Raw genomic sequence first — 110,844 nt, forward strand, 5'->3', positions numbered from 1 at the left:
CGTCGGCGGCCTTGACGACGATATAGGCCGGGCTGGTGATCAGGTCCTGAGCTTTGAGCAGGCGGTAGACGGTCGCCTCGGAGACGAAGTAGCGCCGCTCGTCGGTGAAGCGCACCACCAGCTCGCGCGGGCTGAGCTCCGGCTCCTACAGTGCAAGAGCGACGATCTGATCGCGAACCTCGGTCGGCAGACGGTTCCACACCCGGCTGGGCCGCGAGGGGCGGTCGGCCAGAGCTTCTGGGCCGCCGCGGCTATAGGCGTCATACCAGCGGTAGAATGTCGAGCGGGTGATGCCGAGCTTGTCCAGGGTGGCGCGCACCGGCAGGTGGGACTGCTCGACCAGCCGGATGATCTCCAGCTTCTCGGAGGCCGGGTATCTCATGCCTCGTCGCCCCCAGCCCCGCTCATGCTTTTTTTGAGCAGGCGGTTCTCCAGGACGAGATCGGCCACGACCTCCTTCAGCGCGCCTGCCTCGCGACGCAGGTCTTTGACCTCGTCGGCGGTCGCGGCCCGAGCCGTGTCACCGGCCAGCCGCTTCTTGCCAGCTTCCAAGAACTCCTTGGACCAGCCGTAGTACATCGAGCTGGCGATGCCCTCGCGCCGGCACAGCTCGGCGATGCTGTCCTCACCGCGCAGGCCTTCCAGCACGATGCGGATCTTCTCCTCGGCCGAGAACTGCCGGCGTGTGGCGCGACGGATATCCTTGATCACGGCTTCTGCCGGCTTTCGTGCCGGCCCGGACGTCTGTTTCATCTTCGCTCCTGGGGGCTACGATGAACCAGTCATCCTCCGTTCGTGAAGACCCTCAATCTGTCTCAGGAGCGCTGACGGCGGACACTCGTAATCCGTGAGAGTGCCCGCGGAGTGATCCGAAACTCGAGAGGTTAGCGGAACATGCGGACGACGCCCCGGAACTCCACCGCCGCCTTGAAATGCCGACACCTCTCGGAGCAGGTACTGCGATGAACGGCGAACTGCGAAGCTTAGCACTCGCAAGTTACGACGCATTACTCCTGGCAGCATGAAATACGGTCGCGGCGCGCTGCCGGCCCGATCCGGGGCTGCGAACGAAGGAACGAAATTGCCTCGCTGCGGCGTCGCACGAAGGAGTGGGTCGTCAGAACGGCTTCGATCAGCTCTGCGACCCAATTGCGACCCAGGAGCCAGAACGCTCAGAACCCACATGAAGTTTTGGATCTAAGTCACTGGTTTTGATGGTAGCGAGGGAGGGATTTGAACCCCCGACACAAGGATTATGATTCCTCTGCTCTAACCAGCTGAGCTACCCCGCCACAAGCCGCGCGTGCCCCGGAAGGCAGCGACCAGCGGCCGGGGTATAGGGAGGCCGGGCGCGGGCTGTCAACGGTTCTCTGCGCGGAATTTGGGGGTCCCGACGGGGCGTCTCTGCGCAGGGTCTGCGAAGGGACCGCGGATGAACCGCATCGCCGCGAAGAATCCCCCGACAAACACCGCGCCGCCCAGCCAGGTCGCCGTCTGGGCGAAATCCGGGCCGACCAGGCTGAGGGTCGAGGACCGGCCGGAGGCCGCGTCGATCGCGGTCAGGCCGATTCCGACGAAGCTCTCACCGACCAGAAAACCGGAGGCGATCAGCACGCCGCGGCGGCGGGCGGCCTCCAGGGTTTCGCGATCGGCGCCGCTGCGGCGCAGGGTGCGCAGGCACAGGAAGCCGAGGAGGCCGCCGAGCCCGATCGTCATCTCGACGGAGAGCGGCAGGTACATGCCGATGCCGACGGTGAGAGCGGGAAAGCTGAACGCCCGCCGCTTCAGCGCGACCTCCAGGCCGACCATGACCGCCCCGAGGGCGCAGCCGATCAGCAGCATCGGCCAGGGCAGGGTCCGGGCCACGATTCCGTCGGCGATCTGGGTGACCAGCGAGGCCTGGGGCACGGTGAGTGCCAGCGCCGGGTCCATGCCGGGGCGGGGCAGCGACCCGACGAAGCCGTAGGCGCCGTAGAGCAGCGACAGCAGCGGCACGATCACCAGCGAGCCCACTGCGACCCCGACGATCAGCACCAGCTGCTGGCGCCAGGGCGTGGCGTCGACGATCTGGCCGGTCTTCAGGTCCTGCAGGTTGTCGTTGGCGATGGAGCAGGCGGTGATGATCACCGAGGCGGCGAGCAGGACCAGCGCGACGGTGACGCGCCGCGCCTCAGGGCTCTCGGCCGGCCCGAGGACCAGCGGCAGCAGGGCGGCGCCGACCATGGCGGTGAGGATGCCGATCCCGGAGATCGGGCTGGTCGAGGAGCCGAGCAGGCCCGCGAGGTAGCCGCAGACCGCCGCCATGGCGGCGCCGAAGACCAGGCAGAACAGCAGGCCGGCCGCCACCACGGCGACGAGCATCGGGCCGGCGATGCCGAGATCGGCTGCGAAGCCGGCAAACAGGGCGCCGAGCGGCAGGCAGAGCGCCAGCGCCACCCCGCCGACCAGGGGCAGCGGCAGGTCGCGGTCCTGCCGGACGGCGGCCCGGGCCGGATCGCCGGCCGCCAGCGCCGACCGGATGCTGCGGGCGATCGGCCGGACGAGCGTCGCGACGGTCCAGAACCCGCCGACCGCGATGATCCCGGCGCCGACGAGCCGGACCTGTCCCGACCAGACCGCCTGCGCGGCCTCCCCGGGGGTGAGGCCCGGCTGGGGCGTCAGGGCGGTGAGAACCGGGACCATGATGCCCCAGGCGATCACCACGCCGGTGAGCAAAGCGAGGCACGCCCCGATCCCGACCAGGTAGCCGACCCCGACGAGTGCCAGGGAGAATCCGCTGCCGATGCTGAACACGGCGCCGCCGAAACTGAACGCCGTGAGCACGCCGTCGGCCAGGATGCGCAGGCCGCTGGTCGCAAAGGCGACGAGGCCGGAGCCGGCCGCGGCGGCGAGCAGCGTCGTCAGCCCGCGCTCGCCGGTCTCGGAATGGCCGGCGCGCAGCACCTCGGCGGCGGCGACCCCCTCGGGGTACGGCAGGTCGCTGCCCGAGACCAGCGCCCGGCGCAGGGGGATCGAGAACGCCACGCCGAGCCAGCCGCCGATCAGGCAGACCAGGCTCGTTTCCCAGAACGGGAAGCCGTGCCAATGGCCGATCAGGACGAGGCCCGGCAGCACCAGGATGACGTTGCACAGGGTGCCGGCCGCCGAGGCCTGGGTCTGGACGATGTTGTTCTCGAGGATGCCGGCGCCGCCGACGAGGCGAAGCGCACCCATCGAGATCAAAGCCGCCGGGATCGAGGACGAGAACGTCATCCCGGTCTTCAGGCCGAGATAGATGTTGGCGGCCATGAACACGATGGTGATCAGGGCGCCGAGCACGATCCCCCGGGCTGTGATCTCCCGCCCATGCCCGCTCGCCGGGGCGCCCGCGTCCATGATCGCCATTGCGCCCCCACCGGCGCGTGCGGCCGGACATTTATCCCAGGACGAACAGTAACCCGATGACCCGCGCGGCGCCGCCCCCTATCTTGCGACACGTGGCCCCGCTCGGGGGCCGTGCTGCAGCGGAGCGTACGATGACACGCCTTGCCAGAACCGGATTCGTGGCCGTCCTCGCCCTCGCCCTACCGCTGGCGACGTCCGGCGCGCGGGCCGCGGGCGAGAGCATCACTTACAGGGCCGCGCTCAGCGGCGGCAGTGAAGTCCCGGCGACCGAGTCGAAGGGCACCGGGGCCGTGACGGCGACCTACGATCCGGCGACCAAGCGGCTGAGCTGGAACGGCACCTATAGCGGCCTGACCGGCCCCGTCACGGCCGCGCATTTCCACGGCCCCGCCCTGCCCGGCGCCAATGCCGGCGTCCTCGTGCCGGTAACCGCGACCAGCAGCCCGTTCTCCGGCGAAGCGATCCTGGACGAGGCCAAGGCCGCCGACCTCGAAGCCGGCAAGCTCTATTTCAACATCCACACCGCCGCGAATCCCAAGGGTGAGATCCGCGGCCAGGTGGAGCGGGCCCGGTAGGGTTCAGGGCTGGCCCCATCCGGAGAACATCCCGGACGCGACGGGGCGCTCTGCCCCTGCGGCGCCGCCGGCGCTGGAGAGGCCGTAGACCGGTCGGCGTCCCAGGGTGCGGCGCCAGCCCCCCTCCCCGTGCCGATGCGCGGATTCACGCATCGCGGTCGGCAGCACGCGCTTGAAGCGCCGTGCGTTTCCCCCGGCCTATGGGGGCTTCGGGCTACGCGGGTCGAAAGACCCACGATCCGAAACCTGATCCCCAAGCCCGATGAAGAGCGCCGTCATTCCGAGGCGCCGCAGACGAGCCCGGAATCCGGAAGCGCTGCCGGTGCAAGAGTTTGTAGAGTTTGTCATGTCGGCGGTTCTGGATCCCGGGCCCCGGGATGACGGCGCGGGTCGCATCGATCGAGTCACTGCTCGGACACGAAGACCGAGCCTTCCACGCCGGGGGAAATGAAAACATCCGCCTGTGCAATCCTCAGCCACCGGACGCAGGCGCGGGCTTTCCATTTTTCATGCGCCGAGGCGTGAACAGCGTAGGCCGCACGCAAGAGGCGGCAGGGCCAGAACCAGCGGACGCATGGGGCTCGAAGCTCTCGCTCGGGGTCGATCCTGCAGCGTGCCCTTGTCCACCCGCCCGCGAAACCGATGCCGCCTCTCCCGGGAGCGTTCTGAAGAGCAGCCGGGTCTGGTCCCCCCTACCCCGCGGAGGCCCGCTGCTCCGGCTCCGGCCGCGCCAGGCCGAGATGGTCCCGCAGGGTCGCGCCTTCGTAGTCCGTCCGGAACAGGCCGCGCTCCTGAAGCAGCGGCACCACCTCTCGCACGAAGTCGCTGAGGCCGTCGGGGAAGAAGGGGGGCATCACGTTGAAGCCGTCCGCCGCGCCGCCCTCGAACCAGGCCTGCATCCGGTCGGCGACGTCGGTGGCCGTGCCGACGATCATGTGGTGTCCGCGTCCGGCCGCGACCCGGAGGGCGAGCTGGCGGATGGTGAGGTTCTCCCGGCGGGCCAGCTCGGTGAGAAGCTCGGCGCGGCTGCGCAGCTGGTCCGAGAGGGGCAGGTCTGGGAGCGGGCCGTCGAGGTCGTAGGGTGCCAGCGAATGGCCGAGGCGCTCTTCCAGCAGCGGCATGGCGCTGGCGATGTCGGTCCAGTGGTCGAGCTCGATCAGCTTGGCGCTCGCCTCCTCCAGCGTCCGGCCGATGACCGGCAGGATCCCCGGCATGACCGCCACCGTGGACGGATCGCGGCCGAAGCCCGCGACGCGCTGCCGGAGGCTGGCGTAGAACTTTTGGGCCTCCTCGATGGTCTGCTGGGCGGTGAACACCACGTCCGCCCGGCGGGCGGCGAGATCCTGGCCCGGCCCGGATGAGCCGGCCTGGATCAGGATCGGATGCCCCTGCGGTGAGCGCGGGATGTTGAGTGGGCCCTTGGCGCGGAAGTAGCGGCCGACATGGTCGAGCACCCGTACCTTCGCGGGGTCGGCGTAGATGCCCCGCGCCTTGTCCTTCACGAAGGCGTCGTCGTCCCAGCTGTCCCAGAGGCCGCAGACCACGTCGACGAATTCCTCGGCGACCGCGTAGCGCTCGTCGTGTGCCGGATGCTCCTTGGAGAAGTTGTTGGCGGTGCGCGCGTAGGACGTGGTGACGACGTTCCAGGCCGCGCGTCCGCCGCTCAGATGGTCGAGCGACGCGAAGGCCCGGGCGGTGTGATAGGGCTCGCCGTAGGTGGTCGAGGAAGTCGCCGCGAGGCCGATGCGGCTCGTGACCATGGCCAGCGCGCTGAGCAGCGTCAGCGGCTCGAACCGGGCGATCATCGACGGGTGGGCATCCACCGCGCTGGTGAGGCCGTCGGCCAGGAACACCATGTCGAACTTGGCGTCCTCGGCCATCTGCGTCACCCGGCGCAGGAGGTCGAAGTTCTCGCTGCCGGCCTCGGCGCGCGGGTGGCGCCAGCCCGAGACGTGATGGCCGGCTCCCTGCAGGAACAGGCCGAGATGCATCTGTCGCGGGGTCGTCGTCATGGGCGGGCTCACGGCTGGGGTTCGGGGGCGGCCGGGGTGCTTACGGCTGCCGCGGTTGCGCGAGGCAGGCGAGGAGGCGGGCGAGATCCGTCGCGTCCTGCATGGCGCGCACGCGATCGGGCACGGTGCGCAACGCCTCGGATGCGGCGGTCGCGTCCCGGAACTTGTCGTCGGCATCGGCGAGCCCCGGCAGGCCGTCGATGCGCCGCTCATGCGTCCGGCCCTGCCCGTCCGTCAGCTCGACCACGACGAAGCGCGTGCTCGGATCCGAGGAGAGGCGGCGGGCGGTCTGGTCGTGCCGGCGCTCGACCCGCGCCGCCAGGGCGGCGAGGTCGGGCCTTACCGGGCGCTCATCGAAATGGTCGATCCGGACTGCACCGTCGACGAGGGCGGCGGCCAGGATGTATTCCGGGCTGAACCGGGCCTCGATACCGGTGCGCGGCGTGCGGACCACCAGGGCGGCGTCGCCCCCCGGCGGGAAGGTGATCGTCGCCCGCGCCAGGTCGCGGATGCCCTCGCGGTGGAGGGCGAGGCCGGCCACCGCGACGGGATGGGCCGCCGTGCAGCACGGGAACGCCTTCAGGGTCAGGCCGGGCCGGACGATCTGCCAGGGAGCGCCCCAACCTTCGAGCACCCGCTCGGGCGCCTCGTCGCCGAAGCCGTAGGCCTGCAGGAACCCGTTCGGACCGTCGAGGCAATCGTCGGCGCCGGACAGGCCGGCTTCGGCGAGGCGCGCCGCCGCCAGGCCGTTGCGGGCGGCGAGCCCGGCATGGAGCGGCTTCGCATCCGATCCGAATTGCAGCCGCAGCCCGGCGGCCTGCGTCGCGCCGAGCCCCAGGGCGATCGCGGTCGTCCCGGCGCTGAAGCCGCGCAGATGCGCGATCGCCGCCGCGGCCCCCAGGGGCCCGAGGGTGGCGGTGGCGTGGAAGCCCCGCTCGTAATGGGCCGGGCCGATCGCGCGCCCGAGATGCGCCATCGTCTCCAGCCCGACCAGGTAGGCGGCCAGGAACGCGTCCGCACTGGGCAGCGCGTCCGGGTCGAGGGCGGCGAGCAGCGCCGGGACGATCACCGTCGTCGGGTGGCCGCGCACGCTGGCATGCACGTCGTCATAATCGAGCACGTGGCCGGCATGGCCGTTGAGGAGGGCCGCCAGGAACGGGTCTGCCGGCTGCGCGGAGCCGATCACCAGGGCGCGGCCGGGGGCATCGCCGAACACGCCGCGTAACGTCGTGAGCGACGGGTCGGTGCTGCCGGCCAGCGCGCAGGCGAGGAAGTCCACCAGCGCGATCCGCGCCGCACCCATGGCGGCGGGATCGGCCTCCGGGCGCGAGGCGACGATCGCCTCGGCGAGGGCGGCGGTGCGCGGGTTCGGCATCAGATTCCCTCCCGATCCTGCACGGCGTCCCGGTAGCCCTGGAAGCCGCCGATGAACTGGCGGATGCGCGGATTGCCGGACCGGTAGAACAGCTCGGCCGGCGGGGCCTGGGCGACGATCCGGCCGTTCTCGGTGAAGGCGATCGTGTCGCTGATTTCCTCGGCGAAACGCATCTCGTGGGTGACGAGGATGCTGGTCAGCCCGTCGCGGACGAGCTCGCGGATGACGGCGAGCACCTCGCCGACCATCTCAGGGTCCAGGGCGGACGTGACCTCGTCGAACAGGACGAGCTCGGGCCGCATGGCCAGCGCCCGCGCGATGGCGACGCGCTGCTGCTGGCCGCCGGACAATTCGCCCGGATAGGCCGCCACCTTGTCGGCCAGGCGGACCCGGGCGAGCAGATCGCGGGCCAGGGCCTCGGCCTCGGCCCGCGGCACCTTGAGGATGCGGGTCGGCGCGATGGTGATGTTCTCGAGCACGGTGAGGTGCGGGAACAGGTTGTATTGCTGAAACACGATGCCGATGCGCTTGCGCAGGGCGATCCGCTCGGCCTCATTGCGCAGGGTGTCGACCCGGGTCCCGGCCACGGTGATCCGCCCCGCCTGCGGCTGGGCGAGGCCGTTGATGCAGCGCAGGATCGTGGACTTGCCCGATCCGGACGGGCCGATGATCGAGACCGCGTCCCCCTTCGCGACCGTCAGATCGATGCCCTTGAGGACTTCGGCCGCCCCGAAGGACAGGTGGACGTCCTGCAGTTCGACGAGGATCGGCCGGGCGGTGGAATCCTGTGCCATGGGGCGGGGTACAGCCTTCAGCGCGGGGCGAAGCGGCGTTCGAGACGCCGCGTCAGGCGCGAGATCGGGAAGCAGAAGAGGAAGAAGGCGGCGAGCACCGTCAGGTAGACCGCGATGGTGAAGTCGTCGCGGCGCACCGCCGTGCTCGCGTCGGTGGCGGCGTGCAGCAGCTCGTGGACGCCGACCAGGGAGGCCAGGGCCGTGCTCATGGTGATCGAGGCGTAGAGGTTCATCCAGGGGGGCAGCGCCCGGCGCAGGCACTGGGGCAGGATGATCCAGCGCAGGGTCTGGCCCCGGGACATCCCGACGCCCTTGGCGGCGTCCCACTGGGTGGTCGGGACCGACTGGATCGCCCCGCGGACGATCTCGGCCACGTAGGCGCTCGCCGGAATGGCGAGGCCGAACACCGCCTTCAACCAGTCCGGAAACGGCAGGTAGTTGCCGGCCACCACGATCTCGAACGGGAAGATGTACGTCGTGGCGAAGATCAGCACGAGGTGCGGCGCGTTGCGGAAGACCTGGACGTAGGCCACCGCCGGCGCCCGCACGAGCCGCGAGGCCGACAGCTCCATCGCCCCCAGCGTGACGCCCGCGAGCGTGCCCGCGCTCATGGCGAGCACGCTGATCAGGATGTTCATGGCAAAGCCCGAGGCGAGGTAGGGCAGCCAGTCGAGCAGGTCCCGGGCGAGGCGGGCGTCGAGCACCGTCCACAGCAGGAAGCCGGCGGCGACGAGCGCCAGCCAGGCCCAGGCCGGGCCGAGGGCGGCACGGCCGCGCGCGGGGAGCGCCGCGGTGCTCAAACGCCGTATCCCGGGACCGCGAGCCGGCGCTCCACGTAGCGGCCGATCTGCGACAGCACCGTGTTGATGAACCCGAAGAACAGCAGGATCACGATCATCAGCTCGAGGACGTTGTCGCGCTGCGTCCAGATCATGATCGAGGCGTAGGTCACCTCGCCCACGGCGATCGCCGACCCGATGGTGGTCAGCTTCACCAGGTTGACCAGGTTGTTCACGATGGCCGGCATGGCCGTGCGCAGGGCGAGCGGCAGCGTCACGTAGCGCAGGACCTCGAACGCAGAGAAGCCGATGGCGTGGGCGGTCTCGACCATGGCCGCGGGCACGGCCTCGATCCCGCCGCGCAGGGCCTCCGCGTGGAAGGCGGCGATGTGGAGCCCGGTCACCGCCACCACCCAGAAGAACGGCGTGAACGGGTTGTTCGCCGCGCCGCCGAGCGCCTTCGACAGCAGCATGTTGAGCGCGAAGAACGCGAACATGAGCTGGACGAGGGTCGGGGTGTTGCGGGTGAGCTCGACATAGGCCCGCACCGGTCCGGCGAGCCAGGGGCGGCCCGAAGTGAGAGCCGCCGCGAAGGCCACGCCCGCGGCGAGGCTCAGCGGGATCGCCAGGAGCACGAGCAGGAGCGTCGTGCCCATACCGGCGATCCAGGGCCGGACCTCGGACGGGCTCAGGAGGAAGTCGTAGTGCAGGCCGACCTCGCCCGCGAGGGCGACGAAGGTCCGGACGGCTTGGTCGATCATGCCGGCAGCGACGCGATCACGGCTTGGCGGGCGCGGCGTATTTGCGCCGTGCCTCCTCCAGGAAAGTCGGATCGACCAGGCGGTTCGCCTTGGCCATCTCCAGCATGGCTCCCGACGCGTGCAGCTCACGCACCGCCGCGTCGAGGGCCGCACCGGTGTCGCGCTCGCCCTTGCGCAGCCAGATCACCGAATCGGCCGGCTCCAGCTCGGTCGGGATGACGATGGCGTAGTCCTTCCACGCGTCCGGGCGGTCGGCGAGCAGCAGCTTGATCGTCGGGGCGACGTGGACGGCGACGACGCAATTGCCGCCCTGGAGCGCCAACATGGATTCCGGCTGGCTCGGAATGCCCTTCACCTCGGCGCCGTAGGTGTCGGCCAGGGGCTGCGCGTAGTTCGAGCCCTGCGAGATGCAGACCGGCTTGCCCTTCAGGTCCGTCCAATCCTTGATCCCGCTGTCCTTGCGGCCGAGCGCGGCCCCGCCGGCCCGGTCGTACGGGGTCTGCACGTGATCCATGATCTTCGCGCGATCCTCGGTGAACTGCATGTTGGCGATCAGGACATCGACCTTGCCCTGCTGCAGGAACTGCACCCGGTTGGGCGGCGTGACGGTGACAAGCTCGACCTTGACGCCGAGCTTCTCGGCCAGCGCCTTCGCCAGATCGATGTTGAAGCCCTTCTCGGCGCGGCTCTGCGGATCGATGTAGCCGAAGGGCGCGCCCGACAGGATGATGCCCACCGTCAGCTTCTGCCGGCCCTTGATCCGGTCGAGGGTCGCATCCGCACGGGCTTCCGAGCCAAACGCGCCGGCCAGCAGCGTGAGCGCCAGGGCACAGAGCGGGAGCTTCGTGGACGTGGTGCGCGCCATGACGATTCCGGTTTCCTGACGTTCTGCCGGCCCATCGGGCCCGGGGCGATCCGATCGCGCGCCGGCCGGCTGCAGCGGCCGCGCGCTCCACACGCGCCGCGTGAGCCGACGGGACAGCGCGGGCTTACAGCGCGGCCCGATACCAATGGCGGCGAGCGAAAATGCCTTAAAGCCGTTCCCGCCCGGGTTGCAATCCGACTCGACGCTCAGTCCGCGACGATCCGCGCGCGCTTTCCGTCGGACCGGCATCCGCGCCGGTCATGCGCGCCCTAGCGGCGGCCGGCGGGCGGGGTCCAGGCGACCCGTTCGAGACCGAGATGCTCGCGCAGCGTCGTGCCCTCGTAATCCCGCCGGAACAGGCCGCGCCGTTGCAGGATCGGCACGACCGCGTCCACGAAGGTCTCGAGGCCGTCCGGCAGCACGTCCGGCATCAGGTTGAACCCGTCGGCGGCGCCGGCGCGGAACCAGGCCTCGATGTCGTCGGCGACCTGCTCGGGTGTGCCGACGATGATGCGGTGGCCGACGCCGCCGCCCAGCGCGCGCAGGAGCTGACGCACCGTCAGGTTGTCCCGCCTCGCGAGCGCGACGGTGCCCTGAAACATCGTGTGGTTGGCGTCGGGGGGCAGCGGCAGCGGGTCGGGCAGCGGCTTGTCGAGGTCGAGCCGGTCGGGATCGATCCGCAGCGTCCCGGCCAGGCGCGCGAGGCTGTACGCGATCGGCACGAGTTCCCAGAGTTCGTCCTGGCGCCGGCGCGCCTCGGCCTCCGTGCCGCCGATCACCGTGGCGAGGCCCGGCAGCACGACGATCGCGGCGGGATCCCGGCCATAGCGCGCGGCCCGGGCGCGCAAATCCGCGGCATAGGCCGCGCCGTCCGGGATGGTCTGGGCCAGGGAGAACACCGCATCCGCGGTGGCGGCGGCGAGGTCGCGGCCGTCCTCCGAGCCGCCGGCCTGAACCGTCACGGGCCGCCCTTGCGGCGAGCGCGGCACGGTGAGCGGGCCGGCGACGCTGTAATGGGTGCCGCGATGGTCGATGGCATGGACCTTGGCGCTGTCGGCGAAGCGCCCGCTCGCCTTGTCGCCCACGAGCGCGTCGTCCTCCCAGCTGTCCCAAAGGGCGTGGACGACCTGGGTGAATTCCCGGGCCCGGGCGTAGCGCGCCCCGTGCTCGGAGGCCCCGGCAAAGCCGAAATTGCGGCCGGCTGCGGCGTCCGCCGTAGTGACCACGTTCCAGCCGACCCGGCCGCGGCTGACGAGGTCGAGCGTCGCGAAGCGCCGGGCGAGGTTGTAGGGCTCGTTGTAGCTGGTCGACGCGGTCGCGATCAGCCCGATATGGGTGGTCGCGGCGGCCACGCTCGCCAGCACGATGGTCGGTTCGAGGGCCATGAACGGCCGGTAATCGATCCGGTCGTTGATCGCCGGCGTGTCGGCCAGGAAGATCGCGTCGAGCTTGCCGCGCTCCGCGACGCGGGCGACGCGCACGTAGTGGTCGATATCGACGAACGCGTCCGGCCGGCTGTCCGGCAGCCGCCAGGCCGAGGGATAGACGCCGGCATGCAGCAGATTGACGTTGAGGTGGAGTTCGCGGCGCGCGCTCATCGGAAGCCCTGATTCAGCGAACGCGCGGCAGGATCTGCTCGGCGAACCGGCGCATCTCGGCCTCGAACGGCTGGAATTGCAGCATGAACAGGTCGATACCGGCCGCGTGGAAGGCGCGGATGCGGGCCGCGACCGTCTCATAGCTGCCGACCAAGCCGGCCGCGGTGCCGCCGTTGGTGCCGACATGGCGGCTCGCCGCCGCGTCGGTCTTGGCGAACATGACGCTCGCCGTGTCGGTCCGGGCGCGGGTGTCGGCGCGCAGAGCCGCGTCGCGCTGTGCCAGGGCGAGGAGGCGGTCGTGCTCGGCCTCGGCCGCCGCATCGGTCTCGCGGGCGATGACGAAGGCCGAGAGGCCGTAGCGCAGCGGCCCGTTGGCCGCGGGACGGCTTGCGACGTCGGCGATCAGGCCGCGGACATCCGCGAGCGGCTGGCCGTTGATGAACCAGATATCGGCGTGATCGGCCGCCAGGGCCCGGGCCGGCTCGGATTCGCCGCCGAGATAGATCCGGGGCCGCGGCCGGCAGGTGCCGGCCGGACGGAGCTGATAGTCCTGGACCCGGAAATGCGCGCCCGCGAAGGTCACAAGCTCGCCGCGCATCAGCCGGTCCACGAGGGCGATCCACTCGCGCCCGTAGGCGTAGCGGTCGTCATGGGCCGGGAACGGCAGGCCAGCCCGCTCGAACTCGGCCCGGTTCCAGGCATTCACGAGGTTCAGCGCGAAGCGGCCGCCGCTGACATGCTCGATCTGGAGCGCCATCTTGGCGAGCACCACCGGGTGGTACAGGCCCGGCTTGATCGCCGCGATGATCTCGATCCGCCGGGTCAGGGCCGCCAGAGCCGCCGCGGCGGTCCAGGCTTCGAGCTGGTCGCGGTTCTCGTCATAGGGGTTCATCGTGTGCTGGGCGACCAGCACCGAATCGAAACCGAGGGCTTCGGCCTCCAGCACCAGGGCGCGGTTGCGCTCCCAGCTCGCGTCGTCCGGTTCGTCGGGATCGTGATGGGCGGCCCGGGAGCCGTGGACGGCGGCCCAGATGCCGAAACGGGGTGCGTCGGCCATCGTCTCAGCCCTTGACCGCCGGCGGCGTCCAGACCGGGACGTCGGTGGCGTCGATCCGGCGCGGAATCAGCTTGGCGTCGAGGAAGGTGTCGGCGATCGCCTGCTGCTCGCCGAGCTGCCCCCGCTCCACCGGCTCCACCAGGTAGGTGCGCCGGGCATTGGCCGCCGCCACGACGGCGGGGGGCAGGTCGCCCCAGACGGGGGCGAGCAGCGCCACCGCTGCCTCCGAGTTGGCCTTCGCCCACTGCCCCGCCTCGACCAGCGCCCGGTACACCGTGGCGACCACCTCCGGATGGGCGGCGACGAAGCTGTCGTTCACGAGGTAGTAGCGGTGGTAGCTTGTCAGGCCGGACCCGTCCGCGATCGTGCGGACCGGCCGCTTGGCCTCGGCGAAGGCCAGGAACGGGTCCCAGATCGACCAGGCATCGAGGCTGCCCTGCTCGAAGGCGGCCGCCCCCTCGGGCGCCTGGAGATAGGCCGGCCGGATGTCGTCGAAGCCGAGGCCGGCCCGTTTCAGGGCCGCGGCCAGGACGTAGTGGCTGCCGGACCCGCGCGAGACGCCCACCGTCCGCCCCTTGAGGTCGGCGACCGTGCGGATCGGCGAATCCGCCGGCACGATGATCGCCTCGGCGGCCGGCGCGCCGCGCTCGCGGGCGTAGAAGGTCAGGGGCGCCCGCGCCGACTGGGTGAAGATCGGCACCGCGTCGGCGACGTCGGCATGGATGTCGACCGCGCCGGCATTCATCGGTTCGACGACGTTGGTGAAGAGGTGCCAGGTCGGCGTGAAGCCGAGCGGCGCCAGGCGCTCGGCCAGGGTGCCCTTCACCTTGAGGATCGTGAACAGCACCGAGGAGCGCTGCATGCTGATCTTCACCTCGCGTGCTGCCGCACGCGCCGGAGGCGACGCGAAGGGCAGCGCCGCCGCGCCCAGGCCGGCCAAGAGGAGCGTCCGGCGGGACGGGGACCGTCCTGCGGGCGTATCGTCAATCATCGTGGACTCCGGTCGGTGAGCGCCCGGCGTCGTGCACGCCGGAACCGGAATCCTGGGTTCGGCGGCTGCGGGAGCGCGTGACCATTATTGAAGCCCGCGGGCGTCGGGCGATCAATGAAACAAGGTTTCGAATTCGCGGCGCTTCGAAGAACAGACCTTCTCCTCATGCGACAGGATGAAGGATGGAGACTTCCGCACGCGGTGAGTCCCCCGGAATTGGGTTTTGCGCACTCGCCCTGGGCCAAGGCCAATCGGCGATCCTGGCCGGAAAAATATTCTACCTGAATTGCGAAACACAAAAAAACGTTCTCTGGAGCCGGGAAACTATGTGCCCGCCTTTCCTTGACCGCTCTCGGCGTCGGCCGTCATACAGATCGCTTGCGGATCACCCGATAGCATTGCGGACCCACCGGTCCCGCTCGAGGAGCACCCACAGGCTGTGTCCACCCTGCCGCCGTCCAGCGAACCCGCCAGCACGCCGTTGATCCGGTTCGAGAACGTCTCGAAGACCTATCCGGCGCGGAAGGGCGCGGCGCTCGTCTCGGCGCTCTCGGGGATCGACCTTGCGGTCCCGGCCGGCACGGTCCTCGGGGTGATCGGGCGCTCCGGCGCGGGCAAGTCGACGCTGATCCGGTTGATCAACGGCCTCGAGCGGCCGAGCGCCGGCCGGGTCGTGGTCGGCGATGCCGAGGTGTCGAGCCTGTCCGAGCGGGACCTGCGGAAAGTGCGGGCCCGGGTCGGCATGATCTTCCAGCACTTCAACCTGCTGTCCTCGCGGAACGTCGCCGACAACGTCGCCCTGCCGCTGGAGCTTGCGGGCTGGAAACGCGCGGCGATCCGGGCGCGCGTCGCGGAACTGCTCGCCCTCGTCGGGCTTGAGGCGCAGGCCGGCCGCTACCCGGCGGAGCTGTCCGGCGGTCAGAAGCAGCGCGTCGGCATCGCGCGGGCGCTTGCCACCGAGCCGGACGTGCTGCTCTCCGACGAGGCCACCTCCGCCCTCGATCCGGAGACGACGCGCTCGATCCTGGCCCTGGTGAAGCGGATCAACCGCGACCTCGGCCTGACCATCGTGCTCATCACCCACGAGATGTCGGTGATCCGGGCGGTCGCCGACGACGTGGCGGTGATCGACCGCGGCGCGATCGTGGAGCGCGGCACGGTCTACGAGGTGTTCACCCGGCCCCAGGCCGAGGTGACCCGCAGCCTGCTCGCGGGCGAGGTCGGGCTCGACCTGCCGGCCGGCCTCGCCGAGCGGATCTCCGCCGATCCGCGGCCCGGCGGCGCGCCGGTGCTGCGCCTGTCGCTGCGGGGGGCGCAGGCCGACACCGCGATCATCGCCCGGCTCGCCCGCGAGACCGGGATCGAGGCCGTGATCCTGGCTGGCGCGGTGGACGAGATCGGCGGCCAGCGCTTCGGCTCCCTGGCCGTCGGCCTGTCGCCGGGACCGGACGTCACCGCCCGGGCCCAGGCCTATCTCGCCGCCCTCGGCATCCCGGCCGACTTCCTCGGCTATCTGCCGCCGGCCCAAGACGCCGCTCAAGACGCCGCCCAGGGGGCCGCCCGTGTCGCCTGAGCTGATCAACCTGCTGGTCCAGGCCACCGCCGATACGCTGACCATGGTGGCGCTCGCCTCCGTCATCGGCACGCTGCTCGGCCTGCCGCTCGGCGTGTTCCTGGCGACGAGCCAGCGCGGCGAGCTGCTGGCCGCGCCCGCCCTCAACGCCGCCCTCGGCGTGATCGTTAACGCGACGCGCTCGACGCCCTTCATCATCCTGGTGGTGGCGATCATCCCGTTCACCCGGCTGGTGGCCGGCACCTCGATCGGGACCTACGCCGCCAGCGTGCCGCTGACGGTGGCGGCCACGCCCTACATCGCGCGGCTGGTCGAGGCGGCGATCCGCGAGGTCGATCACGGTCTGGTCGAGGCCGCCCGGGCCTTCGGTGCGAGCCCGGCCCAGATCATCCGCAAGGTGCTGATCCCGGAGGCGCTGCCGGGCATCGTCCTAGGGCTCACCCTCGCGGTGGTGTCGCTCGTGGGCTACTCGGCCATGGCCGGCGCGGTCGGCGGCGGCGGTCTCGGCGATCTCGGCATCCGCTACGGCTACCAGCGCTTCCGGCCCGACATGATGCTCGCGGTCGTGGTCGTCCTGATCGTGCTCGTGCAGGTGTTCCAGAGTGCCGGCGAGCGCCTCGCGCGCCGCCTCAACCGGCGCCACCGCCAGAGCTGAGCCGCAGACCCGTTCGCCCCTGAAATCGCGAGACCGCCTGCCATGTTGCGTCGCCTGGTGCTTGCCGCCCTCCTCGTGCTGCCCGGTATCGGGCACGCGGAGCCCCTGAAGCGCGTCCGCATCGGCGCGACGCCGGGGCCGCACGGGCAGATCCTGGAGGCGGCGAAACCCGTCGCGGCGCGCAATGGGCTCGACCTGCAGATCATCGAGTTCTCGGATTACGTGGTGCCGAACGAGGCGCTGTCGGCCGGGGAGATCGAGGCGAACTCGTTCCAGAACCAGCCCTTCCTCGACAACCAGAAGGCCGATCGCGGCTACAGGATCGTCGGCGTCGCCCCGACGGTGAACTTCCCGCTCGGGATCTACTCGAAACGGCACAAGAGCTTCGACGCGGTGCCGAATGGCGGCACGATCGCGATTCAGAACGACCCGACCAATGGCGGCCGCTCGCTCCTGCTCCTGCAGGACAAGGGCGTGATCAAGCTGAAGGCCGGCACCGGGTTCAAGCCGACGGTCGCCGACATCGTCGAGAACCCGCGCAAGCTCCGGTTCATCGAGGTCGACGCGGCGCAGACGCCCCGGTCGCTGGACGATGTCGACGCCGCGGCGGTGAACACCAATTTCGCCACGCCCGCCGGCCTGAAACCCTCGGACGCGATCCTCAAGGAGGAGCCGAAGGGCCCCTACGTGAACCTCCTGGCGGTCCGGGAAGCCGACCGCGACCAGCCCTGGGTGAAGGCGCTGGTGGAGAGCTATCGCAGCCCCGAGGTCAAGGCGTTCATCGAGAAGACGTTCGGCAGCACCGTGCTGCCGAGCTGGTAGCGGGCGCGATCACCCCGGTCGGCACATCGCCGACCGCGTATCGCGAGACGATTCGTCCGGCGGTCCCGGCGGGCCGCTTCGGGAGCGCGTCTCTCTCGAAGATGCCGCCCTGCGCCCACCGCGTCGCTTTTCGACGAGAACGTTGTTTCTTGAAAGAGCAGACGTTGAGAAACACCTGTTCGCACAGTAGTGCGCGAAGAGATCGCGGTTCCAAATCGATCGACACGGGTCGTTTTCCTCGCATTGCCGCTTGAGATCACAGCTCGACTTGGCGAATCCATAGGTCTCGCGCCGAACGCCTTCCGGCATCGGCCGCGACGATCAGGATGGGAAGCTTCGGGCGATGACGCAGCGGGATGCGGGTTGGGGCGCTGGCCCGAGTGAGCGTTACGAGGAACTGGCCGCGCGCTTCCGGCCCACCTTCGCCGAGATCCGGGCCACGGCGGTCGAGCGCGACCGCACGCACCGCCTGCCGCATGCGGAGATTGGCTGGCTGAAGGAGGCCGGCTTCACCACGTTGCGCCTGCCGGTGGAGGCGGGCGGTCACGGGGCCAGCCTGCCCGAGCTGTTCAACCTGCTGATCGAGCTGTCGCAGGCCGATTCCAACGTCACCAACGCGCTGCGGGCCCATTTCGGCTTCACCGAGGACGTGCTCGGCTCGACCGACCCGGACTGGCGCGCCCGCTGGATCGTCAGGATCGCCGCCGGCGCGACGGTGGGCAGCGGCGTCTCCGAGACCGGCCCCGCCAAGGTCGGCCAGTTCGACACGGTGGTGCGCCGCCGCGGCGCCGAGCGGGTCGTGTCGGGCAAGAAGTTCTACACCACCGGCTCGCTGTTTGCGGATTACATCCACCTCTCCGCCGATGACGAGGACGGCAACGCCCTGACGGCGGCGGTCCCGACCCGGGCGCCGGGCGTCGAGATCGTGGACGATTGGGACGGGTTCGGCCAGGCGCTCACCGCGAGCGGCACGATCCGGTTCGAGGACGTCGTCCTGTCGCCCGACCTGATCAAGCCCGATCCGGCGCGCTTCCCCTACGCGATGGCGTTCTTCCAGCTGGTCCATCTCGCGACGCTCGCCGGGATCGGGCGCGCCGCGGCCGAGGATGTCGGGCGCCTGGTCGCCGAGCGGAACCGTGTCTACAGCCACGGCAATGCCGGACGCACCGCAGAGGATCCGCAGATCCTGGCCGTGGTCGGCCGGGTGCGCGGCAACGCCTACGCGGCCGGTGCGGTGGCGCTGAAGGCGGCCGAGGCGCTGCAACGTTCCTATGAGCTGCACCGCGACGCGCCGGGTCCCGAGGCGGAGCGCGCCACGGCCCTGGCGGATGTCGAGGTCAACCAGGCGGTCACCGTCGTGACCAATCTCGTCCTCGAAGCGACCACCATCCTGTTCGACGCGCTGGGTGCCTCGGCGGTCAAGCAGGGGCTCGGCCTTGATCGCTACTGGCGCAACGCCCGCACGATCGCGTCGCACAATCCCCGGATCTACCGGGACCGGATCGTCGGCGCCTTCGCGGTGAACGGCACCGAGCCGCCGCGCCAGTACCGCGTCGGCTCGGCCTGATTGCGGAACGCAGATCGTCCCGGGCGACGAGCCAAGCAAGCGAAGAACTTTTCCGAGTGCCAGAAAAGATCAGAAGACGCTTTCGTTGACTCTGCGCCGGTGCGACCGAATACTCGTTCTGTGGATCCCTCGACGGATCATTTACCGAATATGAGGATGCATGATGGGCTCGGCCACATGGCCGGGCCACGTCCTGCGCCGGACCACAACGCCGCGCGGTCGCGCGGCCCGGAGACGTGCGATGATTGACGACCCGTCACATCCGGGACAGCAAGATTCGGCCCGGATGCCCTCGCGCCGCCTGCTGCTGCGCGCCGGCGCCGCCGCGATGGCCGCGCCCTTCGGCCTCGGCCTAGGTGCGAGCCAGGCCTGGGCGCCCGGGCCGGGCGCGCCGTTCGATCCCGGTCCCCTCTGCCGGCCCGTGGCGGCCGAGGCTCCTGCGGCCCCGCTGCGGCCGGTGAAGCTCGCCTGGAACGCCACCGCGATCTGCACCGCCGCCGCCCCGGTCGCCAAGGAGCAGGGCATCTTCGCCCGGCACGGTCTCGATGTGGAATTCGTCAATTTCGGCGGCTCCACGGAGGCGCTGCTGGAGGCCATCGCCACCGGCAAGGCCGATGCGGGGATCGGTATGGCCCTGCGCTGGCTCAAGCCCCTGGAGCAGGGCTTCGACGTGAAGATCACCGCGGGCGTGCATGGCGGCTGCCTGCGTCTCCTGGCCGACAAGGCCAGCGGCATCACCGACATCGCGTCCCTGAAGGGCAAGACCGTCGCGATCAGCGATCAGGCGAGCCCGGCCAAGAACTTCTTCAGCCTGCTGCTCGCCAAGGCCGGGATCGACCCGGACAACGGCGTGGAATGGCGCCAATACCCGGCTGAGCTCCTGAACCTCGCCGTTGAGAAGGGCGAGGCCCAGGCCCTGGCCGATGGCGACCCGCGCACCTGGATCTGGCTGAAGGATCCGCGCTTCACCGAGATCTCGACCAACCTTGCGGGGGAATACGCCGACCGAACCTGCTGCGTCGTGGCGGTCCGCGGCACCCTGCTGCGGAACGATCGGGCGGTCGCCGCCGCGCTGACCCGGGCGATCCTGGAGGGCGGGCACGCCGTCCACGAGAACCCCGAGGCGGCCGCGAAGGCGTTCGCCGGATATGGCGGCAAGGGTTCGATCGGCGATCTCGCCGCGATGCTGCGCAACCAGCAGCACGGCGACAGCCCGGTCGGCGGCCGGCTCAAGCAGCAGCTCGCCCTTTACGGGGACGAGCTGAAGCTCGTGAACGTTCTCAAGCGCTCGACCGACACGGCCAAGTTCGCCGAGCGGATCTACGCCGACGTGCTGAGCTGAGGCGCCTCATGTCCGGAAGCATCACCGCCGGCACGGCCCCGCGCAGCAGCACCGTCGTCACGCGCCTGCCTATTCCGTCCTGGGGTATCCTCACGGCCGGCTTCGCCTGGCTGGTCCTGGCCGGCGCGACCCTCGAACTGCCGGAGGCGGGCGACTTCCCGCGGACGGGTTTCTTCGCGCAGGGCGCCGGACTTGTCGGCCTGGTGCTGCTGCCGCTGGGGCTGGCCGCCGGGCGGCTCGGGACCGCCGGTTCGCGACTCCGGCATTGGAGCCCGTGGCTGGTGGCTCTGGCCGTCGCCCTGCTGGCCTGGGAGCTGGTCACGGCGAAGTTCGATCTCTTGCCGATGCCGTTCTTCCCGCCACCCCAGGCGATCCTGGAGGTATTCCTCGACGATTGGCTGAAGCTCGGCGGCAGCACGCTGAACTCGCTGATCCTGCTGGCCGGCGGCTACGCTTTCGGGGCGGGGCTGGGTTTCGTGCTCGGGGTCGCGATCGGGACCTTCAGAGCGGTCGGCTACTGGGCCCATCCGCTGCTGCGCTTCGTCGGGCCGCTTCCGGCGACCGCGTGGCTCCCGCTGGCCTTCTTCGTCTTCCCGTCCTCGTGGTCGGCGAGCACTTTCCTGGTCGCCCTCGCCACCGGCTTTCCCGTGACGGTGCTGACCTGGTCCGGGGTGGCGGGCGTCAACAAGGCCTATTTCGACGTGGCGCGGACGCTCGGCGCCTCGCGCGCCTTCCTGATCCTGCGTGTGGCGATCCCGGCGGCGCTGCCGCACGTCTTCGTCGGGCTCTTCATGGGGCTCGGCGGCTCCTTCGCGGTGCTGGTCGTGGCCGAGATGCTCGGCGTGAAGTCGGGGCTGGGCTGGTACCTGCAATGGGCCCAGGGCTGGGCGGCCTACGCCAACATGTACGCGGCGCTGATCGTGATGGCCCTGATGTGCTCGTCGCTGATCACCCTGCTGTTCCGCCTGCGCGACCGGCTCCTCGCCTGGCAGAAAGGGCTGGTGCAATGGTAGCCGCGACGCAGGAACAAGCGATCGACCAGGCCCTCGGAGCCAGCCTGCAGGTGGAGGCGGTCAGCCACGCCTTCGACATCCGCGGTGCGCCCCTGCCGGTGCTCGACCGGGTCAGCCTCACCGTCGCGCCGGGCGGTTTCGTGGCGCTCCTCGGACCCTCGGGTTGCGGCAAGTCCACCCTGCTGCGGCTTGTGGCCGGCCTGGAGCCGCCGGATCAGGGGGCGATCACGGTCGATGGGCAGCTGGTCGAGGGGCCGGACCCGTCCCGGCTCCTCGTGTTCCAGGATCCGACCCTGTACCCGTGGCGAACCGTGCGCGGGAATGTGGCCCTCGGGCTCGAGGCCCAGGGCGTCGGCCGCGCCGCCCGCGCGGCGCGCATCGACCGGGCGCTGGGGCTCGTCGGGTTGTCCGGCTTCGCGGACGCCTATCCGCACCAGCTCTCCGGTGGCATGGCGCAGCGGGCGGCCCTGGCCCGGGCGCTGGTCAACGAGCCGCGCCTGCTGCTCCTCGACGAGCCCCTGGGCAAGCTCGATGCTTTGACCCGGCTGGCGATGCAGGCCGAGATCCTGCGGCTCTGGCAGGAGAAGCGCTTCACGGCGGTGCTGGTCACCCACGATGTCGAGGAGGCGCTGATCCTGGCCGAACGCGTGATCGTGCTGGGCGACCGCCCGGCCGCGATCCGGGCCGAGCTGCCGGTCGAGGCGCCCTACCCGCGCCACCGGGACGATCCCGACCTCGTCCGGCTGCGCCGGACGATCCTGGAGATCCTCGGCCAGGCGACCTGATCGGAATCGGCCGGCTGCGTCACACCGGCCGCTTGCCCCGGAGGCGCGCACCGGGTGGTAGGGTGCAGCAAGCGCCCTCGCCCCGGATGATACGATGCCCGAAACCCGCCGAAGCCTGCTCGCCGGCCTTGCCGCCGCCGCCCTCGTCACGCCCCTGCGCGCCGCCCGGGCGGCTACGACGCTGCGCATCGGCTACCAGCGGTCCTCGACGCTGATCGCGCTGCTGCGCCAGAACGGCAACTTGGAGAAGGCGTTGGCGCCGCTCGGGACCGGTCTGTCCTGGCACGAATTCACCAGCGGGCTTCCGATCATGGAGGCCCTCAATGCCGGGCAGATCGACGTCTCGGCCGACGTGGCCGATACCGTCCCGATCTTCGCGCAGGCGGCGGGCGCCCGGATCACCTACATCGCCCAGGAGGCGCCCTCCCCGGACGCGCAGGCGATCCTGGTGCCCGAAGCCTCGCCTGCCAAGGCGGTCGCGGACCTGCGCGGGAAGCGGGTCGCCGTCACCAAGGGGGCCGGCAGCCATTACCTGCTGCTCGCCGCCCTTGCCGAGGCCGGCATGACCTTCAAGGACATCACCCCGGCCTACCTGACGCCCGCCGACGGCCGGGCCGCGCTCACCAGCGGCGGCGTCGAGGCCTGGGTCGCCTGGGATCCGTTCCTCTCCGCGGCCCGGCAGCAATCCGGCGCGCGGGTCCTGCGCGACGGCGCCGGGCTGTCGCTGTACAAGCGCTACTATCTCGCGGCCGATCCCTACGTGGCCGCCAACGGCCCGGTGCTCGCCGCCCTGTTCGGTCAGCTGGCCGAGACCGGCGCCTGGGTGAAGGCCCAGCCGGACGAGGCGGCGGCGCGCCTGGCGCCCCTCTGGAAGATCGAGCCCGAGGTGATCCTGCGGGCGAACGCGCGCCGCAGCTACCGGGTGGAGCCGGTCACCCGGGCGGGATTGTCCGAGCAGCAGACGATCGCCGACACCTTCCGGGCCGAAGGCCTCCTGCCCCGCCCCGTGGACGCCTCCGCCCTCGCGATCTGGGAGCCGCCGGCGCGGTGAACCCTCAGGCGCGCGGCACGCCGAGGACCTTCCGGCTCTCCTCGGCCAGCACGGCGTGGCGCACCGCCTCCGGCCCGACGGTGGGCGTCTCCCGGGCGGCCTTCGCGATCATCGCCTTGAACCGCTCCTTGTCCCAGGACCGGGCGCGCAGGCTGTTCACGACCGCCTCGAGCACGACCCGCACGGCGAGCGACCGCTGGCGCTCGCGCAGCAATTCGGCGGCCAGCAGCGGGTCGCGGAACTGCGCCGCGCCGAGCGGAACGATAAGGACGGCGTTCTCGGCCAGGGCCGGGTCGTCCTCGGCGGCTGCCGTCACGTCGTCGGGCCCCTTCCGCCGGTTGAGGATCTTCGTCGTCTCGTTCAGCAGAATGTGGTGCTGGATCGGCGCCAGCGCATTCGCCGGGACGCCCTGGCCCGCCAGCGCGATCAGCTGCCGGAAGCGGCGGCGGTTCAGGCCGAACCGGCCGAGGCTGGCCTGAACCGCCGAGAGGACCCTTTGCAGGGCCTGCGTGCGGTACTCGGCCCTCAGCAGCCGGTCGCGGAGGAGGGCTGCCGATTCGCTGAGCGGACCGTCCGGCAGCTGGCGCGCCTGGTCGGCGAGTTCGACGATCACGCGCTGCATCAGCGCGGTGCGTTCACGCCTGGACTCGTCGGCGGAGAGCCGCGCAGCACCCTTGCGCAGCCACACGAAGAATTCCGTCGCGTGCCGCTCCTGGAGCTCCTCGACCCTGAGATCCAGATAGCCGAGCAGCGACAATTCCAGGATCATCAGGCTGAAGCTCGACGGCACGAACACCCAGGCATGCGCGTCGGTATAATCCGGGCGCTCGGCGGCGGCATGCCATTGCGGCGCGTCGGTCAACGGATTGACCGGTTCGGCCGGCTGGACGTCGGTCGCGGCCCAGGCCCCGGCCCCGCCGGGTTTCAACGCCATGTTCAGGGCGTAGTCGATATGCGTGCGCAGCGTGTGCCGGTCGCGCCGCTCGAGGAAGGCCGTGATCGCGTCGGCGGTGCCGGAGAGCGGGCGGTAGAAGTCGAAGCACTTGCGCTTGTCCGGCACGGCCAGGATCACGACGCCATCCGGCTTGAGCAGCGTCTCCGCGGCGCGCAGGAAGGTCACGATGTCGGTCGTGTGCTCGATGACGTGGCTGGCGATGAAGGCGTCGAACGTCCCGTGCTGCTCGGGCGGGACCGCATCGGCGAGGGAACCGCCCGTCCAGACGATGTCGACCGCCTCGATCCGGTCTATCGTCTGGTCGTGGTACTTCTGGAGCAGCTCCTCGCGCGAGGCGTGATCGACCACGATCGTGTTCCAACCGTCGCGCTTCGGGGCAAGGGGATTGAAGCTGGGGCCGATCTCGATGATCCGTGCGTCCTTGCTCAAGGATCGCAGAAGTTGCGGCGCTCGCTCCATGTCCAGCTTATCTCCTGATTAGCGTCCTGCCGCGTACGATGGCGGCGGGTTAGCAAAATGCCGTCGCGAAGGAAAACGACCGTTGGAGAAGAGGCCGCTCGCCGTGGTCACCATGGCGTACAACGAAGCGACGATGTTGCCGCTCTGGCTCCGGCACTATGAGCGGCAGGTCGGGGCCGAGAACTGCTACGTTCTCGATCACGGCTCTAACGACGGTTCCACCGTCGGGATCAACGCGAACCTGATCCGGCTGCCGAGAACACCGCTCGACGAATGGGAGCGCGTGAACACGATCCGGGATTTCTGTGCTTCGCTGTTCATCGGGTTCAAAGCCGTGCTGTTCACCGATGCCGATGAACTGGCCGTGGTCGATCCGGATGTCGCGCCGACGCTGTCCCAATACGTCGCGGAGCGCGACGTGCCGCCGGTCCTCGACCTGTTCGGTTCCGATGTCCGCCACGTCGAGGGCGAGGCGCCGATCGACCTGCAGCGCCCCGTCTCGCTTCAGAGGGGCTTTGTCCGACCCATCTCATCTCTCTGCAAGGCGACGCTCATCTCCAAGCGGACGGATTGGCATATCGGCTTCCACTGCGTGGTCCACGATCATCGGCCGACATTCGACGATCTGTTCCTGTTCCACCTGGCCCATTGCGACAACGACATCCTGTTCGAGCGCCAGAAGAAGCGCAACGCCGCCGCGCCGGTCGGAATCCCAGACTCGCATCACGTCATCCCGCCGGCGGCGTTCCTGGACCATATTCAAACGGACATCGCCGGACTTGCGCGCAGACCCGTTCAGCTGCGCCGCGGCGAGGAGCTGTTCGAGACGACCAAGCGGGTGTTCGCCGACGCGATCGAGCGCAAGAGTTGGGCGCAGGTGCCGGATCTCTGGCAGCTGCCAGATCGCTTCGTCGGATCGTTCTGACGCATCGGCCTCGCTGCAGCGCCGCTCATTTGACGGCCGGGTTGGAGCTGCGTAGCAGCAAGCCCAGCCGGAGCCTTGGCCCGCCGCTGCTCCCGGGGATTGCGCAGCCCCGCGCATCCCGATCCACGATGCTGCGCCGGAGAGGCCGCATTTCTGACCTCGGCCTCCAGGATACCCTCCCCGCGTCGGATCTCTGGGCCGAGCGCGTCGCCGACCTCGCCCAGGCGGCGCTGATCGACGAACTGGAAACCTGGCCCAAGCCGGGTCTCGTCAGCCCGGTCGATTCGGGCAGCCACCACGACATGGATGCGGGCACGCTGCGCCGCAGCGCGGCGGCGATCCGGCCCTATTTCGCCGCGCTCGTGGCCGCCGGCAGGCGCGAGGCCGGGATGGACGAGCTCCGGGCGATCGGCCTCAGGGCCGAGGCCGCGATGCTGGCGGCGACCGGTGGCGTCAACGCGCATCGCGGCGCCATCTTCTCGCTCGGACTCATCTGCGCCGGCGCGGGCGTGGCCGGACCGGTCCCCGCTTCGGCAGAAGTGCGGGCCGAGGCTGTGGCGCGTCTGTGGGGCCGGGCCATCGCAGGCGCGCCAGCCTCGGCGGACAGCCATGGCGGACGGGCCGCGCGCCGCTACGGCGTCGGCGGTGCCAGCGCGGAGGCGGCCGAAGGATTTCCGACCATCCGCGCCGTGGGCCTGCCGGCGCTGCGCCTCGGGAGAGTCCAGGCGCCGGACGATCCCGAGGCCGCCCGGGTGCAGTGCTTCTTCGCGCTCCTGGCCGTCCTCGACGACACCAACCTGCTCCACCGCGGCGGTGCGGACGGGCTGACCCGGGCGCGGGACGCCGCCACGGCCTTTCTCGAAGCGGGGGGGATCGCCGCCCCCGATTGGCGCGACCGCGCCGTCGCGATCCATCGCGGCTTCGTGGCGGCGCGCCTGAGCCCGGGGGGCTGCGCCGACCTTCTCGCCACGACACTGTTCCTCGACGCGCTGTCGCGCGAAGTCTGAGCCGAGCTGCACCGTTCGGCCGCATGTGAACCGCGGTTTGCCGTCCCTAAATCCGGCCCGTCCCCCGTCACGCCCCGGCCCGCTTCGTGTCCCTGATCAGGTTCGCGCTCCTCGCGCTCGTCCTCCTCTTCCTCGTGCCGGTCGCGGTCTCGGCGACGCTGTACTGGCTGCGTGCCGACGGCGACTGGCGCTCGGCCGACCGGTCCAGCGCCGGTCTCCTCCCGCCGGCCGAATCCCATCCCGATGCCGTCGTGCGGATCTTCTCCGCCCGCACCGTGAGTTGGCGGGGCATCGTCGCGACCCATAGCTGGATCGTGATCAAGGGCAGCGGCGAGCGCCGCTATCGCCGCTTCGACTACACGGCCTGGGGCCAACCGATCTGGATCGACCGCTTCGTTCCCGACGGGCGCTGGTTCGGGAACGCCCCGGAGATCGTCTTCGCGGCCGACGGGCCCGACGCCGAGGCGATGGTCCCGCGCATCCGCAAGGCGGTGGCCGAGTACCGCTACGCGAGTCCGGGCGATTACGTGGTCTGGCCGGGCCCGAACTCGAACACCTTCGTCGCGGCCGTCATGGCCGCGGTGCCGGAGATGCGGGCGAGCCTGCCGGCCACCGCGATCGGCAAGGACTTTCCCTATGACGGCCGTTGGATCGGCTGGACGCCGTCGGGCACGGGAATCCGGATCAATCTCGGCGGCTATCTCGGCCTGACGCTTGCTTGGGTCGAGGGGCTTGAGCTCAACCTGCTGGGTGGCGTGGCCGGGATCGACCTGCGCCGGCCGGGGATCAAGCTGCCGGCGATCGGCCGCCTCGGGATCTGACCCCGGGCCGACGGGGACAGGCAAACCGATCCGTCGGATCGAAGCGCTCTCCGGCTCGGGGGCTCCTTATCCGACGTTGCGGTGGATCGGCCGGAAGGCGACCCGTAGTCATATCGAACCATGATGGTGCAAAATAACCGGGTTGGACGATCGCGTTGCCCGGTTGTTATTATGGATATCGCCCGCGTTATGGACCTCTATAGTGGGCCGCGGCACAAAGGTGCGTTGAACGCGCGACGTAAAGCCTGGATACGGTATGCCAGCCTCGCCCGGACGGGGCATCGGGAGACGGTTTCATGAGGCAGGGGTCCGACAAGCCGGCGGCCGTGTCCCGGGATCGGCTGAGCAATATCTCGGACGCCCTGGGGCTGCCCGTCTCGGCCTTCTACGGTACTGGGGACGAGACGGAGAGCTATCTGCTCAAGCTCGTCGCGGCGTATCTCGATGCGGCCAGGCCCGACGCCCGGGCCCGCTTCGTCGGCGCGGTCGAAGCCCTGCTGCAGGCGGAACGCTCGGGTGCCGATCGCTGATTCGTCTGATCGGAGGCGGACGTGTGGAGCTTCGGTCGGGCGAAGCTCAGTTGCCGTTCCGGGCCATCTGGGTGCGCGCCGAGCCCATGGCGAGGCTGGGAAGCGGATCCTGGGTCCCCGCAACGACGACGAGGCGCTGGACCTCGCCCCGCAGATACGCCTGCAGGAATCGGTCGTAGTCGCGGAACGAGACGCAGCCATTCGAATCGCCGCGCGGGCCGAGCATGTAGGTATGGGCCAGCAGGCCGTCGCGGCCATAGACCGCCTCGTTGCCGCCGACCGGGGTGAGCCGGATCGCCCGCACCCCGTGGAACAGCTGCTCCCGCTCCTTCAGATCGTAGGTGCCCGGAGGCGTCGGGCCGCGCATCCGCACATTGACCATCCGCGGCTCGTCAAACCCTTCGCCGAGGCCGGAATGGGCTTCGAGGCGCTCGCCGCTCGGCAAGATCACGACCCGCGCCGCGATGTTGTAGACGGCGGTGCCGGCCGTGGGGCGCGCATCGGTCGGGGCGAGCGGCGGCGAGATGCGCCGCTGCGGCACGAGATCCGCGGGCCTGCTCTCGAGGGCGGCATAGGCGAGCCCGGGGGCGCGCTCGACGCCGAACAACTTCTCCAGAAACGAGCGGTCGTCCTCCCGGGGCTGCACCGGCACCGGCACGGGCTCGCGGCGGGCGATCCGCCGCTCGGCCCTGCGGGCGAGATCGGGGCCGCGGGTGGATCGGAATTCGGGCGGCCGCGGAACGGGAAGCGGAACGATCATGGCCGCAAGCGGGGTCTCGGACGGTTGCACCTCCGGGGCGGGCGCGGCCTCCGGGATCGGCAGGGGCGGTTCGATCTGCGTCCACGCCCAGCGTGAGAGGGGCCCGCCGATGGCATCGCGCCAGGCTTCGGGCGCCGGGGCTTCCGCGTCGGCTGCGCGGGTCTCGGACTCGACGGGTGATTCGCGCTGCGCGACCGGCGGGGCGGCTTCGGCCGGGAGGTCCGTGGACGGACGTCCCGCAGGCGGGAGACCGGTTCCAAGGGCGGCGAGGGCCACCGCGGCGGTCAGGGCTGCCAGGGGCGCCGCATAGGGATGGCGCGCAGTACGGGGGGTGGGGCCGTCCAGCGGCACGGAGTCGATAGCCATGCGGGCGCCAATGCTCTCGTCGCGGAGCGGGCGCCTGCCGGATCATCGGCGCTGCGGCCTCCGAAGGCCGTCAACGCGAATCGATGGGCCGGCCGGCCCCGCCGGGATGAATCAGCGGGGCCGGGCCGGCTTTTCTGCGGCGGCGACGTGGTCGATTGCGGTTCGATCGGGACCATTTTCGGGCGGATAGAGATTTCAGGCCTGAATGCTTGGTCTCATCCGCAATCGATCAATGTTCAGTCGTTATCGATCTGCTTTCCGAGCTGCGCAATGGCCCGCTGGTAGACCGACGCGGCGTTCCAGCCCTGGATCGCCGCGAAGTTCGGCTCGCCGGGCTGATAGCCCGCGCCGGCGCGCCAGCCATGCGCCTTCAGGAAGTTCGCGGTCGACGAAAGGGCGGCGCCGACATTGTTCAGATCGCCGGTGCCGTAGGTCAGGACGTTCTTGGGTAGGAACTGGGTATGGCCGACCTCACCGTGCGCCGCGCCGCGGGTGCTCGGCGACAGCAGACCGCGGTCGACCAGGGTCAGCGCCGCGTAGAGCTGGTCCGTGAAGTACTCGGAGCGGCGGCAATCGTAGGCGAGGGTCGCCACCGCCGAGAGGGTGTTGACGTTGCCGCGGACCGCGCCGAAGCCTGTCTCCATGCCCCAGATCGCCAGGAGCGGCCCCGGGGGGACGCCGTAGCGCTGCTCGATCGAATCGAACAGGGCCGCGTTGGTGCGCTTGAGCTGACGGCCCTTCGACACGATGGTCGGACCGCCGCGCTTGGCGAGGAACTGCTCCAGGGACAGCTTGAAGCTGCGCTGGCCGCGATCGGCCGAGATCGTGGCCGTGGAGTAGCTGGTGCCCTCGAGGGCCGCCAGGCTCGCCGCGCTGGCCTTGCCGCGCGCTTCCTGGGCGAATTCCCGCTTCCAGGCCTCGAATCCCGCCGCCGTGTTGCCGCACTGCGCGGCTTCCGCCGCACCGGCCATTCCGGCGAGCCCGGCGATCGCCGCCACAGCCAGGGTCATACGCCGCATTTGTTCGATCACGCGAAACACTCCTTCGGCGCGAAACGGCGCCATGGTCTTCAACCGATACCGGGGAACATCTCGTCGACAACAGGGCGAGAAGATGTCGGACAAACCGTCCGCCAGCACTGTGGTATTCGAACCATAGCGCAAGCCCGGCCGACCGCTGAGATGTCCGGCCCGGCGTTTCGCATCATCGTGAACGAGACCTGCCGCCGGTCCGGGCCGGTGAAGCCCGCATCGGCGCGACCGTATCGGGGGCGTCGCATCCGGGTGCCGAACGAGATTCCAAAGACGATCGGGGTCTCGATCCGTGTTGTTGCATGGCCAATGCTTTGCCAGCGAAGCGGATTTCCGTAAAAGACCCTTTTGTGATGTCACAACATCGTCAAACGACAATCATAGTTTTGCCGGCGGAAAGATCGCCGCGGAGAAACGGTGTGGGGCCGATGACGTTCCGCTTAGCTTTGCGCCTCCGGCGCCGCCGTTTCGTCTGATCGCGCCCGCACGATGTCTGTGATGTCATCGGCGGATCGACCGCGTTCAGCCAGCCGATGCGGCCGCTCCGATGTGTTTCCCGCCCGCGGATCGGCGCCGCCGGAACCGGCGTCACGACCCAGCCGTGCGGCGGTGCCCGAACCCAGCGTGATCCCGGTCCGGGCCTGAGCCCGGTCACCCCCTGAATCCCGGATCCCTCGGCCCGCGATGCGGCCGGCGGCCGGGTGCCTCAGCCTGACAGACAGCGAGAGACAGGACCCTCATGGCCCTCGGAACGCAGAGCACCGGTTCACCGCGGGCGGCGACGCTCGGCCCCGACCTCGATCGCGACGGCGTCGCCAAGGCCTATGGCCGCTGGGCGCCGGTCTACGATCTCGTGTTCGGCCCGGTCTTCGCCCAGGGCCGGACCCTGGCGGCGGCCGCGGCCGAGCGGATCGGCGGGCGCGTCCTCGAGGTCGGCGTCGGCACGGGCCTGTCCCTGCCGGCCTACCGGCGGGCGGCCAGCATCGTCGGGATCGATATCTCGGCGCCGATGCTGGAGAAGGCGCGCAGCCGCGTCGCCCGGCTGGCCCTGCGCAACGTCGAGCGCCTCGCCGTCATGGATGCCGAGCATCTCGATTTCGGCGACGCCTCCTTCGACGTCGTGGTCGCCCAGTATGTCGTGACCGCGGTGCCGAATCCCGAGGCCGCCCTCGACGAGTTCGCCCGGGTCCTGCGCCCCGGCGGCGAGATCGTCATCACCACGCGGATCGGCGCCGAGGGCGGCCTGCGCCGCCTGGTCGAGCACACGCTCATGCCGATCACGAGCCGCCTGGGATGGCGGACCGAGTTTTCCTGGGAGCGCTACGCCGCCTGGGCGGCGACCGCCCCGGTGGAGGTCGTCGAGCGCCGCGCCCTGCCGCCGCTCGGCCATTTCTCCCTGATCCGCCTGCGCAAGCGCGACGCCTGATCGCGCCCGCCTTCTACCAGCCCACCCACGATCGAACGGAGACGTACGGCATGGCGAGCTTTATCGAGGCGTTGCGCATCCAGCGCTGGGATGACCACCGCTACTATCACCACAACCGGATCAACCAGAGCTTGCACATGGTCAGTGCCGTGAGCTTCCTGGTGGCCTACGCGCTGGCCTTCAAGGATCCCGCGACGGCGGCGCTGGTCGGATGGCTGGTGGCGATGACCAGCCGGCAGGCCGGCCACCTGTTCTTCGAGCCCAAGGGCTACGACCACGTCAACAACGCGACGCACGAGCACAAGGAAGAGATCAAGGTCGGCTACAATCTCCAGCGCAAGATCGTGCTGCTGGCGATCTGGGCGCTGTCGCCGCTGCCGCTCTACTTCGATCCGAGCCTGTTCGGCCTGCTCGAGCCGCACCAGACGACCGCCGACCTGATCCGCAACGTCGGCTGGATCTGGCTGTGGCTGGCCGGCGCGGGCCTGCTGTTCCGCACCGTGCAGCTGTTCTTCGTCCGCGACGTGCAGACCGGCCTGGTCTGGGCGACCAAGATCCTCACGGACCCGTTCCACGACATCAAGCTCTACCACAAGGCGCCGCTGGCCCTGCTCCACGGCGAGCTCAACGAAGAGCACGAGCCGCACGAGCGCGGCGCCTGAGACCTTCGGCATCGCCGGGACCGGGGGAGCCCCCGGCTCGGCGATGCCGGACATGTCCCGGTTCCAGAAGGTCCTCGACCTTGTGCGGATGCAGGGCAGAGCCCGGCGACGGCACCGCCGAAGGGCCCTGAGCCCTCCGAAAACCCCGATCAGGCCCGGTCGGGCGCCCGGAGGCCGAGACGGGCGCCCAGCTTGCCGAGCCGGACCGCCGCGACCTCGCGCAGGATCGCCCGGCGGATCGCCTTGTCGGTCGGGGCGCCGCCCTCCCACCAGCCATCGGCCCGCATGGCATTCGCCGCCGCCACGAAGCGGGCGGCGACCGCCTCGAACGCCGCGTCGTCGTAGGCGAGGCTGAAGATCATCCGGCCGGTCCCGACCCAGGACAGGGCCAGCCCCTCGGCACGCAGGTAGAATTGCAGCATCCAGTTGTAGCGCGACGGCCGCGTGTAGAGGACCGTCCAGACCGTGGACATGTTCGCCACCCGTACCGGCAGCTCGGCCTCCGCCAGCAGGGCGTTGAGCCGCGCGGCCCGGGCGTCCCAGGTGGCGTCGAGGTCGCGGTACAGGGCGGCGACCTCCGGCGTCTCGAGCCGGTCGAGGAACGCGCTCATGGCACCCATCACGTAGGGATGCGCGTTGAAGGTGCCGCGGGCGAAGCAGATGTCCACCGGGCGGTCGTCCCGGAAGCGCCGCATCAGGTCGGACCGGCCGCACAGCACGCCGACCGGCAGGCCGCCGCCCAGGGTCTTGCCGTAGGTCACCAGGTCGGCGCGGACGTCGAAATACGCTTGCGCACCGCCCTGGGCGAGGCGGAAGCCGAGGAACACCTCGTCGAGGATCAGCACGATGCCGTTCGCCGTGCAGACCGCGCGCAGCGCCTTCAGCCATGTCGTGTAGGCGGCGCGATCAAAGGACGCCTTGCGGCCGCTGTCGACCAGCGCCGAATCGGACGGCGCACCGGCGTTCGGGTGCATCGCCTGGAGCGGATTGACCAGCACGCAGGCGACGTCCCGCCGGCTGGCCAGGACCTTCAGCGTCCGGTCGGACATGTCGGCCAGGGTGAGCGTATCGCGCGTCGGAACCGGGTTGCCGATGCCCGGCTGCACCTCGCCCCACCAGCCGTGATAGGCGCCGCAGAACCGCACGATCCGGCGCCGGCCGGTATGGTAGCGGGCGAGCCGCACCGCCTGCATCACCGCCTCGGTGCCCGACATGTGGAACGAGACCTCGTCGAGGCCCGACAGCACCTTGAGCCGCGCGACGTTGCCGGTGACCACCGGGTGCAGCGGCCCCAGCACGGGCCCGAGGGCGGCGACCTTGGCGGCCCCCGCCTCCAGGCAGGCGCGGTAGAAATCGACGCCGAACAGGTTGACCCCGTAGGACCCAGCCAGGTCGTAGAAGACGTTGCCATCGAGATCCGTGACGGTCACGCCCTCCGACGCGGCCGCGAAGGCCCCGGCGCCGAGATGCGCGCGCACGTGCCCGGCATACTGGAACGGTACCCGGTACAGGCCGGTGAACTGAAGGTCCGAGAGCCCGTCGCGCACCGCGTCGGTCTCGGCCCGGGTGCGGGCGAACCGCGTGCGGTAGAGTTCGGCCAGCCGGGCGAAGCCGTTCTCCCGGCGCAGCGCCACCGTCTCGTCCGGATCGTCGGAGCGGAAGAAGGCGCGCTCGGAATAGGCGTAGTGCGGGATCAGCCCCGCCACCCGCCGGGCCATCCGGGCGTGCCCGGTCAGGGACGGATGCTTGGCCCGGGACAAGTGAAGGCGCTGCGCGGCCTTCGGCAAAGCGATCACCGCGGCTGCGGCTGTGGCGGACAGGGTGGCGAGGAGTGCGGACATCGCCCCACGCCGTATCGGAGGCGGTTCACGGCATGATGACGGTTTCGGCGGGATCGTGGCTGCGGCGCGCCCTGGCGCAGGTCGGCGCCCAGGAGGATCTGAATTTTTTGCTGACCAACCGGCTGCCGCGACGGTTGGCGACGAGGTTCATGGGCTGGTTCAGCCGGATCGAGCAGCCGCTGGTGCGCGACGTCTCGATCGCGACCTGGCGCCTGTTCTGCGACGTCGACCTCAGCGACGCCGCCGAGACCCGATTCCCGAGCCTCCACGCCGCCTTCGTGCGCGCGCTGCGCCCCAGTGCCCGACCGATCGCCCGGGATCCAACCGTCCTGGTCAGCCCCAGCGACGCGATCCTGGGTGCGCATGGCCGGATCGAGGCGGGCCGGCTGCTCCAGATCAAGGGCCTGTCCTACAGCCTGGCCGACCTGCTCGGGGGCGATGCGGATCTTGCCCGCGCCCATGAGGGCGGCGCCTACGCGACCCTGCGGCTGACCGCCGGGATGTATCACCGCTTCCACGCGCCCCACGACCTCCGGGTCGAATCGGTCCGCCATATCTGGGGGGATACCTGGAACGTGAACCCGATCGCGCTGAAGCGCGTCGAGGCCCTGTTCTGCCGCAACGAGCGGGCCGTACTGCGCCTTCGGATCGCCGGCCACGCCGTGACCCTGGTGCCAGTGGCGGCGATCCTGGTGGCCGGCCTGCGCCTCGGCTTCCTGCCGGAGGGCGTCGCCCTGCGCCGCACCGCCGGCCGGCCCCTGCCCTGCACCGCCCGCCTGGAGAAGGGCGCGGAGATGGGCTGGTTCGAGCACGGCTCGACCATCGTGGTCCTGGCCCCGCCCGGCCTCACCCTGATGCCGGATCTGCAGGAGGGAACCCGCCTGCGCATGGGCGAGCCGCTGATGCGGCTGCCCGAGCGGGGCGCGTCGTAGCGGGCGCTACACGTCCAGGTTGGCGACGCTGAGCGCGTTGTCCTGGATGAACTCGCGCCGCGGCTCGACCACGTCGCCCATCAGCTTGACGAACAGGTCGTCGGCGTCGGTCGTGTCCTTGACCTTCACCTGCAGCAGCGAGCGCACCTCGCGGTCCAGCGTCGTCTCCCAGAGCTGCTGCGCGGTCATCTCGCCCAGGCCCTTGTAGCGCTGAAGCTGAAGCCCCTTTCGGCCGAAGGCCATCACCGCCTCGAACAGGGCGACGGGCCCGTGCAGCACGGTCTCGTCGGTCTTACGCATCAGCGTGGCGGGCTCGCCGTAGATCTCGCGGAACGCATCGGCGCGCTCGGACAGGCGCCGGGCCTCCTGGGACGAGATCAGGCTGGCATCCAGGGTGGCGACCTGCTTAACGCCGCGGAGCGTCCGGGTGAGGCGATAGCCGCCCTCGTGGGATTCGCCCTGCCAGCCCTGCTCGATCTCGTCGGCGATCAGGTCGAGGCGGCGCGCGGTCATGTCGGCCAGCACCTCGGCCTCGCCGGGCCGCGTGGCCGCCTCGGCGTCGAATGCCCCGGCGAGCACGGCCTGCTCGACCACGGAGCGGTCGTAGCGGGTGTGCAGGCCCTGGAGCACGTTGCGGAAGCCGCGCGCCTCCTCGACCAGGCTCTTGAGCTGCGGGCCGGTGAACTCGGCGCCGGTCGAGAGCCGCAGGATCGCCCCGTCGGTGCCCTGATCGATCAGGTAATCCTCGAGGGCGCGCTCGTCCTTGAGGTAGATCGCCTTGCGCCCGCGCTCGGCTTTGTAGAGCGGCGGCTGGGCAATGTAGAGGTGGCCGCGGTCGATCAGCTCCGGCATCTGGCGGAAGAAGAACGTCAGCAGCAGGGTGCGGATGTGCGAGCCGTCCACGTCGGCATCGGTCATGATGATGATGCGGTGGTAGCGCAGCTTCTCCGGGTTGAAGCCCTCGCGGTCCGTGGACGAGCGGCCGATCCCGGCGCCGAGCGCCGTGATCAGCGTGCCGATCTCCACCGAGGACAGCATCCGGTCGGCGCGCACGCGCTCGACGTTGAGGATCTTGCCGCGCAGCGGCAGCACCGCCTGGAACGCCCGGTCGCGGCCCTGCTTGGCCGAGCCGCCGGCCGAGTCGCCCTCGACCAGCAGGATCTCGCATTTCGACGGGTCGCGCTCCTGGCAGTCGGCGAGCTTGCCGGGCAGCGAGGCGATGTCCAGCGCCCCCTTGCGGGTCACGGTCTCGCGGGCCTTGCGGGCGGCCTCGCGGGCGGAGGCCGCCAGCACGACCTTGCCCATCACCGAGCGGGCCTGCTGCGGATTCTCCTCGAGCCAGGTGGACAGGCCCTCGTTGAGGACGTTCTCCACGGCGGGACGGACCTCGGACGAGACCAGCTTGTCCTTGGTCTGCGACGAGAATTTCGGATCCGGCACCTGCACCGAGATGACCGCGGTCAGGCCCTCGCGGCAATCCTCGCCGGTGAGCGAGACCTTCTCGCGCTTCGAGACGCCCGACGAATCGGCGTAGCCGGTGATCTGCCGCGTGAGCGCCGCCCGAAAGCCCGCCATATGCGTGCCGCCGTCGCGCTGCGGGATGTTGTTGGTGAACGGCAGGACCGTCTCGTTGAACGAGTCGTTCCACCAGAACGCGACCTCGACCCGGATGCCCTCACGCTCGGCGCGGACCACCACGGGGCTGGACATGCCCTCGATCGGCTTGCGCGAGCGGTCGAGGTAGCGGACGAAGGCCTCGATGCCGCCCTCGTAGTACAGCTCCTCGCGCTTGTGCTCGGCATGGCGCGCGTCGGTCAGCACGATGCGCACGCCGGAATTGAGGAAGGCGAGCTCGCGCAGCCGCTTCTCCAGCGTGCCGTAATCGAACTCGATCATCGTGAAGGTGTCGGTGGAGGGCAGGAAGGTCACCTCCGTGCCGCGCCGTCCGTTGCCGGGGCCCACGACCTTGAGCGGCGACACGGCATCGCCGTGGCGAAACTCCATGGCGTGCTCCATCTCGTTGCGCCAGATCCGGAGCTTCAGCCAGGACGAGAGCGCATTGACCACGGAGACGCCGACGCCGTGCAGGCCGCCGGAGACCTTGTAGGAATTCTGGTCGAACTTACCGCCCGCGTGCAGCTGGGTCATGATGACCTCGGCCGCCGAGACGCCCTCTTCCTTGTGGATGTCGGTCGGGATGCCGCGGCCGTTATCGGACACGGTGACCGAGCCGTCGGCGTTGAGCTGAACGGTGACGAGATCGGCATGGCCGGCCAGGGCCTCGTCGATGGCGTTGTCCACCACCTCGTAGACCATGTGGTGGAGGCCCGAGCCATCGTCGGTGTCGCCGATATACATGCCGGGGCGCTTGCGGACGGCGTCGAGGCCCTTCAGCACGCGGATCGATTCCGCGCCATACTCGGCGGGCTCGTTCGGGGGGATGTCGGCCATGAAATTCCTCGGGCAGGCGGACCAGTTCGCGACGGAGGGACTCGCGCCGTCGGGCGCCCACGCCTGCGCTCTCGCTTGGTCCGCCTGATATAGGGGTTCCGCGTTGAGATTGCACGATTTTACGGGCTCGCGCCGGACCCGTGCACCCGCTTTTCTGAGGCCCGGCGCTTAACGCCGCGTTAGCCCTGGATTCCGCCCGCGCTGGCCGCGTCCAAACGGGCGATCGCGTCCGCCGACAGGGTCAGCGCGGCGGCCCCGAGCAGGTCTTCGAGCTGCGCCACCGAGGTCGCGCTGGCGATCGGCGCGGTGATGCCCGGCCGGGCGATGATCCAGGCGAGCGCCACCTGGGCCTGGGTCGCGCCGTGGTCCCGGGCGGCCGAATCGAGGACGTCGAGCAGCGCCAGGCCGCGCGGGGTGAGGTACTTCGCGACCCGGTTCTCCCGGGCCCGTCCGGCCGCATCCTGGGCAGAGCGGTACTTGCCGGTGAGGAAGCCCGCGGCCAGGGAGAAATAGCCGATCACGCCGATCTCTTCCGCCCGGCACAGGGGGGCGAGCTCGGTCTCGAAACCGCGCTCGGCGAGGCTGTAATCCGGCTGGAGGCAATCGTAGCGGGGCAGGCCGGAGGCGGCCGAGACTTTCAGCGCTTCGGCGAGCCGCTGGGCGTCGTAGTTCGAGGCGCCGATCGCCCGGACCTTGCCGGCTGCGATCAGGCGCTCATAGGCCCGCAGCGTCTCTTCCAGGGGCACTTCGGCATCGTCGACATGCGACTGGTAGAGGTCGATCCGGTCGGTCTGGAGCCGCCGCAGGGAGGCCTCGCAGGCCGCCTCGATATGCCGGGCCGAGAGCCCCTTGCCGGCCTTGCCCATATCCATGCCGACCTTGGTGGCCAGCACGATCCTGTCCCGCGCGCCCGGCCGCGCCGCGAACCATTTTCCGATCACCGTTTCGGATTCGCCGCCCTGATGGCCGGGCGCCCAGCGGGAATAGACGTCGGCGGTGTCGACGAAGTCGAAGCCGCGCTCCACGAACCGGTCGAGGATCGCGAAGGAGGTGGCCTCATCCGCGGTCCAGCCGAAGACGTTGCCGCCGAGGCAGAAGGGCGCGACCCGGAGGTCGGAGCGGCCGATGCGGCGCTTGTCCATGCTGTCAGCCCTGAAGGAATGGGTTGGAGACGCGCTCTTCGCCGAGCGTCCCGGTCGGCCCGTGGCCGGGGATGAAGGCGATGTCGTCGCCGAGCGGCAGGACCTTCTCCTTGATCGCCCGGATCAGCTGCTCGTGGTTGCCGCCCGGCAGGTCGGTGCGGCCGACCGAGCCCTTGAACACGACGTCGCCCACCAGCGCGAAGCGCGCGTCCCGGCTCACGAACACGACGCTGCCCGGCGAGTGGCCCGGGCAATGGAGGATGTCGAAGCCGAGTTCGCCCACCGTCACGGCGTCGCCGTCGTCGAGCCAGCGATCGGGGGTCACGGCCCTGCCCTCGCCGATCCCGTAATTGGCCGCCGTCTCCGGCAGGGAATCGAGCAGGAACTTGTCGGCGAGGTGCGGCCCCTCGATCGGCACGCCGAGGCGCTCGCGCAGCTCGTCCGCGCCGGCGGCGTGGTCGACATGGCCGTGGGTCAGCAGGATCTTCTCCACCCGCACGCCCTGCTCCCGGATGGCGGCCTCAATCCGATCGAGGTCGCCCCCGGGATCGACGACCGCGCCGACCTTGGTGGCGTCGTCCCAGATCAGCGTGCAGTTCTGCTGGAAGGGCGTGACCGGGATGATCCCGGCGCGGGGCGTTCCTGGCATGGGGTTCCGCGAGTTGGCTGCGCCGCCGCCGGCGCTCTCGGTCCGGTTCTAGCGCAGAAGCGCCCGGGCGGCACCATCGTGGCTCGGTCAGGCCGATCCATCTTTCGGGCGGCGCAGGCTGTCGTGGAGCGCCAGCATCTCGGCCATTCCGAGGGATCGGCTGCTCCAGCGGGTCTCGGCGGTGTTCACTTTGGTGAACCGGTCGTGAGACCGGCCGCCATAGGCGCCGAAGATCGCGACACCGGCCTCGGTCGCGCCGTCCTCCGCGGGCGTCGCGGACGCGTCCGGCCGGTCGATCCGGTAGGAGGGCGCGGTCGCCTTGCCGGTGACGCCGATCCGCACCCAGGCATCGCCGTAATGCTTCTGGCACATCCGCATCGTCACCAGCACCTGCCGGAGATAGCCCTCGGCATCCTCGAGGTTGGGCAGGACGTCCGCGATCGTCGCGTCCGACGGGTAATGCTTCGACCGAACCATGTGCAACCTCGCTCCGGGGCGAGCCTTACCTCGCCGGCGGGGCCAGGGCGAGGCGCCGCCCGTCAGCCCGGCGTCCGCTTCAGGAGGGCGTCGAGCCCGCCGACCCGGAACCAGTGGTAGCCGTAGCCCTCGAGGAACAGGCAGTGCTTGCCGTCGGGGCCAACCTCGCTGCGCGACCCGGTCAGCACGTCGATCAGAATGTCGTGCTCCGGCTCGGCCGCGCCGGATTCGAGCGCGACCTCGACCGGTTCGGATGCGAGGTTGTGCACGCACAGGACGGCGTTGCCGCGCCACGTGTAGCGCAGGGCCAGGACCGAGTTCAGGCCGGTCGGGACCGCGGTCACGTCGCCCCAGCCGATCTCCGGCGCCTCCTTGCGCTGGCGGATCAGGCTCTGCATCCAGTTCAGCAGCGAGCCCGGGTCGTGCCGCTGGTCGGCGACGTTCACATGGGCGTAGCCGTAGGGGCCGTGATCGATCGGCGGCAGCACCGTGCGCTCGGCCTTGGTGAAGCCGCCCTGGTGCTCGGCGGTCCATTGCATCGGCGTGCGGGCGCAGTCGCGCTCCTTCAGGGCGAGGTCGTCGCCCATGCCGATCTCGTCGCCGTAGCGCAGCACCGGCGTCCCCGGTAGCGTGAACATCAGCGAGTAGGCGAGCCGGATCCGGCGCGGGTCGCCGGCCAGCATCGGGGCGAAACGGCGGCGGATGCCCCGGTCGTAGAGCTGCATCCGCTTCTCGGGGCCGAACTCCGCGAACACCGCCTCGCGCTGCTTCTCGGTGAGCCGGCCGAGGTCCAACTCGTCGTGGTTGCGCAGGAAGATGCCCCACTGGCACGAGAGCGGGCGCGGCTTGGTCCGCTCGATCGCCTTCACCAGCGGTCGCGCATCGTGCGCGGCCAGGGCGTAGAAGGTCGATTGGTTGACCTGGAAGTTGAACATCATGTGCATGCGGTCGGCGTCGTCGCCGAAATAGTCGAGATCCTGCTTCGGCAGGATGTTGGCCTCGGCCAGGATGATCGCGTCGCCCTTGCGCCATTGCAGGAACTCGCGGAAGTCGCGCAGCATGTCGAATTGCTCGCGCGGCTTGCCGCCGACATCGGCACCCTTCTCGGCGATGACGAACGGCACCGCATCCATGCGGAAGCCCGAGACGCCGAGCTCGATCCAGAAGCCCATGATCTTCAGGATCTCGGCCAGCACCTCGGGATTGGCGGTGTTGAGATCGGGCTGGAAGTCGAAGAACCGGTGGAAGTACCAGGCGCCGGCCTTCTCGTCGTAGGTCCAGGTCGTCTCCTGCACGCCCGGGAAGACCATGCCTTCATCGGTGGTGGCCGGCCGCTCCTTCGACCACACGTACCAGTCTCGGTAGGGCGAGTTCGGGTCCGAGCGGGCCGACTGGAACCAGCGGTGCTTGTCGGAGGTGTGGTTGACCACGAGGTCGATCAGCACCCGCAGGCCCCGCTGCTTGGCCGCGTGCGCGAAGGCGACGAAATCGCCGAGCGAGCCGTAATCGGGATCGACCCCGTAATAGTCCGAAATGTCGTAGCCGCCGTCGCGCTTGGGCGAGGGCTGGAACGGCATCAGCCAGATCGCGGTGGCACCCAATCCCTGGATGTAGTCGAGCCGCCGTTCCAGCCCGGCGAAGTCGCCGATGCCGTCGCCGTTGGCATCCATGAAGGTGCCGACCGACAGGCAGTAGATGACCGCGTTCTTGTACCAGAGATCGGTGATCATGCCGGTCCTCGTCTTTGCCGCGCACGACGAACGTCAAGCCTCACGAAAGCGTTGCCGTGGGCTGTCTCAAATCAGCCGCGTTGTGGAGCGCCTATCCACCAGCCCCGGCGTAGCGCTATCCCGGCCGGGCCCTGACTCGCCCCTCGAATCCGGACCGCATGAACGCCATCCTGATCAAGCTGTTCGCGACGGCCCTGACCCTGAGCCAGGTCACGACGCGGCCGGACGCGGTGCGGACCCAGTTCGATCCGTTCACCGACCAGGCCGAGGTCGTGCGCCTGCTGCGCGACGGCTGCGCCCATATGCGCAAGGCGTTCGACATCGAGGACATCAATCTCGATGAATTGATCACCACCGCGATGGAGGATCCGTCGAGCGTGGCCGGGCCGGCCGCGCCGAAGATCCTGCACGGGCTGAACCTCGACGAGCTGAACACGAGCTACAAGCAGTTCTGCAAGGGCGAGAACCCGGCGATCTCGCCGTTCAACGCCCGAGAGGTCATCGAATTCTACGACAACGCCACCAAGGACCTGCCCACCGCCGAGGCGCTCCGGGACAAGGCCCTGCCGGGCATGACCCGGATCCTCGACGGCGCCGGCAAGCCCTTCGCCGAGACCTTCGAGCCGAACGGCCGCCGCCTCGTCGTGCCGATCACCGCGGTGCCGAACCTGGTGCAGAAGGCGTTCATCGCGGCGGAAGACAAGCGCTTCGAGAGCCACCACGGCATCGACGAGCGCGGGGTGATCCGCGCCTTCATCGGCAACCTCGCCTCGCCCGGCCGCCCGGCCGGCGGCTCGACCATCACCCAGCAGGTGGTGAAGAACCTCTCGGTGGGCGACGACGTCACCTACGAGCGCAAGATTCGCGAGATGATCGTGGCGTCCCGCCTGGAGCGGATCCTGACGAAGCCGCAGATCCTCGGGCTCTACCTCAACGGCATCTATCTCGGTCGCGGCGCCTACGGCATCGAGATGGCGGCACAGAGCTATTTCGGAAAATCGGTCGGGCAGCTGACCCTGCCGGAGGCGGCCCTGCTCGCCGGCATGCCCAAGGGGCCGAACTTCTACAGCCCGGACAAGTACCCGGAGCGGGCGCGCGAGCGGCGCGCCTACGTGCTCGCCCGCCTCAAGGAAGAGGGCACGATCACGGAAGCCGAGATGAACGCGGCGGTGAACGCCGATCTCGGGCTGAAGCCGGTCGACGCAACACGGCGGGATTCCGGATTCTACGTGGTCGATTACCTGAACCGCGAGGCGCGCACCTTCGCGGGGGTGGATTCGCTGACCGCCGGCTCGTTCACCGTGCGCTCGACCATCAATGCCGGGCTCCAACGCGCCGTCGAGTCGGCCTTGCAGGACGGGCTGGCCAATTACGAGCGGTCCACCGGACGGCAGAGCTATACCGGCCCCGAGCTCAACCTCGCCGACAGCATCCGCCGGATCCAGGCGGCGACGCCCGCCCCGGAAGGTGCGGTCCAGGCCGCCCCCGGGGTGACCGGCGCCCGGGCGGAGCCCGCCAAACCCGAGGTGAAGCCGGGCGCGAAGGCGCCCCGGCCGAAGGTCGCGGCCGCTCCGCAGGCCAAGCCCGTCTGGCTGCGGGCCCTCGAGAGCTCCCGGCCGACCCTGTACGACGTGCACTGGCCGGTCGCGGTGGTGCTGGAGGCCGGCCGCGGGCCCGTGAAGGTCGGTCTCGCCGACGGCCGTACCGCCATCCTCGACCCGGGCATCGCCCGCAACCGTCTGCAGCTCTACGACGTGGTGCGGGTGAAGCTGACGGAGGGCCGTGGCGCGGCCCGGGCGCAGCTGCGGGTCCGACCCAACGTCCAGGGCGCGGCCCTCGTGCTGGAGAACCAGACCGGCCGCATCCTGGCGATGGCCGGCGGCTTCTCCTATCCAATGAGCCAGCTCAACCGGGTCACGCAGGCGGTGCGCCAGCCCGGCTCGACCCTGAAGCCGCTGACCTATCTCGCCGCGCTCAATGCCGGGCTCCAGCCCAACACCCTGGTCCTCGATTCCCCCGTCACGCTGCCGCCGATCGGCGGCGCCGGGGATTCCTGGTCGCCGAAGAATTACGAGGGCGGCGGCTCCGGCCCGACGACCCTGCGGCGTGGCCTGGAATTCTCGAAGAACCTCGTGACCGCCCGGCTGCTCCAGGGCGGCATCGCCCCGAAGGCGCCGGCCAGCCTGAAGCGCGTCTGCGACATCGCCCTCGAGGCGCAGATCTACGCCGAGTGCGAGCCCTATTATCCGTTCGTGCTCGGCGCGCAGCCGGTGCGGATGCTCGATCTGGCCGGCTTCTACGCGGCGGTGGCCAACGAGGGCGCCCGCCCGGCATCCTACGCGCTCGAATCGGTCGAGCGGGACGGCAAGGCGCTTTACACCCACGCCCCGCGCGAGCCGGTGCGGATCGGCTCGGCCGACCGGGTCGCGTTCTATCAGCTGAAGACCATGCTGCAGGGCGTGACCCAGCACGGGACCGCCGCGGCGCTCTCCAAGGTCTCGGCCTATGTCGCGGGCAAGACCGGCACCTCCGAGAACGAGAACGACGCCTGGTTCGCGGGCTTCACCAACGAGATCACCGTCGTGGTCTGGGTCGGCTACGACAACGCCGACGGCAGCCGCAAGACGCTGGGCCGCGGCCAGACCGGCGGCCATGTCTCGGTGCCGATCGCGTCGAACATCTTGCAGGCCGCCTGGGCGAACGGCGTCCCGAAGACGCCGCTGCGGGGCCCCTCCTCCGAGGCGCGCCCATTCATCGCCGACCTGCCGATTGATCCCCATAGCGGCCAGCGGGTCGCGGGCGGCGGTTTCCTCGAGCATTTTCGCACGAGCGGCGACGGCAAGATGGCCGACACCCAGTTCCGTCTGGTGCCGCGCGAGACCCTCTACGCCATGCGGCCCGATGCCGAGGACGGCGACCTCAACGGCGCCGAGGATGGGGCGAGCGTCGCCGGCGATTACTACGGCACCATGACTGGCGAGCGCCCGGCGCCTGATCCCCTCGACCCGTTCGGCGAGCGCCAGCCGCCGCGCAGCCGCCGTGCGCAGGGCGATCTGGATTCCTACGGCCAGGACGCCTACAGGCCCTGGCCCGGCCAGACCGCCCGCTCGCCCTTCGGGGACGAGGAGGTGCGCCGGCCGCGCCGCCGCGACCCGGATTACCTGTTCGGCGAAGACCCGGGCTACTGACCGCCCCTCGATCGAAGAGATACCCGTTGCGCAAGCCGTTCCCTGCCGCCCTCGCCCTCGCCCTGACGGCCGCCCACCCGGTCTGCGCGCAGACGCCCGCCGCCAGCCCGGCGCCGGGTTCGGAGCGGATCAAGGAGGTGCCCTCGGTCACCGCCCTCGATCCGGCGACGCTCAAGCCGGGGCAGATCCTGTTCACGGATCACCGCGACAACCCCACGGCGCCCGAGAACGGGCTGATCCCGTATCTCGACTGGCTGAAGGCCCGCCCGGCCGAGGCCGCGGTGCTGGCGCCTTTCCCCGGCTACAAGGAGCCGGACTACACCGTGACGGTGAACGGCGTGACCAAGCCGCGGCACGAGACCCTGAAGGTCTACGTGGCCGAGGGGCGGTTCGTGGTTGCGCGGCCGGCCGAGGCGATCGACCTCCAGGCCTTCGCCAATCTCGGCTTCGTCCAGAAGATGGACCCGGCGATCAAGCACAAGGCGATCACGGCCGGCGAGGTGACGCCGAACAAGGATCCGGCCGCCGCCTTCGCCAAGCGCCCGGACCGGCCCTGGTGCGAGGGCGCAGGCGCCTGCATCGAATCGCGCTACGATCTCGAAGGCAAACTGCCGCTCGGCGTGAAGCTCGCCAACAAGCTCGAGGAGGGCTCGGCCAAGAAGATCGCCGAATACGTCTCGTTCCAGAGCGAGCTGCGCGTGCTCGGCCCCGACCAGGGCGCGCCGCTGAAGGCCCTGACCAAGATCGACACGCCGGTGACCGGCGGGCTGGAGCAGACGATCTTCTGGGTCAACCAGATCCTGCGCTTCGGCAAGTTCCTGGCCGTGTTCCAGCCGATGCCGAACGATCCGACCAAGACGGTGGTGACCACCTACATGGCGCTGGCGATCAAGGCTGATGTCCTGGACCGCAAGGCCGAATATGCCCGGGTGCCGGTGCTGAAGAACCTGCTCCCCGCCCAGGTGTTGATGGGCAATTCGAGCTTCAACACCGGCAACTCGATCAGCGCCGGCCTGCCGGTCTACGCCCGCAACCGGATCACCACCTTCGCCGACGCGATGGCGAAGCGCTGATCGTCGCGAGCGCCGCGTCCCGGATTCCGGACGCGGCTTTCCGGGCCGGGGATCAGAACCCGCGATTGCCGATCGAAGGCAGGGTCGGCTGCGTATAGGCCCGGTTCACGTCGCGCCGGGTCTGGGTGCCGTTCGTGTCGTTCGAGGCCCGGTAATTGTCGAGCCGGAAGCTCTCGGCGAGGCCGCTGCGCCCGTCCGGGCTGTCGGTGTTGCAGGCGCAGAGCCCGCCCACCGCCAGGAACGAGACCGCGAGAAGGGTAAAGCGCATGATTGATCCTGGGCGATCCCGAGCCGGGCGAGGGATTGCTATCCGCCGCCGAATCGCAGTTTGAAAGGCCGGTGAGGGCATGGTCAGGGCGGCGACAAGTCCGTCAAGACCGGCGGCGAGGCGTAAACCGATTCTGCCGCCTCCGATGCGCGGCGGCCACGGAAAATCTACCTTTCCACGCGTTAGCGGCGGATAGGACCCGTCAATTGGCGGAAGTACGGCCCCTCCCCCTGGCGAATCCGGGTCCTTTCGGGCCAGAACCGTCGGCGATGAGCAACGTCCTGCCCTTCCGGCCGCGCCCGACCGTCACCCGCCTCGCCCGCTGCGAGGTGGTGACCGTGGCCGGCGACCTCCTCGCCCTGCTCGAGCAGCTCGAGGATGTGAGTGCCCGCGCCGCGGCGATGGGCCGTCCCACGCTCGAGGTGGAGCGCACGGTTCAACACCTCCTCGACGCGGTCAGCGCCGTGGAGCGCGCCCTCGACTGCATCGGCGAGGGCGAGCAGATGGCCCCGGCCTGAGCGGCACCATCGTGCCGTAGCGCTGCCTGGCCTTTCGGTGCGGCGATAGCTTGGCGCCGAACTGTAGCGGGCCTGGTCCTGTCCGGTCCGTGTGTTCCGGAGAGCGTGAAACTGCCTACGGAGCGGTTGTGGTCGTCGGACGACGGGCGAGCGGGCCGAACCGGTTTTGCACAATAGATCCGGTGGTGATTCGGTCTTAAATGACACGCACAACGTGGTTCTTCGATCTACGCTTACAAACCTCCAATATTCCGGAACCCTCTCGCGCAGCTTGCGGTTGAAGGTCCGGCGGTCGAGATCGGCGCCGGTGCCGGAGGATGTTATGAGGTTTCGTACGGGCAGCACGTTGGCCGTCATCGCCGCCGCCGGGCTTCTCGCCGGAACCGTGGTCCGGGCCCAGGCGGCCGAGGTCGGGTTTCTCGAGATGCTGTTCGGAGCCCGGCCGGCGCCCGCGCCCCAGCAGGCGCCGCAAGCGCAAGCGCCCCAGCCGGCGCAGGACCGCGCCGTGTACCGGCGCGCGACGCCCCGCCTCGGCAGCGCCCGCCACCGTCTGCAGACGCGCTACGCAGCGCTTCCGGTCCGGATCCGCGTCAAGGAGGTCAAGGAGCTGGAGGTCAGCCCCCGTCAGACCGCGATCGACATGAAGGGCGGCGCGGCTGCGGCGCTGCTGAAAGATGAGACGCTGCTGCCCGGCGACATCGTCGTGCTCAACACCGGCGCCAAGGTCTTCACCGGAAACCCCGACAAGCGCCACGCCCTCCGGGATTTCGAGTCCGTGCAGACGTCGCGTTTCGTCAGCAAGGGCACCCGCAAGCAACTGGCCGGCCTGTTCACGCCGGTCGGCGCGACGCCTGCGAGCGAGGCACGCCGGGTCGTGGCGCGCGGACCGCAATCGACGCCGCCGATCGCCACCCCGATCCCGCCGCAGCAGACCGCCATGCGGGTGATCAACGTGTGGAAGACCGCGCAGTAATCGGTTGCGGCCTTCGGCTCAGAAGAAGCGCTCCTTGACCACGATTGTGTCGCCCGGCCGGACCGAATAGGTCATCGGCACGATGCCCGACACGAGTCCGCTGCCGGTATCGCGGGTGAGCACGGCGTAGTCCCGGGCCGCCCGCGGCCCGAACCCGGCGGCGATCGCCACCGCCGTCTCAACGGTCATGCCGTTGACGAACGGGTACTGGCCCGAGGTCGTGACCTCACCGAGGATATAGAACGGCCGATAGGTATCCACCTCGACGGTCACGTGCGGCTCGCGCACGAAGCCGGCGGCGAGCTTGGCCTCGATCGCCCGGGCCGCCTGACCGGTGGTCTGGCCGCCGACCTGGACGGTGCCAATCAGCGGCATCGCGATCTTGCCGGCGCCGTCAACGGCGTAAATGTTCGACAGGTTGTCCTGCCCGAACACGATCACGCGCAGCTTGTCGCCCGCCGAGAGCGGATAGCGCGCGCCGATCGATCCGGTGCCGGTGGCATCGAGCTGGTCGGTGCGGAAGCTCGGACGCAGGCAGCCGCCGAGCGCCAGAGTCGAGCCAAGAGCGAGGAGCAGAGCGCGCCGGTTCATCACCATCGCCGTCATGGGTGCCAAGTCGGCGTGGTGTAGGCTGTTAAGGTTAACGAACCTTGATCATTCCGATGACCAGTCCCAGCGGGCCGGTGCGCAAGCTTTCTTAACGTCCAAGCAACCTTAACGACCTCTAATAGCGCCGGGATGGCATCGCGTGCCGTCCCGTCGGCCTTCGCGTTCAGAGCGTCTCATGTCCCGTATCAGCCTGCGCTCGCCCCACGCCGTACCTGCCACGCGGTCCAGCGCCCGGGACGGCGTCGGCCTGGCGCAGGTCCCGCAGATCCTGCGCCGGTCGATCGGCTGGATCGTCGGCCCGACCCTGGTTGTCGCGCTGGGCGCGGGCATCTTCGTCAACGTGGTGAGCCCGCGCTACACCGGCGAGGCCAAGCTGATCCTAGAGAGCCGCGATCCGGCCTTCGCCCGCACCGCGCAGGAGCGCGCCGACCAGCTCGCGCCGATCGACGAGCAGGCGGTGGCGAGCCAGGTCCAGGTGGTGATGTCGCGCGACCTCGCCCGCGAGGCGATCCGGCGGCTCAAGCTGGTCGGCAATCCGGAATTCGACCCGGGCTCCAGCAGCATCGGCCCAGTCCAGCGCGTGATGATGATGCTCGGCATCGGCGCCAACCCCCTCGACCGCCCGGCCGAGGACCGCGTGCTCGATTCCTATTTCGAGCACCTGCTGGTCTATCCGGCCGGCAAGTCGCGGATCCTGACGATCGAGTTCCGCGCCAAGGACCCGAAGCTCGCCGCCGAGGGCGCCAACACCATCGCGCAGCTCTACATTTCCTCCCTCGAGGCCGACAAGGTCGATACCGCGCGCTACGCCTCCTCCTGGCTGGGCGGCAATATCGACGGGTTGCGCAAGCGCGTCGCGGAAGCCGAAGCGAAGGTCGAGGCGTTCCGCGCCAAGAACGGCCTGGTCGGCAGCGGCGGCGCCACCGGCCAGCCGCTCACCACCCAGCAGCTCGGCGAGCTGTCGAGCCAGCTCTCCCAGGCCCGGATCCTGAAGGCCGACCTCGCCGGCCGGGTGAAGGCGATCAAGGACCTGATCAAGGACGGCCGCGCCTTCGAGATCACCGAGGTCGCCAACAACGAGATGATCCGCCGGATCGTCGACAACCGGATCGCCGTCCGAGCCCAGCTCGCGCTGGAATCGCGCACGCTGCTGCCGGCCCATCCGCGGATCAAGGAGCTGCATGCCCAGCTCGAAGACCTCGACGCCCAGATCAAGACCTCGGCCGAGCGCGTCGTGCGCACCCTGGAGAATGACGCGAAGATCGCCGGCTCCCGGGTCGAGAGCCTGCAGGCCGCCGTCGACGGCCAGCAGGACGTGGTGGTGAAGGGCAATGCCAGCGAGATCCAGCTCCGGGCCCTGGAGCGGGAGGCCAAGGCGCAGCGCGAGCAGCTCGAATCCTACCTGTCCCGCTATCGTGAGGCCGCCGCCCGCGATGGCGAGAGCGCCACGCCCGCCGATGCCCGCATCGTCTCGCGCGCCGTGACCCCGGAACTGCCCTCTTTCCCGAAGAAGCTGCCGATCGTCGGCTTCGCGACCCTGGTGACGCTGATGCTGGCGGTCGGCGGGGTGCTCGCCAGCGCCCTCCTGGCCGAAGGAAGCCGCAGCGAGCGGGACTCGGACACCGCCTTCGACACCTCGGACCGGCGGACCCGCCTCGAGCCGGAGCTCGCGCGCCCGGGCTTCGCCTTCCCGGAGGCGATGCCCCTGGCCCATTGGTCCGAGACCGCCGAGGGCGCCGAGCCGGCCGGGCCCACCGCGCCACCCGCCCCCGTCCCTGCACGCCCGCCCGCCGAGGCCTACGATCTCGCTCCGCTGATCGCCCGGATCTCCGCGGTGGTGCGCGAGCCCGGCGACCGGTCCGGACGCAGCGTCCTGGTGATGGAGACGGAAGCGTCGCACGGCGACCAAGCGCTCCACGATGCGCTGGTGCGCGCGCTCGGCCGCAAGGCCAGCCTGGTCACGGTCGATCTGAACGCTGCGCGCGGTCGCGCCGACGAGCGCGGCTTCAGCGATCTGATCGCCGGCGATGCGGCCTTCCTCGATGTGATTCAGCCCGCGCGCGATAGCGGCCTCCACCGGATCGGCGCCGGCCGGGCCCCGTCCGAGGTGCTGTTCGACGGGCCGGATGCGCTGAGCCTGACCTTCGAGGCCATGGCCGAGGCCTATGATTGGGTGGTCTGCCGGCTTCACGCCGCGCCGGGCGCCGTCGACCTGCTGGAACTCGTCGCCGGCTACATGGACAGCGTCATCATCGCGTCGAACGCCGCCGCCGAGGATCCGGCCCTGGCCGATCTCTACGCGATCGCCGAGGATGCCGGCGCCGGCCAGATCCTGGTCGCGCAGGATCGCTCAGCCGAGCACGTCACAACGGCTGATCTGGCCGGTCCCGAGCTCCGGCTCAACGCCGCCTAAGGTCACGACCGGCGCGTCAGCTTCCGCAGGCGCGCCGCGACCGCGTAAAGCCGCGGATCGCGTTTGATCCGGCGCTTCGTCCGGGTGAGCGCCATCCTGGCGACGCCATAGGCTCGGCCGCGCAGGCTCACCGGCACGATCGTCTCGACCAGCCCGATCGTCTCGTCGCAGATGCTCGCCTTGTAGCGGGCCTCGCCGACGCCGAGATCGAAGCCCCGGCGGCCCCTTGCGGTCTGGTCGCCGACGAGATGCTGCAGCAGCAGGTCGCCCGGGCTGAACCGGGCGATCTCCGGGTCCGGATCGAACGCCGTCATCATGCCGCTAAAGCGGTGCTCGCTCACCGCGCCTCCGAAGGTCGCGAGTACACGCCCGCTCTCGGCCAGGCACAGGGCGTAGATCTCCATCGCGGGATCGGCACCGGAGGCAGCCGCGGCGAGGAATTGTCGGATCGGCTCGGGCGCGTAGGGGTCGGCGACGCCCATCCCGGCGAACCGCAAAGCCTTGTGGGCGAAGAACGCCGCCAGATACCGGGCCGCCTCCTCGGGGGTCTCGGCACGACGATACGCGAGGGCGCCCTTGGCCTCGACCAGGCGCTTCTCCTTCGAGCGCAGCTTCTTGCGCGCATCGGCGCTGAACACACGGCGCACGGTCGCGTCGGCATCGGGACCGAGCATCAGCCCATAGGCATCGCTGGCTTCCGGCTCACCGGTCTCGGCGAACGGATTGGCCGCGCCGTCCCACATCCGGGGCTGATGCTGCAGCGCGTAAACGTCGATGCCGGCCGGGCGCCCGGCGCGGATAAGCGCCGCCGTGATCTCGCCCGGGGCGATTGCAGCGGCATCGCGGGTGGCGAAGAGCGGCAGGTGGTAATTCGCATGCGTGTCCCCGACGACCCGGGCCACGGTCCGGCCGAAGCGTTGCGTGAGCACGAGCGGGAGCAGGATCCTGGCGCGGCCTTCCGCGTCCCGCAGGACCAGGATGCGCGCAGCTGCCGCCGTGCCGGTCGCCCGCAGGTAGGCCGAGACCCAATCGAACCGCTGGTAGGGCGTGTGCAGGCTCGCCGGATTGGATTCGAGCCGCCGCCACAGGGCTTCCACGGCGGCGAGATCCGAAAAGACTTCCGCGGTCAGCGTTCCGGACGCGCGTGCACCGATCATGTCCGTTCCCGCCACCTGGACGCCGGTCGCCATACCCGGATCTCTCCACCGAACCGGGCCGAGCCCGGAGCCAAGCGCCGACCTTGCCGGATGCGCGCTGAATGAGCCGTGACTCGCGGAGCAGAGTATCCCGACCCAGCACTGCAAATCGTGGCCTTGGCTAATACAATCTTCCGGCAGAACTTCTGATCGGGCGGCGATTGTGGGTTTCTTTACCCCGGCCGGTGATCGCTGTACCCGCCCGGGCCGAGCGGCCCGATCGGGTCCGAGTCATGATCTCGTCGCGTGTCAAGCATCGGGTATTCGCGTCCGGCTTCCGCGCGATCCAGGCGCTCGGCGCCGACCGCTGGCTCGCGCCCGCCGCCCGCGGGCTCGGCGTGATCCTCACCTTCCACCATGTCAGCCCGGACCCCGTCCCGGCCTTCGCGCCGAACCGGCTTCTGAGCATCACGCCGGACTTCCTCGACCGGACCCTGCGCGAGCTCGACGCCCGCGGCTTCGAGGTGATCGGGCTCGACGCGGTGCCGGAGCGGCTCGCCGCGCCGGATTATGGGCCGCCCTTCGCGGTCCTGACCTTTGACGACGGCTATCGCGACAATGTCGAGCATGCCCACCCCGTCCTCGCGCGCCACGGCGTCCCCTGGACCCTGTTCGTCACGAGCGGCTACGCCGACCAAAGCGGCCGCCTGTGGTGGATCGAGCTGGAGCGGGCGATCGCGCGGCTCGACCGGGTGCGGATCGCCATCGGAGCACGGAGCCTCGACCTCCCGGCCCGCAGCCCGCAGGAGAAGGCGCTGGCCTTCGAGGCGCTGTACCGCGACCTGCGCCGCGGCACCGAGGCCGACCTGCTGGAGCGGATCGCGGATCTGTGCCGGCAAGCCGGCCTCGCGCCGGGCGCCGTGGCGTCCGAGCTGTGCCTGTCCTGGGCCGAGTTGCGCGATCTGGCCCGGGACCCGGCAGTCACCATCGGCGCCCACACGGTCAGCCACCCGATGCTCGCCAAGCACGATGCGGCGACGGCCGCGCGCGAGATCGTCGAGGGCCGCGCCCGGATCGCGGCCGAACTCGGCCGGGAAATCCGGCATCTGTCCTATCCGGTGGGCGATCCGACCTCGGCCGGCCCGCGGGAATTCGCGCTGGCGCAGAAGCAGGGCTTCGCGACCGCGGTGACGACCCGGCCCGGGCACCTCTTTGCCGAGCATGCCGGCCATCTGCACGCCCTGCCGCGCGTCTCGATCAATGGCTGCCATCAATCGCGGGCGGCACTCGCGGGGCTGCTGTCCGGCGTGCCGTTTCTGGCCTGGAACCGGGGGCGCCGGCTCAACGTCGCCTGACAATCGCTATCGAGGTCGTACGGCGCGGCAGTGGCTGCGTTGCGATTCAACGCCGACGGCGGTGCCGATAGCTGGTCGAAAACGAAGCGTATTGCCGTCCGCCGCGGCGCGAGCGGTAGCGGCCCTTTCGGCTGGGCGTGTTCTCGACGGCGTCCTCGGCCTGGGGCAGCGCCTCGGCCAGGGCCGGGGCGGCGGCCGCGTCGGCCGAGGCGTAACCGCCCGCCACGTTCCGGGCAGCCGGCCCGAACATCGCCAGGCACTGGTTGTAGGCCAGATCGTTCTTCAGGCGCTCGCACTCGCCGATCGAGCGCGGCGTGCCCTGCGCGAGGGCGGGAAACGGCGCGACCAGCACGACGAGTGCGGCCAGATGCTTGAGACGCATGGGCAAGCGATACACGAACGGGGGATCTCGAAATCGGGTCGGACGCTTCTGGCGGCCGAGTGCGGCAAAATCGAGGGGTCCGCTCAGCTGTCCGGCCGTTCCATCCAGCGGATCAGCGGCATCAGCGGGAAGATCCAGGCGATGCCGAGGATCGAGTAGAGCACGGCCTGAATGGCCGCCGGCGTCTCGGCGATGCGGCTGTCGGCCAGCGCCATCGCCAGCGGTCCGTAGAGGCAGACGAAGGCCAGCATCGCGACCGTGCCGATCAACGTGCGGGTGCGGCGGCGCATCACTTCTACAGCCTCGTCTCTCCCTGACGGGAGACGGCTACCGCTCACGAGCCCGGTTGGCAACGCGCGCAGCGCCGCGGGCTGCGGCGCCGCCGACGTTGCCCGCATCCCGCGCTTCCCCTAACGCGTCGCGAGGGCCGGGACATCCCGGCAACCGCGGAAGGGATGCGCGTGGTGATGAGAGTCTCGGGCGACCATCGATCGAGCACCGTGCGGGCCTGGCTCTACCTGGTGGCCGCCCTCGTGGTCGCCATGGTGGCGGTCGGCGGCGCCACGCGCCTGACCGGGTCCGGCCTGTCGATCACCGAATGGCGTCCCGTCACCGGGATCGTCCCGCCCCTGTCGGAGGCGGACTGGGCCGCCGAGTTCGCCAAGTACAAGGACACGCCGCAATACAACATTCTCAACCAGGGGATGGGGCTGTCGTCGTTCAAGGTCCTGTACGGCTGGGAATGGGGCCATCGCCTGCTCGGGCGGCTGATCGGCCTGGTCTTCTTCCTGCCGCTGGTCGTCTTCTGGTGGCGCGGCATGATCAGCCGTCGTCTCGGGCTCGGGCTGCTCGGCCTCGGGATCCTGGGCGGGTTCCAGGGCGCGATCGGCTGGATCATGGTCGCCTCGGGCCTCCAGCCCGGCATGACCGCGGTGGCGCCGCTGAAGCTCGCGCTCCACCTCACTATGGCGAGCCTGATCCTGGCCGGCCTGGTCTGGCTCGCGGCCGGTCAGCGCGACGACACCATCGATCCGGCGCCCGACTGCATCCGCGTCGTCGCATTGCTGCTGCCGGCTTTGGTGCTCGTGCAGATCTTCCTGGGCGGCCTCGTCGCCGGGTCGCATGCCGGCCTCGTCTACAACACCTGGCCGAGCATGGATGGCGCCCTGATCCCGCCGATGGACAGCCTGTTCGCGATTCAACCCTGGATCGAGAACTTCGTCGACAACCACGCCCTGGTCCAGTTCGACCACCGGGTGACCGCCTACCTGATCGTGGTCGTCGCCGTCCTGCACGCGATCGACGCCCGGGTGAGCGGACCGGCCGGCGCGGCCGGGCGCGCCGCCGGCGTCGCAATCCTGGCCCTGGCCCAGGCCGGGCTCGGCATCGCGACTCTGCTCCTGGCCGTCCCGCTCTGGGCGGCGCTGGGGCATCAGATCCTCGCCATGGCGGTGCTGACCATGGCGGTGGTCCATGCCCGGCTGAGCCGCGGCACCGGCCTCGCCCGGCCGGCCGCGCGGGAGCCGGCGCTCGGTTTCGAGGGATTAGCCGGCCGCGGGGCGTGAGGTTGGCTGTGGCGATGTAGCCGCGGGCAACAACACTTTTACCACGCGGCACTAGAACCTTGGGATAAACTCCGCATCAGCACTTTGCACAGGGAACGGTTGAGCGCTTTTAAGCTTTAGGATGCAGGCGTAGCAGGAGGCTTCATGATGTCTCTCGCGGAGGATGGTCGCCCGCTGACCCTGACGTGGCATTACACGCCGCGCGAGATCGTGGCGGACGGTGTGATCCACGGCCTCGGTGTCGTCCTCGGCCTCTCCGGCGCGGTGGCGCTGGTGGCGACCGCCCTCACGGCCCATCTGGGCTTCGGCGAGCGGGCCGCCGTCGTGCTCTACGCCACCGCTCTGGTGCTGATGCTCGGCGTCTCGGCCGTGTACAACCTCTATCCGGTCAGCCCGCGGAAATGGCTGCTGCGCCGGGCTGACCACGCGCTGATCTACCTGATGATCGCCGGCACCTACACGCCGCTCGTGGCGCTGGTCGGCTCCGGGACGCGCGCCTACCTGTTGCTGGCGGTGATCTGGCTGGTCGCCCTGGTCGGGATCGCGATCAAGCTGTTCATGCCCGGCCGGTACGATCGCTTGTCCATCGGCCTCTACCTGATGCTCGGCTGGAGCGGCCTGCTCGCCTACGAATCGGTGATCGCCGCCCTGCAGCCGACCGCCCTCTGGCTGCTGGCGATCGGCGGGATGCTCTATTCGGTGGGCGTGCTGTTCCACGTCTGGCGGACGCTGCCGTTCCAGAACGCGATCTGGCACGGCTTCGTGCTCGCCGCGACGGCCTGCCATTACGGCACGATCTGGGCCAGCTTGAACGGCCTCGCGCTGACGTGAATTGATACACGGCAGTAAAACTCCGCTTACCTTCCTTCTGAAAAGGCCGGTCGAGCGGAGTTCCGTTTAAGTTTACTGCGACGGTCGCTGCACCACACTCCTGGGACTGTTATTCCCGGGAGCGATACCGTGGCTGCGAAGCCGACCGAGACCCGACCAGGCCAGCGCCTCCGCATCCTGCACGTGTTCCGCGCGCCGGTCGGCGGGCTGTTCCGCCACGTGCTGGACCTCGCCCGCCTCGAGGCCGCGGCGGGGCACGCGGTCGGCATCGTGTGCGACGCGACCACGGGCGGCGAGCGCGGTGCCCGGGCCCTCGCCGACCTGGCGCCGTCGCTGGATCTAGGCCTTCTCCGGATCCCGATGCGGCGCAACCCGCACCTGTCGGACTGGACCTGCCTGCGCGCGGTCGCGCGCCGGGCCGGCGAGGTCGGCGCCACGGTGCTCCACGGCCATGGCGCCAAGGGGGGCGCCTATGCGCGGCTCGCGCCGGCCTCGGCGATCCGCGCCTACACGCCCCATGGCGGCAGCTACAATTACCGGCCGGGCAGCCCGCTGCACCGGACCTACATGGCCGCCGAGGCCGTGCTGGCCCGCCGCACCGACGCGTTCCTGTTCGAGAGCGCGTATGTCGCCGAGCGGCACCGGGCTTTCGTGGGCGGCCCGGAGAAGGTGACCCGCATCGTCCATAACGGCATCGCCGAGGCGGAGTTCGCCCCGGTGCCCCTGGCCGCCGATGCCGCCGACCTGCTCTATGTCGGCGAGCTGCGCGAGGCAAAGGGCCTGCCCTACCTGCTCGACGCTCTGGTCCGGCTGCGCCAGGAAGGTCGGCCGCTGCGGCTGCTGATGGTCGGCTCGGGTCCCGATGCCGAGAGCCTGCGCGCCATGGTCGAGCGGCTCGGCCTGTCCGACGCGGCGTCCTTCGAGCCGCCGCAGGCGATCCGCTCGGTCCTGGCCCGGGGCCGCATCCTGGTCGTGCCGTCGCTCGCCGAATCCCTGCCCTACGTGGTGCTGGAGGCCGCGGCCGCTGCCCAGCCCCTGGTCGCCACCCGGGTCGGCGGCATTCCGGAAATCTTCGGCGCCATGGCCGGTGATCTCGTCCCGTCCCGCGACGCGGACGCGCTGGCCGGCGCGATCCGCCGGGTGCTCGACGAAGCCCCGGACGTGCTGGCCGGCCGCGTTCGGGCGCTCAGCGAATCCATCCATGAGCGCTTCTCCCTGGAGCGGATGGGGGCCGACGTCATCTCGGGCTACGCCGCGGCGTTCCAGGCCCGCGAGACCCGCCTCAGGGTCGGATCGGGCGAGCCCGCGCAGGAACGGGCCGCCGCGATGCGAGCCACGCGAACGTGATCACCAACGCGAGAACGCGTCTCGGGACGTAGACCCGGGCGAGTTCGCCTTGACAGTTTTCTATACGGGCCCGTGCCAGGGTCCAGGCTCAGTAACTCATCTGTTTCCGATGATCGGAAAGCGGTGAGACACCTGCAGACCCGGGGGATTTGCCTCGGGAGGAACCGATCGATGAGCGCGTTCGACATCCGCGACCTTCTCGAGGCCACCGGCCCGCTCGACGGCCAGGCCGCCGTCGCGCGACTGGGTGGTGCGGTTCCGCCCGCGGACCTGCAGACGCACGCGCCGACGGCGATCTCGCCGGTCGTCGTGGCCGGGCTGGTGCGGGCCGCCGAATTCGCCCTGATCTCCGGTCTGGGCGCATTGCTGCACCTGCTGATGCTGCGTGGCCGGGTGCCGTTCGGGCTGACCTATGCCGGCGTGATCGCGCTGGTCGCCGGCCTCACCGTGGCGCTGGTCCAGGCCGCCGGCGGTTACCGGATCTCGTCCTTCAGGGCCTTCCCCAAAGCGGCGATCCGGTTGGTCGCGGCGTGGTCGATGACCTTCCTGATGGTCGCCGCCATCTTGGTGCTGGCCAAGGTCGCTGATCATTATTCGCGCCTGTGGCTCGCGGCTTTCTACGGCACCGGGCTCGCCGCCCTCCTGGCCGGCCGCTTCGCGCTCGCCCGGGTGATCGAGGGCCAGACCCGGGCAGGCCGGTTCGACCGCAGGACCGCGATCGTCGGCGGCGGCAAGCCGGCGGAAGAGCTGATCGCCGCCCTCGAGAAGCAGAGCGACAGCGGCATCCGCATCGTCGGCGTGTTCGACGACCGCAACGCCGACCGGTCCTCGGACGTGGTCGCCGGCTATCCGAAGCTGGGCACGGTCGACGATCTCGTCACCTATGCCCGTCACGCCCGGCTCGACCTGATCGTGTTCACGATCCCGATCACCGCCGAGGCGCGGATCCTCCAGATGCTCGCGAAGCTCTGGGTGCTGCCGATCGATATCCGCCTGTCGGCCCACGCGGCCAAGCTGCGGCTGCGCCCGCGGAGCTACTCGTATCTCGGCTCGGTGCCGGTGCTGGACGTGTTCGACCGGCCGATCGCCGATTGGGATGTGGTGCTGAAGGCTCTGTTCGACCGCAGCGTCGGCCTGATGATGCTTCTGGCCCTGTCGCCGCTCATGATCGCGGTGGCTCTGGCGGTGCGGCTGACCTCGCGCGGGCCGGTGCTGTTCCGGCAGAAGCGCCACGGCTTCAACAACGAGCTGATCGAGGTCTTCAAGTTCCGGTCGATGTATGTCGATCAGTGCGACGCCGGCGCCGACAGGATGGTCACCCGCGGCGACCCTCGGGTTACCCCGGTCGGGCGCTTCATCCGCAAGACTTCGCTGGACGAGCTGCCGCAACTCTTCAACGTGCTGAAGGGCGACCTGTCGCTGGTCGGGCCCCGTCCGCACGCGCTGCAGGCCAAGGCTGCCAACACGCTCTACGATCAGGTGGTCGACGGCTATTTCGCCCGTCACAAGGTCAAGCCCGGCATCACCGGCTGGGCGCAGGTCAATGGCTGGCGCGGCGAGACCGACACGTCGGAGAAGCTGCAGCGGCGCGTCGAGCACGACCTGTTCTACATCGAGAACTGGTCGGTGCTGCTCGACCTGCAGATCCTGATCACGACGCCGTTCGCGCTGTTCAGGACCGAGAACGCGTATTGAACGCGGGTCTTACACCCGTACTCCGAACCTCTCACCCCCGGTTGAGGTGAGAGGTTGGACGATAGGGCGGTCTCGGCTGACATTCAGCCAAAACCGCTGCCGGATGGACTCTGAGACGGACTACGGCAGGGCGCCGGCCTTCTCCTTGGCCTGCATGATCGTGTTGCGGCAGGCCTCGGCATTGCCGGCCTTGTCCTCTTCCGCGGCCTTGGCAACCAGGCGCTTGGCCTCGTCGACGCCCGAGGCGGTCGGCTTCACGGCGGCGTCGCTCTTGGTCAGGGCCGGCGGGGTCGCGAGCGCCTTGTCGGAATGCGACGAGGTCGTGCCGCCGGGCGGGGTCGTGCCGGTCACCGAGGCGGCGCCCGCGCTGTCGAGGCGCTTCTGCAGCGTGGACACCTCGTCGGCGCAGGGTGTCGCCCAGGCCGGGGTGGCGGCTGCGAGAGCCAGGGCGGCGACGGCGAATCTCATCATCATCGGGGCGTTTCTCCAGGTCGTTCAGGGCGCGCCCGGCCGCGACCCACGGGGATCGCCGGGGGCCGGCCGGAGCGTCGATCGCTCCCGGAAGAGACGCGGGGGGCGAAGGCGCGTTCCTGAGACGTGAGGCCGCACGGCGTTCGGTCTCGGGGGCCCGGAAACGCGCAGGGCGCCCCGCCCGGTCCGAAGACCGCGCGGAGCGCCCTGCCCTGACGGAATGGTGCGTCAGTACTTGCGGATGATCGGCTCGGCCGACATCGGCACCGGATCCGCCCCGAAGGCGTAGCGGATGCCGGCATAGACCGAGAACGGCTGCGACAGGGTCGTGGTCCGCGGATCGCTGATCCGCAGGTTTCCGGCGACCGCGCCCGGCTCGGCGAAGGTGCCGAAGGTGGCGTAGCGGTTGTTGGTCAGGTTGGTGATGAGGCCGAAGACCTCGAGGTTCTTGGTGACCTGATACTTCGTCTGGAAGTTCATGACGTAGTAGGGCGGCAGCTTGCGGTTCAGGTTCGACTCGTCGCCGCGGAAGTAGGACGAGGAGAAGGCCTGGAGGTAGAGGCCGACCTGCCAGTCGGGGGTGATGAAGTAATCGAACCCGGCCTTGAACTGGTGCGTAGGCACCAGCGGCACGACGTTGCCCTTGCGGACCTCGATCGCCCCGTCATCCGAGAGCGGGTTGTTGGGCGAGGAGAGCGTGCCGTTGAACTGGAAGGTGGCGTCGATCAGCGCGTAGTTGGCGTAGACCCGCAGGTAATCGGCCGTGTACTCGCTGCCGACCTCGATGCCCTGACGCTGGGTCGAGGGCACGTTCACGAAGTAGGCGCGGGCGGTGTTGCCCGGGGTGGCGAGCGACAGGATGTCGTTCGACAGGTCGGTGCGGAAGGCGCCGATCTTGTAGCTGATCACGCCGCCGTCATAGGTGTTCGGCAGCGCGCCCCGGAAGCCGACCTCGTAGGTCCGCCCGGTAACCTGCTTGAGCGGCGGATCGGCGACCAGCGAGTTCGGCAGGAGGCACGGCCGGTCCGGGTTCGAGCAGGCCAGCTCCAGCGGCGTCGGCGCGCGGTTCGACTCCGAGTAGCTGCCGTAGAGGTTGAGCGCGTCGGTGAAGCGGTAGGTCAGGCCGGCGACCGGGTTGATCTTGTTGTAGTAATGCGTGCCAGTCACGTCCGGCGAGAAGCCGGTGAGATCCTCGCTCTGGATGCGGGCGAAGTTGAGCCGCGCGCCCGCCGTCAGCGACAGCCGGTCGGTCACGTCGAGAGTGTCGAGCGTGTAGAGGCCCATATACAGGTTCGAGCCGTTGACCGAGCTCGGGGCGATCCCGAGCGCTCCGGCGGTCCGGAGCTGGGTCGTGCCCAGGCCCGGGATGTTGCCGTAGAACGGGTTGCTCGGATCGGTGGTGATCGACAGGTTCGGGTTGATCACGCCCAGGGTGCTGGACGACTTGAACGAGTAGTTCGCGGCATCGATGCTGCCGCCGACCACGAAGGAATTCGACAGGCCGAACACCCGGTCGCGGTTGGCCGCCTGGATCGATCCGCCGAAGCCCGTGGCCTCCGTGTTGGTCACGTCGAGCGTGCCGTACGGGATGCCGGACCGGAACGGGATGCGCTGGTTCTGCTGGCCCAGCATCAGGAACTGGTTGCGGAAGGCGAGCTGCGTCTGGCCGGCGGCCGGGCTGAAACCGTCATCCTCGAAGCAGAGATTGCCGCGGAAGCTGGAGCGGGTGCTGCAATTCTCGAAGTTGCCGTCGTTGCCGTCGACATAGGTCTGGCTGAAGCGGCGGAAATAGGCGTTGCCGGCGAGATCCCAGGTCGGCGACACGTCGACCCGGCCGGTGAGCTGGAGGGTGCCGACCTCGGTGGTGGTGGTCTGCGGGTAGGTGAAGATCGCCCGCGGGTCGCGGTGGGTGAAGTCCACCGGCGTCGCGGCGGCGGCGCCGAAGAAGCTGCGGGCGGCGAGCCCGATCAGGTGGAACTCCGAATCCTGCGAGCGGTAGCCGATATCGCCGTAGAGCCGGCCGATCGTGCTCGGGCTCTCGTAGCGCCAGCCGCGGTCGTTCAGGCCGTCGCCGGTGAAGTAGACGCTCCACGGGCCGGAGACCTTGCCGTACTCGACGTAGCCGGCGGTGCGGGCGTCCGAGCCGCCCCAGGCGGAGATCTCGGTGCCCTGCCAGGTGAAGCCGTTCTTCATCTGGATGTTGACCGCGCCGCCGAGCGCGTTGAGGCCGAAGACCGGGTTGCCGGTCACCACGTCGATCCGCTGGATCGCCTGCGGGGGGATCAGGTCGAAATTGACCGTGTCGCCGAAGGCTTCGTTGATGCGCACGCCGTTCTGGTAGACGGCCAGGCCCTGCGGTACGCCCTGGACCGGCGAGACGGTGAAGCCGCGATAGGTGACGTCGGGGCGGTTCGAGTTGCCCTGCGAATCCGACAGGTTGAGGCCGGGGGTGCGCCGGGCGAGGGTCGCCACGACGTTGTCGGTGCCGCGATCGACCGTGATGTCGCTGGCCGTGACGGTCTCGACCGTGCTGGGGATCTTGTAGAGCGGCTGCTCGCTGCCGCGCAGGCGGACCGGGCCGATCGGCGGCGGCGCCGAGCCGGCGGGCTCCAGGCCACCCGGGCCGTTCAGGTTCTGGACGCGGCTCGAATTGCCGCCGCCCGACCCCACCGGCGTGGTCGAGACGACACTGATCTCACCCAGCGTCACGGCATTCTGCGCCTGCGCGGCGCAGGGCAGCATCGCCCCGCCCAGAACCGACGCCGACGCGACCAGGCTGCTCCGAAGCGCCCTCAGTGACATCCCAATCCCCTTGCCGTGAACCCGCGCTCGTTTCAGCCGAGCTTGAGGTCACTCTTGGCGGGCAAAGGAAAAGGACACAATTGATCGGACACCACGCGCGGCCGGTTTCAGCAACCTTTCGGAAATACCGATATCGAACGCCGATGCACGTGATTTAACGGCAACAGTTTCGATAACGATTTCAGATGCTTAGGGAAGTTTCGGCAAGCATCCTGGGATGAATTGGCAATCCGCGCATGCCGGTCCGGCGCAGCCCTCAGAGGCGCGCCTGAATCATCCGGGCGATCTCCCCGAGCCGCTGCTCGAGCAGCTGCGGCACCTCGCAGACATAGGTCAGCGACTGGCTGCGCTCCTGGAAGATGCGGCGGTCCCAGGCGAACTTGGTCTCCAGCTCCGACTGGTCCTTGGGCAGCTCGGTGGCGTCGGTGGCGCTCGGCGCATCCTTGGTCTGGCTGATCTTGTCCGCCTCGTCGCGGATCCGCTCGGCCATCCGGCGCTGGCCCTGGGCGTAGCGGGCGATCCCGCCCATGACCTTGTCGCGCTCGCCGTTGATGACCTCGAACACGCCGGCATAGACATGGGTCAGCGACTTGGCCTTCGCGTCCTTGTCGGCCCCGAGCTTCGCCACGAAGGCATCGAGCAGCGGGCCGACCTCGGACAGCTCGGTGCGGCGGGACGCGATCTTCTGGGCGAGCACCGCCGCGTCGTTGTCGCTGCCCCAGTCACCGGCCGCGGCGATATCCGGCCCGGTCCAGAACTGGCCGGGGCTCAGGGTCGCGACCTTCCGCTGGACGCAGGGCCAGTCCGGGTCCTGCCGCGGCTGGGCGAGGACCGGCCCGGTCGTCAGCGCGAGGCCGAGGGCGGAGGCGAGAAGGCGGGCGGGCATACGGGTCATCGAAGGGTTTCCGAAATCATCACGCGATCATGGGAGCTAGGTGTTATCGCCGGCCGGCCCGCCGCGGCGGGCCATGATGCCGCGCCCGGGATCGTAGGCGACGACCGCCATCCCGAAGAACGCGAGGGCCACGCCCACGACGACCGCGCAGGCGACCGGCTCGAACTGGACGTAGAGGGCGAAGCGCACGAGCTGGACCGCGTGGCTGAACGGGTTCAACTCGCAGATCCAGTAGAGCGTTTCCGAGGATTCCCGGATCCGCCACAGCGGGTAGAGCGCTGATGAGGCGAAGAACATCGGGAAGATCACGAAGTTCATCACGCTGGCGAAGTTCTCGAGCTGGCGCACCAGCGACGACAGGAACAGGCCGATCGCGCCCAGCATCAGCCCCGAGGCCAAGAAGGCCGGGAGCGCCGCCAGGTATCCGAGCGGCGGAATGTCGGTCTCCCAGAAATACGCCACGGCCAGGAACGCGTAGGCCTGCACGATCGACACCGAGACACCGGCGATCAGCTTGGCGAGCAGCAGCAGCCAGCGCGGATAGGGCGAGGTCAGCAGCACCTTCATGGAGCCGACCTCGCGGTCGTAGACCATCGAGAGCGAGGATTGCATGCCGTTGAACAGCTGGATCATCACGGCCAGCCCCGGCACCACGTAGACCTCGTAGAGCACGTAGGTCTGGTAGGGCGGCTCGATCGAGACCCCGAGGGTGTTGCGGAACCCCGCCGCGAAGATGAACAGCCAGACCAAAGGCCGGACCAGGGCTGAGAAGAACCGCTCCTTCTGATTGAAGAAGCGCAGCAATTCCCGCCGGACGATGCCGCCGAGGCAGATCAGGTAGCCGACCGCATCGAGCCGGCCCATTCGGGCGGTTTTATGGGTCTGGGTTGCCGGGACGGCCGTGGCGAGGGGAGGCGTCATGTGAGCTGACCCATGCGTAGGCAGACGCCTTTGATCTCGTAGCGAGGGCTACGGCCGGAAACACGCGCCTTCCGCGCCCCCCACTGCGGGGGCCGGCCCACCCTCCCCCGCAGAGGGGGAAGGGAGAGCGCGCGTATCGTCCGGTCGTCCATCACGCCGCTGCCCTCCCCGGCTCGGCGACGAGGCGGCGGAAGGCGTCGGCGAGGTTCTCGCCCGGCGCGCCGATATCCCCGGCCCGGCCCCGGGCGACGATGCGTCCCCGGTGCAGCACCACGGCGTCGTCCTCCGGCGCGATCTCCTCGAAGATGTGGGTCGCCCAGAGGACGGACAGGCCCTCCTCGCGCACCAGGGCGCGGACGATCGCGACGATGTCGGCCCGGGATTCGAGATCGAGCCCCACCGTGGGCTCGTCGAGCAGCAACAGGTCCGGCCGGTGAATCAGCGAGCGCGCGATCTCGATCCGGCGCGACTGGCCGCCCGAGAGCGTGCGGACCTTGTCGTGGCGCCGGTCGGCGAGGCCGACGCGGTCGAGCAACTCCCCCACCCGGAGCTTTCCTGCCTTGCGGGCGATGCCGTGAAGGCTGGCGTGATAGAGCAGGTTCTGCTCGACGGTGAGGTCGGTATCGAGGGTCCGGGCCTGGAACACCACGCCGAGCCGGGCCAGGGCCCGAGACGGCTCGCGGTCGAGCCCATGGCCGAAGATCGAGACCCGGCCGCTCTGGTTGTTGTAGAGCCGGGTAATCACCGAGAACAGCGTCGTCTTGCCGGCGCCGTTGGGCCCGAGCAGGGCCGCGAACCGCCCGCGCTCGACGGTGAGCGACACGTCGTCCAGCGCCGCCCGCGCGCCGAAGCGGTGGCCGACATGCTCGACCAGCAGCGCCGCCTCGCTCATCGACCGAGCGCCCTGCGGGCATCCGCGACCGCGTCGAGGCACTCGTCGAACTCGCCCTCCTTCTGCTCGCGCTCGGCGACCCGGAGGGCTTTTTTCAGTTTCGGCAGAGCGGCCTCGGACGGGTTCGCGGCCAGGGCGTCGCGGATCATCGTGATGCCTTCCGCGCAGGAGGACGCGTCATCGGTCGCGAGGGCGGGCGTGGTCAAAAAGATGCTGAGGAATGCGAGCGCGAACCCCCTCCCCCCACTGAGGGGGGAGGGAGATGCGGCGGCAGCCTCGCGCCAAATTCTGAATTCGGCGCCCATCACTTCACCGTCAACGTGCCGGTCATGCCCTTCGCTTCCAGGCCGCGGGCCTCCCACTTGTAGGCGCCCGGCTTGATCGCGACGAACTCGACGGCGATCTCGCCGGGATCGTCGAACTCCAGGTGATCGGGGGCGCCGCCGCCGTGGATCTCCTTGTGCTCGATGACGATCTGGTTGAGCCAAATGTAGCGGAAGAACTCGGGCGCGTAGAACTTGTATTCCTGGCGGCCCTTGGCGACGATCCGCAGCCGGTAGGCCTTGCCGGATTCGAGGGTGATGTCCTTGTTCTCGACCGCGAAATCATTGCCCTGGTCGTCGCCGAGGACGAGGTCGGGCAGGTTCTCCCGCTTCTTGGTCAGGTCGAGGGCCGCGGCGGGACCGGCCGCGAACAGGCCGGCCAGGGCGAGGGCTGCGATCCGAAGCGTTCGCGTCATGTCGTTCCTATCCCTGTGCCGCCGTTCACGCGGCGATGCCTTGTGTCATGGGCTGTCGATCGGGGTTACAGGCCCCGATCTGCCGCCCGTCCTCGCGGGACAAATCAGTTCGGGGAGATGGCCACGCCCCAGGGCAGCAGGCCGACCGGGATGCTTTTCACCACCTTCTCGGCGGCTACGTCGATCACCGAGACGTCGTTCGAGGTGCCGTTGGTGGTGAACAGCATCTTCTGGTCGGGCGTGAAGGCGAGCTGCCAGACGCGCTGGCCCACCGGCAGGTACTTCTCGACCGCGTAGGACTTGGCATCGACCACCGCGACCCGGTTGGCCGGGCCGAGCGCCACGAACGCCTTGGTACCGTCCTTGGTGATGCGGATGCCGACCGGCTGAATCGCCTCGTCGTTCACGCTCGGGATCTTGAAGGTGATCTTCTTGATCACCCGGCGCTGGGCCACATCGATCACGCTGACCGTGCCGCCGACCTCGGCCGAGACCCACAGGAACTTGCCGTCGGCGGTGAACTCGGCAAAGCGCGGCCGTGCATCCACCAGCACGTTGTCGATGACTTGGAAGGTCTTGGTGTCAATGAAGTGCGCCATGTTGGTGGTCTCGGAGGTGTTGACCAGGATCTTCCCGTCCGGCGACAGGCCCATCCCCTCCGGCTCGACCCCGACCGGCACCTCGGCCAGGACCTTGTTCTTCTCAATGTCGATGATCGTGACCTGGCTGTCATCCTCGTTGGCGACGTAGAGCGGATTGCCGGAGGCATCGAGGATGAACTGCTCGGGGTCGGGGCCGGAGCGCAGCGAGCGCACGACCTTGCCGGTGCTGGTATCGAGCACGTCGATCCGGTCGTCGTCGCTGGCGCAGACGAAGACCTCCTTGCCGTCCTTCGACACGGTGACGCCGCGCGGCCGGCGCCCGACCTTCCAGGTCGCGGTCACGGCCATCGTATTCGTATCGATGACGCTGACGGAATTGCCCTTCTCGTTGGTCACGTAGGCGGTGAAGGCGACGGCCGGCCCGCTGAGGGCGAACCACGCTCCGAGGGCGACCACACTCAGACCTGCCTCGACGCGGCGGCGCATACGCATTCCTTCCCTTGTGACGTCCCGGCGTCCTCGAAGGACGTTCTCGGAGGTGGATTGTAGAGCATCGCCCGCGCGTTGCGAGGGCGCGGGCCCCTCGCCAACGCCGCAGGCGCCCGCGACCCTCATTTGAACTTACAGGTGGTCTCGGGCAGGTCGACCCCCAGAGTGTCGAGCGGGGTACGCTGGTGCAGGAAGCCCTGCTCGGGCGCGACCGAGACCAGGGCCTTCGGCTGGACCACGATCACCGGCTGGCGCAGCTGGTGGTCCCAGGGGCGGAAGGTCAGCGACACCCCTTTGTAGGCCGGCAGGTTGAAGGCCGGGTCGACCAGGTACGGAGCGAGAACCGCCGGATCGTTGCTCTTCTTGGCGGTCACGGCGTCGCCGACCGTGCGGACCGCGGCCCAGACCTGGTAATCGAGCGGGCGCATCAGCCGGGAGGCGAGCCGCCGGAAGCGGTTCTGGGCCTGCGCGGCGCCCCAGGTCTCGAGGACGGGCGACCAGCTCGTGGAGGTGAGCGCCTGCGTGCCGCCGACGGGGCGGGGATCGACGGTGCGGTAGGAGACGTAGTCGCCCCAGTCGCCCTCCTCGTCGGCCACGATCGCCATGTCGTAGTCGAGGCCCCGGGTGAAGACCATCGCCTCGGCCCGGGTCGGCGTATCGCCGCGCGCCTTGGCGAGCGGCCCGAAGGTCCAGGGCTTCTCCGCGGTGATCTTCAGGCCGAACTTGCGGGCGGAGTTTCGTACCGCCTCGGCATAGGCCTTGTCGGCGTCGGTCGGGCCGACGATCAGAAAGATCTTCCGCCAGCGCATCACCGTCAGGTACTGCGCGACGGCATCCGTCAGCATCGCCCGGGACGGCAGGATGTGGAACACGTTGGCCCGGCAATCGGCGCCGCGCAGGCGGTCGTCCGGGGCGCCGGCATTGAGCACCACCGCGCCGGTCTCCTTGACGGCATCGGCCACCGCCAGCACCGCGTCGGCCGGCAGGGCGAGCACCAGGTAGTTCACGCCCTTGGCGATGAGCTCCTTGGCGGCCGCCACCGCGTCGGGCTTCTCGTCGCTGAGCGCGACCTCGTCCAGCGCGAAGGTCTGCTTGGTGAAGCGGCCGGTGGTGTTGTTGTCGGCGATGCCCATCTTGGCGCCGGCCAGTCCCTCGTCCTCCGGGGCGGCCTCGGCATCGTAGGAGGACGGCGCCGGCTGCGGCCGGTAGATCAGCCCGATATGCGTGTCGATCGGCGGCGGCGCGGGCTGCTGGGCCAGAGCGGCAAGGGGCGCCAGCAGCGCACCGGCCACGAGGGCGGCGCGAAGCCCGGCCCGGGACCGGGCGGGCAGAGTGTGGCGCTGGACCGGGGCGTGTGCAGGATCGTGCATGTGCGCGGCCTCTAGCAGCTTCCGATCCGGCCGCTCAACCGCGGCTTCTTGGCGAATGATCACGTTCGCGTCGTGGGCCAAGCACGCGACGTTGTACATTGCCAATTTGTCCCTTCGCCCGAGCTATAGGGACGCGAATGCGCCGGATGACACGGCATCGATCATCGTGAGGGAGCCCCGAGGATGCGCCACCTGTTCGCCTGCGCGGTGACCGCCTGCCTCCTCGCCGGCCCCGCCGTCGCCGCCGAGAAGGCTGCGATCTTCCCCGTCGAGCTGTTCGATCCCGGCGCCACCTACGGCACGCGGGCCCGGCCGGTGGACACGAAGAAGCTGGCGCTGGTGACCGACGAGCTGCGCAACGCTCTGCACAACCAGGCCGGCCTGGAGATCGTCGATACCGCCCCGAAGGCCGATGTGGTCGCCAAGGAAGGCCCGCTCTACAAGTGCAACGGCTGCGCGGCCGACATCGCCAAGAGCCTGGGTGCGGATCTCGTCGTGACCGGCTATGTGGAGAAGGGATCCGGTCAGATCTTCAACCTGAACGTCACCATCGCCGAGGCCGAGACCGGCAAGATGGTGCGCGGCGGCCAGGTGACGATCCGGGCCGATACCGACGACACCTGGGCGCATGCCATGCGCTGGGTGGTGAAGAACCGCCTGCTCGCCGAGCCGCTGCCCGGCAAGTCGTGATTGCGTGCCGCACATCTTCGAGAGATCCGTGTCCGCGTTCCCCGTTCCGCCAGCCCCCCTGCCCAGCCTCCTCGTCAGCGTCCGCGACCCGGCCGAAGCCGAGGCGGCCCAGCTCGCCGGGGCCGACCTGATCGACGCCAAGGATCCGGAGCGCGGGGCGCTCGGTGCCCTCGACGTGGACGTGGTGACGGAGATCGTCGCCCGGATTGCTGGCGCGGCCGTGACCAGCGCGGTGGCCGACCCGGCGCCCGACGCCGTCACCGCGATGGCCGCGACCGGGATCGACTGGGTGAAGACCGGTCTCGACGCCCGGGACAGGCGCGACAAGGCCGCGATGGCCGCCCTGACGGCGGCCGCGCCGGGCCGCCTGATCGCGGTCCTGTTCGCCGAGGACGGCCCGGCGGCCGATCTGGTCCCGGCCCTGGCCCAGGCCGGCTTCGCGGGGGCGATGATCGACACCGCCGGCAAGTCCGGCGCGCGGCTGACCGATCTCGCCGAGCCGGAGGCGCTGGCGGCGTTCACGGCGGCCTGCCGGACCCACGGGCTGATGAGCGGGCTGGCGGGCTCCCTCCGGATCACCGACATTCCGGTCCTGAGCGCTCACCGCCCGGATTATTTCGGCTTCCGCGGCGGCCTGTGCCGCGAGTTCGACCGGCGCAACGGCATCGACCCCCTGCGGGTCGCCGAGGCCGTGCGCGCCCTGCGGCCGAACCATCGGGACGCCGCGTGACGACGGTCCTCAAGATCGGCGGCAGCCTGGAGGCGGATCCGGCGCGGCTGCGCGGCCTGCTGGCCGAGGTGGCGGACGGCACCTACAGGCGCTGCGTCGTCGTGCCGGGCGGCGGGACCTTCGCGGATGCCGTGCGGACGGATCAGATCCGCGACGGCTTCGACGATGCGGAGGCCCACCGTCGCGCCCTCGACGCGATGGGCCGCATGGCCACGTTTTTTTGCGCGCAGGAGCCGCGGCTGACCCGTAGCATCGAACCCTGGACCGACGATGCCGCGGCCTGCATCTGGGACCCGGCGAGCCTGCGCGCCGGCCATCCCGACATCCCCGAGAATTGGGACGTCACCTCCGACAGCCTCGCGCTCTGGCTCGCCACGCGCCTGCGTGCCCGCCTTTGCGTGCTGGTGAAGTCCGCCGACGCCGCGTCGGAGGAAACCCCGGACGCGCTGGCCCGCCGCGGGCTGGTCGATGCCGCCGTCCCGGCTTTCGCGGCACGCTACGGCGGCCCGATCGCGATCTGGGGGCCGACCCGCCGGGTCACGCTGCAGCAGCGGGTGGCCGCGTGAGCGCCCCCGAGCACATCGTCTTCGTCACCGGCCGCCTCGCCCGGGCGCGGCTGGAGAAGGTCGCGGCCGGTTTGCCGGCGACGATCCACTGGAGCATCGCGGATGCCGGCGTGAAGGTCGCCGCGCTGATGACCGAGGAGATCATCCGCCGCCGGGTCGAGATCCCCGAGGGCGCGACCCGGATCGTCCTGCCCGGCCGTTGCCGGGCCGATACCGCCCGGCTGGCCGAGCATTTCCACCTGCCGGTGGAGCGCGGCCCGGACGAGGTGGTCGATCTGCCGGCCTGGCTCGGCCTCGCCGGCCGCAAGGTCGATCTGTCGAAGCACGACCTGCGGATCTTCTCCGAGATCGTCGACGCGTCGAAGATGACGCCCGACGAGATTCTGGCCAAGGGCCTCGATCTCGCCCGCCGCGGCGCCGATGTGATCGACCTCGGCGGCCTGCCGGACACGACCTTCCCTCATCTCGAGGAATCCGTCGCGGCCCTGAAGGGCGCGGGTCTTAAGGTCAGCGTCGATTCCTTCAACCGGGACGAGCTGGCCCGGGGCGCCCGCGCCGGCGCCGACTACCTGCTCAGCCTGAACGTCGACACGCTGGATCTCGCCTTCGAGACCGATGCCGTGCCGATCCTGGTGCCCCTGCGCCCCGACGACCTGCCGTCGCTCGACCGGGCGATCGAGCGGATGCTGAAGGCCGGGCGTCCGTTCCTGGCGGATCCGATCCTGGAGCCGATCCACCACGGCTTCGTGGATTCGATCAGCCGCTACCGGGACACCCGCGCCCGCTGGCCCGACATCCAGATGATGATGGGCACCGGCAACCTCACGGAGCTGACCGAGGCGGATTCGCTCGGCGTGACCGCCCTTCTGGTCGGGATGTGCTCGGAACTGTCGATCGGCAACGTGCTGATCGTGCAGGTCTCGAACCACACCCGCCGCACCGTCGAGGAGCACGACGCCGCCCGCCGGGTGATGTACGCGGCGAAAGTCGATTCCGCCCTGCCCAAGGGCTACGGACGGGCGCTGCTCGCCCTTCACGACAAGCGCCCCTTCGTGCAGACCGCCGCGGAGGTCGCCCAGGCCGCCGCCGAAATCCGCGACTCGAATTACCGGATCGCCGTCGCCGAGGACGGGATCCACGTCTACAACCGCGACGTCCACAGGGTCGGCACCGACGCGATGGCCTTCTTCCCCGATCTCGACGTGAAGAGCGACGGCGCCCACGCCTTCTATCTCGGGGCCGAGCTCACCAAGGCCGAGACCGCCTGGCGGCTCGGCAAGCGCTACGTGCAGGACGAGCCCCTCAACTGGGGCTGCGCGGCCGATTCCGATGTCGAGGATTCCACCGCCTTCAAGAAGGCCGGCCATACCCGCCATTCCGGCCCCGACGCGCCGCCACCCGGCACCCGCGACGCCCGGCTGGTGAAGCCCGAGGCGGATGCCGACGCTCCCGAGACGATCACGGAATCCGAGGCCCGGGACGAGGTTGCACCCGAGACGGCCCAGCCCGCGACCAAGCTGGTCTGCGGCCGGCTGGTGCCGGCGGACGAGGCCTGAGCCATGCCGCTGATCCTGGAGACCATCGTCACCACGCTCGCGCCCTCCGGCGAGCTGCACCTCGTGCCGTTCGGGCTGATCGGCGAGGCGGACGGCTACGTGCTGGCGCCGTTCCGGCCCTCGCCGACCATCGCCAATCTCGAGGCCAACCCGTGCTTTGCAGCTTCGAGCCCGCGGGACATCCGGGTGATCGCCGGGGCGGTAACCGGGCGGCGCGACTGGCCGACCGTGGCCTGCACGGCCATTCCCGGCCGGCGGCTTGCCGACAGCTTCGGCCATGCCGAGTTCGCGGTTGCCGCGGTGGAGGAGCACGAGACGAGGCCGCGCTTTCGCGGCCGCATGGTCCATTCCGCCGCCCACGCGCCGTTCATCGGCTACAACCGCGCCCAGGCCGCGGTGCTGGAGGCGGCGATCCTCTCGACCCGGCTCCACATGCTTGAGCCGGACAAGGTGTTGACGGAGATGGCCTACCTCGCCATCGCCATCGCCAAGACCGCGGGCCCGCGTGAGCGCGAGGCCTGGGGCTGGATTGAGGACAAGGTCGCGGCGGCTCTCGGCCCCGAGGCGCGGGTTCTCGATCGGGACGCACGCTAGACCCGTATCCGGGCGTTCGGATGCGGGCCTGACACTCACTTGTGACACGCTCTGAGGCGCCAAACCGGTATTCCCCTGACCGGAATGCGCCCTGGAGGCGGGAGGAGCAGGACACGATGAAGAAAATAACCCTGGCCCTGGCGGCCACGGCTGCCCTGGTGGCGGCGACCGCGCAGGCCCATGGCCCGACCCGGCGCAAGATTACCGAGTCGATCGAGATCAACGCGCCGGCCGACAAGGTCTGGGCCGTCGTCGGCGACGTCAAGAACGCCGACTGGATGGAGAACGTCACCAAGACCGAGGTCAGCGGCGACGTGCCGACCAAGTTCAAGCGCACCCTGACGCTGAAGAACGGCAACCAGATCCAGGAGACCAGCAACAAGTACAAGCCGGACGAGAAGCTGTTCTCGTACTACATCGAGAAGGTCGACGTGAAGGACCTGCCGGCCAACGACTATTCGGCCACGATCACGGTCGAGCCGGCGGGCGACGCCAAGTCCAAGGTCGAGTGGAAGGCCGCCTTCTACCGCGGCTACATGAACAACGATCCGCCGCCCGAGCTGAACGACGAGGCCTCCGAGAAGGGCGTCGGCGCCTGGATCAAGGCGAGCCTCGCCAACCTGAAGGCCAAGGTCGAGAAGGGCTCGTGAGCCTGAACAGGCGCGGCGCGGCGCTCGCCGCCGCCCTCGCCCTCGTCGCGACGCTGGCCCGCGCCGAACCGGCGCGGGAGGCGATCATGACGGCCCAGCTCGGCGGCGCGGTCGAGATCGTCGACCTCGCCGCCGGCAAGGTGGTGCGCAGCATCGCGCTCGACGGGGCCCCGGCCGGGATCGCCCTGTCGCCGGACCGCAGGCGCGCCTACGTCACCCGGCCCGAGGGCCACGGCCTCGCCGTGCTCGACCTCGAGGCCGGCCGGGTCGTCGCCGGAGTGCCCCTGCCCGGCGGACCGCTCGGCGTTGCCGCCGATCCGAAGGGCGGCACGGTCTACGTGGCGGATTGGTACGGCCACCGCCTGTTCGTGCTGACCGAGCGCGACGGCACGCTGGTTCCCGACGGCGAGATCGCGGTGGGCGCCTCGCCCTCCGGCATCGCGGTCTCGCCCGATGGGGCGACGCTCTACGTCGCGAACCGCGAGGCGGATACGGTCTCGGTGGTGGACGCCAAGGCCCGCAAGGAAACGAAGACGATCCCGGTGGGCCAGCACCCGTTCGGCATCACGCTCGATGCCGCGGCCGGGCGCGCCTACACGGCCAACGTCACGAGCGACGACGTCTCGGTGATCGACCTCGCGGCGGGGCGCGAGATCACCCGGATCCCCACCGGCCGGCGGCCCTACGTGATTGCGCTGACGCAAGGCCGCGGCTTCGTCACCGACCAATATGCCGGCAGCGTCACGGCCTTCGACCTCGCCACGCTCAAGCCGATCGCCGACATCGATGTGGGCGACCATCCCGAGGGCATCGCGGCCGCTGCGGACGGGCGCCTCTACGTCGCCAATTGGGGCGACAACTCGCTCAGCGTCCTCGACGGCCGCACGCTCAAGGTGCTGACGACCATCCCCACCGGCAACGGCCCGCGGGCCTTCGGCGATTTCCTGCGGTAGCGCTCGGGGTTTCGACGAGGGCGGCGCTATTTCGCAACCCAGCGCTCGTCGGCCCAGACCTCCCCATGCAGCTCCGCCGCCAACGCGTTGCCGATGGCCTGCTGCGCCGCCTCCGTGTTGAGATCGGAGGCGGTGCTGTCGTCCTCGCCTTCCGTATCGGCGCGGCCCGAGAGGAGGACCGGCTTCGGATCGGCGTCGACGAGCTTCGCATCGAGCGGTCGCAGCCGGATGTAGTATTTCGATGTGTCGCGGACGTCCTGCCAGACGAAGGCACGCAGCATGATGGCCTCCTGGATCCCGACGGCGGCAAAGTCGGGCAGCGTCCTCCGGAACGCCACGCGAACCTCGCCCCGGCTGGGATCCTTCTCCGACGACACCGTCGACAGGCCTGGAATCGCCTTCTGCGCCGCCTTGCTCAGGATCGACGCGAAATCGGCCTCGTTCGGCTTTGCCTTGAGCCGGATCAGCAGCGCATGATCCAGCACCGTCCCGAACTCCGCGTTGGTGACGCCCGGGACGGCCCGGACCTTGTCCAACAGGGCGGCAGAGCGGCTCGGATCGACCTCGATCGAGGCCGTCGCGCGTCCCGATCTCAACGTGCTGCATTGGGGGATGAGGCCGACCGGATCGAGCCGTCCGCCCTCGGCGCGAACCGTCCGGATCAGATCGGTGAGGTTGGCGATCTTGACCGTCGCGAGGACCTTGCTCGGATCGGTGACGGAAGCACCATCGTCGGGATCCTCCTCCCCGGTCCCATCCGGTTGGGCAATCGACGCCGTGGGGTCCTCGTTAAGCGCGACGAGATCGGATTGCGCGATCCGGATCGTATGCCCAGGCAGGGTCAGGGTGCCCTCGACGCCGAGAGAGTCCTTCTGCCCGGTGCGCTTCAACGCCACCGCGACCTGACGGCCGCCGGCGCTGACCCCCGAGCCCGACAGGGTCGAACCTTGCACCTGCAGCAGGATCGCCAGCCGGTCGAGCCTAAGGGACAGGCCGTCGGACGGAAAACAGACATCGAGACCCGATGCCGTGATTTGGTTGCCGCTCTGGGTGAGTTTCAGCACCCCGTCGATCTGGACCGAGGGCACACCGTCGATGGAGCCTTCCGAGAACGGAAGGAACTTCGAGACGGGCCGCGGCGCCGAAGGCTTCTTGCCGTCGCTCTGGGCAGCGGCCGTCCCGCATGCCAGCGAAAGAAGAAGTACGGCCCCGATGCGTCTCATGCGATGCCCTCAAGCTTATCGCTCCCATATTCCAACTCGGATGGCGCGGCAACTCGATTTTATACTGACGCAAATGCTCAACAGGCGCGGACAAAAGCAATGTAACGCACCGCCATTACCAACCTTGAGAGATCAGGCGGGACCCGCCGCCAGTAACGGCTAACGATAGCACCGGCTCCAGCCGCGTTTTCCATCCCGCCTCCGCTGCGGCGCACCGGATTGACTGCCCGTCTCGGGAGGCAGGCGTCGCACACAACGAAAAAACCCGCGCCGGCGAACCGGGCGGGCTGAAGGTGGATCGGATCGGGCGATCCCAATGCGCGGATCGTATCGCGACGGCACCGGGTGTCACCTCACAAGGGCGAGATGTCGTGCCGGGGGGATCGGCAAGGCCGCACCCGCGAGTGGTCGTCATGGCGATTTCGGGAACCGCAGAACCGTCGGGCCGCTTGCTCCGCCATGCCCGAGACGAAGCCCCCGAAGAAGAAACGAGCGGCCAAGCCGAAGCCGGTCGAGAAAGCGCCCGCCAAGGTCGGCAAGGCCACGCAGCTGGCCGTGATCCAGGACCGCTACCGCCGAGCCCTGATCACCGCCCTCGATCACCCGCATCGCGCGCAAGGCGACCGGATCCGCGCGGCCCTCGCTGCCCTGCTGGCCGAGAAAGCCGCGCTCGGCGTGAAGGACGGCGAAGAGGCCGCCGAGGCGTCGGAATAGCGCCCGCAAGCGCGACATGGGGCTCGCCGGAGCGAGGCGCGCGGTCAGTCCAGCTGGCGATGCGGCGCCCGGCGATAGGCCACCCGGGCGGCGACCAGGGCACCGCCGATCTGAAGGAAACCGGATTCGCCGAGATCCGGCGGCGCACCATGCGCCTGGATCAGCAACCGCGTCAGCGCGTTCAGCGCGAACAGGGTCAGGCAGAAGGCCGCTGCGGCGAGCAGGCTGGCGACGAACTCGGGCATGGCATCATCCCCCGTGTCGAACACGGGCAGCGTAGCAAGCCCTGCGCCAGGGGGAAGCCCGCCCGGGGCGCCGATCAGCGCTTGCGGGTATTCGCCGACGGGGTCCCGGCCTGGGCGGCGGGCGCCACCAGCCGGGGCGTCTCGACCGAGAGCCGCTTCACCGGCCAGCCGTCGCTCCAGCGCTCCATGTCGGCGAGCCGCGGGTTGTTCTTCATCGCATTCGCGTCGGACCCCGCGAAGGCGGCGGCTGCCGCGATGTCGAACGTCTTCCAGAATCCCAGATAGTCGAGCGCGTCGACTCGGGCGATGTTGATCTGGGAGACCAGGGTCTGCTGCTCGCCGGTGAGCGCCATGTCGGCCGACCAGCGGAACGGCGGCGGCTTGGGGGCGTCCTTGGCCGCGTCCTTCGGCTCCGGTCCCGGCTTGATCGCGCCGCCGTCATAGGCCGCGTCGGTGCCGGCGGGCGCCGCGAGGGTGGCGGTGAGCGCCGGGAAGCCGTGGTCGTCCGAGAGCGCGCGGACGAACAGCTTGCGCTCGATCGGGACGGCGCTGGCCTCGCGCAGCAGGCGCTTGGCCGCGAGATCGGCCGCGCGCGTGTCCTTGTCGCCGACCATGGTGATGAGCAGCGTCGACGGGTCGATGCTGGGCAGCTCGCTGAGCGTGATGCCCCGCGATTTCGGGCCGCTGGCGATGCCGCCCGGCGCGGCCGCGAAGATCAGCTTCGGGACCGGCAGCCCCTGCTGCTTGGCGCCGGCGGCCATGTCGAAGGCGATCGGCGCGCCGGCGAGATGACCGATCAGCGCGACCCGGGAGAGATCGGGCTTGGCGTCCGGATCGGAGGCGAGGTCGGCGAGCGCGGCCTTGACCAGGGTGTCGGCGATGCCGGGGGCGTCGGCCGGGCGGGTCCGGTTCACCTCCTGGAAGCGGGGATAGAGCACCAGCCAGCCCTGGCGGGTCAGGTGGTCGATCCAGCCGCCGTAGCTCTGCGGATTGACCACGCCCCAGCCGTGCAGGAACACCGCCACGGGCCGGCCGGCCTCGGGCGCTGCGCCGCCCGCGTGGAACGCGAAGGTGGTCGCGGTCCCGCGCCCGAGCAGGCGCTTCACGATCGTCGCCTTGCGGTCGCCGACGCCGCCGGGGCCCTCGGCCGGCTGCGCCGGCGGTGTGGCGGCCTGCGCGCCGGTGATCCCGGCCAGCGCCAGGATCAGGCCGGCAGCGAGCGAACCGCGAAGAACGTTGAGACGCATGAGGGGCTCGGCTGAGAGACGCGATGCGCCGGCAGGTCAGGGCCCGCTGAATAGCAGATTCCCTCGCCTTGGCGACTCGCCCCGGTCGCTCAGCCGGCGAAGGTCGGCTGCGCCACGTGTCCGTCGAGCCGCATCGCCAAAGCCAGGATCTCGGCCGGCACGTCGTCGGTCGCGGACTCGTAATGGACGCGCAGCTCATCGGTCACGCTATCGACGACGCGGATCGCGTTCCGGTCGTCCGAGAGGTTCCGTCGCAGAGAATCGGCGTGGTTGGCAGCCACGATGCGCATGATTGTCTTCGGGGTTGTTGGCGTTGCAGGGATTCGGGCGTCGCGCGCCCTTGAAGTGCCGTACAACCCGGAGTTGGCCTCAGGTTTCCAGGCCCGGCGTAATTAATTTACCACCCGGCCCGATCACCGCAGGACCCGTCGTCCCCGAGGGGCGACCCGCCGCCTGCTCGACCCAGGCCAGGATGTCCTCGGCACGCCACGGCTTCGGGATGAAGGTCGCCGACATGCGCAGGTCGCTCGGCTGGTCGCCGGCATCCCCGGATGTGAGCAGCACCCGGACGCGCGGCCAGGTCACGCCGATGATCCGCGCCAGCTCGAAGCCGCCGATCGGGCCGGGTGTGCGCACGTCGGAGAACACGACGCTGACTTCGTCGGCCCGGTCGTTGAGGATGGCGAGCGCCCGGTCGGCGGTCTCGGCCTCGATCACCGTGAAGCCGGTATCCTCCAGGAGCGTGGCCGCGAGGAAGCGCTCGTCGGGTTGGTCCTCCACGACGAGGATCACGGGCTTCTGTCCGGGCTGTACCGAATCGCTCATGGGCCGGGACACTCTACAGGGGCTGAACGGCGGTCGCGACGATCGGTTCAATGCCCCGGTCGTGACGATCGGCCGGACCCGCGCGGGCACAGATCCACCCGCGACCCTTGCATATTCGACAAGTTGTGGCCGTGTCCCGGGAAGCACAGCCACCCGAGAACATCCTGACAAGACCGGCGAGAGCCCCTGAATCAGCCGACGCCGTGGGCTTTCAGGAAGGCGAGCGCGCGGTTCCAGCCATCCTCGGCCGGCTCCTTGCGGTAGCTCGGCCGGTAATCCGCATGGAAACCGTGCGGCGCATCCGGATAGATCACCAGTTCGACGGTCTTGCCGGCTTGCTTCGCCTTGTCGCGGGCTTCCTCCACCGAGGCCGGCGGAATGCCGGTATCGGCGCCGCCATAGAGCGCGAGCAGCGGGGCGTGGATCTCGGCGGCGACATCCCCGGCTGTGCGCGGCTGGATGTCGGTCTGCTCGCCCCCGATCGGGCCATACCAGGCCACCGCCGCCTTCAGGTCGCGACGATGCGCCGCGTAGAGCCAGGCAGCGCGGCCGCCCCGGCACCAGCCCATGACGCCGAGCCGGGCGGGATCGCCCTTGGCCGCGGAGGCCGCCCAGGCCGCAGTGGCGTCGAGATCGCCGATCCACTGCGCGTCCGGCGTCTTGGAGATGACGTCCCGGATGATGATCTTGGGATCGGTCATGGTCGAGAGATCGCCCTGCCGGGCGTAGAGTTCGGGGGCGACCGCGCAGTAGCCGGCCTTGGCCAGGCGTCGGCAGATGTCCTTGATGTAGTCGTGGACCCCGAAGATCTCCTCGATCACCAGCACGATCGGGAATGGGCCGGCGCCCTCGGGGCCCGCCCGGTAGGCCGGCATCGGGCCATCGGCAGCGGGGATCTTCACCTCCCCGGCCTCGATCCCGGTGGCATCGGTGTGGATGACCTGCGCCTCGACGCGGGTCGTGGCGACGGTCAGGCCGCTGATGAGGCTGGTCATCACGAAGCCGCGTCGCGACAGCGGTGCCGTGATCAGGCCGTCCAGACCGGCATTATCAGCATTCGCCATGATCATCTCTCCCGCATTCTCGCGAAGAGGGCTATCCGGCGAAGACGGCCGCGGTCAAATGACCGGACGGATCAGGCGCCGGCCGCGGCCAGCGCGCGCGCCGGAGCCCGGGCGGCGACCCGGACCGTCTCCGGGGCGGTGCGGGGCTTCAGCACGTCGGCCAAAGTGACGAACGTGTCCGGCGCCGGCGCCTCGACGGCCCGGATGCCGTAGCCCAGCGCGAAGGAGCGGGTGAGGCCGGCATCGCGGGCGATGCCGAACTGCGCCAGCGCGTTCAGGAACGCCTCGCGGAACAGGCTGGGCCGGCACCAGCTCTTCTCCGCCATCTGGAGCGGCCATTCCCAGAGGCCCTCGGCCCGGCGCGCAGCCACGGCATCCCGGCCGATGAAATAGCCCGTCCCCCGGTGCTCGAGCCCGTCGGCGCTCACCGACCAATCGTCATTGCCGAACAGCTCGGCATCGGCCACATCGCTCATCGGGTCCTCCGCGCTGTGCCGGCATTCCGAAGCACCGGAACAATGCCGGAACATTGGCGCGGAACATCGCAGCGGTCAAGGCGATTGTTCCCGCTGCGTTCGCGAAAGGGCCCGTCGACTCAACGCCCCTTGAACAAAGGGTGCTCGACCCGGTCGCCCGCCTGGATGCCCAGCTTGGCCGCGGTGCCGGCATTGAGCTCCAGAACGGCCGAGACCGGGCCGCCCGACGCGATGATCGCCGTCGACAGCGGCTCGGTATCGGCCGCGATCCGGCTCACGGTGCCGTCCTTGCGGATGAACAGCATGTCGAGCGGCAGGTAGGTGTTCTTCATCCACATCGTCACGGGCTCGCTGCGCTCGAAATCGAACAGCATGCCGTGATCGGGCGCCATGTGGCGGCGGAACATCAATCCCCGGGAGCGCCCGGCATCGTCGCGCATCACCTCGACGTCGAACCGCTTTGGACCGGCCTTGGTGACGATGGTGAGCGGCTCGGTCTTGGCGGCGCTCTCGCGTGCCGCCTCCTGGGCGATTGCGGGACGGAGGGGCGCGGACGCGGTCAGGACCAGGCAGGCGATCGTGGCCGCCTGCGCGACACGGGTCAGGATTCTCACGGGCACTGGCCTCTCGGGAAACGCGATTGCGGACGGGGACGTCCGCCGCGGGTGCAGATAGCGCATCGCGCCCGGAGCGGGGGACCGGCTTTTGCGAAAAAGTCGAGGCCGCCCGATCGGCGCGGGTTCGCGGCGCGCCGTCAGTGCGAGGTCGGCAGCGCGTCGTCGATCAGGCGGATCTCCGCGGCCATCACGCCCTTGGAGCCGTCTCCGTAGCGCACCAGCACCGCGTCGCCGGGCTTCAATTCGGCGATGCCGTAGCGGCGCAGGGTCTCCATGTGCACGAAGATGTCGGGCGTGCCGTCGCCACGGGTGAGGAAGCCGAATCCGCGCAGCCGGTTGAACCACTTCACCACCGCGGTCTCGAGGCCGCTGGTCGGCGTCACCGAAACATGGGTGCGCGGCATCGGCATCTCGGAGGGATGCAGGGCCGCCGACTGGTCGAGCGAGAGAACCCGGAACGCCTGCCAGCCCCGCGGCCGCTCCACCGCCTCCACCACGATGCGGGCACCCTCGCTCGCGGCCTGGAAGCCGTCGCGCCGCAGGCAGGTGACGTGCAGCAGGATGTCGGGGGCGCCGTCATCGGGCACGATGAAGCCGAAGCCCTTCGACACGTCGAACCACTTGATGCGGCCGGAGACCTCGACGAGGTCGAGCGCCTCGTCGTCGCCCGGCGCCCCGTCGGCGGTCCGGGCATCCTCGATCCGACTGGGGTTCTGCGGCCCGGAAGCGCGTTCGTCAGACATGGCCGAGCAACCTACACCGAATCACGCCGCGCGCTCTCGCAGCAAGATTAACGAAGTCCTGATTCCCGGAAAGCCCATATGACCGGCATCGGAGCCATCCCGAGTTGCAATCTTGCCCGGGGGAGGCAGGCTCGCAACAGTCGATCGGTCGCAGGGGGAGCGGGGTTACGACGTTTTCGCGCCGATGGAGCCGTTTGGATTTCCTCAGCCACGCCGTCCAGTCAGGTTTTCGCGACCGGCCCGGACGCCCCTTCACGTTTTCGAGAGCGCTCGGGAATGCCGCCCGACGCCGCCGTTGCGCCGGCGCCCCCCGGTGGCGTCACGGGCGCCGGCGTGGTTTGAGCCCTCGCCATGGTGCCAGCTGTTCTTCGCTCCGAGCCGTCACACGCCGCCCCGAACGCCGTGGGGGGCCGATACCCGATCATCGACGCGGTTCGGGGGGGCGCCCTGCTCGCGATGGCGAGCTACCATTCGCTGTGGGACGTCGGATATCTCCGGCTGACCGCCGAGAACTACGCCCTGACGCCGACCGGGCATCGCGCGGCCGAGGCGATCGCCGGCACGTTCCTGACGCTGGTGGGCGTCGGGCTGGTGCTGATGAACGGGCGCGGCATCCGCCTGCGCCCGACCCTGATGCGGCTCGCCCGGATCGGCGGGGCGGCCCTGCTCGTCACGATCGGGACCTGGTTCGCCTTCCCGGATTCCTACGTGTTCTTCGGGATCCTGCATTGCATCGCCGTGTCGAGCGTGCTGGGCCTGCCGTTCCTGTTCCTGCCGGTTCCGGTCACGGCCCTGGCAGCGGCCGCGATCTTCGCCGCCCCCGTCCTGGTGCATGCGCCGGTGCTCGACGCGCCGGTCCTGTACTTCCTTGGGCTCGGTGCCGGGACGCCGCGGACCAACGACTACGTGCCGCTGTTCCCGTGGTTCGGCTTCGTCCTGACGGGGATCGTGGTCGGGCGGCTCGGCCTGCCCTGGCTGGCGCGCATGCGCCTGGGCGCCTGGGCGCCGCGCTCGGCGCCTAGCCGCGCCGCAGCCTTCGCGGGACGCCACAGCCTCGTCGTCTATCTCGTCCACCAGCCGGTGCTGCTGGCGCTATTCACCGGCCTCGTCACCCTGACCGGACCGAACCCGCGCGCGGGGGTGCGGGCCTTCCGCGCCGATTACGTTACGATCTGTACCCGCACCGGCGGCGAGCCGCCGCTCTGCCGGATCGCGGCCCGCTGCACCTCGGACGCGTTGATCCAGGAGGATCTTTTCCGGGAGGATGGACGGCCCTTCAGCCCGCAGGAGCGGCTGCGGGCGCAGGCCGTGTCCCAGGGCTGCTACGGGGCGATCGAGGCGGCATCTCGGGCGCTGCGGTGAGGTAATGGGTTGGGATCGCTGCGAAGGAACCTGCAGCGTCTCACCCAGTCACCTCACCTCAGGTGCGAGGACAGCGAGCCTTGCTGAAAGCCTCCTTCGAGGCCTCCGCTTCGCTTCGGCACCTCAGGATGAGGGCGCGGGTGGGATAGAGGGTTCTCACCACGCAGCCGTCAGCTCGCAGTGAGACCCCCAAAAAATCAGTCCTTGGCGCGCTCGACGTAGGCGCCGTCGGCCGTCATCACGACGACGCGGGTGCCGGCGGCGATGTGCGGCGGGACCGTAGTGCGCACGCCGTTCGAGAGCGTGGCCGGCTTGTAGGACGAGGAGGCGGTCTGGCCCTTGAGCACCGGCTCGGTCTCGGCGACCTCCAGCGTCACCCGCTGGGGCAGCTCGATGGTCAGCGGCACGCCGTTATGGCTCGACAGCATCACGGCCATGCCCTCCTGGAGATAGGGGGCGGCGTCGCCGACCACGTCGGCCGGCACGGCGACCTGCTCGTAGCTCTCGGGATTCATGAAGTGGAACCCTTCGCCGTCGCTGTACAGGAAGGTGTGCTCGCGATCCTCCACGAAGGCCCGCTCGACCTGCTCGGTGGTGCGGTAGCGCTCGGACACCTTCACGCCGTCCGTGATGCGGCGCATGTCGAGCTGGGTCACCGGGGTGCCCTTGCCGGGGTGGATGTTCTCGGCGAACAGGATCACGTAGAGCTTGCCGTCCTTCTCGACGACGTTGCCCTTACGGAGCGTTGAGGCGATCACCTTCACGGAATTAGGTCCTGCATTGACAAGGCGGGTCGGCACGCGCCAAGCGCGTGCACGGGATCTAGGCCCCGGCACTATCGCATCTGCGGCGCCGTTGCCAGCGGGCGGGCCTCAACCGAAGCGCGTGGGCTCGATGCGCGCGCCTCCCAATCCGGGGAACCCGTGGCCCGTTCGGAGGCCCGGACATCGTGGGGCCCGACCGGGAACCTATCAGGATCGTGCGATGACGACTCCGAGGATTGCCTTGCCCGGCCGAGATCGCCCCCGCCCGGGGATCGGGCTTTGACCGGCGCGCCCTCGCCCTGGTGGTCGCCCGGTCGCCACGCCGACCGGCGGCCGCGGCTGCTCCTGCGCAACCGCATCCTGGCCGCCTTCCGGGCCTGGTTCGCCGCGCGCGACTTCGTCGAGGCCGAGACCGCCTGCCTGCAGGTCTCCCCGGGCAACGAGGCGCATCTCTCGGCCTTCGCCACCGCGGCGATCGGCGCGAGCGGGGCGCGGACGCCGCTCTACCTGCACACCTCGCCGGAATTCGCCTGCAAGAAGCTCCTGGCCGCCGGTGAGACGCGGCTGCTCAGCGTCGCCCGGGTGTTTCGCAACCGTGAGCGCGGCCCGCTGCACCATCCGGAATTCACCATGCTGGAATGGTACCGCGCCGGGGTGCCCTATACCGACCTGATGGCCGATTGCTCCGATCTGCTCGCGCTCGCCGCCGAGACCGCCGGCACCCGCCGCTTCCGCTATCGCGACCGAAAGGCCGACCCGTTCGCCGAGCCGGAGCGCCTGACCCTCGCCGAGGCCTTCACGCGCTTTGCCGGGCTCGACCTGTTGGCCACGATCTCGCCCACCGGGGAGACCGACCGCGACGGGCTCGCCGCCGCTGTGTCGGAGGCCGGCCTCCGGGTCGCGCCGGATGACACCTGGGCCGATCTGTTTTCCCGTGTGCTGGTGGCGCGGGTCGAGCCGCATCTCGGCATCGGGCGCCCGACCATCCTGTGCGAGTACCCGATCAGCGAGGCCGCCCTCGCCCGGCCCGCCCCGGACGATCCGCGTGTGGCCGAACGGTTCGAGCTCTATGCGTGCGGGGTCGAGCTCGCCAATGCCTTCGGCGAATTGACCGATCCCGCTTCCCTTCGCCGACGCTTCGCCGGGGAGATGGCGGAGAAGCTGCGCGTCTACGGAGAGACGTACCCGATCGACGAGGATTTCTTTGCCGCGCTGGCGGTGATGCCCGACGCCTCCGGGATCGCCCTCGGCTTCGACCGCCTCGCCATGCTGGCCTGCGGGGCGAACCGGATCGACGACGTCCTCTGGACCCCGGTCGCGGAGACCCTGCCGTGAACCGCACCCTGCGCAACGCCGCCGACCTCGCCGCCGCCGGCCTGCTCTCCGGCCCGGAGGCGGACGCCCTGCACGATGTGCTGTCGCGCTACGCCGTCTCGGTCACGCCGGACATGGCCGAGCTGATCGACCTGGACGATCCGGCCGATCCGATCGCCCGCCAATTCGTGCCGCAGGGTGCGGAGACCGTGGTCGCCCCGGAGGAACGGGCCGACCCGATCGGCGATGCGGCGCACGCGCCGGTGGTGGGCATCGTCCACCGCTACCCCGACCGGGTGCTGCTGAAGCCGCTGCATATCTGCCCGATCTATTGCCGGTTCTGCTTCCGGCGCGAGATGGTCGGGCCGGACGGCCTCGGCTCGCTGACCGAAGCCGAGCTCGACGGCGCGCTGGCCTACATCGCGCAGGATCCGCGGATCTGGGAGGTGGTGCTCACCGGCGGCGACCCGTTCGCGCTCTCGGCCCGGCGCCTCGGCGCCATCGCCGAGCGCCTGTCGGCGATCGAGCACGTCCGGGTGATGCGGATCCACACCCGCGTGCCGGTGGTGAAGCCCGACCTCGTCGACGCCGATCTGGTGGAGGCGCTCAAGCGCTTCGGCCGGGCGGTGTTCGTCGCCCTGCACGCCAATCACCCGCGGGAATTCGCGCCGGCTGCCCGCGCCGCCTGCGCCCGGCTGGTGGATGCCGGCATCCCGATGGTCAGCCAATCGGTCCTGCTGCGCGGCATCAACGACGACCCCGCGACCCTCGAGGCGCTGATGCGGGCCTTCGTCGAGAATCGGATCAAGCCCTATTACCTCCATCACGGCGACCTCGCCCCGGGGACCGGCCATCTGCGCACGAGCCTGACCGAGGGGCAGGCGCTCATGCGCACCTTGCGCGGGCGTCTCTCCGGGCTCGCGCAGCCGACCTACGTGCTCGACATCCCCGGCGGCCACGGCAAAGTGCCGGTTGGGCCGGGCTACCTGCGCGACGCGGACGGCGGGACGCGGGTGACCGATCCCAACGGGTATGAGCACGCCTACCCGCCGAAGGCGTAGCGGAGACGGTTCGTGACGATGCGTAAACTCTGGGGCCGGCTCACCTCGGTCAACGTGCAGAAGGCAGTCTGGGCGCTGGACGAGGCCGGCCTCGCCTATGAGCGGATCGATGCCGGCGGTGCGCACGGCGTCGTCGACGATCCCGTCTATCGCGCCAAGAACCCGAACGGGCTGGTCCCGACCCTGGAGGAGGACGGGTTCGTCCTCTGGGAATCGAACGCCATCCTCCGCTACGTCGCGGCGATGGCCCCGTCTCTGGCACCGCCTGCCGATCCGCGGACGCGCGCCCATATTGAGCAATGGCTCGATTGGCAGGCCACCTCCTTCACGCCCGCCATGCGGGACGCGTTCTGGCAGCTCTACCGGTCGGCCAATCCGGACCGCGCCGTGATCGACGCTTCGGTGAAGCGCACGGAGGCGTTTGCCGCCATCCTGGACGCGCATCTGACGGGTCGGGACTACGCGGTCGGCGATGGTTTCAGCATCGCCGACATCGCCCTCGGCTGCGCGGCGCATCGCTGGCTGAACCTGCCGGCCGAGCGCATCGAGCGGCCGGCCCTGCGTCGCTGGTACGACCGGCTCGCGGCCCGGCCCGGGGCGGCGCGGGCTTTGGGCGAGCCGATCTCCTGAGATCGCGAACTTATCCCCGGACGCTGGCGAGCATCTTTCGGGGCGAGGCGGCAAGCGCGGCCTTGTCGGCGGGCCCGGGCGATCCACCTTGAGCCAACTCGCCGATCCGTCCGGCGCCCGCCTTCCCCGGAGCCTCTGATGGCGATCGATCCGACCCTGCGCGACGCGCTCTCCGCCGTGACGCCCGCCAGCCTGGCCCGGGCCTTGTCACGGGCGGGCGTGAAGGCGTTCAGCCCGCGCGGTCTGATCGGCCACGGCGAAAGCGCCATCGGCCCGGCCTACACGATGCGGATGATTCCGGCCCGCAACGACGCGGCCGGCGACCTCGCTGCCGCCATCGATGCGGTCCCGGAAGGCGCCATCCTGGTGATCGAGGCCGCCCGCTCAGGCCTCGCCCTCCCCTTCGGCGCGATCGTGGCGGCGCGGCTCGCGCAGCGCGGAGTCGCCGGCCTCGTCACCGACGGCGCCCTTCCGGAGGCGGTCGGTCTGCCGGTCTGGTCCGCGCCGGAGGCCGGGAGCGAGACGCTGGCCCTGGTCGGCACCCAGGAACGGGTCTCCTGCGGGGGCGCCGCGATCCATCCCGGCGACATCGTCGTCTGCGGATCCGGCGGGATCGTCGCGCTGCCGGCCGAGCTCGCCGAGCGCATCGCCCTGGAAGCCGTCGAGCAGCAGCGCCTGGATCTCTGGATCCAGCGCGAGGTCGAGAGGGGCGAGAGCCTCGCCAGCCTGCTGCCGCCGGACGCCGCCGCCCTGGCCCGATTCGAGGCCGAGACCAAGCCGGCCTGAGGCGGCCCGGTGTTCTTCCCGCTCTCGAAGGTGGTCTATTTTCTGATCACCCCGTCGAACCTGTTCATCTTTTCGGCAACTGCCGGGCTCGTCATCCTGGCTGCGACGCGCCTGCGCCGAACCGGCCTCGCGCTCGCCGCGCTCGGGCTGCTGGGACTGGCCGTCGGCGGCTTGACCCCCGTATCGGAGATCGCCCTTCTGCCGCTGGAGGAGCGGTTTCCGCCCTACCCGGAGGATGGGCCGGCTCCCGCGGGCATCATCGTGCTCGGCGGCGGCATCGAGGCCGGGCTGTCCGAGGCGCGCGATCAGGTGCTCGGCAACGATGCCGGCGAGCGGCCGGTCTACCTTGCCCACCTGGCGCGCCGTTTTCCGCAGGCCCGGCTCGTCTTCTCCGGCGGAAGCGGCTTCGTCGGCGGCGGCATTGCGGAGGCCGACATCATCAGCCGCCATGCCGACGTCCTCGGCCTGCCCCGCACCCGGCTGATCCTCGAGAACCGGTCGCGCAACACCCAGGAGAACGCCGCGTTTACCGCCGCTCTGGTCCAGCCGAAGCCGGGTGAGCGCTGGCTGCTGATCACCTCGGCCTGGCACATGCCCCGCGCGATCGGCTGCTTCCGGGAGGCAGGCTTCACGGTGGACGCCTTCCCGGTCGATTACCGGACCCGCGGCTGGGGCGATGCCGCCCGGTTCCACGGATTCGCATCCGACGGGCTCCTCCAGCTCGATCTCGCGGTAAAGGAGTGGATCGGCCTCGTGGTCTACCGGCTCGCCGGCTACACGCCGGATTGGCTGCCCGGGCCCGAACCGGTCGCTTCGCCTGGCAGCGCCAGCCGGTAGATTCCGCGGAAATCGTCCGGATCGACCGGCTTGCCCTTGCGCAGGATCGCGACCCGGCCGGCATGGGCGAGCCGCACCGCGACCCGCCGCACCGGCTGCATCAGCGGTCCCCATCCGTCCGGGTGCGGGCCGCCCAAGGCGCGGGCGACCTCCGACGGGCAGATGGTCTTGCCGGCGCCGCGCTCGGCCACCAGCCCGAGGAGGGTCTTCTCGATCGCCGCCTCGTCCGCCTTGGTCGTATTCATGTCCGTGCCTCCTCGGCGGGGGCCAGGAGCGGTCCCTCGTGCGGGCCTTCACCGGCCTCCAGCAGCGCCTTGCGGATTTCCGAGGCGAACTGTCGACGCCACATGATGACGACCACCGCACTTGTCGAGGCGATCAGCACATACGGGCTCACGAACCAGCCGAGATAGGCCAGCGCGAAGAAGAAGGCGCGCTGGCCGCGGGCGAAGTGCCGGCCGGCGCTGACATTCATCGCCGCGAGCCGGCGGACCGCCCGCATCACCTCGGTGTCGCTGACGCCCGAGCCCTTCGGCGGCACGGCGCCCAGCAGGATCGCCGCATAATTGAACAGCCGGTAGGCCCAGGCGAATTTGAAGAAGGCGTAGACGAACACAACCGCGAGGCCGGCGACCTTCAGCTCCCAGGTCGTGCGGTTCGCCACCGTCCCGAACGGGAGAGTCGCGAACAGGTTGAGCACGTCGTCTCCGGAGCGCGACAGGGTCAGCACCGAGCCCAGTGCGATCAGCGAGGTCGAGGCGAAGAAGGCGGTGCCGTTCTGGAGGGAGGCATTGATCTGCGTGTCGACGACCCGGTTCTCGCGCCCGATGATCTGCCGGGCCCAGTTCGACCGGTGGACGTTCATGATCTGGCTGAGCGAGATCATGCGCCCGCGCAGGCGGCCGACCGACAGGCCGTACGCGACCCAGGCGACGATGAAATAGGCCAACGCCCCGAGATCGAGGGGCGAGAAGGCGGCACTGCCTGCGGTCAGGTCTGTCATGGTCTCGGAGCGCCGGGGATCGGAACCGGTAGCGGACCGAGGCCATACCAGTCCCGTTCGTCCCGCAGAACCCGCCCTGCCTCTCGCGACGGCCTCAGCCGCGCAGGATCTCGAACCGGCCCGTCTCCGGCGGATCGCCGCCCTCGCGCAGAGTGACGTCGGTCACCCGGGCCGCCGGCGGCCCGGACCGGCACAGGGCCACCATGTGGTCGACGGCCCCCGGCGGACCGCTGAACAGCGCCTCGACAGAGCCGTCGTCCCGGTTGCGCACGAAGCCGGACAGGCCCCGGGCGCGCGCTTCGGCCTGTGTCCAGGCCCGGTAGGAAACGCCCTGGACCCGCCCCTTGACGATCACGGAGACGGTACGCGTCGCGCTCATCGGATCGGCACCGTCCCCAAGGCCCGTGCGGAAGCACGGGCCGCTCAACCTCACTCGGCCGCCATCGGACGACGGACGCCGGCACCGATCGGGGCCGAGCGCGTCTCACCCGTGCGGACATGGGTCGAGTAGAGCATCAGCCCGGTGAAGGCGAGACCGCCGACGATGTTGCCGAGCAGCGTCGGGATCTCGTTCCACAGCAGGTAATCCATGACGGTCAGGTGACCGCCCATGAGGATCGCCGACGGGAACAGGAACATGTTCACGACCGAATGCTCGAAGGTCATGAAGAAGAACACCGTGATCGGCATCCACATCGCGATCACCTTGCCGGGGACCGAGGTGGACAGCATCGCGCCGATGACGCCGGTGGAGACCATCCAGTTGCACATCATGGCGCGCACGAAGAGGGTCAGCATGCCGGCCGCGCCGTACTTCTCGTAGCCGAGGGTGCGCGCCTCGCCGATACCGGCGATCGCCTTGCCGACGGCGTTCGGCTCGGTGGCGAAGCCGAAGGTGAAGACGATCGCCATCATCAGGGCGGTGGTGAGGGCACCGGCGAAGTTCCCGAAGAACACGAGCGTCCAGTTGCGCGCGATGCCGGCCACGGTGACGCCGGGGCGCTTGTCGATCAGGGCGAGCGGGGTGAGCACGCAGACGCCGGTGAAGAGGTCGTAGCCCAGCAGGTACAGCATCGAGAAGCCGACCGGGAACAGCAGCGCCCCGACGAGGGGTTGGCCGGTGGTCTGGTTGATGGTCACCGCGAAAGCCGCGGCGAGCGCCAGGATCGCGCCGGCCATGTAGGCCCGGATGAACGTATCTTTGGTGGCCATGAAGACCTTCGACTCGCCGGCATCGACGGCCTTCTTCACGAAATCGGCGGGCGCCAGATAGGACATGCGAACCTCTCCCTCGCACGCGGCCGCCGATCGCCGTTGACCGAATGGCACGCTGCGCAAACATCACAGCTGGCCGAGGCGCATCATGGTGTCGCCGCCCCGGTCGATCGCGAGCAAGCAGGTTGCGTACCAATTGCCGGATGGTCAGGCGGGCGGGCCGCGCATCCAGGTCCTGAGTTCGCGGATATAGGCGGGCGGCAGCTGCGCGGCATGTGCCGCCGCGACCACGGATTCGAGGTAGCCCGGACGCGGCCGGCCGGGCGCGGTGGAGCGGCCGAGATAGATCAGCGCGCGCTTGACCCCGCCGGCCGTCGTCACCGGCAATGTCGCCTTGGTGTAGAGGCCGCCGGCCACGCCTTCGTAGCGATCGAGGGCCGGAATATCGTCCCGCGCCAGCTCCCACAGGACACCGTGAACCGCCCGGCCGGGATCGCGCACCACCGAGGCATAGCCCTCGCGCATGATGATGAAGCGGTGCGCCGGCAGCCGCCCGCCGCCGATCAGCCGCGAGACCGGGCAACGCAGGGCCATCGCGGCGGCATCCATGTTCGCGCCGTAGGCGAAATAGAGGGGCATGCTCTCTGTGAACGCGTCTGGGATCCGCCCAGACGGATCACTACTCTCCGGGCGGATGATCGAGGCGGCGCGCCGAACGTTCATTCGCGCGCACGGCCGCATACGCCATGGCAAGCGTGATCGCCGGGATACCGAAAGTGATGAAAAGCCAATCGTAGTTCATGGCTTCAGGCTCCGCAGGCAACGCCTCGCACCGTAATGTAGTGCCGCGCCGGTACATAACCAAACCACCGTGAAGATCGCTCGGTCGAGTTGCAGGATCGGAGCGGTGGCGACCCCGAAGCTCGCCGCCGTCATCGGCGTCACGAAACCGATGACGACGTAAGCCACCGCGATGTTGTTCAGCGCGGTGGCCAGAAGCTTCGTCTGCTCGTTGTGGACCGCACTCACGACGGCCGTCGGCTACGATCAGGCGAATTCCAGGATCACCGCGTCCACCGCAAGGCTGTCGCCTTCCTTGGCGTGGATCTTCGCAACCGTCGCGTCACGCTCGGCGCGAAGCATGTTCTCCATCTTCATCGCCTCGACCACCGCGATGGGCTCGCCGTTCTTCACCTCCTGGCCCTCGGTGACCAAGATCTGCTTCACGAGACCCGGCATCGGGCAAAGCACCTGCTTGCCGGAGCCGGCCTGCTCCTTCACGGGCATCAGCGCGGCGAGCTCGGCCTCGCGGCGGGTGTAAACCCGAGCCTCGGCCGCCGCGCCGGCATGCTGCAGGAACACGCCGTTCAGCAGGCCGCGCACCTGGATGGCGACGCGTTCGGAGCCAATTGTGCCGATCCAGACCGGCTCGCCCGGGCGCCACGCGCTCGCCACCGACAGCGACGTGCCGTCGTCCCGGGTGACGATCAGGTCCTCGCCCTCCGGCTCGATGGTCACGGGGTAGGATTGGCCGGCCAGGATCACGACCCGGTCCCGCTCGAACGCGAACAGGCCGGGGGCGCGCATCTGGCCGGAGATCCCGCGCTTGCGCTGGTTGAGCTTGTGGTCGATCGCCGCAGCGGCGGCCATCATGCGGATCGCCACCGCACCCGCGGGCTCGGGCGCGACGAAGCCATTCGGGAATTCCTCGGCGATGAAGCCGGTGGAGAGATTGCCCTCCTGCCAGCGCGGATGGGCCATCAGCGCCGAGAGGAACGGGATGTTGTGGCGGATGCCGTCGATCGCGAAGGCGTCCAGGGCATCGCCCTGCGCGGCGATCGCCTCGGCGCGGGTCGGCGCCCAGGTCACCAGCTTGGCGATCATCGGATCGTAGTGGATCGCGATCTCGCCGCCCTCCTCCACGCCGGTATCGTTGCGCACGATCGCGGTGCCCTGCCGCCCCTCCTCCGGCGGTCGGTAGGTGGTCAGGCGGCCGATGGAGGGCAGGAAGTTGCGGGTCGGATCCTCGGCGTAGACGCGGCTCTCCACGGCCCAGCCGTCGAGCTTCACCTGCTCCTGCGTCAGCGGCAGCTTCTCGCCGGCCGCGACCCGTATCATCAGCTCGACGAGGTCGAGGCCGGTGATCATCTCGGTGACCGGATGCTCGACCTGGAGCCGGGTGTTCATCTCCAGGAAGTAGAAAGACTTGTCCTGGCCGGCGACGAACTCGACCGTGCCGGCGGAATCGTAGTTCACCGCCTTGGCGAGGGCGACGGCCTGCTCGCCCATCTTCCGGCGCGTCTCGGGATCGAGCAGCGGCGACGGCGCCTCCTCGATCACCTTCTGATTGCGGCGCTGGATCGAGCACTCGCGCTCGCCGAGGTAGATCACGTTGCCGTGCTTATCGCCGATCACCTGGATCTCGATATGCCGCGGGTCGGTGATGAATTTTTCCACGAACACCCGGTCGTCGCCGAAGGACGAGGAGGCCTCCGACTTGGCCCGGGCGAAGCCCTCCGCGACCTCGCCCGACGAATGGGCGATGCGCATGCCCTTGCCGCCGCCGCCCGCGGAGGCCTTGATCATCACAGGGTAGCCGATCCCGTCGGCGATCTCGACGGCGTGCTCGGGGCTCTCGATCACGCCGAGGAAGCCCGGGACGGTGGAGACGTTGGCGGCCGCGGCCGCCTTCTTGGATTCGATCTTGTCGCCCATGGCGGCGATGGCGCCGGGATTGGGCCCGATGAACACGATGCCGGCGGCTTCGAGCGCCTTCGGGAAGGCCTCGCGCTCGGACAGGAAGCCGTAGCCGGGATGGACCGCCTGGGCGCCGGTCTGCCGGCAGGCCTCGACGATCTTCTCGATGACCAGATAGGACTGCGCGGCGGCGGCGGGGCCGATATGGACCGCCTCGTCGGCCATGGCGACGTGCACCGCGTCGCGGTCGGCATCCGAATAGACCGCGACCGTCCTGATGCCCATCTTCCGGGCGGTCTTGATGACCCGGCAGGCGATTTCGCCCCGGTTGGCGATCAGGATCTTATCGAACATCGCTGGCGCATCGCTCTCGAGATCGCCGGATTGCACACCGGCTTGACTGTCCCGATAGATCAGATGTGCCGCGGACGGAAGCTGCGCCTTGGTCGTAGTCTCAGGCGGCAAGGGCGAAGGTGACGCGCGGAGCCTGGGTCGCCTCGCGGGTCCAGCGGTTGGCGTCGAGGGCGAAGGCCATCAGGGCCTCGGCGCTGCCCTGCGCCTCGCGGACGATCTCCATAGCGATCCGGGCGCCGACCGGGGTCGGGCCGTCGCGGCCGCTGAGCGAGCTGGCGAGCCAGGCGGCGACGTCGCGGTCGATATAGCCGGTCGGGCGCAGGCCCCACACGGCGAAGTCGACCACCGACGCGACCAGGAAGTCGGCGAAAGCGTCGGAGCCGATCACCGCGCGCTCCAGGGCGATCAGCATGTCCGCCTCGTCGCGGCTCATGATCCCCTCCGGCAGCACCTCGCGCTTGAGGACCAGGAGGTCCTCGTCGCTGATCGCGCCAGTCGAAACGGCATGGTTGCAGAACTGTTGAACGGAGATCATGGTCATGGCTGCCTGCTCCTCCGACCTTTGCTGCGGTCGGTGCTTGTCCCGGTGTGATTTGAACTTACGGGACGGCTCCCCTGCCGGAAGTTAACGGCAAGATCTGAACGGAAGTTCAGGTAAACACGGACCGAGCAAGCACGCTTATTGGGACGTTGATCAGTTGCGTTACCGGACGATGACCGTGGCCCCGACGGGCACACGGTCGAACAGGTCCACCACGTCGATGTTGCGCATGCGGATGCACCCGGAGGAGACCGCCTGGCCGATCTTCTCCGGCTCGTTGGTGCCGTGGATCCGGTAGAGCGTGTCCCGGCCGTGATCGGCCAGGTAGAGGGCCCGGGCGCCGAGCGGATTCATCGGGCCGCCCTGCATGGCGTGGACGTGGGGCCAACGCTTGATCATCTCGGCCGGCGGGTTCCAGGCCGGCCATTCGGCCTTCCGGTCGATCGTGGCTGTGCCCGTCCAGCCAAAGGCCTCATCGCCCACGGAAACGCCGTACCGGATCGCCTTGCCGTCCGGCAGAACGAGGTAGAGCTGGCGCTCCTTGGTCTCGACCACGATCGTGCCCGGGGGCTGCCCGGTCGGATCGCTCACCTGGTATCGGGCGAAGTGCGGATCGAACTCGGCCTCGGGCACGAGCGCCATGAACGCGGCATCGCGGGCCGAGACCTTCGGGTCGGGGACGGCCTTGAAGGTGCAGCCCGCGAGCCATGCGGCGCAGGCGATGACGGGGATGATGCGCATGCGCCGGTCCTCGGACGTCTTCCGCGCGCCCGGACATGCGACCCGTTCGGGACTCGCCCCGTGGAAGATTTGAGCAACTATAACGAGGCCTGGCACCCCGCCGTAGTCCGCGTGTTCCGCCCGTGGCACATTGCCGGCTCCTGTTGCAGGTCCGCGACAGGACCGCACCCGGGAGCGATCGTCGTGACCACCCTCTACGTGAGCCATCCGGCGAGTTTCGACCACGAGGTGCCGGAGGGCCATCCGGAGCGCCCGGCGCGGATGCGGGCCATCGAGCGTGCCCTGGAAGACGAGCGCTTCGCCGGCCTGGTGCGGGTGGCCGCGCCGCGGGCGGAGATCGAGGTCGCGACCCTGACCCATCCCCGCGAATACGTCGATGCACTGGTCGCCGCCGTGCCGGAGCATGGGATGGTCGGGATCGACGCCGACACGATCCTGTCCGCGGGCAGCCTGGAAGCGACGCTGCGGGCGATCGGGGGCGCCAACCACGCCCTCGACGCGGTCATGGCGGGCGAATGCCGCAACGCCTTCGTGGCGATGCGCCCGCCCGGCCACCATGCCGAACGGACCCGGTCCATGGGCTTCTGCCTGTTCAATCACGCCGCGATCGCCGCCCGCTACGCCCAGCAGAAACACGGTGCCGAGCGCGTCGCTTTGGTCGATTGGGACGTCCACCACGGCAACGGCAGCCAGGACATCTTCTGGGACGATGCCAGCGTGCTCTACGCCTCGACACACCAGATGCCGCTGTTTCCGGGCAGCGGCGCCGCCTCGGAGCGCGGCGAGAAGGACACGATCGTCAACGTGCCGCTGCGGCCCAACGACGACGGCGAGGTGTTCCGGGAGGCGTTCGAGGCCGGCATCCTGGCGCGGCTGGAAGCCTTCCGGCCCGACGTGATCGTGATCTCGGCGGGTTTCGATGCCCACCGCCTCGATCCGCTGGCGAACCTCCGTCTGGAAGCGGAGGATTTCGGCTGGGCGACCCGCAAGCTCATGGATCTGGCCGAGCGTTGCGCCGGCGGCCGGATCGTGTCGGTGCTGGAGGGCGGCTACAGCCTGGAGGGGCTGGCGAAATCCGTATCCGCCCATGTGGACGCGCTGATGGGACGGTGAGCGAGGCGATCGGTTTCGGCTTGCGGGCACCGCGACGCCCGGCATGATCGGCCGGGCTGATCGCGGAGACGTTGGGCGAGGTCTTCGTCGTCGTCCGGCTCTGCGCCGGCCTGTATCTCGCCTACCTGGCGGTGCGCCTCTGGCGCGCGGCCGGACAGACGGACCGGATCGAGGGCGGCCCCGCGGACCGCCCCCTATCGAGCTTCATCGCGGGGATCACCATCACCCTGGCCAACCCCAAGACGATCGTCTTCTACCTCGCCATCTTGCCCACGATCGTCGACCTGCGGACGGTCACGGCGGGCGATTTCGGTATCCTGGTCGGACTGACGGCGCTGGTGCTCGCGGGGGTGATGACGCCCTACGCCGCCCTGGCGGCGCGGGCCCGGGAGTCCTTGCGGAAACCCGTGTTCCGCGCCCGGCTGAACCGGAGCGCCGCCGCCATCATGGCCGGCGCGGCGATCTGGACCGTCGTGCGCCGCGCCTGACGGGTCAGCCCTCCAAGGGCACGTCGCCCAGAAGCTCGATGCCGAAGCCGGAGAGGCCGACATAGGAGCGGGCCGAGGTCGCGAGGTTGCGGATCGAGACGACGCCGAGGTCGCGCAGGATCTGGGCGCCCAGGCCGACCTCGCGCCACTGGCGGGCGCGCAGCGCCTCCGTCCCCTCCTCCAGGGCGCTCTTCAGCGGAACGCCCGCGGTCCCGTCCCGGAGATACACCAGCACCCCGCGGCCCTCGGATGCGAAGCGCTTGAGAACGGCGTCGATCTGCTTGCCGCCGCCGATCACGTCGGCCGCGACGTTGGAGCGATGGAGGCGCACCAGCACGTCCCGGCCATCGCCGATCTCGCCCATCACGAAGGCGAATTGCTGGATCGCCTCGAACGGGGTCGAGAAGGCGTAGGCCGTGACATCCCCGTGGCTGGACTGGACGGTGAAGTGCCCGACCCGCTCGACCAGCCGGTCCCGGGCCTGCCGATAGGCAATCAGATCGGCCACCGAGACGCGCTTCAGCCCGTGCTTCTCGGAGAACGCCTCGATCTGCGGCCCCTTCATCACGGTGCCGTCGTCGTTGGCGAGCTCGCAGATCACGCCGACCGGCGGCAGCTCGGCGAGCTTGCACAGATCGACCGCGGCCTCGGTATGGCCTGAGCGCATCAGCACGCCGCCATTGCGGGCGATCAGCGGGAAGACGTGGCCGGGGCGGACGAAATCGCCCGCGCCCATATTGCCGTTGGCGAGCGCCCGCACGGTGTTGCAGCGCTGCTCCGCGGAGATGCCGGTGGTCAGCCCGTGCTTGACGTCGACCGTGACCGTGAAGGCGGTGCCGAGCGGCGCGTCGTTCGAGGCCACCATCGGGTCGAGATGCAGCCGCCGCGCCTCGTCCTGGGTGATCGGCGCGCAGACGATGCCGCAGGTGTTGCGGATGATGAACGCCATCTTCTCCGGCGTGCAGAGCGACGCCGCGACGACGAGGTCGCCCTCGTTCTCACGATCGTCGTCGTCGGTGACGACCACGATCTCGCCGCGGGCGAAGGCCGAGATGGCCTCTGTGACGGTGCAATGGGGCACGGATCGCTCTCTCGTCTCGCATCCCCCACCCCGCGGGGGAGGAAGGGGGCGGCTCGCTCAGCGCCGGACGGAGAATGGTCCGGTATGAGCGAGCCTGTGAAAATCTCTGGTCCCGGAGTTGGGCCGACCGCGATCGGCTCCCGCTCCTGCGGGTCAGGCCACGCCCACCTGCCCGCGATGGCGTAGATAGTGATCGGCCAGCACGCAGGCCATCATGGCTTCCGCCACCGGCACGGCACGGATGCCGACGCAAGGATCGTGGCGGCCCTTGGTGATCAGGTCGACCTCGGCACCGTCGCGGGTGACCGAACGGCGCGGGGTCAGGATCGACGAGGTCGGCTTCACGGCGAAGCGCACCACCACCGGCTCGCCGTTGGAGATGCCGCCGAGGATGCCGCCGGCATGGTTCGCCAGGAAGCGCGGGCGCCCGTCATTGCCGGCCCGCATCTCGTCGGCATTGTCCTCGCCGCGCAGGGTCGCGGCCGCGAACCCGTCACCGATCTCCACGCCCTTGACGGCATTGATCGACATCATCGCGGCGGCGAGATCCGCATCGAGCTTGCCGTAGATCGGAGCACCGAGACCCGGCGGCACGCCCTCGGCCACCACCTCGATGACGGCGCCGACGGAGGAGCCGTCCTTGCGGATCTCATCGAGATAACGCTCGTAGAGCGTGGCGGCCTCCGGATCGGGGCAGAAGAACGGGTTGTTGCCGGTCTCGGCCCAGTCCCAGCGGGCCCGGTCGATGGCGTGCGGTCCCATCTGGACGAGCGCGGCACGAATGGTGACGCCCGGAATGACCTTGCGCGCCACCGCGCCGGCGGCGACTCGCGCCGCGGTCTCCCGGGCGGAGGACCGGCCGCCGCCGCGATAATCGCGGATCACATACTTGGCGTCGTAGGTGTAATCGGCGTGGCCCGGCCGATAGCTGTCGCGGATCTCGGAGTAATCCTTCGAGCGCTGGTCGGTGTTCTCGATCATCAGCGCGATCGGGGTGCCGGTGGTGAACTGGCGGCCGCCGGTGCGGTCGTCGGAAAACACCCCCGACAGGATCTTCACCTGATCCGGCTCGCGCCGCTGGGTTGTGAAGCGCGACTGGCCCGGCTTGCGCCGGTCGAGTTCCGCCTGAATCTCCTCGGCCTCCAGCGGCAGCCCGGGCGGACAGCCATCGACCACGCAGCCGAGCGCGACCCCGTGGCTCTCGCCGAAGGTCGTGACGCGGAAGAGATGGCCGAACGTGTTGTGAGACATGACCCGGCCCGTCTAGCGCGGGAGCGCCGGAGGCACAAACGGCTGTTATGCACCCTTCACAATGCCAGCCCACCCCGCGCCGTCAGCGCCCGGTAAGCCGCCACCCCGACGGAAAGGTCGGCGCGCAGGCGGCGCTCATCGCCGAGAGCATCCAGATCGTAGGTCAGGCCAAGGATATGCGCCGCCTCGTAGCCCTCCGGCAGTTCGCCTGCGCTCCCGAGAGTGATGGACCTGTTCGGGAGGCGCCCTGCGAAATCGGACAGACGCGACCGCAACGCATCCCCGCTGCTGCGCAGATAAGCTTCGGCGCGCGGCCCGTGGGCGCGCATCGCCGCGACCGTTCCCTGGGCCAGCGACAGATGGACGACCTCGCGATCGGCCGGAAACAGGTAGACGAGGTAATAGCCGCGGGTCGCGCTCGTGGTGACCGCGGGGTCGAACACGGCAAGCCAGGGCACCGCCGCCCAATGGCTGCCGCGGCCGGGGCTGCCCTTCACCAGGAACGAGCCCTCCACGGATTCCAGGGCAGCGCGCAGCTCATCCGGCGCGCCGCGCCGGATCACCGCCCCCAGGGGATGCCTGGCCGGCGGGTCGAGCCGGGCGAGCGGGTATTCCTCGACGATCCGGCGCAGGGCGTGGCCGAGGCTCACCCTTAGGCCGGAACCTGCTCGATGGCGGTCGGCTCCGTCTCGGGCGTCTGGTTGCGGCCGTGACGGAAGCTGGACAGCGCCTGGTAGGTCTTGAGCCGCGCCCGCATCAGCGAGCCGAGCGGGCGGTGCGCCGCCAGGCTATGGGCGGGCCGGAAGGACAGGACGTCGTCGGCGTAGCGGGTCCGGGCCTCGGACTGGGAATTCTGCGCCGGCAGGACGAGGCGCGCGACGGTGCGATAGGGGCTCGCCGCCTCGTCCCAGCGCTTCGACGCATCCTCGACCGGCATGTCGTCGAGATTGGTGCAGAGCTGCACGCGAATCTCGAAAATCGCCGCGTCGCCGGTGAAGTACGCGGCCACCGCGTGCCGGAACGCGTCGGGATCCTCGCCGGGATGCAGATCCTCGCCGGCCAGCGCGACCTGTTTCGCGCCGGTCGGAAAGGCGGCGATCTTGGCGATGTGGTCGCCGTAGCGGAGCGCAGCCTGCGAATAATACGGCTCGGCCAGCGGGTGCAGCGGTTCGTGGCCGAAGAAGTCGAGGAGCGGCGAGCTCTCGCCGGTCACGGCCTTGACGATCGTATCGGCCGCGCGTGCCGTCCGGGAGACGGCGGCCTTGAGCGCCTCGGGCGCCTTCGTGCCGGCCTCCAGCTGCTTCATGCTGCCCAGGAAGCCCTTGGCGTCCGGGTTCGGAAAGACCGGCCCGGTGGCGAGCACGAAATCCTGGGTCTCCGCGCCGTGGCCCTGCAGCTTCTCGCCCGCGACGCCCAAAACCTTGATCGCCATGCCGCGGTGGGTGGAGACGCTGTCCTTCAGGCGTTCACCCGGCCCCTGCGCGAAGCGCACGATCACCGGATAGGTCCCACCCCTGGCGAACAGGCCCTGCTTCAGCTCGCGCGGGAGGTCGTCCGGCACCTGAAGCTCGCCCGTCACCACGCCGCTGATTTTCGCGTGCGACGCGCGCACCGCGTGGCCGTAGCGCTTGGCCGTGGTCTCGCTCTCGCGGGTCATCGACGCGATGATCGCGTCGATCGTCTCGGCTTCATCCGGGGCCGGCGTCTCGACGCCGTCGTGGTAGCGCAGGTAGGTCTCGGCCAAGGTATCAATTCCGATCGCGATCCGAACGGAGCCAACCGGCAAGCCGTCCGCCGGTTGCCAACCGGGGATCAGGCATTCGGTCGCGCCAGCACGCCGCCGGTCATCGGCTCGCGCACCCCCGTGGTGGACGGGAACGTGATCGGCAGGCCCCGGAGCGAGCGCACCGCGAGATACGCGAAGGCCTGCGCCTCCAGATAGGCCGAGGACCAGCCGATGGCGTCAGCGGTCGTGATCTCGGACCGCAGATGGTAGTTCAGCAGCCGCACCAGCTCGCCGTTGCGCGCGCCGCCGCCGGCCACGATCCAGCGGGTCGGGATCTCAGGGGCGTGGTCCAGGGCCCGGGCGACGGCGCGGGCCGTGAAGGCCGTCAGCGTGGCGGCACCGTCCTCCGTCGAGAGCTGGCCGGCGAGCTTGTGCGAGAACCAGTTCCGGTCGAGGGATTTCGGCGGCCGGCGGAAGAAGAACGGATGCGTCAGCAGCCAGGCGAGCAGCGGCTCGTCCGGGCGGCCGCGGGCGGCGGTACGCCCGCCATCGTCGAGGTTCTTGCCCTCGCGCTCCTGCATCCACTCGTCGATGAGCGCGTTGCCGGGGCCCGTATCGAACGCGATCACGCCGCCCTTCGAGTCGATCAGCGTGGCGTTGGCGACGCCGCCGATATTCAGGATGCCGAACGGGCCGTCGAAGCCCGAGGCCTCGGCCAGGGCCTTGTGGAACACAGGCACCAGCGGCGCGCCCTGGCCCCCGGTCTCGATATCGGCCCGCCGCAGATCCGAGACCACCGGGATGCCGAGCCGGGTGGCCAAGGCCTGCCCGTCGCCGATCTGGATCGAGATGCGCTGATCCGGCCGATGGATCACGGTCTGCCCGTGGAAACCGATCACGTCGATGGCGTCGGCGCTCAGGCCGTTCTCGGCGAGGAAGCGCTCCACCGCCTCGGCATGGGCCTGGGTGACGAATGCTTCGGCCTCGGGCAAGCGCCCGGGGCGGTCGCCCGGATGGAGCACTGACTCGGCATCCTTCGTGGCGACCCGCAGAAGCACCTTCTCCTCGTCCGAATAGCCGCGATAGCCGGTCGGCCCGAGCGGCTCGAGGAAATTGTTCTGGCCCTTGACCACGTGGACCCGTTCGCCGTCGGTCTCGATCAGCGCGATGTCGACGCCGTCCAGCGAGGTGCCGCTCATCAGCCCGATCGCGCGCATCATCGCCATTCCGCCTGACCCCGTGCCTTTCGGCCAACGCCCTGCTAAGAGCGCGCCGTATCCTGAACCCCAGCGCGAGCTAGCACGCAGAGCCTCGGCCTGTCGCGCCGGCTCGCGATCCGAGACCGCAGCCATGACCGCCGAGAGCTTCGCGCCGAAATCCGACTTCCTGCGGATCCTGACCGAGCGCGGCTACATCCACCAGACCTCGGACCTCGCCGGGATCGACGCCGCGGCCTCCGAAGGGCGGCTGACGACCTATGTCGGCTACGATTGCACCGCGCCTTCGCTCCATGTCGGGCACCTGCTCTCGATCATGATGCTGCACTGGCTGCAGGCGACCGGGGGCAAGCCGATCGCCCTGATGGGCGGCGGCACCACGCGGGTCGGCGACCCGTCCGGCCGCGACGAGACCCGCAAGATCCTCACGGTCGAGCAGATCGACGCCAACAAGGCCGAGATCCGCAAGACCTTCGACCGGTTCCTGCGCTTCGGCGAAGGCGCCGGCGATGCCGTGATGGTCGACAACGCCGAGTGGCTGACCAAGCTCAACTACATCGAGATGCTGCGCGACATCGGCCGCCATTTCTCGGTCAACCGCATGCTGTCGATGGACAGCGTGCGCCTGCGCCTGGAGCGCGACCAGGAACTCTCGTTCCTGGAATTCAACTACATGATCCTGCAATCCTACGACTACGTCGAGCTGAACCGCCGCTACGGCTGCATCCTGCAGATGGGCGGCTCGGACCAGTGGGGCAACATCGTCAACGGCATCGATCTGGGCCGGCGCATGGGCACGCCCCAGCTCTACGCCCTGACCTGCCCGCTGCTGACCACGTCCTCCGGCGCCAAGATGGGCAAGACCGCGGCCGGCGCCGTCTGGCTCAACCCGGACATGCTCAAGCCGTACGATTACTGGCAGTTTTGGCGGAACACCGAGGATGCGGACGTGGCCCGCTTCCTCAAGCTGTTCACGCTCCTGCCGATGGACGAGATCGCGCGGCTCGCGGCGCTCGCCGGCTCCGAGATCAACGCGGCCAAGATGGTGCTCGCCACCGAGGCCACGGCCCTGATGCATGGACGCGAGGTGGCCGAGGCCGCCGCCGAGACCGCGCGGAAGACCTTCGTGGAAGGGACGCTCGCCGCCGACCTGCCGACCGTCACCGTTCCCGCCGCGACACTTGAAGCCGGGCTCGGCGTGCTCACCGCATTCGGCCCCGAGATCGCCAAGCTCGTGCCCTCGACCAGCGAGGCACGCCGCCAGATCAAGGGCGGCGGTCTCCGGGTCAACGATGCGGCCGTGACGGACGAGAAGGCGATGCTCACGCCCGCGGACCTGACCCAGGACGGGGTGATCAAGCTGTCCTTCGGCAAGAAGCGGCACGTGCTGCTGCGGACGGCGTAGCGCCCGACCGGGTTCCCAAAGGGCCTCCGGCCCTTCGGCGGGGTTCGGGGCGCGGAGCCCCGATTTGCCAGGGCTCCGCCCTGGACCCGCAAAAGGTCCGAGACCTTTTGAAACCCGACCTCGTCGGTCCGATCCTTACGGATCCAACCCTTCCGCCGCCCGTCGGGCCGCGCGCAGCTTCTCCACGCGCGCCACGGAGAAGACCGAGGCCTCGTAGAGGATCAGCATCGGCAGGGCGAGCGAGAGCTGGGAGATGACATCCGGCGGCGTCAGCACGGCGGCCACGACGAAGACCAGCACGATCGCGTAGCGCCGCTTCTCGCGCAGGAAGGCCGCGTCGATGATGCCGATCTGGCCGAGAAGGGTCAGGATCACCGGCAGCTGGAACGCGATGCCGAAAGCGAAGATCAGCGTCATGATCAGCGAGAGGTACTCGTCGACCTTGGGCAGCAGCTTGATGGTCGGCTCGCCGGCCACGCCGACCTGCTGCAGCGACACCGAGAACTTGATCAGCAGCGGCATCGCCAGGAAGAACACCACCAGGGCGCCCAGCACGAAGAAGATCGGCGTCGCGACCAGGTAGGGCAGGAAGGCCTTGCGCTCGTTGCGGTAGAGGCCCGGCGCCACGAAGGCATAGATCTGCGTGGCGATCACCGGAAAGGCCAGGAACGCGGCGCCGAAGACGCTGAGCTTGATGTTGGTGAAGACCTGCTCGAGGAAATGCGTCGCGATCAGCTCGGCATTCTGCGCGCCCACGATCGAGACGTAGGGATAGACCAGGATGTTGTAGATATCGCGCGAGAAGAAGAAGCAGCAGAAGAACATCGCCACGAAGGCAATCAGCGACTTGATCAGCCGCGACCGCAATTCGATCAGATGTTCGAGCAGCGGCGCCCGGGACGCTTCGATCTCGGCCTCGTCGGCGTCGCTGATCATCGGGCTGTGGCGCCGTTCTTCGGGTCCATGGGGGTGTCGTGCGCGGTCTTGGGCTCCGGCGGCGGCCCGTAGGGATCGTCGACCGAGCCGGGGATTGGGAGCGGCGCGTCGGGCGGGGCGGCGTGCTCGAGCGGATCGGCATACGCCGCGTGATCGGTGGCGACGGAGGACGGCTCGGGGCCCGTCGGCGCAGTCGCATCCTGCTCGGCCTTGAGCTGCGCCGTAGCGTCGGCCAGCGAGCGCGTATCCGCGGCGGGCTTCTCGGGGCCCAGCGGCTCGGTGCCCTGCCGCGCGGCGACCCGGCCCTCGACCGCACCCTTCAGCTCGTCCCGGATCGTCTGGACCGGGTTGAAGCCGGAGCCCGCGGACCGGACGGTGTTGCGGATGCCGTCGACCTCTTTGCGGACCTCGTCGAGCTCGGCCTCGCGGATCGCCTCGTTGAACTGCATCTGAAACTCGCCGGCCATCCGGCGCAGCTTCGTGGTGATCTGCCCGACGGTGCGCAGCGCCTTCGGGAGATCCTTCGGCCCGATGACGATGAGGGCGACGCCGCCGATCAGCATCACCTCGCCCCAACTCATGTCCAGCATGTCGTCGACGGTCCTGCTGCCCTGGGAGCCGGACCTGAGTCCGAACCCCCGTCAGGCTCTACACCACAGCGCGCGCCCTGACAGGCTCTCAGACCGGCTTGCGCTCGCCGCCCGGCAGATGGCTCGCCGGGACCGCGGTGCCGGGGCTCGTCTCGGCGGTGTGCGGGATGGTGCGGACCGGCTCGCTCGGCGCGACCGGCTGGCTCGCCGGCGGCGTCTCGTCCTCGGCCATGCCCTTCTTGAACGCCTTGATGCCCTTGGCGACGTCGCCCATCAGGTCCGAGACCTTGCCGCGGCCGAACAGCAGCATGACGATGACGGCAACGATGACCCAGTGCCAGATACTCATGCTGCCCATGGCAACCTCCTGCGTGCGTCCACCTGCCTGCGCCCACCTGTGGGAGCGTGACGCTACGACCGGTTGAAGATTTCCGGGCGAACCTAGGGATCGCACCGCCCGAACACAAGCAGAGGCGGCTTCAGGGACGGTGGATGCCCGCGGTGGAAGGCCGCGGGTCAGGCCGCACTGGCCATCGCCGCCGCGAACCGGGCCCGAGCCTCGGGCAGATCCAACGCGTCGCCCGCCCTGTCGAGGCGTGCGAGCGCGGCGGCGGCCCGCCGGGCAGCCTCACCGGTCAGGAACGGCGCGGCTTCGGCGACGGCCCGCATCTCGTCCATGGCGCCGTTGCAATGAAGCCCGACATCGACGCCCGCCGCGAAGGCGGCCTGTGTCCGGTCGCGGAACGTGCCGGTGAGCGCGTGCATCGACAGGTCGTCGGTCATCAGCAGCCCGTCGAAGCCGATGGCGCCGCGGATCACATCGCGGATGACGCGCGCCGACTGGGTGGCCGGACGATCGGGGTCGATGGCCGTGAAGACCACGTGGGCGCTCATCGCCATCGGCAGGTCGGCGAGCATCTGGAACGGCCGGAAATCCTGCGCTGCGAGCGCTTCGAGCGTCGCCTCGACGACCGGCAGCCCGTGATGGCTGTCGCAGGCGGCGCGGCCGTGGCCGGGGACGTGCTTCATCACCGGCAGAACGCCGCCGGCCATCAGGCCCTCGGCCACGGCGCGGCCGATCTCGGCCACCGAATCGGGATTCGAACCGTAGGCCCGGTCGCCGATGATGTCGTGCGATCCCGGTGCCGGCACGTCGAGCACGGGCGCGCAATCGACGTTGATGCCGACCTCCGCGAGATCGTGCGCCATCAGCCGGGCGCCGAGCCGGGCGATCGCGGTGGCGCTGCCGTTCAGACGCCCGTAGCGCCCGCCCGCCGGATAGGACGGCCAGTGCGGCGGCCCCATGCGCTGGACCCGGCCGCCCTCCTGATCGATCAGGATCGGCGCCGTATCCGAGCCCAGGCAGTCCCGCAGCGCGGCCGTCAGGGCGCGCACCTCGTCGGGCGTGCCGATGTTGCGCTTGAACAGGATGAAGCCCCACGGCCGCACGTCGCGGAAGAAGGCGGCCTCCTCGGCGGAGAGCGTCTTGCCGGCGCAGCCGAGGATCAGGGCACGGGCGGTCATGCGGGCTTCTCGATGGCCGCGCGGGTGCGGCGGAGGAAACGGCGACTCGATGCCGGCAGAGTCGGGCGGGAACAGGGAGCCGGCAAGGCGAAACCGCGTGCCCGCCCCGTTCGGCGTGTCGACGGGGGCCGGGTGTTGCGGGGCGGACTCGCGTTCAAGGCGGATCCGGCCTCCCCCTGCTTCAGGACGAGACCGGATGATCGATGGCTCAGTTCTTCGCCACGAAGCACTGACCGCCCTCGCCCTGCAGGGCGCTGCACAGGCTGGCCGCCTCGTTCTTGGCCAGCGGCCCGACGCGGACGCGGTAGATCGTCTTGCCGTTGACCTCGGCCTGGCGGATCAGCTCGGGCTTGCCGGCGAGCTGGCTGTACTTCGCCTGCATCTGCTTGAGGGCGGCCTTCGCCTCGGCGGCGCTGCCGCGCACCCCGAGCTGGACCGAGAAACCGCCGACCGAGCCGGTCTTGACGGTGTCGTCGACGGCCTCCGGCGCGTCCGCGGCCGGGGCGGCCAGGGAGGCGACCCGCTGGGCGGCCTTCGGCGGCGGCTTCACGGCGACGGGCTTCGGCGGGGCGGCTTCGGCCGGGGTGGGCGGCGGCGGCGCCTGGACCGGCTCCGGCGTGGGCGCCGGCAGGGACGCGGCCGCCTGACGGCCGGGCTTCGGCTTCGCCTGCTGCGGCGGCTCGTCGGTGGGCAGGACCATGGTCGGGATCGGGGCCGGCGCGCCCTCGGCCTGCGCCTCGCGCTGGACCGGTGCGGGCGGGGCTTCCGGCTTCACCGCCACGGTGCGGACCCGGCGCGGTTCGCCGAACGCCTCGAACGGGCCGTTGCCCGGCGTCGTGCCGCTCTGCGCGCCGCCGGCCGGGCCGGTGCCCTGCGCCGCGCGGGCCGCCTCGGCCACGTCGATCGGCTGCTCCTCGCGGTTCACGATCTTGATCTGGCCTTCCTTGGCCTTGCCCTTGGTGTCGTAGATCTGCCGGTTCTGGTCCGGGATCTCGACGCCGTCGGCGACCTTCGGGGCGACCTTCAGGGGCGTGGAATCGGCCTGGACGACGGGGACGCCGCCGCCGCTGCTCGACCCGTGAAGACCCTTGTAGGTGAGCGCGCCGGTCACGGCGACGGCGACGATCGCGATGCCGGCGCCGACCGAGGCCAGGCGGCGGCGCGGGTTCACCCGGCGCAGCGAGCGATCATCGGCGTAGTCCGGGCCGGCGCCTTCCTGGGTGCCGGCGGCCTCCGCGCCGTAGGGCACCGGCTCCTCGTGCGTGTCGCGCTCCACCGAGGCGAGATATTGGTCGAAGGCGTCGGCGGGCGTGGATTTCGGCGGCTCGGGCGCGAAGCTCGGCTCGACCCGATGGTCCCAGCTGGGCTCCGGCTGCGCGGTGGCCGCGCCGCGCATCTCGTCACGCGCCGCCAGCAGCGCCCGGAAGGGGTCATCCTGACCGACGATCCGCGCGAGCTCGGCCAGGGGGTCGGGCTTGCTGCCGCCCTGCGTGCCGCGACCCTGCTCGTGACGCAGATCGCGCGCGAGGGCGTCCAAATCGACCTGAGCGCGCGAAGCGTTCGTCATGGCAGCATCCTCACATCAGGGCCGGTCACCGGCCCGATGCATATCGAGCCTATCGCATCTCGTCCGGCGCGGTCACACCGAGAACCGCGAGGCCGGCCGCGAGGGTACTCCGAAGAGCCTCGACGAGCGCCAGCCGCGCCCAGGACGACTTTCGGTCGGTTGCATTAACAAACCGTAATTGCGGCAAGTCTTTGCCCTTGTTCCAGAAACTATGAAGTGCCGAGGCCAGTTCATAGAGGTGGAACGCGATTCGGTGCGGCTCGTGCGCCAGCGCCGCGGATTCGAGGACCCGCGGGTATTGGGCGATCAGGCGCATCATCTCGATCTCGCCCGGATCGGTCAGGACGTCGAACGCCGCCTCGCGCAGCAGGGCTTCGGCGGAAAGGTCCGCGTCCGGGAAGGCCTCGCGCGCCTGCCGCTGTACCGAGCGGACCCGGGCATGGGCGTACTGGACGTAGAAGACCGGGTTGTCCTTCGACTGCTCGACCACCTTGGCGAGGTCGAAATCGAGCGTCGCGTCGTTCTTCCGGTAGAGCATCATGAACCGGATCGCGTCGCGGCCGACCTCGTCGATCACGTCGCGCAGGGTCACGAACTCGCCGGCCCGCTTGGACATCTTCACGGGCTCGCCCGCGCGCAACAGCCGCACCAGCTGGCAGAGCTTCACGTCGAGCGTCGCCTTGCCGTCGCTGACCGCCTTCACGGCCGCCTGCATCCGCTTGACGTAGCCGCCGTGGTCGGCGCCGAGCACGTCGATCAGCTCGGTGGCACCCGCGAGGTACTTCGCTCGGTGATAGGCGATGTCCGAGGCGAAGTAGGTGTAGGAGCCGTCCGACTTGAGAAGCGGCCGGTCGGTGTCGTCGCCGAAATCCTTGGTGCGGAACAGCGTCTGCTCGCGGTCCTCCCAATCCTCGGGCAACTGGCCCTTGGGCGGCGGCAGGCGGCCTTCGTAGACGAGCCCCCGCTCGCGCAGCTCCTGAAGCAGCGCCTTGACGGCGCCGCTCTGCAGGAGCGTCCGCTCCGAGAAGAACACGTCGTGGCGGATGCCGATCGCCGCGAGATCGGCCCGGATCATGTCCATCATCATGCCGAGCGCAACTTCGCGCACCACCGGCAGCCAATCGGCCTCCGACTGGTCGAGGAGCGCCCGGCCATGGGTCTCGGCGAGCTTGGTGCCCACGGGCTTGAGGTAGTCGCCCGGATAGAGCCCCTCGGCGATGGCGAATGGCTCGCCCAGAGCCTCGCGATAGCGCTGGTAGGCGGAGCGGGCCAGCACGTCGACCTGGGCGCCCGCGTCGTTGATGTAATATTCGCGCGTCACCTGGCGGCCGGCCGCCACCAGGAGGTTGCACAGGGCATCGCCGAACACGGCGCCGCGGCCATGGCCGACATGCATCGGCCCGGTCGGATTGGCCGAAACGTACTCGACGTTGATCGGACCGCCCTGCAGCCGGGCGCGGCCGAAGGTCTCCGGGTCCGAGAGCGCGCTGCGGACCACATCGTGGAAGATTTCGGGCGCGAGGCGCAGGTTGATGAAGCCCGGGCCGGCAACGCTCGCCTCCAGGATGCGGGGATCCGTGCGCAGCTCCGCCGCCAGCGCCTCGCCCAGGGCCTTCGGGTTGGCGCGCGCCTCCTTGGCGAGGACCAGAGCGGCATTGGTGGCGAGATCGCCATGGGTGGTGTCGCGCGGCGGCTCGACGACGACGCGTCCGAGGTCGAGGCCCTCCGGCAGCTGGCCGGCGCGGGTCAGCGCCTCCACGGCCTCGCGCACACGCGCCTCGAACAGGGCGAAGATGTTCATCGGTCTCGATCTCGCTCGCGCGGGTTTGCTTCCGCCCGGCCGTCTCGGCCTGCGCCCGCTCGAAGCCGTCTAGCAAGGGGGCGGGAGGGTGTCACGGCGGCGGCGATTCCCGGCGGCACCGCGCCGCAAGCCGCCGTTAACCGCGCCGCCGAAACGACCTGGCATTCGGGCAGGCGAGCGCAGTTTATCCCCATGCGACGACTACCGATGCGCCGCTACGCATCTTGTCTTGGCCCGCGTGTATCTATGTGATCGACCGGATCGCAAAATTCTCGAGTCCGGAGATCTTGATGAAGACCTTGATGATGGTGGGCGCGGCTCTCGGCGCGCTGGTCCTGACGGTGCCGGGCGCCGAGGCCCGCGGCTTCCGGGGCGGCGGGTATCACGGCGGGTATGGCGGCCATTACGGCGGCTTCGCCGGGCGGGGCGTCTACGGCCGCGGCTACGGCTACGGCTACGGTCGCGGCTACGGCTATCGCGGCGGCTACGGGCGCGGCCTGGGCTACGGCCTGGCCGGCGCGGGTATCGGCCTCGGCCTCGGGCTCGCGGCCGGCAGCCTGTACGGCGGTTACGGCTATGGCGGCGGCTACGGCTACGGCTACCCCGCGGCCTACGGCGGCTACGATTACGCCTTTCCGGCCGCCTATGGCGGGTATGGCGGGTACAGCTCGGGCGGCTGTTACGGCAGCTTCACCTGCGGCTGCGGCTGCTGATCGCGGACCGCCCCTTTCCGGCTCTCACGGGTCGGTGAGGGGCAGGCCCCGGCTCGGCAATTCCCAGTACAGGTCGGGGGTCGTCGCGTATAGCTTGCGATGCGCCAGCACCGCGTAGGTGTCGGTCATGCCGGCGATGTAGTCAGCGACCCGCCGGGCGATCCGGCTCTCCGTCGCATCGGCGAGTCCGGCGCTCCATTCGTCCGGCATCCGGGACGGTGCCGCGGTGAAGGCCGTGAACAAGTCGTTGACGATGGCGTCGGCCTTCTTGCGCACGGCCACGACGCCCGGGTGCCGGTACATCCGCGCCCAGAGGAAGCGCATGATCTCGGCATCCGCCTCCGCGATCGGTCGCGAGAACACGATGACCGGCTCGGCGGCGTTCCGGATATCCGCGACGCTGCGCGGCGCGAGCGCGGCGATCCGGCGGCCGCCCTCGCGGATCACGTCCTCCACGAACCGAGTGATCACCCGACGGGCCAGCTCGTGGATCACCCGGGACGGTTCGAGGCCCGGATGCAGCCGGTCGATCTCGTCGAGCAGATCGGCCAGGAACGGGACCGCACGCAGCTCCGGAATCTCGAACAGGCCGGCCCGCAGGCCGTCATCGAGGTCGTGCGCCGCGTAGGCGATGTCGTCGGCCAAAGAGGCGGCCTGAGCCTCGGGACCCGCCTGGCTCCACAGGTCGAGCGGGTTCAGGGCATCGTATTCGAGGATCGCGGCCGGGATGCCGCGCTCGGCATAGCGCGGGGTCGGCTGCCCGTCCCGGTCGAGCAGGGGGCCGTTGTGCTTGACCAGCCCCTCCAGGGTCTCCCAGGCGAGGTTCAAGCCGTCGAACCCGGCGTAGCGCCGCTCCAGGCGGGTCACGATGCGCAGAGCCTGCGCGTTGTGGTCGAACCCGCCATGGGCCGCCATGCAGGAATCCAACGCCTCTTCGCCGGTATGGCCGAAGCAGGTGTGGCCGAGGTCGTGGCTCAGCGCCAAGGCCTCCGCCAGATCCTCGTCGAGCCCCAGCGCGCGGGCGAGCGCCCGGGCGATCTGGCTGACCTCCAGGGTGTGGGTCAGCCGGGTTCGGTAATGGTCACCCTCGTGATGCACGAAGACCTGGGTCTTGTGCTTCAGGCGGCGGAACGCCGTCGAATGGATGATCCGGTCCCGGTCGCGCTGGAAATCGCTGCGCGTCGGCGACGATGCCTCGACGATCAGCCGACCGCGCGTGCGCGCCGGATCCGTGGCGTAGGCCGCCCGCCAGCGCTCACCGTTCGGCCGCACGGCGTCCGCTCTCAATCTCGCGCAGCCTGATCATGACCCCTCCCCGCCCGGCGCGTTGCGGCGCGGGCCTCGAGCCCATATCTTGTGGGCCGAGGCGGGCTCGGCAACGGCCGGGCGGCGCCATCCACCGGACACTTGCGTGGCCAGAGCTAACGATGGCTGAGATCACCCTGACCCCCCGCGCCGCCAAGCGCATCAACGAGATCATGGGCGCGGAGCCCCCGGGCTCGTCGCTGCGCATCAGCGTGAACGGCGGCGGCTGCTC

Annotated in this window: 110 protein-coding genes, 1 tRNA gene and 1 pseudogene (2 of these 112 running past the window's edge); 45 read left to right on the top strand and 67 right to left on the bottom strand. The window is 69.8% G+C overall.

The window, feature by feature from the left end; translation table 11 throughout:
• The 3 genes and pseudogenes from BMZ47_RS10155 to BMZ47_RS10165 form a co-directional block, all read right to left on the bottom strand.
• A pseudogene (locus tag BMZ47_RS10155) lies at nt 1–753 on the bottom strand (IS3 family transposase) (it extends 600 nt beyond the left edge of the window).
• A 462-nt stretch (nt 754–1,215) separates the two neighbouring features.
• Nucleotides 1,216–1,292, bottom strand: a tRNA-Met gene (locus BMZ47_RS10160).
• Nucleotides 1,293–1,359: 67 nt separating this feature from the next.
• Complete coding sequence (locus BMZ47_RS10165) at nt 1,360–3,384, bottom strand: OPT family oligopeptide transporter (RefSeq protein WP_091861504.1); 2,025 nt, start codon at nt 3,382–3,384, stop codon at nt 1,360–1,362.
• A 131-nt stretch (nt 3,385–3,515) separates the two neighbouring features.
• Here BMZ47_RS10165 and BMZ47_RS10170 point away from each other — a divergent pair, with 131 nt between their 5' ends.
• Nucleotides 3,516–3,959 (top strand): CHRD domain-containing protein, encoded by a 444-nt coding sequence (locus BMZ47_RS10170; protein ID WP_091861507.1) that lies wholly within the window; start codon nt 3,516–3,518, stop codon nt 3,957–3,959.
• Nucleotides 3,960–4,651: 692 nt separating this feature from the next.
• On the opposite strand, the gene BMZ47_RS10175 is transcribed toward BMZ47_RS10170, so the two are convergent.
• The 9 genes from BMZ47_RS10175 to BMZ47_RS10215 form a co-directional block, all read right to left on the bottom strand.
• On the bottom strand, nt 4,652–5,971 hold the full coding sequence (locus tag BMZ47_RS10175; RefSeq protein ID WP_007565667.1) for an LLM class flavin-dependent oxidoreductase: 1,320 nt from the start codon (nt 5,969–5,971) through the stop codon (nt 4,652–4,654).
• Between the two features lie 40 nt (nt 5,972–6,011).
• On the bottom strand, nt 6,012–7,346 hold the full coding sequence (locus BMZ47_RS10180; RefSeq protein WP_091861510.1) for an MmgE/PrpD family protein: 1,335 nt from the start codon (nt 7,344–7,346) through the stop codon (nt 6,012–6,014).
• A complete protein-coding gene (locus BMZ47_RS10185; RefSeq protein WP_091861513.1) occupies nt 7,346–8,140 on the bottom strand; it encodes an amino acid ABC transporter ATP-binding protein in 795 nt (264 codons plus the stop codon). Before BMZ47_RS10185 ends, BMZ47_RS10180 begins: the two co-directional genes overlap by 1 nt.
• 17 nt (nt 8,141–8,157) lie before the next feature.
• Nucleotides 8,158–8,880: an amino acid ABC transporter permease gene (locus tag BMZ47_RS10190; RefSeq protein ID WP_230365211.1), complete on the bottom strand. Its 723-nt coding sequence runs from the start codon at nt 8,878–8,880 to the stop codon at nt 8,158–8,160.
• A 56-nt stretch (nt 8,881–8,936) separates the two neighbouring features.
• Nucleotides 8,937–9,680, bottom strand: a complete 744-nt coding sequence (locus tag BMZ47_RS10195) for an amino acid ABC transporter permease (protein WP_091861519.1) — start codon at nt 9,678–9,680, stop codon at nt 8,937–8,939.
• Nucleotides 9,681–9,696: 16 nt separating this feature from the next.
• The gene (locus BMZ47_RS10200) at nt 9,697–10,545 is read right to left on the bottom strand and encodes a transporter substrate-binding domain-containing protein (protein ID WP_091861522.1); all 849 of its coding nucleotides are present in this window, start codon (nt 10,543–10,545) and stop codon (nt 9,697–9,699) included.
• Nucleotides 10,546–10,814: 269 nt separating this feature from the next.
• Nucleotides 10,815–12,143 carry an LLM class flavin-dependent oxidoreductase gene (locus BMZ47_RS10205; protein ID WP_091861525.1) on the bottom strand — a complete coding sequence of 443 codons (1,329 nt, stop codon included), beginning with the start codon at nt 12,141–12,143 and terminating at the stop codon, nt 10,815–10,817.
• A gap of 13 nt (nt 12,144–12,156) precedes the next feature.
• Nucleotides 12,157–13,200 carry an LLM class flavin-dependent oxidoreductase gene (locus tag BMZ47_RS10210; protein ID WP_091861529.1) on the bottom strand — a complete coding sequence of 348 codons (1,044 nt, stop codon included), beginning with the start codon at nt 13,198–13,200 and terminating at the stop codon, nt 12,157–12,159.
• A 4-nt stretch (nt 13,201–13,204) separates the two neighbouring features.
• Entirely contained in the window at nt 13,205–14,191 is a 987-nt protein-coding gene (locus tag BMZ47_RS10215) for an ABC transporter substrate-binding protein (protein ID WP_091861532.1), read from the bottom strand.
• A gap of 439 nt (nt 14,192–14,630) precedes the next feature.
• Between BMZ47_RS10215 and BMZ47_RS10220 the strand changes: the two genes are divergently transcribed.
• The 8 genes from BMZ47_RS10220 (at nt 14,631) to BMZ47_RS10255 (ending at nt 22,999) form a co-directional block, all read left to right on the top strand.
• Nucleotides 14,631–15,764, top strand: a complete 1,134-nt coding sequence (locus BMZ47_RS10220; protein WP_091861535.1) for a methionine ABC transporter ATP-binding protein — start codon at nt 14,631–14,633, stop codon at nt 15,762–15,764.
• Nucleotides 15,754–16,419: a methionine ABC transporter permease gene (locus BMZ47_RS10225; RefSeq protein WP_007565655.1), complete on the top strand. Its 666-nt coding sequence runs from the start codon at nt 15,754–15,756 to the stop codon at nt 16,417–16,419. Before BMZ47_RS10220 ends, BMZ47_RS10225 begins: the two co-directional genes overlap by 11 nt.
• Before the next feature lie 42 nt (nt 16,420–16,461).
• A complete protein-coding gene (locus tag BMZ47_RS10230) occupies nt 16,462–17,241 on the top strand; it encodes a MetQ/NlpA family ABC transporter substrate-binding protein (RefSeq protein WP_091861538.1) in 780 nt (259 codons plus the stop codon).
• A gap of 343 nt (nt 17,242–17,584) precedes the next feature.
• A complete protein-coding gene (locus BMZ47_RS10235; RefSeq protein ID WP_091861541.1) occupies nt 17,585–18,808 on the top strand; it encodes an acyl-CoA dehydrogenase family protein in 1,224 nt (407 codons plus the stop codon).
• Nucleotides 18,809–19,049: 241 nt separating this feature from the next.
• Entirely contained in the window at nt 19,050–20,150 is a 1,101-nt protein-coding gene (locus tag BMZ47_RS10240) for an ABC transporter substrate-binding protein (protein ID WP_091861544.1), read from the top strand.
• Between the two features lie 8 nt (nt 20,151–20,158).
• Entirely contained in the window at nt 20,159–21,163 is a 1,005-nt protein-coding gene (locus BMZ47_RS10245) for an ABC transporter permease (RefSeq protein ID WP_091861547.1), read from the top strand.
• Nucleotides 21,157–21,948 (top strand): ABC transporter ATP-binding protein, encoded by a 792-nt coding sequence (locus tag BMZ47_RS10250; protein ID WP_091861551.1) that lies wholly within the window; start codon nt 21,157–21,159, stop codon nt 21,946–21,948. Before BMZ47_RS10245 ends, BMZ47_RS10250 begins: the two co-directional genes overlap by 7 nt.
• A 94-nt stretch (nt 21,949–22,042) precedes the next feature.
• Nucleotides 22,043–22,999 carry an aliphatic sulfonate ABC transporter substrate-binding protein gene (locus BMZ47_RS10255; protein WP_007565646.1) on the top strand — a complete coding sequence of 319 codons (957 nt, stop codon included), beginning with the start codon at nt 22,043–22,045 and terminating at the stop codon, nt 22,997–22,999.
• 4 nt (nt 23,000–23,003) lie between these two features.
• Here BMZ47_RS10255 and BMZ47_RS10260 read toward each other — a convergent pair whose 3' ends face one another.
• Entirely contained in the window at nt 23,004–24,383 is a 1,380-nt protein-coding gene (locus BMZ47_RS10260; RefSeq protein WP_244536785.1) for a class I SAM-dependent methyltransferase, read from the bottom strand.
• Nucleotides 24,384–24,495: 112 nt separating this feature from the next.
• On the opposite strand from BMZ47_RS10260, the gene BMZ47_RS10265 reads away from it, so the two are divergent.
• The 4 genes from BMZ47_RS10265 (at nt 24,496) to BMZ47_RS10280 (ending at nt 27,696) form a co-directional block, all read left to right on the top strand.
• Entirely contained in the window at nt 24,496–25,338 is an 843-nt protein-coding gene (locus BMZ47_RS10265) for a glycosyltransferase family 2 protein (RefSeq protein ID WP_091861558.1), read from the top strand.
• Between the two features lie 128 nt (nt 25,339–25,466).
• Complete coding sequence (mdcB, locus tag BMZ47_RS10270; RefSeq protein WP_091861561.1) at nt 25,467–26,345, top strand: triphosphoribosyl-dephospho-CoA synthase MdcB; 879 nt, start codon at nt 25,467–25,469, stop codon at nt 26,343–26,345.
• 86 nt (nt 26,346–26,431) lie between these two features.
• Nucleotides 26,432–27,166, top strand: coding sequence for a DUF3750 domain-containing protein (locus BMZ47_RS10275; RefSeq protein ID WP_091861565.1), 735 nt, complete (start codon nt 26,432–26,434; stop codon nt 27,164–27,166).
• Between the two features lie 296 nt (nt 27,167–27,462).
• Complete coding sequence (locus BMZ47_RS10280; RefSeq protein ID WP_007565640.1) at nt 27,463–27,696, top strand: hypothetical protein; 234 nt, start codon at nt 27,463–27,465, stop codon at nt 27,694–27,696.
• Between the two features lie 46 nt (nt 27,697–27,742).
• Here the strand turns inward: BMZ47_RS10280 and BMZ47_RS10285 are convergent, their stop codons facing one another.
• Together BMZ47_RS10285 and BMZ47_RS10290 are read right to left on the bottom strand one after the other, a co-directional pair.
• Nucleotides 27,743–28,822 carry a DUF2778 domain-containing protein gene (locus BMZ47_RS10285; protein WP_091861568.1) on the bottom strand — a complete coding sequence of 360 codons (1,080 nt, stop codon included), beginning with the start codon at nt 28,820–28,822 and terminating at the stop codon, nt 27,743–27,745.
• Between the two features lie 236 nt (nt 28,823–29,058).
• Complete coding sequence (locus tag BMZ47_RS10290) at nt 29,059–29,841, bottom strand: lytic murein transglycosylase (RefSeq protein WP_208601040.1); 783 nt, start codon at nt 29,839–29,841, stop codon at nt 29,059–29,061.
• A gap of 751 nt (nt 29,842–30,592) precedes the next feature.
• Here BMZ47_RS10290 and BMZ47_RS10295 point away from each other — a divergent pair.
• Both BMZ47_RS10295 and BMZ47_RS10300 read left to right on the top strand, forming a co-directional pair.
• Nucleotides 30,593–31,279 carry a class I SAM-dependent methyltransferase gene (locus tag BMZ47_RS10295; RefSeq protein ID WP_091861572.1) on the top strand — a complete coding sequence of 229 codons (687 nt, stop codon included), beginning with the start codon at nt 30,593–30,595 and terminating at the stop codon, nt 31,277–31,279.
• 50 nt (nt 31,280–31,329) lie between these two features.
• A complete protein-coding gene (locus BMZ47_RS10300; protein ID WP_091861575.1) occupies nt 31,330–31,941 on the top strand; it encodes a hypothetical protein in 612 nt (203 codons plus the stop codon).
• 149 nt (nt 31,942–32,090) lie between these two features.
• On the opposite strand, the gene BMZ47_RS10305 is transcribed toward BMZ47_RS10300, so the two are convergent.
• Nucleotides 32,091–33,782: an aminotransferase class III-fold pyridoxal phosphate-dependent enzyme gene (locus BMZ47_RS10305; RefSeq protein WP_091861578.1), complete on the bottom strand. Its 1,692-nt coding sequence runs from the start codon at nt 33,780–33,782 to the stop codon at nt 32,091–32,093.
• Between the two features lie 32 nt (nt 33,783–33,814).
• Here BMZ47_RS10305 and asd point away from each other — a divergent pair, with 32 nt between their 5' ends.
• Complete coding sequence (gene asd, locus BMZ47_RS10310; protein WP_091861581.1) at nt 33,815–34,714, top strand: archaetidylserine decarboxylase; 900 nt, start codon at nt 33,815–33,817, stop codon at nt 34,712–34,714.
• Nucleotides 34,715–34,720: 6 nt separating this feature from the next.
• On the opposite strand, the gene gyrB is transcribed toward asd, so the two are convergent.
• From gyrB to BMZ47_RS10335, 5 genes are all read right to left on the bottom strand, one after another.
• On the bottom strand, nt 34,721–37,165 hold the full coding sequence (gene gyrB, locus BMZ47_RS10315) for a DNA topoisomerase (ATP-hydrolyzing) subunit B (protein WP_007563907.1): 2,445 nt from the start codon (nt 37,163–37,165) through the stop codon (nt 34,721–34,723).
• A gap of 179 nt (nt 37,166–37,344) precedes the next feature.
• A complete protein-coding gene (locus BMZ47_RS10320) occupies nt 37,345–38,307 on the bottom strand; it encodes an aldo/keto reductase (RefSeq protein ID WP_091861584.1) in 963 nt (320 codons plus the stop codon).
• A 4-nt stretch (nt 38,308–38,311) separates the two neighbouring features.
• Complete coding sequence (locus BMZ47_RS10325) at nt 38,312–38,956, bottom strand: MBL fold metallo-hydrolase (RefSeq protein WP_007563903.1); 645 nt, start codon at nt 38,954–38,956, stop codon at nt 38,312–38,314.
• 87 nt (nt 38,957–39,043) lie between these two features.
• Nucleotides 39,044–39,433 (bottom strand): hypothetical protein, encoded by a 390-nt coding sequence (locus tag BMZ47_RS10330; RefSeq protein ID WP_091861587.1) that lies wholly within the window; start codon nt 39,431–39,433, stop codon nt 39,044–39,046.
• 62 nt (nt 39,434–39,495) lie between these two features.
• The gene (locus BMZ47_RS10335) at nt 39,496–41,163 is read right to left on the bottom strand and encodes an alpha-amylase family protein (protein WP_091861590.1); all 1,668 of its coding nucleotides are present in this window, start codon (nt 41,161–41,163) and stop codon (nt 39,496–39,498) included.
• Between the two features lie 158 nt (nt 41,164–41,321).
• On the opposite strand from BMZ47_RS10335, the gene BMZ47_RS10340 reads away from it, so the two are divergent.
• Nucleotides 41,322–44,351 (top strand): transglycosylase domain-containing protein, encoded by a 3,030-nt coding sequence (locus BMZ47_RS10340; RefSeq protein WP_091861593.1) that lies wholly within the window; start codon nt 41,322–41,324, stop codon nt 44,349–44,351.
• Between the two features lie 26 nt (nt 44,352–44,377).
• Nucleotides 44,378–45,424: a hypothetical protein gene (locus BMZ47_RS10345; RefSeq protein WP_091861596.1), complete on the top strand. Its 1,047-nt coding sequence runs from the start codon at nt 44,378–44,380 to the stop codon at nt 45,422–45,424.
• A gap of 52 nt (nt 45,425–45,476) precedes the next feature.
• Here BMZ47_RS10345 and BMZ47_RS10350 read toward each other — a convergent pair whose 3' ends face one another.
• The gene (locus BMZ47_RS10350; RefSeq protein WP_007563892.1) at nt 45,477–45,692 is read right to left on the bottom strand and encodes a hypothetical protein; all 216 of its coding nucleotides are present in this window, start codon (nt 45,690–45,692) and stop codon (nt 45,477–45,479) included.
• Nucleotides 45,693–45,961: 269 nt separating this feature from the next.
• On the opposite strand from BMZ47_RS10350, the gene BMZ47_RS10355 reads away from it, so the two are divergent.
• Together BMZ47_RS10355 and BMZ47_RS10360 are read left to right on the top strand one after the other, a co-directional pair.
• Nucleotides 45,962–46,210 (top strand): hypothetical protein, encoded by a 249-nt coding sequence (locus tag BMZ47_RS10355; RefSeq protein WP_007563890.1) that lies wholly within the window; start codon nt 45,962–45,964, stop codon nt 46,208–46,210.
• A gap of 322 nt (nt 46,211–46,532) precedes the next feature.
• A complete protein-coding gene (locus tag BMZ47_RS10360; RefSeq protein WP_091861599.1) occupies nt 46,533–47,183 on the top strand; it encodes a hypothetical protein in 651 nt (216 codons plus the stop codon).
• Nucleotides 47,184–47,201: 18 nt separating this feature from the next.
• Here the strand turns inward: BMZ47_RS10360 and BMZ47_RS10365 are convergent, their stop codons facing one another.
• Nucleotides 47,202–47,780 carry a polysaccharide biosynthesis/export family protein gene (locus tag BMZ47_RS10365; protein ID WP_163006229.1) on the bottom strand — a complete coding sequence of 193 codons (579 nt, stop codon included), beginning with the start codon at nt 47,778–47,780 and terminating at the stop codon, nt 47,202–47,204.
• Between the two features lie 187 nt (nt 47,781–47,967).
• On the opposite strand from BMZ47_RS10365, the gene BMZ47_RS10370 reads away from it, so the two are divergent.
• Complete coding sequence (locus BMZ47_RS10370; RefSeq protein ID WP_091861605.1) at nt 47,968–50,205, top strand: GumC family protein; 2,238 nt, start codon at nt 47,968–47,970, stop codon at nt 50,203–50,205.
• A 2-nt stretch (nt 50,206–50,207) separates the two neighbouring features.
• On the opposite strand, the gene BMZ47_RS10375 is transcribed toward BMZ47_RS10370, so the two are convergent.
• Nucleotides 50,208–51,395, bottom strand: a complete 1,188-nt coding sequence (locus tag BMZ47_RS10375) for a GNAT family N-acetyltransferase (protein ID WP_091861608.1) — start codon at nt 51,393–51,395, stop codon at nt 50,208–50,210.
• Nucleotides 51,396–51,634: 239 nt separating this feature from the next.
• Between BMZ47_RS10375 and BMZ47_RS10380 the strand changes: the two genes are divergently transcribed.
• Nucleotides 51,635–52,696, top strand: coding sequence for a polysaccharide deacetylase family protein (locus tag BMZ47_RS10380; RefSeq protein WP_091861611.1), 1,062 nt, complete (start codon nt 51,635–51,637; stop codon nt 52,694–52,696).
• 46 nt (nt 52,697–52,742) lie between these two features.
• On the opposite strand, the gene BMZ47_RS10385 is transcribed toward BMZ47_RS10380, so the two are convergent.
• Together BMZ47_RS10385 and BMZ47_RS10390 are read right to left on the bottom strand one after the other, a co-directional pair.
• Complete coding sequence (locus BMZ47_RS10385) at nt 52,743–53,078, bottom strand: hypothetical protein (protein WP_007563878.1); 336 nt, start codon at nt 53,076–53,078, stop codon at nt 52,743–52,745.
• A gap of 83 nt (nt 53,079–53,161) precedes the next feature.
• On the bottom strand, nt 53,162–53,368 hold the full coding sequence (locus tag BMZ47_RS10390) for a DUF2842 domain-containing protein (protein ID WP_007563876.1): 207 nt from the start codon (nt 53,366–53,368) through the stop codon (nt 53,162–53,164).
• Between the two features lie 177 nt (nt 53,369–53,545).
• On the opposite strand from BMZ47_RS10390, the gene BMZ47_RS10395 reads away from it, so the two are divergent.
• From BMZ47_RS10395 to BMZ47_RS10410, 4 genes are all read left to right on the top strand, one after another.
• Entirely contained in the window at nt 53,546–54,643 is a 1,098-nt protein-coding gene (locus tag BMZ47_RS10395) for a COX15/CtaA family protein (protein ID WP_091862060.1), read from the top strand.
• Nucleotides 54,644–54,790: 147 nt separating this feature from the next.
• A complete protein-coding gene (gene trhA / locus BMZ47_RS10400) occupies nt 54,791–55,474 on the top strand; it encodes a PAQR family membrane homeostasis protein TrhA (protein ID WP_039903029.1) in 684 nt (227 codons plus the stop codon).
• Between the two features lie 129 nt (nt 55,475–55,603).
• Nucleotides 55,604–56,821 carry a glycosyltransferase family 4 protein gene (locus BMZ47_RS10405; protein WP_091861614.1) on the top strand — a complete coding sequence of 406 codons (1,218 nt, stop codon included), beginning with the start codon at nt 55,604–55,606 and terminating at the stop codon, nt 56,819–56,821.
• Nucleotides 56,822–56,992: 171 nt separating this feature from the next.
• Nucleotides 56,993–58,516 (top strand): undecaprenyl-phosphate glucose phosphotransferase, encoded by a 1,524-nt coding sequence (locus BMZ47_RS10410; protein WP_091861617.1) that lies wholly within the window; start codon nt 56,993–56,995, stop codon nt 58,514–58,516.
• 120 nt (nt 58,517–58,636) lie between these two features.
• On the opposite strand, the gene BMZ47_RS10415 is transcribed toward BMZ47_RS10410, so the two are convergent.
• The 9 genes from BMZ47_RS10415 to BMZ47_RS10455 form a co-directional block, all read right to left on the bottom strand.
• Nucleotides 58,637–58,990 (bottom strand): hypothetical protein, encoded by a 354-nt coding sequence (locus BMZ47_RS10415; protein WP_007563866.1) that lies wholly within the window; start codon nt 58,988–58,990, stop codon nt 58,637–58,639.
• Between the two features lie 225 nt (nt 58,991–59,215).
• Nucleotides 59,216–61,789, bottom strand: a complete 2,574-nt coding sequence (locus BMZ47_RS10420; protein WP_091861620.1) for a TonB-dependent receptor — start codon at nt 61,787–61,789, stop codon at nt 59,216–59,218.
• A 256-nt stretch (nt 61,790–62,045) separates the two neighbouring features.
• On the bottom strand, nt 62,046–62,684 hold the full coding sequence (locus tag BMZ47_RS10425; protein WP_425285057.1) for a hypothetical protein: 639 nt from the start codon (nt 62,682–62,684) through the stop codon (nt 62,046–62,048).
• 36 nt (nt 62,685–62,720) lie between these two features.
• Nucleotides 62,721–63,605, bottom strand: coding sequence for an ABC transporter permease (locus BMZ47_RS10430; protein WP_208601032.1), 885 nt, complete (start codon nt 63,603–63,605; stop codon nt 62,721–62,723).
• A 151-nt stretch (nt 63,606–63,756) separates the two neighbouring features.
• Complete coding sequence (locus tag BMZ47_RS10435) at nt 63,757–64,497, bottom strand: ABC transporter ATP-binding protein (RefSeq protein ID WP_091861627.1); 741 nt, start codon at nt 64,495–64,497, stop codon at nt 63,757–63,759.
• Nucleotides 64,494–64,802 (bottom strand): hypothetical protein, encoded by a 309-nt coding sequence (locus BMZ47_RS10440; RefSeq protein ID WP_244536787.1) that lies wholly within the window; start codon nt 64,800–64,802, stop codon nt 64,494–64,496. Before BMZ47_RS10440 ends, BMZ47_RS10435 begins: the two co-directional genes overlap by 4 nt.
• On the bottom strand, nt 64,802–65,236 hold the full coding sequence (locus BMZ47_RS10445) for a cupredoxin domain-containing protein (protein ID WP_007563854.1): 435 nt from the start codon (nt 65,234–65,236) through the stop codon (nt 64,802–64,804). The genes BMZ47_RS10440 and BMZ47_RS10445 overlap by 1 nt, the downstream gene beginning before the upstream one ends.
• A gap of 104 nt (nt 65,237–65,340) precedes the next feature.
• Nucleotides 65,341–66,324: a YVTN family beta-propeller repeat protein gene (locus tag BMZ47_RS10450; protein WP_091861630.1), complete on the bottom strand. Its 984-nt coding sequence runs from the start codon at nt 66,322–66,324 to the stop codon at nt 65,341–65,343.
• Nucleotides 66,325–66,449: 125 nt separating this feature from the next.
• Nucleotides 66,450–67,697: an ABC transporter substrate-binding protein gene (locus BMZ47_RS10455; protein WP_091862069.1), complete on the bottom strand. Its 1,248-nt coding sequence runs from the start codon at nt 67,695–67,697 to the stop codon at nt 66,450–66,452.
• A gap of 183 nt (nt 67,698–67,880) precedes the next feature.
• Here BMZ47_RS10455 and BMZ47_RS10460 point away from each other — a divergent pair, with 183 nt between their 5' ends.
• The 7 genes from BMZ47_RS10460 to BMZ47_RS10490 all read left to right on the top strand — a co-directional run bounded on the left by BMZ47_RS10460 (nt 67,881) and on the right by BMZ47_RS10490 (nt 73,436).
• Nucleotides 67,881–68,387 (top strand): DUF3280 domain-containing protein, encoded by a 507-nt coding sequence (locus tag BMZ47_RS10460; protein WP_007563847.1) that lies wholly within the window; start codon nt 67,881–67,883, stop codon nt 68,385–68,387.
• Between the two features lie 28 nt (nt 68,388–68,415).
• Nucleotides 68,416–69,117 carry a (5-formylfuran-3-yl)methyl phosphate synthase gene (locus BMZ47_RS10465; protein ID WP_091862071.1) on the top strand — a complete coding sequence of 234 codons (702 nt, stop codon included), beginning with the start codon at nt 68,416–68,418 and terminating at the stop codon, nt 69,115–69,117.
• Nucleotides 69,114–69,683, top strand: a complete 570-nt coding sequence (locus BMZ47_RS10470) for an amino acid kinase family protein (RefSeq protein ID WP_091861633.1) — start codon at nt 69,114–69,116, stop codon at nt 69,681–69,683. The genes BMZ47_RS10465 and BMZ47_RS10470 overlap by 4 nt, the downstream gene beginning before the upstream one ends.
• Entirely contained in the window at nt 69,680–71,239 is a 1,560-nt protein-coding gene (locus BMZ47_RS10475) for a DUF6513 domain-containing protein (RefSeq protein ID WP_091861636.1), read from the top strand. Before BMZ47_RS10470 ends, BMZ47_RS10475 begins: the two co-directional genes overlap by 4 nt.
• 3 nt (nt 71,240–71,242) lie before the next feature.
• Complete coding sequence (locus BMZ47_RS10480) at nt 71,243–71,833, top strand: DUF447 domain-containing protein (RefSeq protein ID WP_091861639.1); 591 nt, start codon at nt 71,243–71,245, stop codon at nt 71,831–71,833.
• A 116-nt stretch (nt 71,834–71,949) separates the two neighbouring features.
• Nucleotides 71,950–72,483: an SRPBCC family protein gene (locus BMZ47_RS10485; protein WP_091861642.1), complete on the top strand. Its 534-nt coding sequence runs from the start codon at nt 71,950–71,952 to the stop codon at nt 72,481–72,483.
• Nucleotides 72,480–73,436, top strand: coding sequence for a YncE family protein (locus BMZ47_RS10490; RefSeq protein WP_091861645.1), 957 nt, complete (start codon nt 72,480–72,482; stop codon nt 73,434–73,436). The genes BMZ47_RS10485 and BMZ47_RS10490 overlap by 4 nt, the downstream gene beginning before the upstream one ends.
• Before the next feature lie 26 nt (nt 73,437–73,462).
• On the opposite strand, the gene BMZ47_RS10495 is transcribed toward BMZ47_RS10490, so the two are convergent.
• Complete coding sequence (locus BMZ47_RS10495; protein WP_091861647.1) at nt 73,463–74,659, bottom strand: hypothetical protein; 1,197 nt, start codon at nt 74,657–74,659, stop codon at nt 73,463–73,465.
• A 459-nt stretch (nt 74,660–75,118) separates the two neighbouring features.
• On the opposite strand from BMZ47_RS10495, the gene BMZ47_RS10500 reads away from it, so the two are divergent.
• Nucleotides 75,119–75,373 carry a hypothetical protein gene (locus BMZ47_RS10500; RefSeq protein WP_091861650.1) on the top strand — a complete coding sequence of 85 codons (255 nt, stop codon included), beginning with the start codon at nt 75,119–75,121 and terminating at the stop codon, nt 75,371–75,373.
• A 44-nt stretch (nt 75,374–75,417) separates the two neighbouring features.
• Here the strand turns inward: BMZ47_RS10500 and BMZ47_RS10505 are convergent, their stop codons facing one another.
• From BMZ47_RS10505 to BMZ47_RS10540, 8 genes are all read right to left on the bottom strand, one after another.
• Nucleotides 75,418–75,618, bottom strand: coding sequence for a hypothetical protein (locus tag BMZ47_RS10505; RefSeq protein ID WP_091861653.1), 201 nt, complete (start codon nt 75,616–75,618; stop codon nt 75,418–75,420).
• Nucleotides 75,619–75,692: 74 nt separating this feature from the next.
• The gene (locus BMZ47_RS10510) at nt 75,693–76,865 is read right to left on the bottom strand and encodes an alpha/beta hydrolase family protein (protein WP_091861656.1); all 1,173 of its coding nucleotides are present in this window, start codon (nt 76,863–76,865) and stop codon (nt 75,693–75,695) included.
• A gap of 89 nt (nt 76,866–76,954) precedes the next feature.
• Entirely contained in the window at nt 76,955–77,155 is a 201-nt protein-coding gene (locus BMZ47_RS10515; RefSeq protein WP_091861658.1) for a hypothetical protein, read from the bottom strand.
• A 79-nt stretch (nt 77,156–77,234) separates the two neighbouring features.
• A complete protein-coding gene (locus tag BMZ47_RS10520) occupies nt 77,235–77,690 on the bottom strand; it encodes a response regulator (protein WP_007563823.1) in 456 nt (151 codons plus the stop codon).
• Between the two features lie 191 nt (nt 77,691–77,881).
• The gene (locus BMZ47_RS10525) at nt 77,882–78,754 is read right to left on the bottom strand and encodes a dienelactone hydrolase family protein (protein ID WP_091862074.1); all 873 of its coding nucleotides are present in this window, start codon (nt 78,752–78,754) and stop codon (nt 77,882–77,884) included.
• 71 nt (nt 78,755–78,825) lie between these two features.
• The gene (locus BMZ47_RS10530; RefSeq protein ID WP_007563818.1) at nt 78,826–79,230 is read right to left on the bottom strand and encodes a hypothetical protein; all 405 of its coding nucleotides are present in this window, start codon (nt 79,228–79,230) and stop codon (nt 78,826–78,828) included.
• A 119-nt stretch (nt 79,231–79,349) separates the two neighbouring features.
• The gene (locus BMZ47_RS10535) at nt 79,350–79,844 is read right to left on the bottom strand and encodes a DUF192 domain-containing protein (RefSeq protein WP_208601034.1); all 495 of its coding nucleotides are present in this window, start codon (nt 79,842–79,844) and stop codon (nt 79,350–79,352) included.
• Between the two features lie 140 nt (nt 79,845–79,984).
• Nucleotides 79,985–80,590 (bottom strand): cold-shock protein, encoded by a 606-nt coding sequence (locus tag BMZ47_RS10540; RefSeq protein WP_007563815.1) that lies wholly within the window; start codon nt 80,588–80,590, stop codon nt 79,985–79,987.
• Between the two features lie 351 nt (nt 80,591–80,941).
• On the opposite strand from BMZ47_RS10540, the gene BMZ47_RS10545 reads away from it, so the two are divergent.
• Complete coding sequence (locus tag BMZ47_RS10545) at nt 80,942–81,952, top strand: acetyltransferase domain-containing protein (protein ID WP_208601035.1); 1,011 nt, start codon at nt 80,942–80,944, stop codon at nt 81,950–81,952.
• 197 nt (nt 81,953–82,149) lie between these two features.
• On the opposite strand, the gene efp is transcribed toward BMZ47_RS10545, so the two are convergent.
• Nucleotides 82,150–82,716 carry an elongation factor P gene (efp, locus tag BMZ47_RS10550; RefSeq protein WP_007563812.1) on the bottom strand — a complete coding sequence of 189 codons (567 nt, stop codon included), beginning with the start codon at nt 82,714–82,716 and terminating at the stop codon, nt 82,150–82,152.
• Nucleotides 82,717–82,995: 279 nt separating this feature from the next.
• Here efp and epmA point away from each other — a divergent pair, with 279 nt between their 5' ends.
• The 5 genes from epmA (at nt 82,996) to BMZ47_RS10575 (ending at nt 87,344) form a co-directional block, all read left to right on the top strand.
• On the top strand, nt 82,996–84,051 hold the full coding sequence (gene epmA / locus BMZ47_RS10555) for an EF-P lysine aminoacylase EpmA (protein ID WP_091861666.1): 1,056 nt from the start codon (nt 82,996–82,998) through the stop codon (nt 84,049–84,051).
• The gene (locus tag BMZ47_RS10560; RefSeq protein ID WP_091861669.1) at nt 84,048–85,091 is read left to right on the top strand and encodes a lysine-2,3-aminomutase-like protein; all 1,044 of its coding nucleotides are present in this window, start codon (nt 84,048–84,050) and stop codon (nt 85,089–85,091) included. The genes epmA and BMZ47_RS10560 overlap by 4 nt, the downstream gene beginning before the upstream one ends.
• An 18-nt stretch (nt 85,092–85,109) precedes the next feature.
• The gene (locus BMZ47_RS10565; RefSeq protein ID WP_091861672.1) at nt 85,110–85,721 is read left to right on the top strand and encodes a glutathione S-transferase family protein; all 612 of its coding nucleotides are present in this window, start codon (nt 85,110–85,112) and stop codon (nt 85,719–85,721) included.
• A gap of 138 nt (nt 85,722–85,859) precedes the next feature.
• Complete coding sequence (locus BMZ47_RS10570; RefSeq protein ID WP_091861675.1) at nt 85,860–86,507, top strand: RraA family protein; 648 nt, start codon at nt 85,860–85,862, stop codon at nt 86,505–86,507.
• A gap of 9 nt (nt 86,508–86,516) precedes the next feature.
• On the top strand, nt 86,517–87,344 hold the full coding sequence (locus BMZ47_RS10575; RefSeq protein ID WP_091861678.1) for a YdcF family protein: 828 nt from the start codon (nt 86,517–86,519) through the stop codon (nt 87,342–87,344).
• On the opposite strand, the gene BMZ47_RS10580 is transcribed toward BMZ47_RS10575, so the two are convergent.
• The 10 genes from BMZ47_RS10580 to BMZ47_RS10620 all read right to left on the bottom strand — a co-directional run bounded on the left by BMZ47_RS10580 (nt 87,281) and on the right by BMZ47_RS10620 (nt 93,895).
• Complete coding sequence (locus BMZ47_RS10580) at nt 87,281–87,589, bottom strand: DUF3253 domain-containing protein (protein WP_091861681.1); 309 nt, start codon at nt 87,587–87,589, stop codon at nt 87,281–87,283. The genes BMZ47_RS10575 and BMZ47_RS10580 overlap by 64 nt on opposite strands.
• Nucleotides 87,586–88,347 (bottom strand): DUF599 domain-containing protein, encoded by a 762-nt coding sequence (locus BMZ47_RS10585; protein ID WP_007563798.1) that lies wholly within the window; start codon nt 88,345–88,347, stop codon nt 87,586–87,588. Before BMZ47_RS10585 ends, BMZ47_RS10580 begins: the two co-directional genes overlap by 4 nt.
• 94 nt (nt 88,348–88,441) lie before the next feature.
• Nucleotides 88,442–88,726, bottom strand: coding sequence for an acylphosphatase (locus BMZ47_RS10590; RefSeq protein WP_091861684.1), 285 nt, complete (start codon nt 88,724–88,726; stop codon nt 88,442–88,444).
• 50 nt (nt 88,727–88,776) lie between these two features.
• Nucleotides 88,777–89,625 (bottom strand): formate/nitrite transporter family protein, encoded by an 849-nt coding sequence (locus BMZ47_RS10595; RefSeq protein WP_007563794.1) that lies wholly within the window; start codon nt 89,623–89,625, stop codon nt 88,777–88,779.
• Between the two features lie 144 nt (nt 89,626–89,769).
• Nucleotides 89,770–90,201 carry a gamma-glutamylcyclotransferase family protein gene (locus tag BMZ47_RS10600; RefSeq protein WP_091861687.1) on the bottom strand — a complete coding sequence of 144 codons (432 nt, stop codon included), beginning with the start codon at nt 90,199–90,201 and terminating at the stop codon, nt 89,770–89,772.
• Nucleotides 90,202–90,241: 40 nt separating this feature from the next.
• Nucleotides 90,242–90,364 (bottom strand): hypothetical protein, encoded by a 123-nt coding sequence (locus tag BMZ47_RS29125; protein ID WP_268868313.1) that lies wholly within the window; start codon nt 90,362–90,364, stop codon nt 90,242–90,244.
• Entirely contained in the window at nt 90,361–90,591 is a 231-nt protein-coding gene (locus tag BMZ47_RS10605; protein WP_091861692.1) for a hypothetical protein, read from the bottom strand. Before BMZ47_RS10605 ends, BMZ47_RS29125 begins: the two co-directional genes overlap by 4 nt.
• An 18-nt stretch (nt 90,592–90,609) precedes the next feature.
• Nucleotides 90,610–92,613, bottom strand: a complete 2,004-nt coding sequence (locus BMZ47_RS10610; protein ID WP_091862077.1) for an acetyl-CoA carboxylase biotin carboxylase subunit — start codon at nt 92,611–92,613, stop codon at nt 90,610–90,612.
• Between the two features lie 100 nt (nt 92,614–92,713).
• On the bottom strand, nt 92,714–93,154 hold the full coding sequence (locus BMZ47_RS10615) for a hypothetical protein (protein ID WP_007563785.1): 441 nt from the start codon (nt 93,152–93,154) through the stop codon (nt 92,714–92,716).
• Between the two features lie 162 nt (nt 93,155–93,316).
• Nucleotides 93,317–93,895, bottom strand: coding sequence for a L,D-transpeptidase (locus tag BMZ47_RS10620; protein ID WP_007563783.1), 579 nt, complete (start codon nt 93,893–93,895; stop codon nt 93,317–93,319).
• Nucleotides 93,896–94,078: 183 nt separating this feature from the next.
• Here BMZ47_RS10620 and BMZ47_RS10625 point away from each other — a divergent pair, with 183 nt between their 5' ends.
• A complete protein-coding gene (locus BMZ47_RS10625) occupies nt 94,079–95,008 on the top strand; it encodes a histone deacetylase family protein (protein WP_091861696.1) in 930 nt (309 codons plus the stop codon).
• A gap of 71 nt (nt 95,009–95,079) precedes the next feature.
• Nucleotides 95,080–95,496 (top strand): LysE family translocator, encoded by a 417-nt coding sequence (locus BMZ47_RS10630; RefSeq protein WP_244536788.1) that lies wholly within the window; start codon nt 95,080–95,082, stop codon nt 95,494–95,496.
• Nucleotides 95,497–95,500: 4 nt separating this feature from the next.
• On the opposite strand, the gene ribB is transcribed toward BMZ47_RS10630, so the two are convergent.
• The 5 genes from ribB to BMZ47_RS10655 form a co-directional block, all read right to left on the bottom strand.
• Nucleotides 95,501–96,577 carry a 3,4-dihydroxy-2-butanone-4-phosphate synthase gene (gene ribB, locus BMZ47_RS10635; protein WP_007563776.1) on the bottom strand — a complete coding sequence of 359 codons (1,077 nt, stop codon included), beginning with the start codon at nt 96,575–96,577 and terminating at the stop codon, nt 95,501–95,503.
• A 153-nt stretch (nt 96,578–96,730) separates the two neighbouring features.
• The gene (aroC, locus tag BMZ47_RS10640) at nt 96,731–97,828 is read right to left on the bottom strand and encodes a chorismate synthase (protein ID WP_091861699.1); all 1,098 of its coding nucleotides are present in this window, start codon (nt 97,826–97,828) and stop codon (nt 96,731–96,733) included.
• Between the two features lie 56 nt (nt 97,829–97,884).
• Nucleotides 97,885–98,478, bottom strand: coding sequence for a DUF3578 domain-containing protein (locus BMZ47_RS10645; protein WP_091861702.1), 594 nt, complete (start codon nt 98,476–98,478; stop codon nt 97,885–97,887).
• A 2-nt stretch (nt 98,479–98,480) separates the two neighbouring features.
• On the bottom strand, nt 98,481–99,572 hold the full coding sequence (locus BMZ47_RS10650; protein WP_091861705.1) for a catalase family protein: 1,092 nt from the start codon (nt 99,570–99,572) through the stop codon (nt 98,481–98,483).
• Nucleotides 99,573–99,640: 68 nt separating this feature from the next.
• Nucleotides 99,641–100,780, bottom strand: coding sequence for an anhydro-N-acetylmuramic acid kinase (locus tag BMZ47_RS10655; RefSeq protein WP_091861709.1), 1,140 nt, complete (start codon nt 100,778–100,780; stop codon nt 99,641–99,643).
• A gap of 124 nt (nt 100,781–100,904) precedes the next feature.
• Between BMZ47_RS10655 and tyrS the strand changes: the two genes are divergently transcribed.
• Nucleotides 100,905–102,176 carry a tyrosine--tRNA ligase gene (tyrS, locus tag BMZ47_RS10660; RefSeq protein WP_007563764.1) on the top strand — a complete coding sequence of 424 codons (1,272 nt, stop codon included), beginning with the start codon at nt 100,905–100,907 and terminating at the stop codon, nt 102,174–102,176.
• Nucleotides 102,177–102,311: 135 nt separating this feature from the next.
• On the opposite strand, the gene tatC is transcribed toward tyrS, so the two are convergent.
• From tatC to argS, 6 genes are all read right to left on the bottom strand, one after another.
• Nucleotides 102,312–103,112, bottom strand: a complete 801-nt coding sequence (tatC, locus tag BMZ47_RS10665) for a twin-arginine translocase subunit TatC (protein ID WP_007563762.1) — start codon at nt 103,110–103,112, stop codon at nt 102,312–102,314.
• Complete coding sequence (gene tatB / locus BMZ47_RS10670) at nt 103,109–103,702, bottom strand: Sec-independent protein translocase protein TatB (protein WP_091861712.1); 594 nt, start codon at nt 103,700–103,702, stop codon at nt 103,109–103,111. Before tatB ends, tatC begins: the two co-directional genes overlap by 4 nt.
• Nucleotides 103,703–103,790: 88 nt before the next feature.
• Nucleotides 103,791–104,060 carry a twin-arginine translocase TatA/TatE family subunit gene (locus BMZ47_RS10675; RefSeq protein WP_050733437.1) on the bottom strand — a complete coding sequence of 90 codons (270 nt, stop codon included), beginning with the start codon at nt 104,058–104,060 and terminating at the stop codon, nt 103,791–103,793.
• A 158-nt stretch (nt 104,061–104,218) separates the two neighbouring features.
• A complete protein-coding gene (nagZ, locus tag BMZ47_RS10680) occupies nt 104,219–105,226 on the bottom strand; it encodes a beta-N-acetylhexosaminidase (protein ID WP_091861715.1) in 1,008 nt (335 codons plus the stop codon).
• Nucleotides 105,227–105,434: 208 nt separating this feature from the next.
• Entirely contained in the window at nt 105,435–106,793 is a 1,359-nt protein-coding gene (locus BMZ47_RS10685; RefSeq protein ID WP_091861718.1) for an SPOR domain-containing protein, read from the bottom strand.
• Nucleotides 106,794–106,842: 49 nt separating this feature from the next.
• Entirely contained in the window at nt 106,843–108,594 is a 1,752-nt protein-coding gene (gene argS / locus BMZ47_RS10690; RefSeq protein ID WP_091861721.1) for an arginine--tRNA ligase, read from the bottom strand.
• Nucleotides 108,595–108,884: 290 nt separating this feature from the next.
• On the opposite strand from argS, the gene BMZ47_RS10695 reads away from it, so the two are divergent.
• Entirely contained in the window at nt 108,885–109,307 is a 423-nt protein-coding gene (locus tag BMZ47_RS10695; RefSeq protein WP_091862080.1) for a hypothetical protein, read from the top strand.
• 24 nt (nt 109,308–109,331) lie between these two features.
• On the opposite strand, the gene BMZ47_RS10700 is transcribed toward BMZ47_RS10695, so the two are convergent.
• Nucleotides 109,332–110,579, bottom strand: a complete 1,248-nt coding sequence (locus BMZ47_RS10700) for a deoxyguanosinetriphosphate triphosphohydrolase (protein ID WP_091861724.1) — start codon at nt 110,577–110,579, stop codon at nt 109,332–109,334.
• Nucleotides 110,580–110,734: 155 nt separating this feature from the next.
• Here BMZ47_RS10700 and BMZ47_RS10705 point away from each other — a divergent pair, with 155 nt between their 5' ends.
• Nucleotides 110,735–110,844, top strand: partial view of a HesB/IscA family protein gene (locus tag BMZ47_RS10705; protein ID WP_007563746.1) — the start only. It continues 217 nt past the right edge of the window; the window shows 110 of its 327 coding nt (coding positions 1–110); the start codon lies at nt 110,735–110,737; its stop codon lies off the right edge, out of view.

Origin of the sequence: Methylobacterium brachiatum (genome assembly GCF_900113845.1) — a bacterium.
Lineage (GTDB): Bacteria > Pseudomonadota > Alphaproteobacteria > Rhizobiales > Beijerinckiaceae > Methylobacterium > Methylobacterium brachiatum.

Excerpts from the sequence above, each read along its gene's own strand:
- BMZ47_RS10170 (WP_091861507.1), top strand. The coding sequence starts at position 3,516 with ATGACACGCCTTGCCAGAACCGGATTCGTGGCCGTCCTCGCCCTCGCC.
- BMZ47_RS10300 (WP_091861575.1), top strand. The coding sequence starts at position 31,330 with ATGGCGAGCTTTATCGAGGCGTTGCGCATCCAGCGCTGGGATGACCAC.
- BMZ47_RS10695 (WP_091862080.1), top strand. The coding sequence starts at position 108,885 with ATGAAGACCTTGATGATGGTGGGCGCGGCTCTCGGCGCGCTGGTCCTG.
- argS (WP_091861721.1), bottom strand. The coding sequence starts at position 108,594 with ATGAACATCTTCGCCCTGTTCGAGGCGCGTGTGCGCGAGGCCGTGGAG.
- BMZ47_RS10165 (WP_091861504.1), bottom strand. The coding sequence starts at position 3,384 with ATGGCGATCATGGACGCGGGCGCCCCGGCGAGCGGGCATGGGCGGGAG.
- BMZ47_RS10525 (WP_091862074.1), bottom strand. The coding sequence starts at position 78,754 with ATGGCGAATGCTGATAATGCCGGTCTGGACGGCCTGATCACGGCACCG.
- trhA (WP_039903029.1), top strand. The coding sequence starts at position 54,791 with ATGTCTCTCGCGGAGGATGGTCGCCCGCTGACCCTGACGTGGCATTAC.
- BMZ47_RS10440 (WP_244536787.1), bottom strand. The coding sequence starts at position 64,802 with ATGGGCGCCGAATTCAGAATTTGGCGCGAGGCTGCCGCCGCATCTCCC.
- BMZ47_RS10255 (WP_007565646.1), top strand. The coding sequence starts at position 22,043 with ATGCCCGAAACCCGCCGAAGCCTGCTCGCCGGCCTTGCCGCCGCCGCC.
- BMZ47_RS10540 (WP_007563815.1), bottom strand. The coding sequence starts at position 80,590 with ATGTCTGACGAACGCGCTTCCGGGCCGCAGAACCCCAGTCGGATCGAG.
- BMZ47_RS10200 (WP_091861522.1), bottom strand. The coding sequence starts at position 10,545 with ATGGCGCGCACCACGTCCACGAAGCTCCCGCTCTGTGCCCTGGCGCTC.
- BMZ47_RS10320 (WP_091861584.1), bottom strand. The coding sequence starts at position 38,307 with ATGGACAAGCGCCGCATCGGCCGCTCCGACCTCCGGGTCGCGCCCTTC.
- BMZ47_RS10335 (WP_091861590.1), bottom strand. The coding sequence starts at position 41,163 with ATGATCACCGATCTCTGGTACAAGAACGCGGTCATCTACTGCCTGTCG.
- BMZ47_RS10545 (WP_208601035.1), top strand. The coding sequence starts at position 80,942 with ATGGTGCCAGCTGTTCTTCGCTCCGAGCCGTCACACGCCGCCCCGAAC.
- BMZ47_RS10215 (WP_091861532.1), bottom strand. The coding sequence starts at position 14,191 with ATGATTGACGATACGCCCGCAGGACGGTCCCCGTCCCGCCGGACGCTC.
- BMZ47_RS10420 (WP_091861620.1), bottom strand. The coding sequence starts at position 61,789 with ATGTCACTGAGGGCGCTTCGGAGCAGCCTGGTCGCGTCGGCGTCGGTT.
- BMZ47_RS10385 (WP_007563878.1), bottom strand. The coding sequence starts at position 53,078 with ATGCGTCTCAAGCATCTGGCCGCACTCGTCGTGCTGGTCGCGCCGTTT.
- BMZ47_RS10565 (WP_091861672.1), top strand. The coding sequence starts at position 85,110 with ATGCGTAAACTCTGGGGCCGGCTCACCTCGGTCAACGTGCAGAAGGCA.
- BMZ47_RS10195 (WP_091861519.1), bottom strand. The coding sequence starts at position 9,680 with ATGATCGACCAAGCCGTCCGGACCTTCGTCGCCCTCGCGGGCGAGGTC.
- BMZ47_RS10415 (WP_007563866.1), bottom strand. The coding sequence starts at position 58,990 with ATGATGATGAGATTCGCCGTCGCCGCCCTGGCTCTCGCAGCCGCCACC.
- BMZ47_RS10245 (WP_091861547.1), top strand. The coding sequence starts at position 20,159 with ATGTCCGGAAGCATCACCGCCGGCACGGCCCCGCGCAGCAGCACCGTC.
- BMZ47_RS10395 (WP_091862060.1), top strand. The coding sequence starts at position 53,546 with ATGAGAGTCTCGGGCGACCATCGATCGAGCACCGTGCGGGCCTGGCTC.
- nagZ (WP_091861715.1), bottom strand. The coding sequence starts at position 105,226 with ATGACCGCCCGTGCCCTGATCCTCGGCTGCGCCGGCAAGACGCTCTCC.
- BMZ47_RS10370 (WP_091861605.1), top strand. The coding sequence starts at position 47,968 with ATGTCCCGTATCAGCCTGCGCTCGCCCCACGCCGTACCTGCCACGCGG.
- BMZ47_RS10675 (WP_050733437.1), bottom strand. The coding sequence starts at position 104,060 with ATGGGCAGCATGAGTATCTGGCACTGGGTCATCGTTGCCGTCATCGTC.
- BMZ47_RS10590 (WP_091861684.1), bottom strand. The coding sequence starts at position 88,726 with ATGAGCGCGACGCGTACCGTCTCCGTGATCGTCAAGGGGCGGGTCCAG.
- BMZ47_RS10455 (WP_091862069.1), bottom strand. The coding sequence starts at position 67,697 with ATGCACGATCCTGCACACGCCCCGGTCCAGCGCCACACTCTGCCCGCC.
- BMZ47_RS10350 (WP_007563892.1), bottom strand. The coding sequence starts at position 45,692 with ATGCGCTTTACCCTTCTCGCGGTCTCGTTCCTGGCGGTGGGCGGGCTC.
- BMZ47_RS10480 (WP_091861639.1), top strand. The coding sequence starts at position 71,243 with ATGCCGCTGATCCTGGAGACCATCGTCACCACGCTCGCGCCCTCCGGC.
- BMZ47_RS10445 (WP_007563854.1), bottom strand. The coding sequence starts at position 65,236 with ATGACGCGAACGCTTCGGATCGCAGCCCTCGCCCTGGCCGGCCTGTTC.
- BMZ47_RS10305 (WP_091861578.1), bottom strand. The coding sequence starts at position 33,782 with ATGTCCGCACTCCTCGCCACCCTGTCCGCCACAGCCGCAGCCGCGGTG.
- BMZ47_RS10580 (WP_091861681.1), bottom strand. The coding sequence starts at position 87,589 with ATGAATACGACCAAGGCGGACGAGGCGGCGATCGAGAAGACCCTCCTC.
- BMZ47_RS10460 (WP_007563847.1), top strand. The coding sequence starts at position 67,881 with ATGCGCCACCTGTTCGCCTGCGCGGTGACCGCCTGCCTCCTCGCCGGC.
- BMZ47_RS10295 (WP_091861572.1), top strand. The coding sequence starts at position 30,593 with ATGGCCCTCGGAACGCAGAGCACCGGTTCACCGCGGGCGGCGACGCTC.
- BMZ47_RS10495 (WP_091861647.1), bottom strand. The coding sequence starts at position 74,659 with ATGAGACGCATCGGGGCCGTACTTCTTCTTTCGCTGGCATGCGGGACG.
- BMZ47_RS10615 (WP_007563785.1), bottom strand. The coding sequence starts at position 93,154 with ATGACCATGATCTCCGTTCAACAGTTCTGCAACCATGCCGTTTCGACT.
- BMZ47_RS10515 (WP_091861658.1), bottom strand. The coding sequence starts at position 77,155 with ATGCGCATCGTGGCTGCCAACCACGCCGATTCTCTGCGACGGAACCTC.
- BMZ47_RS10600 (WP_091861687.1), bottom strand. The coding sequence starts at position 90,201 with ATGCCCCTCTATTTCGCCTACGGCGCGAACATGGATGCCGCCGCGATG.
- BMZ47_RS10340 (WP_091861593.1), top strand. The coding sequence starts at position 41,322 with ATGAACGCCATCCTGATCAAGCTGTTCGCGACGGCCCTGACCCTGAGC.
- BMZ47_RS10510 (WP_091861656.1), bottom strand. The coding sequence starts at position 76,865 with ATGCGTCTCAACGTTCTTCGCGGTTCGCTCGCTGCCGGCCTGATCCTG.
- BMZ47_RS10185 (WP_091861513.1), bottom strand. The coding sequence starts at position 8,140 with ATGGCACAGGATTCCACCGCCCGGCCGATCCTCGTCGAACTGCAGGAC.
- BMZ47_RS10325 (WP_007563903.1), bottom strand. The coding sequence starts at position 38,956 with ATGCCAGGAACGCCCCGCGCCGGGATCATCCCGGTCACGCCCTTCCAG.
- BMZ47_RS10355 (WP_007563890.1), top strand. The coding sequence starts at position 45,962 with ATGAGCAACGTCCTGCCCTTCCGGCCGCGCCCGACCGTCACCCGCCTC.
- BMZ47_RS10500 (WP_091861650.1), top strand. The coding sequence starts at position 75,119 with ATGCCCGAGACGAAGCCCCCGAAGAAGAAACGAGCGGCCAAGCCGAAG.
- BMZ47_RS10450 (WP_091861630.1), bottom strand. The coding sequence starts at position 66,324 with ATGCGCCGCCGCGTCGAGGCAGGTCTGAGTGTGGTCGCCCTCGGAGCG.
- BMZ47_RS10375 (WP_091861608.1), bottom strand. The coding sequence starts at position 51,395 with ATGGCGACCGGCGTCCAGGTGGCGGGAACGGACATGATCGGTGCACGC.
- aroC (WP_091861699.1), bottom strand. The coding sequence starts at position 97,828 with ATGTCTCACAACACGTTCGGCCATCTCTTCCGCGTCACGACCTTCGGC.
- BMZ47_RS10290 (WP_208601040.1), bottom strand. The coding sequence starts at position 29,841 with ATGCGGCGTATGACCCTGGCTGTGGCGGCGATCGCCGGGCTCGCCGGA.
- tyrS (WP_007563764.1), top strand. The coding sequence starts at position 100,905 with ATGACCGCCGAGAGCTTCGCGCCGAAATCCGACTTCCTGCGGATCCTG.
- BMZ47_RS10430 (WP_208601032.1), bottom strand. The coding sequence starts at position 63,605 with ATGACGCCTCCCCTCGCCACGGCCGTCCCGGCAACCCAGACCCATAAA.
- BMZ47_RS10595 (WP_007563794.1), bottom strand. The coding sequence starts at position 89,625 with ATGTCCTATCTGGCGCCCGCCGATTTCGTGAAGAAGGCCGTCGATGCC.
- BMZ47_RS10360 (WP_091861599.1), top strand. The coding sequence starts at position 46,533 with ATGAGGTTTCGTACGGGCAGCACGTTGGCCGTCATCGCCGCCGCCGGG.
- tatB (WP_091861712.1), bottom strand. The coding sequence starts at position 103,702 with ATGCTGGACATGAGTTGGGGCGAGGTGATGCTGATCGGCGGCGTCGCC.
- BMZ47_RS29125 (WP_268868313.1), bottom strand. The coding sequence starts at position 90,364 with ATGAACTACGATTGGCTTTTCATCACTTTCGGTATCCCGGCGATCACG.
- BMZ47_RS10330 (WP_091861587.1), bottom strand. The coding sequence starts at position 39,433 with ATGGTTCGGTCGAAGCATTACCCGTCGGACGCGACGATCGCGGACGTC.
- BMZ47_RS10280 (WP_007565640.1), top strand. The coding sequence starts at position 27,463 with ATGAGGCAGGGGTCCGACAAGCCGGCGGCCGTGTCCCGGGATCGGCTG.
- BMZ47_RS10180 (WP_091861510.1), bottom strand. The coding sequence starts at position 7,346 with ATGCCGAACCCGCGCACCGCCGCCCTCGCCGAGGCGATCGTCGCCTCG.
- BMZ47_RS10435 (WP_091861627.1), bottom strand. The coding sequence starts at position 64,497 with ATGAGCGAGGCGGCGCTGCTGGTCGAGCATGTCGGCCACCGCTTCGGC.
- BMZ47_RS10585 (WP_007563798.1), bottom strand. The coding sequence starts at position 88,347 with ATGACAGACCTGACCGCAGGCAGTGCCGCCTTCTCGCCCCTCGATCTC.
- BMZ47_RS10285 (WP_091861568.1), bottom strand. The coding sequence starts at position 28,822 with ATGGCTATCGACTCCGTGCCGCTGGACGGCCCCACCCCCCGTACTGCG.
- BMZ47_RS10175 (WP_007565667.1), bottom strand. The coding sequence starts at position 5,971 with ATGACGACGACCCCGCGACAGATGCATCTCGGCCTGTTCCTGCAGGGA.
- BMZ47_RS10505 (WP_091861653.1), bottom strand. The coding sequence starts at position 75,618 with ATGCCCGAGTTCGTCGCCAGCCTGCTCGCCGCAGCGGCCTTCTGCCTG.
- BMZ47_RS10250 (WP_091861551.1), top strand. The coding sequence starts at position 21,157 with ATGGTAGCCGCGACGCAGGAACAAGCGATCGACCAGGCCCTCGGAGCC.
- mdcB (WP_091861561.1), top strand. The coding sequence starts at position 25,467 with ATGCTGCGCCGGAGAGGCCGCATTTCTGACCTCGGCCTCCAGGATACC.
- BMZ47_RS10685 (WP_091861718.1), bottom strand. The coding sequence starts at position 106,793 with ATGACGAACGCTTCGCGCGCTCAGGTCGATTTGGACGCCCTCGCGCGC.
- BMZ47_RS10205 (WP_091861525.1), bottom strand. The coding sequence starts at position 12,143 with ATGAGCGCGCGCCGCGAACTCCACCTCAACGTCAATCTGCTGCATGCC.
- BMZ47_RS10620 (WP_007563783.1), bottom strand. The coding sequence starts at position 93,895 with ATGCGCATCATCCCCGTCATCGCCTGCGCCGCATGGCTCGCGGGCTGC.
- BMZ47_RS10365 (WP_163006229.1), bottom strand. The coding sequence starts at position 47,780 with ATGGTGATGAACCGGCGCGCTCTGCTCCTCGCTCTTGGCTCGACTCTG.
- BMZ47_RS10485 (WP_091861642.1), top strand. The coding sequence starts at position 71,950 with ATGAAGAAAATAACCCTGGCCCTGGCGGCCACGGCTGCCCTGGTGGCG.
- BMZ47_RS10240 (WP_091861544.1), top strand. The coding sequence starts at position 19,050 with ATGATTGACGACCCGTCACATCCGGGACAGCAAGATTCGGCCCGGATG.
- BMZ47_RS10390 (WP_007563876.1), bottom strand. The coding sequence starts at position 53,368 with ATGCGCCGCCGCACCCGCACGTTGATCGGCACGGTCGCGATGCTGGCC.
- BMZ47_RS10655 (WP_091861709.1), bottom strand. The coding sequence starts at position 100,780 with ATGGCGATGATGCGCGCGATCGGGCTGATGAGCGGCACCTCGCTGGAC.
- BMZ47_RS10230 (WP_091861538.1), top strand. The coding sequence starts at position 16,462 with ATGTTGCGTCGCCTGGTGCTTGCCGCCCTCCTCGTGCTGCCCGGTATC.
- BMZ47_RS10235 (WP_091861541.1), top strand. The coding sequence starts at position 17,585 with ATGACGCAGCGGGATGCGGGTTGGGGCGCTGGCCCGAGTGAGCGTTAC.
- tatC (WP_007563762.1), bottom strand. The coding sequence starts at position 103,112 with ATGATCAGCGACGCCGACGAGGCCGAGATCGAAGCGTCCCGGGCGCCG.
- BMZ47_RS10570 (WP_091861675.1), top strand. The coding sequence starts at position 85,860 with ATGGCGATCGATCCGACCCTGCGCGACGCGCTCTCCGCCGTGACGCCC.
- gyrB (WP_007563907.1), bottom strand. The coding sequence starts at position 37,165 with ATGGCCGACATCCCCCCGAACGAGCCCGCCGAGTATGGCGCGGAATCG.
- BMZ47_RS10380 (WP_091861611.1), top strand. The coding sequence starts at position 51,635 with ATGATCTCGTCGCGTGTCAAGCATCGGGTATTCGCGTCCGGCTTCCGC.
- BMZ47_RS10410 (WP_091861617.1), top strand. The coding sequence starts at position 56,993 with ATGAGCGCGTTCGACATCCGCGACCTTCTCGAGGCCACCGGCCCGCTC.
- BMZ47_RS10520 (WP_007563823.1), bottom strand. The coding sequence starts at position 77,690 with ATGAGCGATTCGGTACAGCCCGGACAGAAGCCCGTGATCCTCGTCGTG.
- BMZ47_RS10610 (WP_091862077.1), bottom strand. The coding sequence starts at position 92,613 with ATGTTCGATAAGATCCTGATCGCCAACCGGGGCGAAATCGCCTGCCGG.
- BMZ47_RS10210 (WP_091861529.1), bottom strand. The coding sequence starts at position 13,200 with ATGGCCGACGCACCCCGTTTCGGCATCTGGGCCGCCGTCCACGGCTCC.
- asd (WP_091861581.1), top strand. The coding sequence starts at position 33,815 with ATGATGACGGTTTCGGCGGGATCGTGGCTGCGGCGCGCCCTGGCGCAG.
- BMZ47_RS10425 (WP_425285057.1), bottom strand. The coding sequence starts at position 62,684 with ATGACCCGTATGCCCGCCCGCCTTCTCGCCTCCGCCCTCGGCCTCGCG.
- BMZ47_RS10530 (WP_007563818.1), bottom strand. The coding sequence starts at position 79,230 with ATGAGCGATGTGGCCGATGCCGAGCTGTTCGGCAATGACGATTGGTCG.